Annotated in this window: 103 protein-coding genes and 2 pseudogenes (1 of these 105 running past the window's edge); 41 read left to right on the top strand and 64 right to left on the bottom strand. The window is 65.8% G+C overall.

The genetic code is table 11. From position 1 onward, the window contains the following. From purL to cysD, 5 genes are all read right to left on the bottom strand, one after another. Positions 1–447, bottom strand: partial view of a phosphoribosylformylglycinamidine synthase subunit PurL gene (purL, locus tag AAFP35_RS21315; protein ID WP_419223652.1) — the 5' end (the start) only. It extends 1,851 nt beyond the left edge of the window; 447 of the gene's 2,298 nt are visible here — the first part of the coding sequence; its start codon is at positions 445–447; the stop codon falls past the left edge of the window. Between the two features lie 58 nt (positions 448–505). Continuing rightward, positions 506–1,003: a GAF domain-containing protein gene (locus AAFP35_RS21310; RefSeq protein ID WP_419223651.1), complete on the bottom strand. Its 498-nt coding sequence runs from the start codon at positions 1,001–1,003 to the stop codon at positions 506–508. A 10-nt stretch (positions 1,004–1,013) separates the two neighbouring features. Then, complete coding sequence (locus AAFP35_RS21305) at positions 1,014–1,772, bottom strand: 3'(2'),5'-bisphosphate nucleotidase CysQ (protein ID WP_419223650.1); 759 nt, start codon at positions 1,770–1,772, stop codon at positions 1,014–1,016. A 174-nt stretch (positions 1,773–1,946) separates the two neighbouring features. Continuing rightward, positions 1,947–3,773, bottom strand: coding sequence for an adenylyl-sulfate kinase (gene cysC / locus AAFP35_RS21300; RefSeq protein ID WP_419223675.1), 1,827 nt, complete (start codon positions 3,771–3,773; stop codon positions 1,947–1,949). Between the two features lie 119 nt (positions 3,774–3,892). After that, a complete protein-coding gene (gene cysD, locus AAFP35_RS21295) occupies positions 3,893–4,840 on the bottom strand; it encodes a sulfate adenylyltransferase subunit CysD (protein ID WP_419223649.1) in 948 nt (315 codons plus the stop codon). 47 nt (positions 4,841–4,887) lie between these two features. On the opposite strand from cysD, the gene AAFP35_RS21290 reads away from it, so the two are divergent. Further along, positions 4,888–5,814, top strand: a complete 927-nt coding sequence (locus tag AAFP35_RS21290) for a helix-turn-helix domain-containing protein (protein WP_419223648.1) — start codon at positions 4,888–4,890, stop codon at positions 5,812–5,814. Between the two features lie 27 nt (positions 5,815–5,841). Here the strand turns inward: AAFP35_RS21290 and gdhA are convergent, their stop codons facing one another. After that, positions 5,842–7,209 carry an NADP-specific glutamate dehydrogenase gene (gene gdhA, locus AAFP35_RS21285; protein WP_419223647.1) on the bottom strand — a complete coding sequence of 456 codons (1,368 nt, stop codon included), beginning with the start codon at positions 7,207–7,209 and terminating at the stop codon, positions 5,842–5,844. A gap of 185 nt (positions 7,210–7,394) precedes the next feature. Between gdhA and AAFP35_RS21280 the strand changes: the two are divergent. The 4 genes and pseudogenes from AAFP35_RS21280 to AAFP35_RS21265 form a co-directional block, all read left to right on the top strand. Next, a pseudogene (locus tag AAFP35_RS21280) lies at positions 7,395–8,294 on the top strand (enoyl-CoA hydratase); the annotation flags it as partial. A 307-nt stretch (positions 8,295–8,601) separates the two neighbouring features. After that, on the top strand, positions 8,602–9,768 hold the full coding sequence (locus AAFP35_RS21275) for an acyl-CoA dehydrogenase family protein (protein ID WP_419223646.1): 1,167 nt from the start codon (positions 8,602–8,604) through the stop codon (positions 9,766–9,768). Between the two features lie 4 nt (positions 9,769–9,772). Further along, positions 9,773–10,738: an acyl-CoA dehydrogenase family protein gene (locus AAFP35_RS21270; protein ID WP_419223645.1), complete on the top strand. Its 966-nt coding sequence runs from the start codon at positions 9,773–9,775 to the stop codon at positions 10,736–10,738. Then, positions 10,735–11,835, top strand: a complete 1,101-nt coding sequence (locus AAFP35_RS21265) for an acyl-CoA dehydrogenase family protein (protein WP_419223644.1) — start codon at positions 10,735–10,737, stop codon at positions 11,833–11,835. The genes AAFP35_RS21270 and AAFP35_RS21265 overlap by 4 nt, the downstream gene beginning before the upstream one ends. Positions 11,836–11,905: 70 nt before the next feature. On the opposite strand, the gene AAFP35_RS21260 is transcribed toward AAFP35_RS21265, so the two are convergent. From AAFP35_RS21260 to hsaA, 6 genes are all read right to left on the bottom strand, one after another. Next, the gene (locus AAFP35_RS21260; protein ID WP_419223643.1) at positions 11,906–13,051 is read right to left on the bottom strand and encodes a sulfotransferase family protein; all 1,146 of its coding nucleotides are present in this window, start codon (positions 13,049–13,051) and stop codon (positions 11,906–11,908) included. Next, positions 13,044–13,835, bottom strand: a complete 792-nt coding sequence (locus tag AAFP35_RS21255; protein ID WP_419223642.1) for an SDR family oxidoreductase — start codon at positions 13,833–13,835, stop codon at positions 13,044–13,046. Before AAFP35_RS21255 ends, AAFP35_RS21260 begins: the two co-directional genes overlap by 8 nt. Next, on the bottom strand, positions 13,832–15,040 hold the full coding sequence (locus AAFP35_RS21250; protein ID WP_419223641.1) for a hypothetical protein: 1,209 nt from the start codon (positions 15,038–15,040) through the stop codon (positions 13,832–13,834). The genes AAFP35_RS21255 and AAFP35_RS21250 overlap by 4 nt, the downstream gene beginning before the upstream one ends. Continuing rightward, positions 15,037–15,609, bottom strand: coding sequence for a 3-hydroxy-9,10-secoandrosta-1,3,5(10)-triene-9,17-dione monooxygenase reductase subunit (gene hsaB, locus AAFP35_RS21245; protein ID WP_419223640.1), 573 nt, complete (start codon positions 15,607–15,609; stop codon positions 15,037–15,039). The genes AAFP35_RS21250 and hsaB overlap by 4 nt, the downstream gene beginning before the upstream one ends. A 16-nt stretch (positions 15,610–15,625) precedes the next feature. Continuing rightward, positions 15,626–16,540: an iron-dependent extradiol dioxygenase HsaC gene (hsaC, locus tag AAFP35_RS21240; protein WP_419223639.1), complete on the bottom strand. Its 915-nt coding sequence runs from the start codon at positions 16,538–16,540 to the stop codon at positions 15,626–15,628. Positions 16,541–16,693: 153 nt separating this feature from the next. Then, the gene (gene hsaA / locus AAFP35_RS21235) at positions 16,694–17,881 is read right to left on the bottom strand and encodes a 3-hydroxy-9,10-secoandrosta-1,3,5(10)-triene-9,17-dione monooxygenase oxygenase subunit (protein WP_419223638.1); all 1,188 of its coding nucleotides are present in this window, start codon (positions 17,879–17,881) and stop codon (positions 16,694–16,696) included. Between the two features lie 238 nt (positions 17,882–18,119). Here hsaA and AAFP35_RS21230 point away from each other — a divergent pair, with 238 nt between their 5' ends. From AAFP35_RS21230 to AAFP35_RS21220, 3 genes are all read left to right on the top strand, one after another. Next, positions 18,120–19,373 carry a Rieske 2Fe-2S domain-containing protein gene (locus AAFP35_RS21230; protein WP_419223637.1) on the top strand — a complete coding sequence of 418 codons (1,254 nt, stop codon included), beginning with the start codon at positions 18,120–18,122 and terminating at the stop codon, positions 19,371–19,373. Between the two features lie 2 nt (positions 19,374–19,375). After that, positions 19,376–19,777 carry a hypothetical protein gene (locus AAFP35_RS21225; RefSeq protein ID WP_419223636.1) on the top strand — a complete coding sequence of 134 codons (402 nt, stop codon included), beginning with the start codon at positions 19,376–19,378 and terminating at the stop codon, positions 19,775–19,777. A 155-nt stretch (positions 19,778–19,932) separates the two neighbouring features. After that, positions 19,933–20,442: a C40 family peptidase gene (locus AAFP35_RS21220; RefSeq protein ID WP_419223635.1), complete on the top strand. Its 510-nt coding sequence runs from the start codon at positions 19,933–19,935 to the stop codon at positions 20,440–20,442. Here the strand turns inward: AAFP35_RS21220 and AAFP35_RS21215 are convergent. Both AAFP35_RS21215 and AAFP35_RS21210 read right to left on the bottom strand, forming a co-directional pair. After that, on the bottom strand, positions 20,417–20,998 hold the full coding sequence (locus AAFP35_RS21215; protein ID WP_419223634.1) for a hypothetical protein: 582 nt from the start codon (positions 20,996–20,998) through the stop codon (positions 20,417–20,419). The genes AAFP35_RS21220 and AAFP35_RS21215 overlap by 26 nt on opposite strands. Beyond that, positions 20,995–21,606, bottom strand: a complete 612-nt coding sequence (locus AAFP35_RS21210; protein ID WP_419223633.1) for a TIGR03086 family metal-binding protein — start codon at positions 21,604–21,606, stop codon at positions 20,995–20,997. Before AAFP35_RS21210 ends, AAFP35_RS21215 begins: the two co-directional genes overlap by 4 nt. Before the next feature lie 20 nt (positions 21,607–21,626). On the opposite strand from AAFP35_RS21210, the gene AAFP35_RS21205 reads away from it, so the two are divergent. The 3 genes from AAFP35_RS21205 (at position 21,627) to AAFP35_RS21195 (ending at position 24,465) form a co-directional block, all read left to right on the top strand. Beyond that, positions 21,627–21,758 (top strand): hypothetical protein, encoded by a 132-nt coding sequence (locus tag AAFP35_RS21205; RefSeq protein ID WP_419223632.1) that lies wholly within the window; start codon positions 21,627–21,629, stop codon positions 21,756–21,758. A gap of 11 nt (positions 21,759–21,769) precedes the next feature. Then, positions 21,770–22,570: a VOC family protein gene (locus tag AAFP35_RS21200; RefSeq protein WP_419223631.1), complete on the top strand. Its 801-nt coding sequence runs from the start codon at positions 21,770–21,772 to the stop codon at positions 22,568–22,570. Positions 22,571–22,830: 260 nt separating this feature from the next. Beyond that, the gene (locus tag AAFP35_RS21195) at positions 22,831–24,465 is read left to right on the top strand and encodes a 4Fe-4S binding protein (protein ID WP_419223630.1); all 1,635 of its coding nucleotides are present in this window, start codon (positions 22,831–22,833) and stop codon (positions 24,463–24,465) included. A gap of 70 nt (positions 24,466–24,535) precedes the next feature. Here AAFP35_RS21195 and AAFP35_RS21190 read toward each other — a convergent pair whose 3' ends face one another. Next, entirely contained in the window at positions 24,536–25,993 is a 1,458-nt protein-coding gene (locus tag AAFP35_RS21190; RefSeq protein ID WP_419223629.1) for an aldehyde dehydrogenase family protein, read from the bottom strand. A gap of 260 nt (positions 25,994–26,253) precedes the next feature. On the opposite strand from AAFP35_RS21190, the gene AAFP35_RS21185 reads away from it, so the two are divergent. Together AAFP35_RS21185 and AAFP35_RS21180 are read left to right on the top strand one after the other, a co-directional pair. Then, entirely contained in the window at positions 26,254–27,156 is a 903-nt protein-coding gene (locus AAFP35_RS21185; protein WP_419223628.1) for a hypothetical protein, read from the top strand. Further along, a complete protein-coding gene (locus AAFP35_RS21180) occupies positions 27,153–27,821 on the top strand; it encodes a hypothetical protein (protein ID WP_419223627.1) in 669 nt (222 codons plus the stop codon). The genes AAFP35_RS21185 and AAFP35_RS21180 overlap by 4 nt, the downstream gene beginning before the upstream one ends. Positions 27,822–28,368: 547 nt before the next feature. On the opposite strand, the gene AAFP35_RS21175 is transcribed toward AAFP35_RS21180, so the two are convergent. From AAFP35_RS21175 to AAFP35_RS21135, 9 genes are read right to left on the bottom strand one after another with little or no spacing between them, the layout of a single operon-like run. Further along, complete coding sequence (locus AAFP35_RS21175; RefSeq protein WP_419223626.1) at positions 28,369–29,442, bottom strand: phosphotransferase; 1,074 nt, start codon at positions 29,440–29,442, stop codon at positions 28,369–28,371. 28 nt (positions 29,443–29,470) lie between these two features. Then, the gene (locus tag AAFP35_RS21170; RefSeq protein WP_419223625.1) at positions 29,471–30,886 is read right to left on the bottom strand and encodes an MCE family protein; all 1,416 of its coding nucleotides are present in this window, start codon (positions 30,884–30,886) and stop codon (positions 29,471–29,473) included. Further along, on the bottom strand, positions 30,883–32,025 hold the full coding sequence (locus AAFP35_RS21165) for an MCE family protein (protein WP_419223624.1): 1,143 nt from the start codon (positions 32,023–32,025) through the stop codon (positions 30,883–30,885). Before AAFP35_RS21165 ends, AAFP35_RS21170 begins: the two co-directional genes overlap by 4 nt. After that, on the bottom strand, positions 32,022–33,254 hold the full coding sequence (locus AAFP35_RS21160; protein WP_419223623.1) for an MCE family protein: 1,233 nt from the start codon (positions 33,252–33,254) through the stop codon (positions 32,022–32,024). The genes AAFP35_RS21165 and AAFP35_RS21160 overlap by 4 nt, the downstream gene beginning before the upstream one ends. Continuing rightward, on the bottom strand, positions 33,251–34,285 hold the full coding sequence (locus AAFP35_RS21155; RefSeq protein ID WP_419223622.1) for an MCE family protein: 1,035 nt from the start codon (positions 34,283–34,285) through the stop codon (positions 33,251–33,253). Before AAFP35_RS21155 ends, AAFP35_RS21160 begins: the two co-directional genes overlap by 4 nt. After that, complete coding sequence (locus tag AAFP35_RS21150) at positions 34,286–35,308, bottom strand: MCE family protein (RefSeq protein WP_419223621.1); 1,023 nt, start codon at positions 35,306–35,308, stop codon at positions 34,286–34,288. Next, complete coding sequence (locus AAFP35_RS21145; protein ID WP_419223620.1) at positions 35,305–36,471, bottom strand: MCE family protein; 1,167 nt, start codon at positions 36,469–36,471, stop codon at positions 35,305–35,307. The genes AAFP35_RS21150 and AAFP35_RS21145 overlap by 4 nt, the downstream gene beginning before the upstream one ends. A 3-nt stretch (positions 36,472–36,474) precedes the next feature. Continuing rightward, a complete protein-coding gene (locus tag AAFP35_RS21140; protein WP_419223619.1) occupies positions 36,475–37,359 on the bottom strand; it encodes an MlaE family ABC transporter permease in 885 nt (294 codons plus the stop codon). A gap of 6 nt (positions 37,360–37,365) precedes the next feature. After that, positions 37,366–38,082 carry an MlaE family ABC transporter permease gene (locus tag AAFP35_RS21135; RefSeq protein WP_419223674.1) on the bottom strand — a complete coding sequence of 239 codons (717 nt, stop codon included), beginning with the start codon at positions 38,080–38,082 and terminating at the stop codon, positions 37,366–37,368. 364 nt (positions 38,083–38,446) lie between these two features. Here AAFP35_RS21135 and AAFP35_RS21130 point away from each other — a divergent pair, with 364 nt between their 5' ends. Further along, positions 38,447–39,688 carry a cytochrome P450 gene (locus AAFP35_RS21130; RefSeq protein ID WP_419223618.1) on the top strand — a complete coding sequence of 414 codons (1,242 nt, stop codon included), beginning with the start codon at positions 38,447–38,449 and terminating at the stop codon, positions 39,686–39,688. 109 nt (positions 39,689–39,797) lie between these two features. Next, positions 39,798–39,989 (top strand): ferredoxin, encoded by a 192-nt coding sequence (locus tag AAFP35_RS21125; RefSeq protein WP_419223617.1) that lies wholly within the window; start codon positions 39,798–39,800, stop codon positions 39,987–39,989. Between the two features lie 276 nt (positions 39,990–40,265). Here AAFP35_RS21125 and AAFP35_RS21120 read toward each other — a convergent pair whose 3' ends face one another. From AAFP35_RS21120 to AAFP35_RS21100, 5 genes are all read right to left on the bottom strand, one after another. After that, positions 40,266–41,978, bottom strand: coding sequence for an FAD-binding protein (locus AAFP35_RS21120; protein WP_419223616.1), 1,713 nt, complete (start codon positions 41,976–41,978; stop codon positions 40,266–40,268). Positions 41,979–42,039: 61 nt separating this feature from the next. Continuing rightward, complete coding sequence (locus AAFP35_RS21115; RefSeq protein WP_419223615.1) at positions 42,040–43,272, bottom strand: cytochrome P450; 1,233 nt, start codon at positions 43,270–43,272, stop codon at positions 42,040–42,042. 38 nt (positions 43,273–43,310) lie between these two features. Beyond that, a complete protein-coding gene (locus AAFP35_RS21110) occupies positions 43,311–43,505 on the bottom strand; it encodes a ferredoxin (protein ID WP_419223614.1) in 195 nt (64 codons plus the stop codon). 118 nt (positions 43,506–43,623) lie between these two features. After that, positions 43,624–44,811 carry an NAD(P)/FAD-dependent oxidoreductase gene (locus AAFP35_RS21105; RefSeq protein ID WP_419223613.1) on the bottom strand — a complete coding sequence of 396 codons (1,188 nt, stop codon included), beginning with the start codon at positions 44,809–44,811 and terminating at the stop codon, positions 43,624–43,626. A 2-nt stretch (positions 44,812–44,813) separates the two neighbouring features. Next, positions 44,814–45,683: an SDR family NAD(P)-dependent oxidoreductase gene (locus AAFP35_RS21100; RefSeq protein ID WP_419223612.1), complete on the bottom strand. Its 870-nt coding sequence runs from the start codon at positions 45,681–45,683 to the stop codon at positions 44,814–44,816. Positions 45,684–46,419: 736 nt separating this feature from the next. Between AAFP35_RS21100 and AAFP35_RS21095 the strand changes: the two genes are divergently transcribed. From AAFP35_RS21095 to AAFP35_RS21070, 6 genes are all read left to right on the top strand, one after another. After that, positions 46,420–47,115 carry a TetR/AcrR family transcriptional regulator gene (locus AAFP35_RS21095; RefSeq protein ID WP_419223611.1) on the top strand — a complete coding sequence of 232 codons (696 nt, stop codon included), beginning with the start codon at positions 46,420–46,422 and terminating at the stop codon, positions 47,113–47,115. A 361-nt stretch (positions 47,116–47,476) separates the two neighbouring features. Then, a complete protein-coding gene (locus tag AAFP35_RS21090; RefSeq protein ID WP_419223610.1) occupies positions 47,477–48,457 on the top strand; it encodes an enoyl-CoA hydratase/isomerase family protein in 981 nt (326 codons plus the stop codon). A gap of 63 nt (positions 48,458–48,520) precedes the next feature. Beyond that, positions 48,521–50,938, top strand: a complete 2,418-nt coding sequence (locus tag AAFP35_RS21085; protein ID WP_419223609.1) for a CaiB/BaiF CoA transferase family protein — start codon at positions 48,521–48,523, stop codon at positions 50,936–50,938. Between the two features lie 62 nt (positions 50,939–51,000). Next, on the top strand, positions 51,001–51,300 hold the full coding sequence (locus AAFP35_RS21080; RefSeq protein ID WP_419223608.1) for a hypothetical protein: 300 nt from the start codon (positions 51,001–51,003) through the stop codon (positions 51,298–51,300). 4 nt (positions 51,301–51,304) lie between these two features. Next, entirely contained in the window at positions 51,305–51,961 is a 657-nt protein-coding gene (locus AAFP35_RS21075; protein ID WP_419223607.1) for a 3,4-dihydroxy-2-butanone-4-phosphate synthase, read from the top strand. Positions 51,962–52,081: 120 nt separating this feature from the next. Next, entirely contained in the window at positions 52,082–52,867 is a 786-nt protein-coding gene (locus AAFP35_RS21070; protein ID WP_419223606.1) for an IclR family transcriptional regulator, read from the top strand. A 215-nt stretch (positions 52,868–53,082) separates the two neighbouring features. Here AAFP35_RS21070 and AAFP35_RS21065 read toward each other — a convergent pair whose 3' ends face one another. From AAFP35_RS21065 to AAFP35_RS21050, 4 genes are all read right to left on the bottom strand, one after another. Next, entirely contained in the window at positions 53,083–54,315 is a 1,233-nt protein-coding gene (locus tag AAFP35_RS21065) for an ABC transporter substrate-binding protein (protein WP_419223605.1), read from the bottom strand. A gap of 81 nt (positions 54,316–54,396) precedes the next feature. After that, on the bottom strand, positions 54,397–56,223 hold the full coding sequence (locus tag AAFP35_RS21060; RefSeq protein WP_419223604.1) for a flavin-containing monooxygenase: 1,827 nt from the start codon (positions 56,221–56,223) through the stop codon (positions 54,397–54,399). 118 nt (positions 56,224–56,341) lie between these two features. Continuing rightward, the gene (locus AAFP35_RS21055; RefSeq protein ID WP_419223603.1) at positions 56,342–57,655 is read right to left on the bottom strand and encodes an NtaA/DmoA family FMN-dependent monooxygenase; all 1,314 of its coding nucleotides are present in this window, start codon (positions 57,653–57,655) and stop codon (positions 56,342–56,344) included. 257 nt (positions 57,656–57,912) lie between these two features. Further along, positions 57,913–58,941, bottom strand: coding sequence for a VOC family protein (locus AAFP35_RS21050; protein ID WP_419223602.1), 1,029 nt, complete (start codon positions 58,939–58,941; stop codon positions 57,913–57,915). Positions 58,942–59,233: 292 nt separating this feature from the next. Between AAFP35_RS21050 and AAFP35_RS21045 the strand changes: the two genes are divergently transcribed. Continuing rightward, the gene (locus tag AAFP35_RS21045; protein ID WP_419223601.1) at positions 59,234–59,908 is read left to right on the top strand and encodes a hypothetical protein; all 675 of its coding nucleotides are present in this window, start codon (positions 59,234–59,236) and stop codon (positions 59,906–59,908) included. 232 nt (positions 59,909–60,140) lie between these two features. Here AAFP35_RS21045 and AAFP35_RS21040 read toward each other — a convergent pair whose 3' ends face one another. The 3 genes from AAFP35_RS21040 to AAFP35_RS21030 form a co-directional block, all read right to left on the bottom strand. Then, positions 60,141–61,745 (bottom strand): FAD-dependent oxidoreductase, encoded by a 1,605-nt coding sequence (locus AAFP35_RS21040; RefSeq protein WP_419223600.1) that lies wholly within the window; start codon positions 61,743–61,745, stop codon positions 60,141–60,143. A 73-nt stretch (positions 61,746–61,818) separates the two neighbouring features. Continuing rightward, positions 61,819–62,088: a cytochrome C oxidase subunit IV family protein gene (locus AAFP35_RS21035; protein WP_419223599.1), complete on the bottom strand. Its 270-nt coding sequence runs from the start codon at positions 62,086–62,088 to the stop codon at positions 61,819–61,821. 4 nt (positions 62,089–62,092) lie between these two features. After that, positions 62,093–62,731, bottom strand: a complete 639-nt coding sequence (locus AAFP35_RS21030; RefSeq protein ID WP_419223598.1) for a cytochrome c oxidase subunit 3 — start codon at positions 62,729–62,731, stop codon at positions 62,093–62,095. A 277-nt stretch (positions 62,732–63,008) separates the two neighbouring features. Here AAFP35_RS21030 and AAFP35_RS21025 point away from each other — a divergent pair, with 277 nt between their 5' ends. The 3 genes from AAFP35_RS21025 (at position 63,009) to AAFP35_RS21015 (ending at position 65,748) form a co-directional block, all read left to right on the top strand. After that, positions 63,009–63,872, top strand: coding sequence for an alpha/beta fold hydrolase (locus AAFP35_RS21025; RefSeq protein ID WP_419223597.1), 864 nt, complete (start codon positions 63,009–63,011; stop codon positions 63,870–63,872). Between the two features lie 125 nt (positions 63,873–63,997). Then, complete coding sequence (locus AAFP35_RS21020; RefSeq protein ID WP_419223596.1) at positions 63,998–65,182, top strand: hydroxylase; 1,185 nt, start codon at positions 63,998–64,000, stop codon at positions 65,180–65,182. A 29-nt stretch (positions 65,183–65,211) separates the two neighbouring features. Then, positions 65,212–65,748, top strand: coding sequence for a flavin reductase family protein (locus AAFP35_RS21015; RefSeq protein ID WP_419223595.1), 537 nt, complete (start codon positions 65,212–65,214; stop codon positions 65,746–65,748). 263 nt (positions 65,749–66,011) lie between these two features. Here AAFP35_RS21015 and AAFP35_RS21010 read toward each other — a convergent pair whose 3' ends face one another. From AAFP35_RS21010 to AAFP35_RS20990, 5 genes are all read right to left on the bottom strand, one after another. After that, entirely contained in the window at positions 66,012–66,776 is a 765-nt protein-coding gene (locus tag AAFP35_RS21010; protein ID WP_419223594.1) for a crotonase/enoyl-CoA hydratase family protein, read from the bottom strand. Continuing rightward, positions 66,773–67,540, bottom strand: a complete 768-nt coding sequence (locus tag AAFP35_RS21005) for an SDR family oxidoreductase (RefSeq protein WP_419223593.1) — start codon at positions 67,538–67,540, stop codon at positions 66,773–66,775. The genes AAFP35_RS21010 and AAFP35_RS21005 overlap by 4 nt, the downstream gene beginning before the upstream one ends. A 72-nt stretch (positions 67,541–67,612) precedes the next feature. After that, positions 67,613–68,893, bottom strand: a complete 1,281-nt coding sequence (locus AAFP35_RS21000) for an FAS1-like dehydratase domain-containing protein (protein ID WP_419223592.1) — start codon at positions 68,891–68,893, stop codon at positions 67,613–67,615. A 66-nt stretch (positions 68,894–68,959) separates the two neighbouring features. Next, positions 68,960–69,205, bottom strand: coding sequence for a hypothetical protein (locus tag AAFP35_RS20995; RefSeq protein ID WP_419223591.1), 246 nt, complete (start codon positions 69,203–69,205; stop codon positions 68,960–68,962). 23 nt (positions 69,206–69,228) lie between these two features. Next, the gene (locus tag AAFP35_RS20990; RefSeq protein ID WP_419223590.1) at positions 69,229–70,419 is read right to left on the bottom strand and encodes an amidohydrolase family protein; all 1,191 of its coding nucleotides are present in this window, start codon (positions 70,417–70,419) and stop codon (positions 69,229–69,231) included. A 333-nt stretch (positions 70,420–70,752) separates the two neighbouring features. On the opposite strand from AAFP35_RS20990, the gene AAFP35_RS20985 reads away from it, so the two are divergent. From AAFP35_RS20985 to AAFP35_RS20965, 5 genes are all read left to right on the top strand, one after another. Then, on the top strand, positions 70,753–71,610 hold the full coding sequence (locus AAFP35_RS20985; RefSeq protein ID WP_419223589.1) for a mycofactocin-coupled SDR family oxidoreductase: 858 nt from the start codon (positions 70,753–70,755) through the stop codon (positions 71,608–71,610). Between the two features lie 61 nt (positions 71,611–71,671). After that, positions 71,672–73,141: an aldehyde dehydrogenase family protein gene (locus tag AAFP35_RS20980; RefSeq protein ID WP_419223588.1), complete on the top strand. Its 1,470-nt coding sequence runs from the start codon at positions 71,672–71,674 to the stop codon at positions 73,139–73,141. 36 nt (positions 73,142–73,177) lie between these two features. Next, positions 73,178–74,020 carry an NAD(P)-dependent oxidoreductase gene (locus tag AAFP35_RS20975; RefSeq protein ID WP_419223587.1) on the top strand — a complete coding sequence of 281 codons (843 nt, stop codon included), beginning with the start codon at positions 73,178–73,180 and terminating at the stop codon, positions 74,018–74,020. Between the two features lie 37 nt (positions 74,021–74,057). Then, a complete protein-coding gene (locus tag AAFP35_RS20970; protein WP_419223586.1) occupies positions 74,058–75,251 on the top strand; it encodes a cytochrome P450 in 1,194 nt (397 codons plus the stop codon). A gap of 10 nt (positions 75,252–75,261) precedes the next feature. After that, the gene (locus tag AAFP35_RS20965; protein ID WP_419223585.1) at positions 75,262–75,783 is read left to right on the top strand and encodes a DoxX family protein; all 522 of its coding nucleotides are present in this window, start codon (positions 75,262–75,264) and stop codon (positions 75,781–75,783) included. Between the two features lie 550 nt (positions 75,784–76,333). On the opposite strand, the gene AAFP35_RS20960 is transcribed toward AAFP35_RS20965, so the two are convergent. From AAFP35_RS20960 to AAFP35_RS20945, 4 genes are all read right to left on the bottom strand, one after another. Next, positions 76,334–78,553: an acyl-CoA dehydrogenase family protein gene (locus tag AAFP35_RS20960; protein ID WP_419223673.1), complete on the bottom strand. Its 2,220-nt coding sequence runs from the start codon at positions 78,551–78,553 to the stop codon at positions 76,334–76,336. A 112-nt stretch (positions 78,554–78,665) separates the two neighbouring features. Next, the gene (locus AAFP35_RS20955) at positions 78,666–79,457 is read right to left on the bottom strand and encodes an enoyl-CoA hydratase/isomerase family protein (RefSeq protein WP_419223584.1); all 792 of its coding nucleotides are present in this window, start codon (positions 79,455–79,457) and stop codon (positions 78,666–78,668) included. Beyond that, positions 79,457–80,458, bottom strand: coding sequence for an NAD(P)H-dependent flavin oxidoreductase (locus AAFP35_RS20950; protein ID WP_419223583.1), 1,002 nt, complete (start codon positions 80,456–80,458; stop codon positions 79,457–79,459). The genes AAFP35_RS20955 and AAFP35_RS20950 overlap by 1 nt, the downstream gene beginning before the upstream one ends. Positions 80,459–80,552: 94 nt before the next feature. After that, the gene (locus AAFP35_RS20945; RefSeq protein ID WP_419223582.1) at positions 80,553–80,735 is read right to left on the bottom strand and encodes a hypothetical protein; all 183 of its coding nucleotides are present in this window, start codon (positions 80,733–80,735) and stop codon (positions 80,553–80,555) included. Positions 80,736–80,958: 223 nt separating this feature from the next. Here AAFP35_RS20945 and AAFP35_RS20940 point away from each other — a divergent pair, with 223 nt between their 5' ends. The 4 genes from AAFP35_RS20940 to AAFP35_RS20925 all read left to right on the top strand — a co-directional run bounded on the left by AAFP35_RS20940 (position 80,959) and on the right by AAFP35_RS20925 (position 87,194). After that, positions 80,959–82,209 carry an ABC transporter substrate-binding protein gene (locus tag AAFP35_RS20940; RefSeq protein ID WP_419223581.1) on the top strand — a complete coding sequence of 417 codons (1,251 nt, stop codon included), beginning with the start codon at positions 80,959–80,961 and terminating at the stop codon, positions 82,207–82,209. A gap of 33 nt (positions 82,210–82,242) precedes the next feature. Next, complete coding sequence (locus AAFP35_RS20935; RefSeq protein ID WP_419223580.1) at positions 82,243–85,008, top strand: ABC transporter permease subunit; 2,766 nt, start codon at positions 82,243–82,245, stop codon at positions 85,006–85,008. Further along, positions 85,005–85,775, top strand: coding sequence for an ABC transporter ATP-binding protein (locus AAFP35_RS20930; protein WP_419223579.1), 771 nt, complete (start codon positions 85,005–85,007; stop codon positions 85,773–85,775). Before AAFP35_RS20935 ends, AAFP35_RS20930 begins: the two co-directional genes overlap by 4 nt. Before the next feature lie 138 nt (positions 85,776–85,913). Beyond that, entirely contained in the window at positions 85,914–87,194 is a 1,281-nt protein-coding gene (locus AAFP35_RS20925) for an ABC transporter substrate-binding protein (RefSeq protein ID WP_419223578.1), read from the top strand. A 182-nt stretch (positions 87,195–87,376) separates the two neighbouring features. On the opposite strand, the gene AAFP35_RS20920 is transcribed toward AAFP35_RS20925, so the two are convergent. The 10 genes from AAFP35_RS20920 to AAFP35_RS20875 form a co-directional block, all read right to left on the bottom strand. After that, the gene (locus tag AAFP35_RS20920; protein WP_419223577.1) at positions 87,377–88,540 is read right to left on the bottom strand and encodes an acyl-CoA dehydrogenase family protein; all 1,164 of its coding nucleotides are present in this window, start codon (positions 88,538–88,540) and stop codon (positions 87,377–87,379) included. A gap of 119 nt (positions 88,541–88,659) precedes the next feature. Further along, entirely contained in the window at positions 88,660–89,811 is a 1,152-nt protein-coding gene (locus AAFP35_RS20915; protein ID WP_419223576.1) for a thiolase family protein, read from the bottom strand. 63 nt (positions 89,812–89,874) lie between these two features. Then, positions 89,875–90,936, bottom strand: a complete 1,062-nt coding sequence (locus tag AAFP35_RS20910; protein ID WP_419223575.1) for a CaiB/BaiF CoA transferase family protein — start codon at positions 90,934–90,936, stop codon at positions 89,875–89,877. Positions 90,937–90,983: 47 nt separating this feature from the next. Continuing rightward, positions 90,984–91,172, bottom strand: a complete 189-nt coding sequence (locus AAFP35_RS20905) for a ferredoxin (RefSeq protein ID WP_419223574.1) — start codon at positions 91,170–91,172, stop codon at positions 90,984–90,986. A gap of 39 nt (positions 91,173–91,211) precedes the next feature. Continuing rightward, the gene (locus tag AAFP35_RS20900) at positions 91,212–92,441 is read right to left on the bottom strand and encodes a CaiB/BaiF CoA transferase family protein (protein ID WP_419223573.1); all 1,230 of its coding nucleotides are present in this window, start codon (positions 92,439–92,441) and stop codon (positions 91,212–91,214) included. A 127-nt stretch (positions 92,442–92,568) separates the two neighbouring features. Beyond that, on the bottom strand, positions 92,569–93,717 hold the full coding sequence (locus AAFP35_RS20895) for a thiolase family protein (protein ID WP_419223572.1): 1,149 nt from the start codon (positions 93,715–93,717) through the stop codon (positions 92,569–92,571). Positions 93,718–93,778: 61 nt separating this feature from the next. After that, positions 93,779–95,293 carry a class I adenylate-forming enzyme family protein gene (locus AAFP35_RS20890; protein ID WP_419223571.1) on the bottom strand — a complete coding sequence of 505 codons (1,515 nt, stop codon included), beginning with the start codon at positions 95,291–95,293 and terminating at the stop codon, positions 93,779–93,781. Between the two features lie 197 nt (positions 95,294–95,490). After that, positions 95,491–96,675 (bottom strand): acyl-CoA dehydrogenase family protein, encoded by a 1,185-nt coding sequence (locus AAFP35_RS20885; protein WP_419223570.1) that lies wholly within the window; start codon positions 96,673–96,675, stop codon positions 95,491–95,493. Positions 96,676–96,719: 44 nt separating this feature from the next. Beyond that, on the bottom strand, positions 96,720–97,502 hold the full coding sequence (locus AAFP35_RS20880; protein ID WP_419223569.1) for an enoyl-CoA hydratase/isomerase family protein: 783 nt from the start codon (positions 97,500–97,502) through the stop codon (positions 96,720–96,722). A 30-nt stretch (positions 97,503–97,532) separates the two neighbouring features. Further along, positions 97,533–99,059, bottom strand: coding sequence for a class I adenylate-forming enzyme family protein (locus AAFP35_RS20875; RefSeq protein WP_419223568.1), 1,527 nt, complete (start codon positions 99,057–99,059; stop codon positions 97,533–97,535). Between the two features lie 229 nt (positions 99,060–99,288). Between AAFP35_RS20875 and AAFP35_RS20870 the strand changes: the two genes are divergently transcribed. Next, entirely contained in the window at positions 99,289–100,047 is a 759-nt protein-coding gene (locus tag AAFP35_RS20870; protein ID WP_419223567.1) for an SDR family NAD(P)-dependent oxidoreductase, read from the top strand. 100 nt (positions 100,048–100,147) lie between these two features. Here the strand turns inward: AAFP35_RS20870 and AAFP35_RS20865 are convergent, their stop codons facing one another. From AAFP35_RS20865 to AAFP35_RS20835, 7 genes are all read right to left on the bottom strand, one after another. Continuing rightward, a complete protein-coding gene (locus tag AAFP35_RS20865; RefSeq protein WP_419223566.1) occupies positions 100,148–100,948 on the bottom strand; it encodes a FadR/GntR family transcriptional regulator in 801 nt (266 codons plus the stop codon). An 85-nt stretch (positions 100,949–101,033) separates the two neighbouring features. Next, positions 101,034–102,722, bottom strand: a complete 1,689-nt coding sequence (locus AAFP35_RS20860; RefSeq protein WP_419223565.1) for a thiolase C-terminal domain-containing protein — start codon at positions 102,720–102,722, stop codon at positions 101,034–101,036. Positions 102,723–102,810: 88 nt separating this feature from the next. Next, positions 102,811–103,617: a FadR/GntR family transcriptional regulator gene (locus AAFP35_RS20855; RefSeq protein WP_419223564.1), complete on the bottom strand. Its 807-nt coding sequence runs from the start codon at positions 103,615–103,617 to the stop codon at positions 102,811–102,813. A 39-nt stretch (positions 103,618–103,656) separates the two neighbouring features. After that, a complete protein-coding gene (locus tag AAFP35_RS20850) occupies positions 103,657–104,718 on the bottom strand; it encodes an acyl-CoA dehydrogenase family protein (RefSeq protein WP_419223563.1) in 1,062 nt (353 codons plus the stop codon). 184 nt (positions 104,719–104,902) lie between these two features. After that, positions 104,903–105,979: a 4-hydroxy-2-oxovalerate aldolase gene (gene dmpG / locus AAFP35_RS20845; RefSeq protein WP_419223562.1), complete on the bottom strand. Its 1,077-nt coding sequence runs from the start codon at positions 105,977–105,979 to the stop codon at positions 104,903–104,905. Next, positions 105,976–106,881 (bottom strand): acetaldehyde dehydrogenase (acetylating), encoded by a 906-nt coding sequence (locus AAFP35_RS20840; protein ID WP_419223561.1) that lies wholly within the window; start codon positions 106,879–106,881, stop codon positions 105,976–105,978. Before AAFP35_RS20840 ends, dmpG begins: the two co-directional genes overlap by 4 nt. 67 nt (positions 106,882–106,948) lie before the next feature. Beyond that, on the bottom strand, positions 106,949–107,737 hold the full coding sequence (locus AAFP35_RS20835) for a 2-keto-4-pentenoate hydratase (protein WP_419223560.1): 789 nt from the start codon (positions 107,735–107,737) through the stop codon (positions 106,949–106,951). Positions 107,738–108,022: 285 nt separating this feature from the next. On the opposite strand from AAFP35_RS20835, the gene AAFP35_RS20830 reads away from it, so the two are divergent. The 5 genes from AAFP35_RS20830 (at position 108,023) to AAFP35_RS20810 (ending at position 113,461) form a co-directional block, all read left to right on the top strand. Next, entirely contained in the window at positions 108,023–109,195 is a 1,173-nt protein-coding gene (locus AAFP35_RS20830) for a Rieske 2Fe-2S domain-containing protein (protein ID WP_419223559.1), read from the top strand. A 39-nt stretch (positions 109,196–109,234) separates the two neighbouring features. Next, positions 109,235–110,413 carry an acyl-CoA dehydrogenase family protein gene (locus AAFP35_RS20825; protein WP_419223558.1) on the top strand — a complete coding sequence of 393 codons (1,179 nt, stop codon included), beginning with the start codon at positions 109,235–109,237 and terminating at the stop codon, positions 110,411–110,413. 134 nt (positions 110,414–110,547) lie between these two features. Continuing rightward, positions 110,548–111,453 carry a biphenyl-2,3-diol 1,2-dioxygenase gene (bphC, locus tag AAFP35_RS20820; protein ID WP_419223557.1) on the top strand — a complete coding sequence of 302 codons (906 nt, stop codon included), beginning with the start codon at positions 110,548–110,550 and terminating at the stop codon, positions 111,451–111,453. Positions 111,454–111,656: 203 nt separating this feature from the next. Beyond that, entirely contained in the window at positions 111,657–112,496 is an 840-nt protein-coding gene (locus tag AAFP35_RS20815; protein WP_419223556.1) for an IclR family transcriptional regulator, read from the top strand. Next, entirely contained in the window at positions 112,493–113,461 is a 969-nt protein-coding gene (locus AAFP35_RS20810; protein ID WP_419223555.1) for an alpha/beta hydrolase, read from the top strand. Before AAFP35_RS20815 ends, AAFP35_RS20810 begins: the two co-directional genes overlap by 4 nt. A 35-nt stretch (positions 113,462–113,496) precedes the next feature. Here the strand turns inward: AAFP35_RS20810 and AAFP35_RS20805 are convergent, their stop codons facing one another. Further along, positions 113,497–114,108, bottom strand: a complete 612-nt coding sequence (locus tag AAFP35_RS20805; RefSeq protein ID WP_419223672.1) for a PadR family transcriptional regulator — start codon at positions 114,106–114,108, stop codon at positions 113,497–113,499. A 204-nt stretch (positions 114,109–114,312) separates the two neighbouring features. Here AAFP35_RS20805 and AAFP35_RS20800 point away from each other — a divergent pair, with 204 nt between their 5' ends. Next, positions 114,313–114,822 carry a flavin reductase family protein gene (locus AAFP35_RS20800; RefSeq protein WP_419223554.1) on the top strand — a complete coding sequence of 170 codons (510 nt, stop codon included), beginning with the start codon at positions 114,313–114,315 and terminating at the stop codon, positions 114,820–114,822. Positions 114,823–114,951: 129 nt separating this feature from the next. Here AAFP35_RS20800 and AAFP35_RS20795 read toward each other — a convergent pair. Next, positions 114,952–115,343 (bottom strand): annotated as a pseudogene (locus AAFP35_RS20795) (hypothetical protein); the annotation flags it as partial.

The following is a 115,343-nucleotide window of genomic DNA, read 5'->3' as shown; positions in this document are numbered from 1 at the left end:
TGGCCCGAACCGCAACTGATCCATGACCGCGATCGGACGCGCGCCCATCGCCATGATGTCGCGGACGATGCCGCCGACACCGGTGGCCGCGCCCTGATACGGCTCGACGTAGCTCGGATGGTTGTGCGACTCGACCTTGAACGTCACCGCCCAGCCGTCGCCGACGTCGACGACTCCGGCGTTCTCACCAATACCCGCCAGCATCCCGGCGCGCATCTCGTCGGTTGTGGTCTCCCCGAAATACCGCAGGTGGACCTTGGAGGACTTGTAGCTGCAATGCTCCGACCACATGACGGAGTACATCGCGAGTTCCGCGTCGGTGGGACGGCGACCGAGGATCTCGCGGATCCGGGCGTACTCGTCGTCCTTCAGACCGAGTTCACGGAACGGTTGGGGTTGATCGGGGCTGCCGGCAGCGGCTGTGACGGTATCGACCTGCGCACTCACTCTGACCAGTGTAGATGAGAGGTCACCGCGACCACGTACCGCCGGACATCACCGCACATCAGGGTGTCCGGACGTGCGAGAGCAACACCTCTGCGATCGCCTCGAGGCCCGCTTGGTCGGCCTCGGTGAAGCGGTTCGGCACCGGGCTGTCGAGGTCGAACACCCCGAAGATCTGTCCGCCGATCGCGAGAGGGACGACGAGTTCGGAACGGCTGTCGGGATCGCAGGCGATGTGATCGGGAACAGCGTGCACATCGGCCACCCGCTGAGTGGTCAGTGACCGGGCGGCGGCCCCGCACACCCCTCGATCCGACGGGATGCGGATACACGCGGGCTTGCCCTGGTAGGGCCCGACGACCAGGTCGCCGGTGTGCTGCTCGTGGAAGTAGAAACCCACCCAGTTCAGATCCGGCAGCGAGTGATAGACCAGCGACGACAGACTCGCCGCCAGTGTGGCCCGATCGTGTTCTCCCGCCACCAACGCCTCCGCGGCCCGGACCAACTGGGCGTACCGCTCCTCGATGGATCCGACCAGTTCGGGCACGGCGAGACTCATGGCGACCAATCTAGGCGTCGGCGGCGGTGATCGCGATGATCGCGTCACGCAGATCCGAACGGCAGATCACCAGGTCGGGCAGATAGGTGTCGTCACGGTTGTAGAGCAGTTCGGAGCCGTCGATGCGTCCGCACCACAGCCCCTGTGCGCGGGCGACCGCCACCGGTGCGGCCGAATCCCATTCGTATTGGCCACCCGAATGCACATACGCATCGGCCTCGCCGCGCACGACCGCCATCGCCTTGGCGCCCGCCGAGCCCATCGGCAGAACGTCACCGCCGATGGCCTCGGCCACCCGCGCAGAGAATTCCGGGGGGCGTGAGGCACTCACGACCACCCGTAGCCGGTCGCCACGCGGCGTACTCGCGAGCCCTCCGGTCGGGGTCACCGGTTCGGTGTCGTCGAGATAGGTGACACCGAGCGCAGGTAGCGCGACCGCACCCGCGATCAGCCCGTCGTCGGCCGACCACAACGCGACATGAACCGCCCAATCGGTGTGTCCGGCGGTGCCGTACTCCCGGGTGCCGTCCACCGGGTCGACGATCCAGACCCGCGAAGCGCTCAGTCGGGACTTGTCGTCGGCGGACTCCTCCGAGAGCACCGCGTCGTCGGGCCGCTCGGCGGCCAATCGCGCCAGCAGGAGCTCGTTGGATCGCAGATCGCCTGCCTTGCCCAGTTCCTTGCCCGACAATCCGCTGTCGCGCCGGATGTCGAGGAGCAATTCGCCTGCGGCGGTGGCCAGGTCACCGGCAAGGGCCCGGTCGTTCATCGTCTTCTCCATCTGTGGATGTGGCGCTGTTGTGTGGGGCGGGGTGGTCTCGATACGCCTCCTCGCTGCGCTCGTCGGCTACTCGACCGGCGGGGGTGACGCTCGTCGGCTACTCGACCGGCGGGGGTGACGCTCGTCGGCTACTCGACCGGCAGGGTGCGGACACGATCGGTCTCAGAGTCCCAGATTCCGGATCACCGATTCGGCAACGTCGCTCGGCGCGCCGTCGCCCGGGGTGATCACGATGTCCGCCTCCCGCGGCCGCTCGTACGGCGAGTCGATGCCGGTGAACTGGCTGATCTCCCCACGACGCGCCTTGGCGTACAACCCCTTCGGATCGCGGTCCTCGCACACCTCGAGAGGGGTGTCGAGGAAGATCTCGTGAAACGCCAGCCCACGCTCGGCGTGGATGTCGCGGGCGCGCTGACGTTCCTCGGCGAACGGACTGATCAGCGAGACGATCGCCACGGCACCCGCATCGGCGAACAGCGCGGCGACCTCGCTGGTGCGGCGAATGTTCTCGCGACGGTCATCGTCGGAAAACCCCAGGTCAGAGTTCAGGCCGTGCCGCAGATTGTCGCCATCCATCAGATACGCGGGCCGCCCCTCGGCGACGAGGCGACGTTCGAGCTCGACCGCCAACGACGACTTCCCCGACCCCGACAACCCGGTCAGCCACAACGTCGCCCCCCGATGGGCCCGCTGGTCGCGGGTCACCTTGGTGGTCTGCCACACCACGTGACTGTCGTTGGACACCGGTGCGGTGATCATTCCCGCGCCGACCGTCTTGTTGGTCGACTCGTCGATGAGGATGAAGCTGCCGGTCTCGCGGTTCTTGCGGTATGCATCGAACATCACCGGCTGCTGCGTGTGCACAGAGACCCGAGCGATCTCATTGAGCCGCAACGACTTCGCTTCCTCGTCGCGATGCAGCGAGTTGATGTCGAGACGATAATTGAGCCCGCTGATCTGAGCGCGGGTCGACCGGGTACCGCACATCATCTGATAGCGGCCGCCGGGGGTCAGTTCGGTGTCCTCGGAGAACCAACACACCAGAGCGTCGATGTCACGGCCCACGAACGGACGATTGTTGGGACGCGCCAGCATGTCACCGCGGACGATGTCGATCTCGTCGGCCAACTCGATCGACACCGCCATCGAGGCGAACGCCTCATCGACCTTCTCGCCGCCAGGACCCCAGATGTCGGTGATGGTGGTGCTGAAACCACTGGGCAACACGACGATTTCAGCGCCACGAGCGAACACGCCGCCGGCCACCGTGCCGGCATACGCGCGATGGTCGGCGCCATCCGAACGCTGCGGACGGATGACGTACTGGACAGGCATCCGTGCGTCGATCAGATTGCGATCCGAGGCGATGTAGACGTTCTCCAGATGGCTGAGCAGCGGACGCCCCTCGTACCAGGGCATGTTCGCCGACTGCTCCACGACATTGTCGCCCTGCAACGCCGACAACGGGATGAACGTGAGGTCGGCGACGTTCAACTTCGCGGCGAAGGCCACGAAATCCTCCACGATCTCGTCGAACCGCTCCTGCGACCAGTCCACGAGATCCATCTTGTTCACGCACACCGTGAGGTGCGGAATCCCCAACAACGACGACAGAAACGCATGGCGCCGAGTCTGTTCCAGCACTCCCTTGCGTGCGTCGACGAGGATCATCGCGAGATCGGCGGTCGAGGCCCCCGTCACCATGTTGCGGGTGTACTGCACGTGACCCGGGGTGTCGGCGATGATGAACTTGCGCTTCGGCGTGGAGAAATACCGGTAGGCGACGTCGATCGTGATGCCCTGCTCCCGCTCGGCCCGCAGTCCGTCGGTCAACAGGGCGAGATTCGCGTACTCGTCGCCACGCTCGGCACTGGTCCGCTCGATCGACTCGAGCTGATCGGTGAAGATCGCCTTGGAATCGAACAGCAACCGGCCGATCAGCGTCGACTTCCCGTCGTCGACCGACCCGGCAGTCGCCAACCGCAGCATCTCCTTGGCGCGCCGAGCAGGCCCGCCCAGCTCGTTCCCGGCGCCCACGCTCCCGGGCCCGCTCACTTCGTTCCCGGCGCCCACCACACCGGGCCCGCTCACTTCGTTCCCGGCGCCCATCAGAAATAGCCTTCCTTCTTACGGTCTTCCATCCCCGCCTCCGAGATCCGGTCGTCGGCGCGGGTGGCACCGCGCTCGGTGACCCGGGTGACCTCGATCTCCTCGACGACCTTCTCGATGGTGTCCGCATCGCTGCGCACACAACCGGTACAGGTGGCATCGCCGACAGTGCGGAAACGCACCAGTTCGGTTGTCGCCTCCTCACCCGGAAAGGTCTGCAGGAAACGGGTTTTCGCCAGCAACATGCCGTCCCGGGCGATCACCTCACGCTCGTGGGCATAGTAGATCGGGGGTAGTTCGATGTGTTCGGCACCGATGTACTGCCAGATGTCGAGTTCGGTCCAATTGCTCAGCGGGAACACACGGATGTGCTCACCTTTGTGGTGGCGCCCGTTGTACAGCTGCCAGAGTTCGGGTCGCTGCGACCGTGGGTCCCATGCCCCGAACTCGTCGCGAAAACTGAACACCCGCTCCTTGGCGCGGGCCTTCTCCTCATCACGGCGCGCACCCCCGAACACCGCGTCGAAACGGTTCTCCTGGATGCCTCGCAACAAGGCGGTCGTCTGCAGCCGGTTTCGACTCGCGCCCGGCCCGGTGTCCTCGACAACACGCCCCGCGTCGATGTCGTCCTGCACCGAACTGACCACCAGCCTCACACCCGTCTGCTCGACGACGCGATCACGGTAGGCGATCACCTCGTCGAAGTTGTGGCCCGTGTCCACGTGCATCAGCGGGAACGGCACCGGCGCGGGCCAGAAAGCCTTGCGCGCCAAGTGGAACATCACCACCGAATCCTTGCCTCCGGAGAACAGCAGCACCGGACGCTCGAAGGTCGCGGCCACCTCTCGCATGATGTGCACCGACTCCGCCTCGAGCGCCGCGAGGTGACTGAGCTCGTACCCGTGGTGCGCGGGTCGCTCGGGCTTCGTGTACGCCGTGCTGACCATCGCCAACTCCTTGACATGTCGATTATTCGACACTCAGTATTGAATATGTGACAGAGACAGTAGGGGACGCCGCCGCGGCCGGTCAATCACCGCGGTCGCCGTCCCCGCCGACCGCGCGGGTGGTCGCCATCATGGACCTCCTCACCCGACCCGACATCGACACGATGACCTTGGCTGAGATTGTCCGCCACACCCGCCTCTCGCGCGCGACAGCACACGCGATCGTCGCCGAACTGAGCGACCGCGGCTGGGTCCTGCGCGACCAGGACGGCGGCATCCGCATCGGACCGGGCTTCGTCGCACTCGCCAGACGTACGCGCGAAATCGACCACCTGGCCGAATGGGGGTCGGCGGCGCTGCGCGAGGTGACCACGACCTTCGGCATCGCAGGATTCGTGGCCCGCCGCACCTCTGACGACACCATCACCGTGACCGATCAGGTCGGCGAGGTCGACGGCTCGTCACGCTGGCTGGCACCGGGACATCAACTGCGGCTCACCCCACCGATCTGTCGCGAGTTCGTCGCCTGGGAACCGGAGGTCATTCGATCGCAGTGGGTGGCACAAGCCTCGGCGGCCACGCGCACACGCCTCGACCTCGTGCTCGAGGCGATCCGACGACGGGGGTACTCGATCGAGCGGATGACCGACGAACATCTCGCACTGATCGAGACGCTCACCGCCATCGACACCATGCCCGACCGGTTGCGATCCCAGGCCACCGATCTCCTCACCGAGCTCACCGTCATCGACTACCTCGACAGCGAGCTGACCGACGAGATCCCCGTGGTCACGCTGGGCGCCCCGATCTTCGATGCCGACGCACGCGTGATCGCGTCATTGGTCATCTGCCCACGGCAGACGATGCCGGTCGATCAGGTGCATCGACTCGGAAATGCCGCCCTGCGCGCCGCCGCCGTGGTGTCCACACGCCTCGGCCACCACGAGGCCATGCCCGATCGCCGGCGTGGCTGACACCGACCCGGGCGTTCGCGATCGAGGTCAGATGACCCCCAGTGCCAGCATCGCGTCAGCCACGTGGGTGAATCCCGCGATGTTGGCGCCCGCGACGTAGTCTCCCGGGACCCCGTATTCGTCGGCGGTGTGCAGGCAACGATCGTGGATGTCGCGCATGATGTCGGCCAGTCGCTGTTCGGTGTGCTCGAAACTCCACGAGTCACGCGACGCGTTCTGCTGCATCTCGAGTGCGCTGGTGGCCACGCCACCGGCGTTGGCGGCCTTACCCGGAGCGAAGGCCACCCCGCCCGCGTTCAGCAGCTTGATCGCCTCGGGCGTCGTGGGCATGTTCGCACCCTCGGCCACGATCTGGCAGCCGTTGGCGATCAGTCGACGTGCGTCCTGCGCTTCGAGTTCGTTCTGCGTCGCGCACGGCAGCGCGATGTCGGCGGGTACGTCCCAGATCCGGCCACCGGTGACCAGGGTCGCCGTCCCGGCGCGGGCGGCGGCGTAGTCGGCGATACGTCCGCGCCGTTCCTCTTTGATCTCCTTCAACAGCGTGAGGTCGATGCCTGCCTCGTCGAATACGTAGCCGGATGAATCCGAACAGGCCACCACGATTCCGCCCAGCTCCTGGACCTTCTCGATCGCGTAGACGGCGACATTTCCCGAGCCCGAGACGACGACGCGCCGGCCCTCGAATGATTCGCCGCGCGCGGCGAGCATCTCCCGGACGAAGAAGACCACGCCGTAGCCGGTGGCCTCGGTGCGCACCCGCGATCCGCCCCAATGCAGCCCCTTGCCGGTCAGCACACCGGACTCGTATCGGTTGGTGATGCGTTTGTACTGCCCGAACAGGTAGCCGATCTCGCGACCACCGACGCCGATGTCACCGGCCGGGACGTCGGTGTACTCGCCGATGTGGCGATAGAGCTCGGTCATGAAGGACTGGCAGAACCGCATCACCTCACCGTCCGAGCGTCCCTTGGGGTCGAAGTCCGATCCGCCCTTCGCCCCACCGATCGGCAGCCCGGTGAGGGCGTTCTTGAAGATCTGCTCGAATCCCAGGAACTTGACGATGCCGAGGTAGACACTCGGGTGAAAGCGCAGACCGCCCTTGAACGGGCCGAGCGCCGAGTTGAACTCGACCCGGAATCCTCGATTGATGTGCACCTGCCCGGCATCGTCGGTCCACGGCACCCGGAAGATGATCTGTCGCTCCGGTTCGCACAGGCGCCGGATGACCTCGGTGTCGAGGTAGTGCGGATGTTTGGCCACGACCCGCCCCAGACTCTCGAACACCTCATGAGCCGCCTGGTGGAACTCCGCTTCACCGCGGTTGCGATCCACCACCTCATCGAAGAGTTCCTGCAGTTCGGGGACCAGCTCCGGCACGATGACTCCTGCACACATACGACGACACGGACATTCCCGATCAGGGTATCGGCGAGCCACAACGCGCCTTGCACGCCGGTGGCCACCGTCGATGCCCACAGGACGCCGAGGGCACTGACAGGTGCAGCGAGGGGCGCAGGTCCGGCACGCTCAACAACCAGACCCGACTACCAACCAAGCACTTGCTAGGTTACGCTCGGGGCATGAGCGATGCCGTCATCCCGCCGCCCTTGCGTCCCGACGAACTCACCGCAGACTCGTCACCCGTCGCCTACGAGGTGGGGGGACCCGAGAACGCGGTCGCCTATGTGACGCTCAACCGTCCCGAGTACCGGAACGCACAGAATTCTGTGATGACCTACTCGCTGGATGCAGCGTTCCGCAGGGCCGTCGACGACGCGTCGGTGAAGGTCATCGTGTTGCGCGCGAACGGCAAGCACTTCTCCGCGGGCCACGACATCGGCACCCCGGAGCGCGACTTCGACACTTACTACGACAACGTCGCGACCCTGCACTGGGATCACACCGACCGATCGGGCGCCGACCAGCGTCTGGCGCGCGAACTAGAGGTCTACATGGGGATGTGCCGACGGTGGCGCGACATCCCGAAGCCGGTCATCGCACAGGTGCACGGCGCGTGCATCGCCGGTGGCCTGATGCTCGCATGGATTTGCGACTTCATCGTCGCCGCCGACGACGCGTTCTTCTCCGACCCGGTGGCCCGCATGGGTATCCCGGGTGTCGAGTACTTCGCCCACGCGTTCGCCCTCGGAACCCGGCGAGCCAAGGAGATCCTGTTCACCGGCGACCGATTCACCGCCACGCAGGCAGCCGAGTGGGGCATGGTCAACCATGTGGTGCCACGCGACGAATTGTCGGCGAAGGTCGACGAGATCGCCGAGAAGATGGCGGCGATGCCGTTGCAGGGACTGTTCCTGTCCAAGAAGGCCGTGAACATCTGCGAAGACCAGATGGGCCTGCGTAATTCGATGGACTCGGTGTTCGGGTGGCACCACTACGCACATGGGGCCAACGCGGAGGCCGGGGGCGACTCCCTCGGCGGTATGGATGCGAAGTCGATGAAGGCAGCCGGCGCCGGGAGCGAAGCGAGCGGGCCAAATGTAGCCGGCGCCGGGAGCGAAGCGAGCGGGCCAAATGTAGCCGGCGCCGGGAGCGAAGCGAGCGGGCCAAATGTAGCCGGCGCCGGGAGCGAAGCGAGCGGGCCAAATGTAGCCGGCGCCGGGAGCGAAGCGAGCGGGCCAAATGTAGCCGGCGCCGGGAGCGAAGCGAGCGGGCCGAATGTAGCCGGCGCCGGGAGCGAAGCGAGCGGGCCAAATCAACACGGCGCCGGGAGCGCAGCGAGCGAGCCGAATCCAGCCGGCGGTGGCACGTCCGGATCGGGGAGCTGAGATGGATCTGTTGTTCGACGACGCGGCCGAGAGTTTCCGGTCCGACATCCGCACCTGGCTCGCCGATCACGTTCCGGCACAGCCTCTCCCCTCGATGGACACCGCCGAGGGCTTCGAGGCACACCGCGAATGGGAACGCACCATGGCCGCCGACCGCATGTCGGTCGTCAGCTGGCCGGAGGAATTCGGCGGGCGCGACGCCCCGTTGTTGCACTGGGTGATCTTCGAGGAGGAGTACTACCGGTCCGGCGCTCCGGGCCGTGTCAGCCAGAACGGCATCTTCTTGCTCGCCCCAACGCTTTTCGAACACGCCAATCCCGAGCAGCTCGCCCGCATCATGCCTCGAATGGCACGCGCCGACGACATCTGGGGACAGGCCTGGAGCGAACCCGAGGCCGGTAGCGACCTGGCCTCGTTGCGTTCTACCGCCACCCGTACCGAGGGCGGGTGGCTGCTCAACGGCCAGAAGACCTGGAGTTCGCGATCGAGCTTCGCCGACTGGGCGTTCGGGCTGTTCCGCACCGACAAGGAGGCCCAGCGCCACAAGGGCCTCACATACTTCATGTTCGATCTGCGCAGCCCCGGCGTCACCGTCCGCCCGATCGCGCAACTCGACGGCGAGCCCGGCTTCGCCGAGTTGTTCCTCGAAGATGTGTTCGTTCCCGACGATCCGGATCGTCCCGGCGATTCCGGGGTGATCGGCCAGGTGGACAACGGCTGGCGGGTCGCGATGAGCACCGCCGCCAACGAGCGGGGTCTGTCGCTGCGTGCTCCCGGCCGCTTCCTGGCCACCACCGACCGGCTCGTCGACCTGTGGAAGAACAACCGCGACAACGCATTGTCGACGGCCAACATCGACGCGCGGGTTGCGGACGCGTGGATCGGCGCACGCGCATACGAATTGTCGACGTATCAGACGGTCAGCCGTCTCGCGGCAGGTGGACAACTCGGTATGGAGTCCTCGATCAACAAGGTCTTCTGGTCGCAGTGGGACATCGCCGCACATGAGACCGCACTGGATCTGCAAGGCCTCGACGCCGAGTTCGACGACAGCTGGATGGACGGGTACCTGTTCTCGCTGTCGGGCCCGATCTACGCCGGTACCAACGAGATCCAGCGCAACGTGATCGCGGAGAGGCTTCTCGGTCTGCCGCGTGGAGACAGGTGACGACATGGAATTCCTACTCTCTGATGTTCACGACGACCTCGCGTCCACCGTCGATGCGCTGTTGACCAAGGCCGACGTGCCCTCGCGCACGCGGGCGTGGATCGACGGGGACCGCGGACCGATCACCGAGGTGTTCGGCGCCCTCGCCGACACCGGGATCAACGGACTGCTCATCGACGAATCCGCCGGTGGCGCCTCGGCCGGAGCGGTGGAGATGGTGGTCGCGATGGAACAGATCGGGCGCCATGCGTTGCCCGGCCCCGTGGTCGAGAGCATCGCGGTGCTCCCGGTGCTGTTCCACACCGCCGACGTGACCGGCGAACAGGTCAGTGCACTCGCCGAAGGACGGTTCGCCACCGTGGCGATCCCCCCGACGGCTCCGCTCGCACCGACCGCCGAGGTGGCCTACCTCGTCCGCGACGGCGTACTGAGCACCGCGACGGCCGGCGAGACCCGCGCCACGGTCGACCCGACGCGTACCCTGGCCGAACTCGTCCCCGGCGACGTTCTCGCCGACGGAGTCGATGTCGAAGACGCCGTCGACATCGGCACGCTGGCCACCGCCGCCGAACTGCTGGGCATGGCGAAGGCGATGCTGGCGCTGGCATCGGATTATGCCCAGGCCCGCAAGCAGTTCGGACGACCGATCGGATCTTTCCAGGCGGTCAAGCACCATCTCGCCGACGTCGCGATCGCCGTCGAGATGGCCCGGCCGCTGGTACACGCCGCCGCGCTGGGCGTCGACGGACTGATGCCCGAGGGCACCGATGTCGGCCGCGACGTCGCAGCGGCCAAGGTCGCCGCAGGCGATGCCGCGCACCTCGCGTCCCGACGAGCCCTGCAGGTCCTCGGGGCCATCGGCTACACCTCCGAACACGATCTGTCGCTGTACCTGACCAAGACCCGCGCGTTGCTGACGGCGTGGGGTACCCCGGCGGCCCTGCGCCGTCGAGTGCTGGAGTCACTGTGACGCTCACCGATACCGCACCCGTTCCCGCAGAGGAACGCGACGCGCTCGCCGAGGCCATTCGTGATCTCGTCAGCCGACGCGCGGACTCCGCCGCCGCACGTTCGGCGATGAGCCGGACACCACGTGTCGACCGCGCTTTGTGGGAGACGCTGTGCGGCGAGATCGGTGTTGCCGCACTGCCGATCCCCGAGAAGTGGGGTGGCGCGGGGGCCACCTTCGCCGAGACCGCCGCCGTCCTCGAAGAACTCGGCCGCGCGCTGACACCGGTTCCCGTCTACGCCGGCGCGCTGGCGACCGCCGCCCTGCTGATCGCCGACGACGCCGAGACGAATCAGGCGCTGCTCCCGGACATCGCTGCAGGCGCGCGTATCGCCACGGTCTGCTGGGCAGGCCAGACCGGATGGGACCGTCCCGGCGTCAGTGCTGATGCCGGATTGCTCAGCGGGACCGCCGAGTACGTGCTCGACGGCGAGTCCGCCGATCTCCTGCTGGTCCTGGCCGGGAACACCACCGCAGGCATCACGCTGCACGCGGTCGACGCCGATGCCGACGGCATCACCGTCACGCCTCTACCTGTCGTCGATCCGAGCCGACCGCTGGCCCGGATCACCTTCGACGAGACCCCGTCCACCTCGATCCCGTCGGGACCCGACCTCGTGGACCGGCTGCGCACCCACGCCTGGGCCCTGTTGGCGGCCGAACAGGTCGGCGGGGCCGCGGCGGCCTTGGATCTCACCGTCGACTACACCAAGTCGCGCAAGCAATTCGGCCGCATCATCGGGTCATTCCAGGCGCTCAAACACCGGATGGCCGACATGTACACGCTCGTCGAGACGGCCCGTTCGGTCGCCCGCGCCGCCGCGGTCGCAATCGCCACCGGCGATGACGACGCCACCGATCTGGCGGCCGCGGCACATGTCTACTGTTCCGAGGCGTTCACGACGGTGACCGGCGAGGGCATCCAGTTGCACGGCGGGATCGGCATCACCGCCGAGCACGACATCGGCCTGTACTTCAAACGGGCGCACGGCAGCGCACAGTTGTTCGGACAGCCGCACGAGGTGATTGCCGAACTCAGCGGTCGACTGCTCGCCTGAGGGGTTCACGCACGACCGGGGCGCACACACCAGGCGCGCCCCGGTCGTGCGTGAGGCTGCGACGCCGCACTCAGCGTGCGAACGCCTCCGCCACCGCCGATTCGGTGAGGCCGTAGTCGGCCAGGGCGTACCGGTGCTGGGGTTTGCGGTCACCCGAAGCACTCTCGGCATCGAGCGCGACCATGGCGGCACGTGCCTGCTCCGAGACTTCGGTACCGAGGGCCGCGTACACGCGCTCGACGGTGCCGAACGGATCGTTGCGCAGGTCGGAGAAGTCGATGTCCAAGAACTGTGCGGGATCGTAACGCCCACGGGCGGTTTCGAACTCTCGCAGGCCGCGCGACCACAGTTCCAGCTGCGCCTCGCCGATCTTGTCGCCGACGAAAGTCGTGGACCAGCCGGGGGTTGCGTGTTCGGCCAGACTGCACATCGACGCGATGATCGTCTCCGGCGGCCTATGCGTCTGGATCACCAACGCGTCCGGATAGGCAGCCATCAGCGCGTCGAGCGCGAACATGTGACTCGGGTTCTTCAGGACCCAACGCTTCTCCGGGTCGTTGAGACCGATCATCTGGAGATTGCGGCGGTGGCGGGCGTATGCGGGCGTCCAGTCCTGCTCGGCCAGCCACCTCGAGTAGGTCGGCAGGTATGCGAGGGACTCGTACGAGATCGACATCACGTTCTGCCGCAACAGCTGCCAGCATTCCTCGACCTCGCCGGCCTCGAGGTAGTGCAGGCCCATGAACTCGGGATTGTCGACGTGATGCAGCTCGAGACCGGCGTTGATCTGCTGGTAGACGGGGTTGGACGCCCAGGTGTCGCGCGGCGGGCGCGGCTGCGGGAAGTCCGCCAGCCACATCTCGAGCCCTTGATGCGCGGGATCCGCCGACAACAGCCGGTGCAGCGCGGTGGTGCCGGTGCGCGGCAGCCCGGTGACGAAGACCGGTCGGGTGATCGGGACGTCGGCGTAACCGGGATTGGACTTCCACGACGCCTCGGAGAGAAGCCGTGCGATCAACGCGCCCTTGAGGAAGAACCGGAACATCTTGCTGCCCAGTTCGGTCAGACCTGCATCCTGCGCGTAGGAATCGAGAAGGACCTGCAATGCCTCCAGGTAATCCTGGTCGCCGAAATCGTCGAGCCCTGTTGCCCGGGTGGCGGACTCGTGCAGATCGTCGACAGTACCGACGTCGACCCGAGCTGCCTGACTAGTCATGGTATTCACCGCAGTTCACATCGAGGGTGTGCCCGGTGATGGCCGCGGCCATCGGCGAGGCCAAGAACACTGCGGCGTCGGCGATCTCGTCGGGTTCGGGCAATCGCTTCAGATCCGAACGGCTCGCGGTCTGCTCATACACCTGCTCGGGTGTGATGCCGTATTTCTTGGCCACCTCGCCGAAGTACCACTTCAGCTGGTCGTCCCAGATATAGCCCGGCGCGACGGTGTTGATGCGAATGCCTTTGTCGCCCAGTTCCGTAGCCAATGTCTGCGACATCGCCAGCAACGCCGACTTGGCAAGCTTGTAGCTGCCGTAGCGCGGCTCGGAATGCCGGATCACCATCGAGTTGATGTTGACGATGGCGCCCTTGGACTCCGCCAGCGAGTCGGTGAACGCCTTGATCACGCGCAGGGCGCCGAGGACGGTGAGCTCCAGGCTCGAGGTGATCTGGTCGAAATCCGTGCGCGCCAAGGGCTTCATCGACGGCAACGCGAAGGCGTTGTTGACCAGCACGTCGGCGCGACCGAACTCCGAGACCGTGGTCTCCACCAGCGCTGCGACGGCGTCATCGTCGCTGATGTCGGTCGGCACCACCAGTGTGCTCCCACCGGCGGCCGCGACCTCGTCCGCGATTTCTTTGAGCCTCGACTCCGTCCTGGCGGCGAGCACCACCTTGGCTCCCGCCGCGCCGGCCCGCAGGCAGAGTGATCGGCCCAGTCCCGGCCCCACCCCGGAGACCACGACCACCTTGTCGGCCAACAACCCGCTCGTCACGCTCATCCCAGCATCCTTTCGGCAAAGGCACGCTGCCGCGCCGCAATCCGGTCGGCCCATCCGGCCGCATCGATCGTGTTGTGCGCATGGTAGGGCAGGTGCTGTGCCACGTCGTCGATGTCGACAACCTGTGCCGACGGCCCGCCGTCGGCCGCAATCGGGTGGTCGACGCGCTGCCAGCGGAACTGCATGATCCCGGTGACGCGGCCGGTGGTCTCGATCCAGTTCGCCACACCCGGGTCACGACGGGACACCACGAGCCGGATCATCCCGTCCGGATCGACCTGCGCCTGAGCGGAATTGAGACTTGTCTGGTGGTTGACGTAGTCGAGCGAGATGTACCACATGCTGCCCAGCTGGAAGCCCTGGTACGGCGCATCCGATTTCGGCACCGTGATGACCATCGCCTCGTTGTCGGCGAGCCGATAGTGTCCCACCGACGAGTACTGCGTCGCGAGGCCGCCGGGAGTCAGCCGTGGCGCGGTGAAGGTGTTGACCGGTTCGTCGAGATAGAACCACTTGGGGAAATTGAACCAGGTGTTGATGCGAGAGGTGAGCATCTTGGCCGCGGTCGCGTACCGTCGCGTCACCCGGGCGAGATCGGGTTCCTCCGGCGCGGTACCGACGGTGTCGACCCGTTCGATCGACAGAGTGCCCTTGCGCTGGGTCCAGTCTCCGTACACCTCGCGTACCGCGAGGGTCGACGCACCGTCGGCGAGGACGAAGTAGTCGTCTCGTCTGCCCTCGATCGGCGGACCGAACGTGATGGTGAAGTCGCCGTTCTCGTCGATCGGAATCCTCCGGTCGTCGAAGGCGTCGTCACCGCCGGGCACGTCGTCGGGCGTGTAGTCGCCCTTGATCACCTGAAGGCTCAGATCGACTGTGCTACCCCGATGTCCACGCACGATGTAGGTGCCGTCGGGCTCCACGTCGGCGTGGTAGTAGAGCGTGTCCGGGTTGTCGAGCCCCATCTTCGTCGACGGCCCCGTCGAGGTGATGAAGTTGGGGTGGCTCTTCTGCCGGGAACGCACCAACTGCACGATCGCCGCGATACTGCCTGCCAGGTAGTCGTATCCTTCGGCGAGGTCCTGCTCGGATTCCACGAATCCGGCTGACGCGATGAGTTCTTCGGCCTCGGCTATCGCATCGGTCAGAGGACGCGTCACATCCACCGGACGCTGCACTCCCCCATCAGTCGCAGATTCGCTCATAGCCAGGTATCGCCTCCGGTCCAGGTGAGAAAGTTCTCCAGCTCGGCTTGCGCGGGTGTCACGCGCGGGTGCTCGGTGGACAGGTAGCCACCCCGGTAGAAGAGCAACGGCTTGTCCTGCAGTACATCTCCGAGTGTCTTCACGCGACCGATCACCACATGATGGTCACCGCCGTCGGTGACCTGCTCGACATCGCACTCCGCCCAGGTCAGTCCGTGCCGGATGACCGGCAGTCCACCGGGCGAGGGATCCCAGGTGATGGTGCGGAACTTGTCGTCACCGGGTGCGCCGAAAGCGGCACTCACATCCTGCTGCCGGTTGGACAGGACGTTGACGCAGAACGTGCCGGTCTCCTCGATGACCTTCCAGCTCCGCGACGTCTTCATCGGGCAGAACAGTACGAGCGGCGGGTCCAGGGACAGGGCGACGAAGGACTGGCACGCGAAGCCGACCGGACCGCCTTCGGCGTCGAGTGTCGTGATGACGGTGACGCCCGTGCAGAACTGTCCCATGGCAGTGCGGAACTGCCGAGAGTCGAAGTCGGCGGAACCGTACGGTGTGTGAGCCATCGGTGTCCCGGTCATCTCAGCTGAACCCGACGGTGAAGTCGTGACCCCACAGGCTCACCGCGGTACTCTCCCGCGCGACCCACTTGCCGTCGTCGACGGTTCTGCCCTCGCAACCGAATTCGACGTCGAAGCCGCCCGGGGTCTTCATGTAGAAGGAGAGCATCAGGTCGTTGACGTGCCGGCCGAGCGTCGCCGACATCTTGACCTTCTTACGCAGAGCCCGGTCGAGACAAAGCCCGACATCGTCGGAGTTCTCGACCTCGAGCATCAGGTGCACGATCCCGGTGCTGTTGGGGATCGGCAGGAAGGCCAGCGAGTGATGGCGCGGATTGCAGCCGAGGAAGCGCAGCCACGGTGACTCTTCACCTTCCTCACGGCCGACGGCCTGCGGAGGCAGACGCATCGAGTCTCGGAGCTTGAAGCCCAGCACATCCCGGTAGAACTCCAGGGCGGCCTTGTCGTCCTCGCAGGTCAGCACGACGTGCCCGAGTCCCTGCTCCTCGGTGACGAAGCGATGGCCGTACGGACTGACCACGCGCCGATGCTGCAGCGCCACACCGTGGAATACCTCCAGGGTGTTACCCGCGGGGTCGTCGAAGACGATCATCTCGACGACGTTGCGGTCGGCGAGTTCCTCGTCCTTGCCCTCCCGGAAGATCACTCCGGCGTTCGACAGACGGTCACGAACCTCTTGCAGGGCTTCGGCGTTCGCGCATTCCCAGCCCGACGACGACAGGCGGTCGTGGGCGCCGGGCACGATGACCAGGCGGGCCGGGAAGTCGTCCATGCGAAGGTACAGCGCACCTTCGGTGAGCCCCTTGCCCTCGACCATGCCGAGCACCTTCAGGCCGTACTCACGCCAGGCATCGACGTCGGTGGCCTCGATCCGCATGTACCCCAGTGAGCGGATCGGACAGTCGCGCTCGCTCATCTCATGTCTCCTCAAGTCTTCGTGTACCGGACGGGACTCTCGCCTGCCGGAACCAATTGCCGCTCCGCAGCGGACCCGACTCCACGGAGCGCGCCGCAGGCGAATCGTCGTGGATTCGTCCGTGCGGCACGCTCCGCGGAGATCATCGGGTCATCACACCATGCTGTCGCCGATCGGAATACCGAACTCGCCGTTGCCGAATGCGACGTAGGCACGCTCGGGATCGTTGGCCGCGTGGACCCGTCCGCCGTGCGCATCGCGCCAGAAGCGCTGGATCGGCGAATCCACGTTGAGGGCACCGCCACCCGAGTTCTCGAACAGCGTGTCGATCGCGCTGATGGACCGTGCGGTGGCACGCACCTGATCGCGACGAGCCGCCAGCCGCAACTCCATCGGGATCTCCTCACCGGCGAGGATCAGGTCGTACTCGGCCTGCAGGTTGCCCGACAGCTGACGCCACGCGGCGTCGATGTCGCTTGCCGCACCGGCGATCCGGACCTTGGCGAACGGATCGTCCTTGGACTTCTCGCCGGCGTAGGCGGCACGGACGCGCTTGCCCTGGTGCTCGACGTGCGCGTGGTACGCACCGTAGGCCATGCCGACGATCGGCGCCGAGATCGTGCTCGGATGGATGGTCCCCCACGGCATCTTGTAGACCGGAGCCGTGTTGCGCTCGAGTCCCGGGCTGCGGTACTCGGCCATGGTCCGCATGCTCAGGACACGATGCTGCGGGACGAACACGTCCTTCACCTGGATGGTGTTGGAGCCGGTTCCCTTGAGGCCCACCACATGCCACACATCCTTGATGGTGTAGTCCTCGCGCGGGATCAGGTAGCTGACGAAGTCCACCGGCTTTCCGCGCTTCATCACCGGACCACCGACGAACACCCAGTCGGCGATCTCACAGCCGGACGAGAAGGCCCAGTTGCCGTTGACCTTGTAGCCACCGTCGACGACCTCACCCATGCCCATCGGCGCATACGACGAGGAGATCCGAACCGACGGGTCCTTGCCCCAGACATCCTCCTGCGCCTGCTGCTCGAAGAGCGCGAGGTGCCAGTTGTGGACGCCGATGATGCCGCCGACCCAACCGGTCGACCCACACGCGGTGGCAAGCCGGCGGACGGCCTCGTAGAAGGTCACCGGATCGACCTGATAGCCACCCCACTGCTCCGGCTGGAGCAGCCTGAAGAAACCGGCACCCTCCAGACTCGACACCGTCTCTTCCGGGATGCGGCGAAGATCCTCGGTCTGCTGTGCACGCTGCTCGATCTCCGGCAGCAGTGCACTGATCTTCTCCAGGACCTCTTCGGCCGCTTCGCTCCGTTCATTAGCTGGCATCTCGCCCGCTCCTCATCGTTGCTCGACGACCACGGTGGTCGCCCCTGGTTCTTGTTCGATCTTGAGATTAGAACACGTTCTCATTTATGTCGAGCACTGGGCCTTTGTGCCCATTTCCTGGCCCGATCTCCCACGCCGGTGCCGATCGTCTCCGCATTTTTGTAACATGTTCTAGTATTGCGAGTGAGGCGATTCGCATCGAACGAGCGAGTCACGCGCCAGATGACAGGAGTGACGGATGTCAGTGACACCCGAGACGATGAACGGCAGCCCGACGCCGTCCGGCGACGACGTGGACGTGCGCGAGATCGACACCGGAGCACCTCCCACCCGGTTTGCACGCGGTTGGCACTGCCTGGGGTTGGTGGACGAGTTTGCCGACGGCAAACCCCACTCGGTACAGGTCTTCGGCACCAAACTCGTGGTCTGGGCCAGTGAGGCCGACAGCGAGGCGAGCGGCCCGAACGTGAGCGGGAACGTCAAGATCAACATCCTCGACGCCTATTGCCGCCACATGGGCGGCGACCTGTCGCAGGGCAGCGTCAAGGGCGACAACGTGGCATGCCCCTTCCACGGTTGGCTGTGGAAGGGCAACGGTCGGTGCGCAGGCGTGCCGTACGCCAAGCGGAATCCGAAGTTGGCCAAGACCCGCGCATGGCCCGCCATGATCCGCAACGGTCAGGTGTTCGTCTACAACGATCCCGAGGGCAACCCCCCGCCCGACGAGTGCATCATCCCGGAACTCGGCGAGTTCGGCTCCGACGAGTGGACCGCGTGGACCTGGAACCGCATCGTCATCGAGGGCTCCAACTGCCGCGAGATCATCGACAACGTGGTCGACATGGCGCACTTCTACTACGTGCATTTCGCACTGCCCGACTACTTCAAGAACGTCTTCGAGGGCGAGGTCGCGGCGCAGTACATGAACTCGCACGGCCGCCCGGATGTCACGCTCGGCACCAACTACGGCGACAGCCGCCTCGAGTCGATCGCCGCCTACTACGGCCCTTCCTACATGCTCAACCCGATGGTGCAGTACTACGGCGGCTACGCGGTCGAGACCATCCTGACCAACTGCCACTACCCGATCGACGAGAACTCGTTCGTACTGATGTACGGCGTCATGGCCAAGGTGCCCGACGGACTCACCAGCGAGCAGGCCGCCAAGATGGCCCAGAAGATCTCCTCGGGCGTCGAGGTCGGCTTCCTCCAGGACGTCGAGATCTGGAAGAACAAGACCCGCATCGACAATCCGCTGCTGGTCGAAGAAGACGGGCCGGTGTACCAGCTGCGTCGCTGGTACGAGCAGTTCTACGTGGACCGCGACGACGTCAGCGACGAGATGACGCAGCGGTTCGAGTACGAGATCGACACCGCCAAGGCCCTGGAGAGCTGGGGCGTGGAGATCCAGGAGAATCTCGAGCGCCAGAAGCGCGACGAGGCACGCAAGGCGGCCTCCGAGAGCGACACCGCGCAGAAGGCCGAGGTCTGACGATGACCCGCGCGGTCGAGCGTGACGAGACCACCGGTGCACGGGGCTGGGCGAAGGCACCCGACGTGCACGATGATCCCGAGCGCTCGGCCGCCGTCCGGGCGGCCACCCGACGCGATCGCGACCACTATCTGCGCGGCGGCATGCGCGAGATCGAATGCCGCAGCTGCCATGCGTGCGTGATGGTCAAGAAGACCAGTGCCTTCCACACCAGCGTGCAATGGAACGCTGCGGCGCGGGCCCGCTGCAACGAGCTCGAACGCGACCAGTCCAGCGGCAATCCGCTGCTGCCCGGCGCGATGATGCCGACCTGCCCCCGGCTCTCGGCGAGCATCGACCACGGCGTGGCCGAGGGCATCATCCCCCGGGAGTCCCCGGACGAGGACCCCGACGGCTATTGGTGAGCCGACCCCCGTTCACCGCATCCCCGTTCACCGAATTCCCGGTCACCGGGGTGTGGTCGGTTACAATTCGTCACAGTGACAACTTCTGCCCCAGGGGACACCGCTCGACATCCAAACCCTGAGACAACACGCACATCGTCGGTCACTGTGGTGACATGCAGATTCTTCGAGATCGTGTGGTGGGCCTGATACTCGCCGCAAGTGTGATGATCGGTCTGTCGTTCGCATCGCAGGCTCCCGCCGTCGCCGACACCGGTTCCTCCTCGGGTTCCGGGTCCGGTTCGGCCGACATCTATCTGCCCGTCTCCACCCCCGCCGGGGTGCAGGCACTCTCGGCCGCGTCCACCCAACTCGGCAAGCCCTACAAGTGGGGTGGGACCGGCCCGAACTCGTGGGACTGCTCCGGGCTCGTCCAGTGGGCCTTCGCGACCGCGGGGATCCGCCTACCCCGCACGAGTCAGCAACAGGCGCACGTCGGCCACGCCATCCCGAGTTGGGCCCTCGCCCCCGGCGACATCATCATCTTCTGGCGCGACGCGAGTCATGTCGGCATCTACGCCGGCTTCGGGCAGGTGTTGAACGCCTACGGACCGAACGGTGTCCCGATCGGCTTCAACGCCCTGTCGCAGATGCCGTCGATCAAGACGATCCGCCGCCTGGGGTGACCTCTTCGGTGGGCGCATCGGCGACGACCGGCCGGCGTTGTGGTCTGCCACGCCGGTCAACGGCCTCGACGATCATCACCGCGGCCACCACCACGCTCACCACCAACACACCGATGGGACCGTAGGCCGGCGAGAGCAGCGGGGTCGACGAATCCAGCGCCTCGTTGACCCGGGCATCGAACAGGTGACCGGCCGGATCGGCGAGAACGACGACCGCCGTGCCGAAGCTGACGGCACACGCGATCGCGATCGCTGCGAGTGTCACCCAGCGCACGCGTGGCTGCCACCAACCGATGGCCGCGAACAGCACGATCACCGCGCCGAGGACCACCGTGATCAGCCCGGGACGCAGGGTGTGTTCTTCCAGGAATGCCACATCCTCGGGTTGGGCGCCGGGCACCGACACACGGCCGAGTCCGCTGACCGACGGGCGCACGCCCTCATCGGAGCGGCCCCAGGGCACAAGACTGAACGCGACCACGAGCAACCCTCCGACAAGCGCGAACGGCCACGTGAATCGTCGCAGGACTTCGAATGCACCCCGGGCTGTGGTCATTCCTCCAGACTGCCATGTGGCCAGAACGGATCGCGGCCCGTCAGCCCCGCCAGACGCTCGGCGAGCGGCGCGTCGTCGGGAACCTCGACCACCGGTCCGAACATGCCCTCACGCTCACTCTGCGGGCGCGCCGGATGGTGGAAATCGAAGACGGTCTGCAACACGTCGTCGGGAAGATCGGGCTCCACGCCGATCGACCGGGCCACATCCCAGCCGTGCAACACGACCTCCGACACCGCGACGGTCCCCAAGAGCTCCGCGGGTGCATCCACCCCACCCGCCCGGGTCATGCCGCGCCATGCCTCGGGGTCCTGCCAAGCGACGACGAGGTCTCCCAGGGTCCGGCGCAGCTCGGCCCGCCAGTTGGGCGGCAACACCATCGCGGACAGGTCGGGAGCGGTTGACGTGTTGGGCCCCAGATCTTTTCGGGCGGCGGCGGCGAACGCGACGCTGAGGCCGACGACGTGAGCGAGTAACTGTCCCAGGTCGATGTCGTCGCACGGCGTCGGCCGGTCGAGTTGGTCGTCGGTGATCTTCGCGGCGAGACCGATCATCGCGTCGGCCGCCGTGGCGAGCTCGGCCGCGTGGGTGACGTCTGTGGATGGCATGGGGGCTCCTCTGGGTGTCGATGACGTCCTCTGTCGAGATGGACCGCGCCGTCACCGAGAATTCATCGGTGTCCCGGGAATCCCGGCATGTCGGCGATGATTTTGCGCGACGCTGGTGGTCAGCAGAGATGTACGTCGTGAACATCTGGTGAGAGGACTGACGATGAGCGACTATGCGGCGCCGGTGGGCGCCCCGATCTGGTTCGACCTGATGAGTAGTGACCCCGCGAAGGCCGCGGACTTCTATCAGGCGATCTTCGGCTGGGAGGTCGAGGGACCACCCCGCGAGGAGTTCGGCGGCTATCAGAATTTCGTCAAGAACGGTAAGCGCGTCGCCGGGTTGAGCCCGTACATGGCCGAGGCCGGCGGACCGCCCAACGTGTGGTCGGTCTACCTGCACACCGACGACCCGGCAGGCACCGTGTCCGCGGTCGAGAAGGCGGGCGGCAGCATCATGGTGCCGCCGATGGACGTCGGCGACGAGGGCACCATGATGGTTGCCGTCGACACCGCCGGCGCGGTGATCGGATTCTGGAAGCCCAATCAGCACAAGGGATTCAGCGAATGGGGCGAGCACGGCACGCCGTATTGGTTCGAGTCCCAGAGCAAAGACTACGAGAAGTCACTGGAGTTCTACACGTCTGTCATCGGTGCGCGGATCGAGCCGGTGGGCACCGGCGGCGATCCCGATGCCGTCGGACCGGACGCCTACGGTCAGGTCTTCATCGGCGACAACTCGTACTCGGGCATCATGGATGCCGCCAAGATCCACCCGCCCGAGGTGCCGTCGTTCTGGCAGGTCTACATCACGGTCGACGATGTCGCGGCAACGGTGAAGCAGGCAGAGTCGTTGGGCTCCAAGATCCTCATGCCCGGCGAGGTGACCCCGTACGGCACGCTCGCGGTGATCACCGATCCGCTCGGGGCCATCTTCTGTCTCGGACATCCGCCGGCCGGGATGTAGACCACCGATCGGCGACGGCCGATCCGACCGCCCGACCGACGTGGTCCGCCGGTCCCACTCAGCGAAAGGCTGGTGGAACTCCTCACCGACACGGTGATCGGATGTGCCCTGAACACATCTGAGTCCGCCGTGCCGCGAGTCGTCGACCCGCGGCACGGCGGACGTCTCACCTCACGGGAGTAGAACATGACCGACACCCGCCACGGCCGCAGGACCATCGCACCGGAACCCGTGTCCCGATCGACGGTGCAGGCGCCCTGATGGCGTACGTGATCACCCAGAATTGCTGCAAGGATGCGGGCTGTGTGGCTGTCTGCCCGGTGGACTGCATCCGCCCGTCGGAATCGGCGGCATCCGGCGACGGACCACAGATGCTCTTCATCGATCCGGACACCTGCATCGACTGCGGCGCCTGCTACGACGAGTGCCCGGTGGACGCCATCTACGCCGACACCGACCTGCCGCCCGAACTCGAACCGTTCGGTTCACTCAACGCCGAGTACTTTCGCCGACACCCACTGGAACCCACTGCGTTTCACCCGATCTCACAGCACCCGGCGGTGCCCGGGGGCAGCCTGCGGGTGGCGATCGTCGGCGCCGGGCCGGCGGCCTGTTACGCCGCGACCGAACTGCTCACGGTCGGAGGGGTCGAGGTGGAGATGTTCGAACGCCTCCCGACCCCTTTCGGTCTCGTCCGCTTCGGCGTCGCCCCGGACCATCAGAAGACCAAGTCCGTGGTGCAGATCTTCGACCGCGCATTCACCAACAACCGCTTCTCGTGTCATCTCAACGTGTCCATCGGGGACAAGATCGATCACGACGATCTGCTCGCCCACCATCACGCGGTCATCTATGCCGTCGGCACCCCGGGCGCCAAGGACCTCGACATCGACGGCAGCGGACTCGACGGTCACCACGCCGCAGGGGATTTCGTCGGCTGGTACAACGGGCACCCTGACCACGCGGAGACCACTTTCGATCTGAGCGGCAACCGGGCGGTGGTCATCGGCAACGGCAACGTCGCCATCGACATCGCGCGTGTTCTCCTGATGGACCGGGATGCCCTCGAACGCACCGACATCGCCCAGCATGCAGTCGACGCACTCGCCGACAGTGCCGTCGAAGAGGTCGTCCTCGTCGGACGTCGTGGGCCGCGCGACGCGGCATTCTCGGTCGGCGAGTTCCTGGCACTCGGGCATCTCGACGGTGTCGACGTCGTCATCGACAGTGACGAACTCGAGGACCGTCCCGACGACGACGTGGAGACCGCGGCAAAGCTCGCTGCCGCGCGCGACTACGCCGCCCGACCGACGGTGGCCGGCCACAAACGCATCGTCTTCCGTTTCCGGACATCGCCGACCGCCCTTCGGGGCGGCGATCACGTCGAGTCGATACTCCTGTCCCCCAACGTATTCGACGAGAGCGGCGCCATCGTCGCGGACGACACCGATCACGAGCAGCTCGACACCCGTCTCGTCTTGCGCTCCATCGGCTACCACGGTCGACCCGTCGATGCACTGCCCTTCGACGAGTCCCGTGGCGTGATACCGAACGAGGGCGGACGAGTCACCGACGACACCGGTGCGCCCATTCCCGGTCTCTACGTCACCGGCTGGGCCAAGCGTGGTCCCCGTGGGGTCATCGGCACCAATCGAGCATGCGCCGAGGAGACTGTCGCCGGACTCCTCGCCGATCACGACGCCGGAGTTCTCGGACGTGACGTCGGCGATCACGATGCGCTGACGGCCACCATGGCCGAGCGCGGCGCCGACCCGATCGACTGGCCCGGATGGCGGGCCATCGATGCCGCCGAGCGGGCACGCGGCGCCGAAACAGGTAGGCCACGGATCAAATTCGTGACCATCGAGGACATGCTGAGCGCAGCGGCCGGCTGATCGGGCAGGCCATGCAGACGGGGCGCCACCTCCGCATCGCGGTGGTGGCGCCCCGATCTGCATCTCCCGGCTACATCTGCGCCCAGACGGTCTTGGACTGCAGGTAGGTCTCGATACCGGCCTTCCCGGCCTCGTATCCCCAACCGGACTGCTTGTATCCACCGAACGGCATCGAGTGGTCGAACTGCAATTGGCAGTTCAGCCCGATGGTGCCGGCCTTGATCTCCTTGGCCAGCCGATGTGCGCGAGCGAGATTCGACGTCCAGACGGTGCCGGCCAGGCCGTACGCGGTGTCGTTGGCCAGTGCGATGGCCTCCTCCTCGGTGTCGAACGGCAACACCGTGACGATCGGACCGAAGATCTCCTCCTGGAACAGTCGGCTCGTGGAGGGGTTCACGTTGGTCGCCACCGTCGGGTGGACGAAATAGCCCTTACGGTCGAGACGGTGGCCGCCGGTGACCAGGTCCACGCCTTCGGAGCGTCCCTGCTCGAGATAGCCCATGACCCGCTTCAGCTGCTTCTCGCTGATCAGCGGACCGATCATCGCGCCCTCGTCCTGCGGACCGCCGAGAAGGAGGTTGTTGGCGACCACCGAGATTCCCTCCACGACGCGCTCGTAGACGCTGCGCTGCGCGAAGATCCGCGATCCCAACATGCACACCTGGCCGGAATGCAGGAAGCACCCGAACCCCGCCATGGCGATCGCCGTGTCCAGGTCGGCGTCGTCGAAGATGAGTACCGGGGATTTGCCACCCAGTTCCAGGGTCACCTTGTTCAGATTGCTCACCGCGGAGGCCTGCACGATCTCCCTGCCCACCTCCGTCGAGCCGGTGAACGCCACCTTCTCGACATCGGGGTGCGCCGTGATCTGCGCGCCTGCGGTGTGCCCGTATCCGTTCACCAGGTTCACCACACCGTCCGGGACACCGGCCTCGGAGAGGATCCTGGTGAGGACGAGCGCCGAGAGTGGTGTTTCCTCAGCGGGTTTCACCACCGTGCTCGATCCCGCCGCGAGAGCGGGAGCGAGCTTGGCGCAGAAGTTGAACACCGGCCCGTTCCACGGGAAGATCAGCCCGACCACACCGTACGGTTCGCGCAACGTGTAGGCGTGCATGTGCGATTCCACGCCGGTCAGCCCACCGGTGTTCACGTCCCGGGCGATGCCGTCGATCTTGGTGCACCACCCCGCGTAATAGCGGAACCACTCCGAGCCGACCTTGGTGATGGTCTGCGCCTGGATCGGCGGTATCCCGGTGTTCAGGGACTCCAGATCCGCGAGCAGTTCGGCGTTCTCGTCGATCAGGTCCGCGACCTTCCACAGCACCTTTGCCCGCTCGTAGTCGGCCATGCCCGACCAGACCTTGGCGTCGGCCGTCTCCTTGGCACGCGCGACCGCGGCGTTGATGGCATCCGGCCCGGCGTCGGTGAACTCGGTGATCGGCTCCTCGGTGACCGGGTCGACGATGGGAATCACGTCGCCCGTTCCCGGTATGCCCCGGATCTCGTCCAGCACGGACTGCACCGTCATGGTTAATCCCTTCATTCGTCGTGGTGTTCGCATCGCCCGATTCCTCGGGCCGCTCCGGCGAGCGTCGTGCACACCTCATGGCCTGTCCAGCAGGCGTCTCGGTGGTCGGGAGCGCACTTGTCACCAGCTCTGACGGCCGGGATCCCACTGCGCGGGACAGTCCTTCGACCGGGGTACCCGGCACACTAACGTCGCCACGGCACGGGTCCCAGACGCCTGTGCGACCTGCTCGACCGTCGCTGAAGGGCCAGGAGGTTTCTGTGAATCTGCAAGCGCCGCCGCTGACCGACATCGCGTTGGCCGAGGCGGAAGCCGATGCCGCCGACGCCGAGGCGGCTGCCGCCCGCGCACATGCTGACGCCGCCCGGGCACGCGCGAATCTCGAACGCCTCCGCCGGGATTCGACGACGCCGGACGCGACCGGCTCGGTCGAGACGGACTCCGAGTCCACGCCCGTCGAGGAGCTCGCGCCCGTCGAGAAGGACCCGCCGAACGATACGGGAGAAGAACAGGATTCGGCCGTCCGCGTCGACGATGCCGAAACCGACGGGTCCGTCGAGTCGAATGATGCGAAATCGTCGACGGCTCCACAGGCCTCGCGCACAACGGACTCCGCCAACCGCACCGGCCGCATCCGTCGCATGACCGCCGCGGTGCGTCGGTCGGTCCGGATCGCGCGACCGGGCAAACGTGGCCTCCTCGTGGCCGTCATGTCACTGGTCGCCATCGCAGCTCTCGCGGCGACCGGCTACATCGGCTGGAACCATCGGCAGGCCGGCGCGGAGAGCGCACGGGCGGAGGCCTTCTCGGCGGCGGCGGATCGAGGGGTCACCACCATCACCTCCCTCGACTACCGGAACGCCAAACGTGACGTGCAGCGCGTACTCGACCAGTCCACGGGTGCCTTCTACAACGACTTCAAAGGCCGCGCCGATGATTTCGCCTCGGTGATCGAGCAGTCCAAGGTCACCACGAAGGGCAAGGTCACCGCGTCGGCGGTCGAATCCGTCGTCGACGATCAGGCCGTCGTTCTGGTGTCGGCCAGCTCCGATGTCACCAATGCGGCAGGAGCCCAACAGGAACCACGAACCTGGCGACTCCGGGTCACCGTGACAGATGCCGACGGAACGATGAAGATCTCGAAGGTGGATTTCGTACCATGACCACGACCCGAGCAGACCACTCCGACATCGCAGGCGACGACTCGTCCACCGTCGACGACACCGTCGCGACCGAGGACACCGCCACGACAGACATCCCCATCGCCGCACCGGAGACCGCGGACGGTGAGGGTACGCGCCCGCCGCTGTGGCGCCGACTTGCGAGAAGTGTTCGCCATCGTCTGCGTGGCCGTTTCGTGCCCGTCGCGGTCGGCATCCTGATGATCGCCGCACTCATCGCAGCGGCCACCGCCTACCTCACGATGTATCGCGGCGACAACGCGACCCGCGACGGGGCCGCCCGAGACGTCGTGGGTGCGGCCAACGACGGAACCGTTGCGATCCTCTCTTACTCGCCGAAATCCCTCGACGCCGACTTCACCGAGGCCAAGACCCACCTCACCGGCCAATTCCTGACGTACTACAAGGAATTCACCGCCAAGGTGGTCAAACCCGCGGCCACCGAGAACGGCGTCGACACCAAGGCGCAGGTCGTGCGTTCGGCGGTATCGGACCTGTCCCCCGACAACGCCCAGGTCTTGGCGTTCGTCAACCAGACGACCAGAAGCAAGACCAAGCCGGAACCCGAACTGACGTCGAGCAGCGTACGGATCTCCTTGCAGAAGGTCGACGGGAAGTGGCTGATCTCCTCGTTCGATCCGGTGTGAGGCCCGCCGGTCGCACGGCCGTCCACGACGCGTCGCAACCCGACCACCCGCCACCGCCGGTCCCGCGGCCGTCCCACCATGCGTAGCTACTCGACCGCCCACTACCGCCGGTCCCGCGGCCGATCCCACCACGCGTGCCAACTCGACCACCCACTACCGCCGGTCCCACGGCCGATCCCACCACGCGTGGCCACTCGACCACCCACTACCGCCAGTCCCATAACCGATCCCACCACGCGCAGCAACCCGACCGCCCACTACCGCCAGTCCCATAACCGATCCCACCGCGCGTGGCCACTCGACCGCCCACTACCGCCAGTCCCATAACCGATCCCACCGCGCGTGGCAACCCGACCGCCCACTACCGCCGGTCGAGTAGCCACGCGCGAACGCAGTGAGCCCGAGGCGTATCGAGACCCTCCGCACACCGCTGCGTCTGACCGACGATCACGATGGGCACATCAGCTCGGTACGCCCGGCGGCTCGGGACAGCTCGATCAGGGAAGACACCCCGTCGGCCGGACGGGCAACCCGCACGACTCACCGCTCAGCGCGGGAGCTCACGAATCGCGGCGGCGGTGTCGAGATCCTCGTACGCAACCGAATAGCGATGTGCGAGAGCAACTGCGATGTCGGGACGTTGCCACAGATCGCCTGCGCTGGCGGTACACAACCAGAGGGTCAACCCGTGTGCCACCGACGCGCGGTAACCGAGGTCGATCTCGGCAGCACTCGGCAGCTCGGCCGCGGGGAGGTCGAGTGCCGATCGGTACTCGTCGAGCAGTGCCGACTCGTGACGCCTGCGGTCATCGACGGTGAGCGCACCCTGCAAGAAGTATCCCAGGTCCAACGACCAGTTCCCGCTTCGTGCCACCTGCCAGTCGAGGAATCCGACGTCTCCGTCGTCGAGGACATAGGTGTTGCCGATGTGCGGGTCGCCGTGTAGCAGGGTACGTGGCATGACGGTCAGCGACCGGATGTAGGGCTTCCACACGTCGTCGAGGAGCTGATGGATCGTCAACGACCGCACCGCATCCGGGATGCTCTCGCCCAATCGCTCGTATGCCTCCGGCAGCGGCGCGATCTCCATCCCGCCCCACGGCACGAACGGTTCGAGCCATCCGAGCGCTGGGTGATCGCGGTGCCGGTGTCCCCAATAGCGGCCGTGCAGTCTTCCGAGCCCTCGCACGCCCGCGGCAGCCTGTTCGGGAGTCAGCGGACGTGTCGCGTCTCGCGGTTGCGCCCCACGAGCGCTGATGTCCTCCATGACCAGCACGAAGTCGTAGGACGATTCGTCGATCAGCGCCGAGTACACCTGTGGGTGCTCGAGCGGCAGGTCCACGCCCGACCGAAACAGGTTGGGCTCGTGGAACATACCGCTGGTCATTCGGATGAGTTCCTTGTGGTCGGGGTCGGCCGCCTTGACGAAGACCGTCTCCGGGCCACTACCGATCGCGTAGGTCAGGCGCAGTCGCGCACGACGATTCGTTCCGTCGTCGCGCAGATCGACACTCACCGTGTCGACCACGACGCCTGGATGGTGCGCGGCCAGCACCTGACTCATCCAGGCCGGCGTCATCTGCTCCCAGTCCTTCGGCAACGCCTGAGTGTCGACGGTCATCGATCCCCTCTCGTAGTGGTCACCGACGTCATCGGGGCAGCAACCCCTGCCACGATGACGCACGGCCGGTGCGCGTCAGATCGGACTGCCGGTAGGCCGTCCCGTCACTCGCGACGTAACTACCGTCCGAGGGGTTGTACTGCGCTGCTGCGACACCCGGTTGCTGTGCGCCGGTGCTGTGGGACGACGACGGCGTGACGCCCTGCCGGATCAGATTCGGGTCCCGCGGATACGGCCCGAGCACCGGTTGGTTGCGCGCCAACGGCACGTACTTCTCGTCGCTGTTGCACATGGCCGCGGTCGGCGCCCGCTTCCCGGGGTGGTTGGCGCACGGGATGTTGCGTACGCCCCGCACGCCGATCGGGCTCGACTGCGGCAGTTTGCAGTACAGGTCGTTCGGTGTGTCGATCATCGAGGTGTCCTCCGGCGGCCGCCACTTGGAGGGAGGCAGGAACCCGACGGTGCAGGCCGGCGGATCGGAGACACCACTGATGCGGAAGTCGCCCAGACCCCACTGTGTCCCGTTCCGATTGGGTTGTACCGCCTGGATCATCGAGATCGCCGGGGGCAGCAACACCAGGATCTGCTCGAGACCTGCGTTGTAGGTGACGGCGAGTTGCCCGACGGTGGTGATGTTGGCCAGCAGCACCGGCAGGGTGAGTTTCACGGAGTCCAGGGTCTTGGTGACCTCGTCCGCAAAGCCCGGACCGGACGCGAGGAGACGCCGGACGTCGGGGGTGTTGGTGACCAACTGGTCGGTGACCCCGTCCAGACTCGACGTCCACATCCGTATGGCGTCGGCGCTGCGTACCTGGGAGTCGACGAGCGGCACCGAATCCCCCAGCAGGGTTGCGGTCTGTCCGCCGACGTCGTTCATGCTCGCCGCCACCGTCGACGACGAGTTCAGCAGGGACTGCAGATCGTAGCCCTGACCGCCGAGGCTCTTGTTGAGTTCGTCGACGAGACCGAACAGTTGATCCTTGGGGATACTCGTGACCAGACCGTTGAGCTTCTCCAGCATCGGGGCGACGGGCTGGGGCACACTCACCGTGTCCGACGCGATGACCGAGCCATCGCGCAGATACGGGCCGCTGTCCGTGCGTGGTCGCAACTCGACGTACTGCTCGCCGACCGCGGACATGCTCCGGATGCTCGCGTGCAGGTCTGCGGGAATCCTCTCGTCGCTGTCGATCGACAACGTGGCTCGAATCCCTTTGTCGGTCAACGCCACATCGGTGACCTTGCCGACATCGACCCCACGGTAGGTGACGTTGCCGAACCGGTAGAGACCGCCGGTCTGTGCGGCGTCGAGGGTCACCGTGATCCGCCCGATACCCAGCTGCGTCTGCACCTGCATGTACGAGAACAGCATCATCCAGGTGGCGATGATCGCCAACACGGTGAACACGACCAGCTGGGCACGGGCGAGTTTGGACAGGATCATCGGCCACCTCGTCGGGTTTTCGACACCGGGCCGAAGAGCGGATCGTGTGTGGGCTGACGCTGATAGCCCGGGTCTCCCGGTGCGAACGGCACCACCGCATCCGGATCCCCGAGAGCCGTGCCCAGCAGCAGTTCGCGACGCAGGCGGGGCACGGTCAGGTCCACGGTGGCGTGCAGATTGATGTAGTCACCCCGCACCGCACGGTCGATCACGCTCTGGCCGTAGGGGAACACGGTCGCGTACGCGATCGCCGAGTCGATCCGCGGCCCGATGTCGGCAAGCGACCGCAGCGTCGGTTCCAGGTGACGCAGATTGGCCACCAGGTCCGACTGGACCTGGTCGACGACACCGGTCGTCGTGTTGCTGAACACCCGGAGGCGGTCGAGTGCTGTGGTGATCTGCGGCAGTTGCCCGTTGAGTACGTCGAGCCCCGCGGGCAGCTTACGCAAGGCGTTCTCGATCACCTGATCCTGTGCGGCAAAACCGCCACTGACCCGTCGTGCCTGCGACAGGAGGTCGACGAGGTCGTCCCGCTGCCGGTTGAGGGTGCCGACGAAGGTCGTGAGATTGCCCAGCAGGTCTCGCACATCGTCTTGTCGGCCGTCGAAGCCGTCGTTGAGCGCGCGGATGATTCCACCCAGCTGACCGAGGCCACCGCCGTTGACCACCGACGACACCGAGGCCAGTGTCTCCTCGGTCGATGGGTACGACGACGACCGCCCGAGCGGAATCCTCGCGCCCGGCATGGTCTGTCCGGTCGGAGCCTCGCCGGCCGCGGGGTCGAGGGCGAGATGCATCGATCCCAACAGACTCGTCTGTCCGACCGTTGCGACGGCATTCCCGGGGATCACCGTGCCCTTGGCCAGCCGCACATCGACCTCGGCATGCCAGTCGCGCACGCGCATCGGGCCGACACTGCCCACCACGACATCGTTGATGAAGACAGGCGAATTCTCCGACAGGGTACCGACATCGGCGATCTCGACGGTGATGTGATAGTCACGGTCGGCGGCCCCCACGGTGCCAGGTAACGGCAGAGAGTTCACCCCGTCCCATTGGCATCCGGCGCCCAGCGCCGCGACGGCGCACATCGCCACAGCTGTCCGGATCACCCGTCCGGTACGCGATGGTGTTCTCATCGGCCTCCCCGCCTGCCGGGTAGGAGAAGGTCATGACGGTTCCGCGCAGTCGGGGGTTGGGACTTCCCCGGCTTGAGTGCCTGTTCGGTGTAGATCACGTTGTCGGGGGCCGCCGTCGGACCGAGAACCGGATCGAGCGGCACCGGAAGATAATTGAAGGTCATCATCGGCGCGATCGGGCCGAGGTACTGAGCACACCGGCGGGCGCCTTCGGCCGCGTTCAGGTTCTCGATACTCGCGACCGACGAGCAGATGAACTGCACGGGATTGGAGAAGTTGTTGACGGTGAACACACCCGCCTCCGTCCCGGTGTCCGGGCTGTAGATGTTGTAGAAGTTCGCCATGTTCGTCGGGAACACGTGGAGCAACTGTTCGAGATCCCCGTCGTGGTCGACGAGGTTCTGGGTCACCGCGGCCAGCCGCCGAACCTGCTCGGAAGTCTTGTCCCGGTTGGCCACCACGAATCTCTGCACGTCGCCGACGGCTCGCCCCAGGTTCTTCAGCGCCGCATCGAGATCCGAGCGACTGCCGTCGAGGACGGCCGACAGGCTGGCGAGGCGATTCTCGAACTGCACGATCTGGGTTCCGCTGTCACGCACCGCGGTCACGAAGGTCTGGATGTTGCGGATGGTGTCGGCGATATTGCCACTGTTCTCGGCCAACAGCTGTCCCACGTCGGAGAGTTCTCCCAGTGCCGCCCCGATCTTCTCCCCGTTGTCGGCGAGCGTGCGACCGCCGGCGTCGATGAAACGTCCGACGGAGCTGCCGTCGGTTCCGTTCTGCGGTCCCAGGTCGGTGGACAATCGAGTCAACTGCGCTTTGACCTCGTCCCATTCCACGGGGACCGCGGTGCGTTCGCGCGGGATCGTCGCACCGTCGGCCAGCACCGGGCCAGATGTCGCGTATGCCGGCGCCAACTGGACGAACCGGTTGGCGACCAGGTTCTGCGCGACGATGATCGCCCGCGCGTCCGCCGGGATCCGCACACCATGCTCGACCTGCATCGTCATCCGGACCGTCTCGCCCTGGGGCTCGATCGACCGGATCGTACCCACCTTGACCCCGGCGACCCGCACGTCGTCACCCTCGTAGATGCCGGTGGTGGTCGCGAAGATCGCGTCGATCGTCGTCGGACGGGTCACCTGGCGGTAGGTGGTGACCAGCCCCGCCACCACGACCAGTGCGAGAACGATCGCGATCACGAGATTTCTTGTGCGCCTGTTCTTCATGATCCGGCCGCCGCTCCGGGGATCGGGAACTTGGCACCAGGTTTGAGCCCGAATGCCTTGTCGATGAACGGCTGTAGCAGCGGCCCGGGCAGCAGATTGGCCACATAGGCCTGATAGAACGGTCCGCTGGACACCGCCTCGCCCTGGGTCTGGGACACCTTGGCGAGCCCGGGTAGTGCCTTCGCGATGTTCTCCCTGTTCCGCTCCAGCATGGCCATCACCGAGTTCATCGCCGTCAGTGTGGGTGCGAGCTGTTTCTCGTTCTCCGCGACCAGCTTCGTCAGCTGCTGGGCCACCGCCGACGTGTTGACCAAGAGAGACGCGATGGCCTGCCTGCGTTGCACGAGAACGTCGAGGAGCATGTTCGAGTTGAGGATCAGCGAGTTGACCCGGTTGGCACGATTCGCGATCACGGCACTGACATCCCCGGTCGCCGCGAGGAGTTGGCGCAGATTGCTGTTGCGTGAATTGATACCGCGGGACAGTTCGGCCAACCCGTCCACGGTCGGGCCCAGGTCGGGGGCGACGTCGGTCATCGTCTTCGACAGTGTGTCCAGCGACTTGTTCAGCGACACCGTGTCGATGCCACCGGCGTTGGTGGTCAGGTCGTTGACCGCATCATTGAGCGAGTACGGAGATGCGGTGCGCGCCACCGGGATCACGTCCGAGGGACCGAGTGTGCCCGGCCCCGACGGTTCCACCGTGACGATCCGCTGCCCGAGCAGGGAGCCGGTGCGGATCTGCACGGCCGTCGTCCGGCCGAGCCTGGTGCTCGTGTTCACCGTGAACGACACCCGCGCATTGCCGTCCACCAGACGCACGTCCGACACCGAACCGACCCGCACACCGGACACCTGCACGTCGGCCCCGCTGGCGAGTCCGGCGGCCTCGGCGAAGTCGGCCTCGTAGGTGACCGATGTGAACCACATCGTCGCCTTGGCCATGTTCAGGCCGACCATCACCGTCATGATGATGAGCGCCACGCCGATGCAACCGAATCGGACGAGACCGGTGCCTCGATATTTGAGCATCTAGTCCGAACACCTCCCGCGCGTCTGTTCGATCCACGGCAGCACCACGACTCGGCCCGACGGGTCCGACACCCGAACGGTCACCGCGCAGACGTAGTACTGGATGAAGTTTCCGTAGGTGCCGGTGCGCACCAGCTTGCGGAAGTTGTCCGGCGCACGCCCGAGTGCCTTGTCGAGCGTCGCCTTGTCGCTGTCGATGGCCGGAGCCAGCCGGGACAGGTGGTCGATGTCCGCCGACAACGGGGGTCGTGCCTCGGTGAGCAGTCCGGCGACCGTCGCCGTGCCGTTGTCCAGGGCGGTGATCGCCGACCCGATCGGGTCCCGCTCCCGTGACAGTCCGCCGATCAGCGTGTCCAGCCGGTCGATGGTGTCGCCGAATCGATCTCGGTCGGCCGACAGCGTCGCCATCACCTTCGTCAGTTGATCGATGAGGTCTTGCACGACCCCGGTGTTCTTGCCCAGCGTGCGAAACAGCGAGGCGCTGCTGGCGAACAGTGTGCGCACATTGCCCCGCTGGCCCTGGAGGACGTTGAGGACCGCGGAACTCAGCGCGTTGACCTGCGAGGGCTCGAGTCCGTCGATGACGGGCTTCAGCCCGCCGAGCAGGACGTCGAGATCCAACGCGGGTGTGGTCCGGCCCGCGGGGATCTCGGCCCCGGCCGACATCATGCCGACGCCCTTGCCTTCCGTCAGTTCGAGATAGCGGTCGCCGACCAGGTTGAGATATCGGACCGCGGCACCGGTTCCGGTCGGCAGGCCGAGGCCGTCGTCGACATCGAATTCGACGCGCACCCGGTTGTCGCCGACGAGGGACACGTCGTCGACCGTGCCCACCCGGACCCCGGCGATGCGAACCGTGTCGCCCGACCGCAGTCCCGATGCGTCGGTGAACACGGCACCGTATCGCGCCGTGCCACCGGACCGGTGATCGCTGAACACCAGCAGCAGGAACGCGCCCACGAGCAGCATCACCGCGGTGAAGGCGCCGAACTTGAGTGTCGTCGAGTCGGGTCTGAACCTCATCGCGGTGTCCCATCCGGAATCGGGCCGAACAACGCCTGCTGAAGACTCTTGACGTTGAGTTCCAACGACTTCCGGTTCGGTGCCGCAGGGTTGGCACCCGTGTCGGCTACGACGTACGGCGGCTTCTCCTGGAACGCGACCGGCAACATCGAGCACTGCGGACCACCGGTGGCCGCCACCTTGGGCAGGTCGTCTGGGTTACGGTACGGCTCGGCACCCCAGAGGAAGTTGGCCGACAGTCCGAGACCCGGTACATCGGCGGGCGGCGACACGGCAAGGTCGGCGAACCCGTTCAGCGAGCACTTCAGCGCCTCGCTGTAGTCGTCGGTCAGCGCCGTGGTCGGGACCAACAGTTTGAGCGCCTTCGCCAGGCGCGCACGGTTGTCACCGAGTACCCGATCACCGACATTCGACAGTCCGATGACGCTGGTCAGGAAGGCATCCAGGTTGTGCTGTTCGGCAACAAGCGTGTCGCTGATCCGGCTGGTGTTGTCCACCGTGCCGAGCAGCGGTTTGGTGGTGTCGCCGTACACCTTGAGCATGTCGGGGGTGTCGCGCATCAGTTTTCGCAAGGCGGGCATACGCGGATTGACTTGGTGCACAAAGCCATTGAAGTCGGTGAGCATCTGCCCGAACTGATCTCCCCGACCGCTCAATGCGGTCGAGAGAGAACTGAGGGCAGCGTTCAGTTCCGCCGGGCGGATCTGCGAGAGCACGTCGGTGAGTTCACCGAAGACGGTGTTGACCTCCACCTCGACCTGTCCGGCCGTCAGCACCTGCTGGTCGTGCAGGCGGTCGGTCGACGGTGTGTCCGGCGTGACGAACTCGACGCTCTTGGCGCCGAACACGGTCGGCGCCGCGATGTGCACGCCGACGTTCGACGGGATCATCGCGAGCTGCTCCGGTTGGATCGCGAGAGTCAGCGTGGCGCTACCCGGCTGGTCGTAGGCGATCCCGGAGACACGACCGACCGTGACACCACGCATCTGCACCTTGGCATCGGGCTCCATCACCAGGCCGGCGCGTGGTGCCACCACGGTCACCGTCGTCGACCGTTTCGTGGCGCCGGTGAACATCGCGGCGGCCAGTGCCACCAACGCGATGACGACCAGCACCATCGTCGCACCGGCCAGTGGCCGGACGATTCCATTTGACGTGTTCATTCCTCAGCCAGACAGGTTGAAGTTGCCGTTGGAGCCGTAGATGGCCAGCGACACCAGCAGGGTCACGGTCACCACGGCGATCAGGGAGGTGCGGACCGCGTCGCCGACCGCCACACCCACACCGGCCGGTCCGCCACTGGCGAAGAAGCCGAAGTAGGTGTGGATCAACAGGATCAGCAAAGCCATCACGAAGGCCTGCACGAAAGACCACACCAGGTCGAGAGGATTCAGGAACGTGGAGAAATAGTGCGCGTACAGACCGCTCGACTGCCCGAGGAGATAGACCGTGGTGAACTGGCATGCCGCGAACGATGCGATCAATGCGATCGCGTACAGCGGCGCGATCACGATCATGCCGGCGGCGATACGCGTGCCGACCACGTAGACGACCGGGTTGATCCCCAGTGATTCCAACGCATCGATCTCTTCGTTGATCCGCATCGCACCGAGTTGTGCGGTCGCACCCGCACCGAATGTGGCGGCCAATCCGATTCCCACGACGACCGGTGCCGCGATCCGCACGTTGATGAAGGCAGAGAGAAAGCCGGTCAGCGCTTCGATTCCGATGTCGCCGAGTGTGCTGTAACCCTGGATCGCGAGCATGCTGCCCGTTGCCAGCGTGAGGAATCCGACGATGATGACGGTGCCACCGATGAGCGCCAGGTTCCCCGCGCCCATACTCGTCTCGGCGATCAGGCGGATCGTCTCGCGACGGTAGTGCAGGGCGGCGTGCGGAACGCTACGCAGCGCGCGGACGTAGAAGATCGCGTGATCGCCCATCCGCCCGAGCAACGACACCGGGCGCTTCACTTCGCGGCGCAGTCTCGGGAAAGCGACACCGGGCGACGGTGTCAGGGACTCGAACTTGGGTAGCGGGATGAGGGACATGCGCTCTCACCCGGCCGACAGTTGGACGCCGATGGCCGTGATCACCACGTTGACGACGAACAGCGCCATGAACGCGTACACCACGGTCTCGTTCACCGCGTTGCCCACCGATTTGGCACCGCCGGACACGATCAATCCTCGGTAGCAGGCGACCACACCGGCGATGAGACCGAACACCAGGGCCTTCACCAGGGAGATGATCACCTCCTGCATACCGGTCAACAGCGTGATGCCCGCCGCGAACGCCCCCGGATTGACGCCCTGGACGAACACCGAGAACACGAATCCACCGCCGATCCCGATGAAACACACCAGGCTGTTCAACAGCAGGGCCACCAAACCCGACGCCAGTACGCGGGGCGTCACCAGGCGCTGCACCGGATTGATACCGAGCACCTCCATCGCCTCGATCTCCTCACGAATGGTGCGCGAGCCGAGATCGGCACACATCGCCGTCGCACCCGCCCCCGCGACGATCAGCACCGTCACCATGGGACCGATCTGCGTCACCGAACCGAATGCAGCACCTGCGCCGCTCAGGTCGGCGGCACCGAGCTCGCGGAGAAGGATGTTCAGGGTGAAGCTGACCAACACCGTGAACGGAATCGCCACCAGCACGGTCGGCAGCAACGACACGCGGGCGACGAACCAGGACTGCTCGATGAACTCCCGCCCCTGGAACGGCCGCCGAAACGCGAACGCGAACGCGTCCGCGCCCATCATGAACAGTCCCCCAACCGCTTTCAGCGGTCCGGCCGAGTAGCGAGCGAGCGTCTCACTCACCCCTCCGGTCGCGCCGGCATGTCGCGCGGAGGTCACCGGCACACCCTTGCGGATCTCAGATCATGCGTGTGCACGTCCACCCCTCTCCCCGGAAATGGTATTCTCACAAACAAGAGTCGGCCATCCGCCGGTGACCTGAAACCACACCGGATCGAAACGTCGGCGGCCGTTGACATCTCGCATTGTTGCGACGATGCGACCGACGAGGGAACAGCCCTCTCGCTCAGTGAGATCAGTCGTTGCCGGGTCGCGGCGCACTTCGCAGACTGGGCCGAAGTGTTCGGTGCCGCAACTGCGCCCGGGCATGACCAGTCCACACAAGTGCAGTCCGCGAGAGGCCATACCTGTGACGAGCAGCACGACGAGCGACGTACGGTACGACCCGTACGATGTCCAGCTCAATGCCGACCCTTATCCCATGTTCAAGGCACTGCGCGAGGAAGCCCCGCTCTATTACAACGAGGAGCACGACTTCTACGCTCTGAGCCGCTATGACGACGTCAACGACGCCCTCATCGACCACGAGACGTTCAGCTCCGCGCGCGGTGCGATCCTCGAACTGATCAAGGCGAACATCGACATCCCACCGGGCGTCCTGATCTTCGAGGATCCCCCGATCCACGACATCCACCGCAAGCTGTTGGCGCGAATGTTCACTCCTCGCAAGATCTTTGCGCTCGAGCCACAGATCCGCGACTTCTGTGCCGCAAGCCTGGACCCGGTGGTGGGGACCGGCAAGTTCGATTTCGTGCAGGACCTCGGTGCGCAGATGCCGATGAAGGTCATTGGCATGCTCCTCGGCATCCCCGAGGAGGACCAGGCATCGATCCGAGACTTCGCCAACGATCAGATGCGCACCGAAGAGGGCAAACCGATGAAGGCCGCCGAGGAAGGCATGGTCTCCGGTGACATCTTCGGCGCGTACATCGACTGGCGCGCCGAACACCCCTCCGACGACATCATGACCGAACTGCTCAACGTCGAGTTCACCGACGAGACGGGCACCGTCCGCAAACTGAGCCGCGACGAATTGCTCACCTATGTCAACGTCGTGTCGGGGGCGGGAAACGAGACCACCACCCGCCTCATCGGCTGGGCCGGCAAGGTTCTCGCCGAACACCCCGATCAGCGCAGGCAGCTCGTCGAGAACCCCGACCTGATCCCGAACGCCGTCGAAGAGCTGTTGCGATTCGAGCCACCCGCTCCTCACGTGGCCCGTTACGTCACGCGTGACATCGACTTCCACGGCAAAACAGTCCCCGAGGGCAGCGTGATGATGATGCTGATCGGGTCGGCCAATCGGGACCACCGACAGTACGCACCCGACGGCGACGTGTTCGACATTCACCGAAATGCCAAGCAGCACCTCACGTTCAGCGTCGGAACCCACTACTGCCTGGGATCTGCACTGGCCCGTCTCGAGGGTCGCATCGCACTCGAGGAGATCCTGAAGCGGTTCCCGGAGTGGGAGGTCGACCTCGGCAACGCATCCCTGTCACCCACCTCGACGGTCCGCGGCTGGGACACCCTGCCTGCGACATTCTGACCCGCAGCCGCGCTGCCTGCCATCACGACAGTCACGAAACAACCTCCGACGCAACGCCTGTGGTGCACACCGCAGGCGTTGCGCCGTTTGAGCCCGAGGAAGGATTCGCATGAAGATCGATGTGAACTTCGGCATCTGCGAGGCCAATGGCCTCTGCGCAGGTGCCGCACCCGAGGTGTTCGACCTCGACGACGACGACAACCTCCATCTCCTCCGCGACACGGTGACGCCCGAGATCGAGGATGGCGTGCAGGCGGCGATTCGCCAGTGCCCCCGACACGCGATCTCGGTCGAGGACTGAGATGTCCACAACAGAACCGGGAGCCGGACGAGCAGCCACCAGCACCGACCGAACAAACGGTGCGGAGGTGGTCTCGATACGCCACGGACTCGCTGCGCTCGTTCGTGGCCACCCGACCGGCAGTGGTGCTGTCGTGTCCGCACTCTCTCACCTCGTCACCCTGCAATACCGTTGGGCCACCGGCGATCCTGTCAACGATCACAGGTCCGACCGCTGAGCGCAACAAAAGACTCCCGTCACCTCGGACGATCACGGTGACGGGAGTCTTTCGTGGTGTCAGTGGCCGGGTGGCTGCCCTGCCCCGGTGTGCTCGCCTACCGACGTACCGTGGGCATGGTCGGCAGCGACGAACGAGAACACGACCGAAGGTCCGATCGTGGCTCCCGCACCCAGATACTTGCGCCCCATCACCGACGCGGTGCAATTGCCTGCCGCATACAGGCCCGGAATCGGGCTGCCCCCGGTGTCGAGGACCCGCGCTTGCTCGTCGCAGAGCACACCGCCGTTGGTACCGATGTCACCTGGATAGAGCGCGACGGCGTAGAACGGCCCTTTCTCGACAGGACCGAGACAAGCGTTCGGCTGATGGCTCGGGTCGCCCTGGTACTGCTCATGGGCTCCTTCGCCGCGGTGGAAGTCCTCGTCGACTCCCGCACGGGCGAAACCGTTGAACCGCTCGACCGTCGCGGCGAGGTTCCGCGCGTCGATGCCGCACTGGCGCGCCAGATCAGCCAAGGTGTCGGCCTTCTTCATCGCCCCACTGGAGATCCATTCCTTGGGTGTTCGGCCCGGCGGAGCGAACCCGAACACATAACGCGACCGATGTCTGGAGTCCACGATCAACCAACTGGGCACTGCACCACCGACGTCGCGTTCGTGCGCGAACATACGTTGGCCCGCCTCCTGATAGGCGACCGCTTCGTTGAAGTACCGGTTGCCGTGCACGTCGACCATGATCGAATACGGCTTACAGCGTTCGCTCAGACACATCGAGGGAACTCCGTCGGGCATCAACCACGAGGGCATCCACCACGCTTCGTCGAGCATGTCGGTGGCGGCGCCCTGTTTGACCATGATCTCGAGTGCCTCGCCGGTGTCGCCGGGATTGGCACTCGTCCATTCCACACGTCCGGGTTGACCGTCCGAATGATCGCTGCGCATCTGTGCGTTGCGGGAGAAGCCACCGGCGCTGACGAGTACACCGCGCCGCGCCCGCACCCGGACCGGCTTTCCGTCGCGCTCCAGTACCGCGCCGCGCACCTCACCGTTCTCGACGACGAGGTCGACCAGCGCGGTCCGCGTCCAGATCGGAACTCCGCGATCGAGCAGATCCTTGAGCAGGTAACCGATCAGTGCCGCACCGTTGGTGACGTACTTCTTCGCCCTCAGTCGGCCCCACACGGTACGGGCCATCACCCTGGTCATGACCGAGATCCCCTCGCGGGTGTTCAGTCTCGACGCATAGGCGGCCTCGCCGGTGTACATGGTCATGGCGCCGGCGACGGGTGGTCGCAATCGTTTCGCCCATTCACCGAGCTGTCGGGTGTCGAAGGCGGCGGCTTCCACCGATCGTGAATGGGCCTTTCCTCCCTCGACACCACGTACTCCGGCGTAGTAGTCGCTGTAGCCGTCGATCCGGATGAACGGCAGACCCGAGTCTTCCAGGAACGCGAACATCTCGTTCCCGGCCGACAGGTACTTCTGGCGGCGCGCATCCGACGACGCGGGGCTCGAATCGGCCGCCTTCCCGACCACCGTGTCGAAGTACGCGGTGGCCTCTGCCGGGGAGTCCGGCACGCCGTCGCGCGCCATCAACGGATTGTCCGGCAACCAGATCACGCCACCGGACATGCCGGTGGAACCGCCGACCATGTCCGATTTCTCGGCCACCAGAACGTCCATGCCCAGCGTTGCCGCTCGGAGTGCTCCCACCAGACCGCCACCGGATCCGATCACCAGGAAGTCGGTGGTGTGGTCCCATTCAGGCATTGCTGCACCTCATTCGATATCGATCGATCATGGTGTCCACCCACATGACGATCTGCTCGGGCTACCAGGTGACCGGCAGCGCGTAGACCCCGTACGCGAGCCGGTCGGATTTGAACTCGATCTCGTCGATCGGGCGGGCGACCGCGATGTTCGGCATCCGCTCGAAGATCGACGTGTACACGATCTGCAGTTCGACGCGCGCGAGCTGCTGGCCGATGCACTGGTGGGGCCCGAAACCGAACCCGGTGTGGTGACGGGCCGAGCGCTGCAGGTCCAGCTTCTCCGGCTCCGGGAACGCCGCCGGATCCCAGTTCGACGCACCGAGTTCCATGATGACGCCCTCGCCGGCCCGGATCGTCTGTCCGGAGATCTCGATGTCCTCGAGCGCTATTCGACGTTGTCCGTTGTGGATGATGCCGAGGTACCGCATCATCTCCTCGACCGCGTCGCCGACCACACTCTCGTCGTCCGCCTCACGCAGGATGGCCAACTGATCCGGGTGTTCGAGAAGCGCGAGGGTGCCGAGCGCGATCATGTTGGCACTGGTCTCGTGACCCGCGATGAGCATGCCGAGCCCCATCTGGGCAGCCTCTGCGACATCGATTTCGCCGTCGCGGGCACGGGCGGCGAAATCACTCAACACGTCATCGTCGGGCTCCTTCATCTTCTTCTCGACGAGTTCGTGCATGAACATGAACATCGCGGCGAATGCCTGCATGTTCTCGTCCGGCGTGGCGTATCGGTCGACACTCTTCACCGAGTTCTCCTGGAAGAAGCCATGACTCTCGTACGGCACCCCCAGCATCTGCGAGATGACGATCGACGGGAGCGGCAGTGCGAGCGCCGAGACCAGATCTGCCGGCTTGGGGCCGGCCAGGATCGCGTCGATGAGTTCGTCGGTCGTCTGCTGGACGAACGGGCGTAATGCATTGACCCGCTTGAAGGTGAACGCCTTGGTCATCATCCGACGGAAGTGCGAGTGCTGGGCCCCGTCGGAATTGAAGACGGACTTGGGCCGCATCGACACGTTGGCGGCCATGCCCTCGTTCCAATGCGGAAACCCGGGCAGCGATTCGTCGACACTGATCCGGGGATCGGCCAGCAGCGTCTTCTGCTCGGCGTGGCCGGTGACCAACCAGGGCTTGGAGCCATCCCAGATCTCCACCCGGCTCACCGGGTTCGACTCGCGCAGCGTCTTCGTACCCTCCGGCGGAGCGAAGGGACAGCGGGGGTTGCGATCCATCGGGAAACGGGGTGCGGTCTCATTGCGCACTTCGGTGGCCGTCTCTGACATCAGATTTCGATCCTTCTCTGTCGGCAATGTGTAATGGGTCAGTCTTCGACGAGAATCGCCAACGCCGGACACACCGCAGCCGCGTGCCTGACGTCGTCGGCCTCCTCGACCGGCGGGTCATCGTTGATCAGGATCGCGATACCGTCCTCGTCGCGCTGGTCGAACACGTCCGCGGCGGCGGCCACGCATTGTCCGGAAGCGATGCACTTGTCTTGGTCGATCGTGATCTTCATCGGGTTCTCCTACCTGGGTGCCACGCTCCGACGAACGGTTGCGTCGGATGCCGCGGCTGCAACTGGGCTGTTCGGCCCCGGGCAAGGGGCGGGTCGTCACCTGCACCGATGGCGCACCTCATGCCACCGGAACTTCGAGGTCGTGTACTGGGCCGCCGATCCGTCTGCGGTGTCGACGTGATTGTTTGGGCATGTTCCATCCGACGACACCGGTGACCACGCCCTCGCGGTGGTAACTCGCGACGAACCTGCCCGACGCGAGATCGCCTTCGACGAGCGACATCTCGGCATCCGATGGAATCGTCCCGTCCACCTGGATTCTGGTCGCGAACTGATCTGACCAGAAATAGGGAATCGGCGCATAGGGTTTCGCGACGCCGAGAATCGCGGCGGCCACGGCGATGCCCTGCTCGGTCGCGTTGGTGCGGTTCTCCAGCCTGCGCGTCTGACCGGTGGTCTCGTCGACGACACGTGCGACATCGCCTGCCGCGTAGATCCCCGCCGCGGCCCGGCAACCCGAATCGCACAGGACCCCGTCGTCGAGCGACAGACCGCTGTCGGTCAACCAATCCGTGGCGGGCACGGCACCGATCGCCACCACCACCACGTCGGCGGGCAACGTCTCGCCCGTGCCGAGCTCGACCCCGGCAACTCGCCCGTCCGTCGCGACGAAACCGACCACCTGGTCACCGAGTCGTAGTCGTACCCCGTGCGCGGCATGCAGGTCGGTGAGCACACCGGAGACCTCATCGCCGAGCTGGTTGCGCATCAGGCCGTCCTGCGGCCCCACGAGGGTGACGTCGATTCCCATGGACGTTGTCGTGGCGGCGATCTCCGCTCCCAACACACCGTCGCCGACGACGACCACATGGGCGGCCCCCGACAGTGCGGAGCGCAACGCCAGGCTGTCCTCGACGGACCGGAGCACGTGCACACCGGGCAGGTCCGGTTGCCCGGGCAGCCGCCGCGGATGCGCGCCGGTGGCGATCACGATGTCGTCTGCGGTGATCGTCCGCCGGTCGGTACGCACCGACCGGCCCGCGACGTCGAGCGCAACCGCGGCCTCGCCGAGGGCGAGGTCGACATTCAGCGCCTCGACGGCATCGGCTGCGCGCAAACGTGTCCTGTCGGCCGTCCAGTCTCCTGCCAGTACCTGCTTCGACAGCGGCGGGCGATCGTACGGCAGATGCGGCTCGGCGCCCAGCAGGGTGATGCTCCCCCCGAATCCGTTGCGCCGCAGTGCCTCCGTCGTCGCGAGACCGGCAGCCGAAGCACCCACGACGAGTACGTCGGTGTGGACTGTCATCTCTACTCCGTGTCGGTGGCACCCGCGGCGCCGACGAGAGCTGGTCCGTCGTCCGACTGTTCAGCCGAATCGTTCTGCTGGATCTGGGTGGGCGGCCCGGCAACGGTCCCGCCGTCCACGGGCAGCAACGTCGCGGTCACATAGCGTGACCTGTCCGTCGCGAAGTACAGAGCGGCCTCGGCCACGTCCTCTTCGTTACCTTCGACCTTCAGCGGACGATTCGCCGCCATCATCGTGCGGACCATGGCGGTGAAGGTCTCGGCGTCGGCCCCCATCTTGACCGCCGACGACGCCAGCAGCGGGGTCGGGATGCTCCCCGGCGCGATGCAGTTCACCCGGATTCCGTACTGCGCCAGGTCGATCGCCACCGACTTGGAGAAATGGATGACCGCGGACTTGGAAGCGCGATAGGACATCACGCTGGCCCCTGCCTGAATCCCACCGATCGACGAGATGTTGATGATCGATCCGCCACCGGTGGTAGCCATCTGACGTGCCGCGTGCTTGGTGCCTGCCATCACCCCGAGCAGGTTCACCCCCAGCACACGGTCGAAATCCGCCAGGTCGTCGTCGAGGAAACTCGCGTGCATCGTGCCCGACACGCCTGCGTTGTTGACCATGACATCCAGGCGACCGAACCGGCGGACGACCGCGTCGACGAGTTCGGCGACCTCGGCCGGATCAGATACGTCGGTCCGGATGAACTCCACCCGGTCACCGAGGGACGTCGCCAGTGCGCCACCTGCTTCGGCGTCCACATCGGCGATCGCGACCCGCGCCCCCTCGGCGACGAACTTCTCCACGATGCCCTGCCCCAGTCCCGACGACCCGCCGGTGACGATGGCGACCTTTTCTGACAACTCATCGGCCATTTGTGGCCACCCTTCGTTTCTCGATGGTGATGTGAATTGTTATGGATCGGATAGAAATCGACTGCGCCGAAAGAATGACCATTCCGAGGCGGGCCGAATCTTCACCATTCCGAGCAAGCTGTGCGGTCCCTCGGTCGAAGGACATCTCGCCCCGGCTGCGGCGTCTCGGCGAGAAGGCGCCTCGGATGACGACTCGGATCGGGCGATCACACTGTCGGTCCGAGTGATCCAGGCCACTTCTACCGTGTGTCGTGAATCTCACTTAGTAAACTAAGAGTCCCAGCCACAGGCTGATTTTGTCAAGCGGTTGATTTATTTTCTCCGCTTGCGTCGACGACCACTGATGCACAACCACCATTCCGATGAGCGGCAACTGCATAGCCGCCACCTGCGTCTATGTGGTCGGCTGAACGCAGTGGTCGGTCGCACCCGGGTACACGAGTCGAATTCGTCCGCGCGGCGAACAGGCAAGACCGGCCGCTCCCGGCGAGCGGTCCACAGGCGTGAGCCTCGGACGGTCATGCACGACAGGGGTCGCCACAAAACTACCTGGTCACGCCCGTGGGTGTAACCTGTTTCAGTTTCATGCAGATCAATCGGGTGTTTTACACACGCAGGATCTTCGCCTAACTTTGGAGCAGAAACCGGGTCCGGTCACGTCTGGCGGACGTGGGGGGCGGTGGCCGTAAGAGATGCCTGAAGAGGCGCAGCGATGAGCAGGAAAGGTCAGGCACAAATGGTCACGATTCCCCCCGGCACTCCCGAGAGCGCGCCGGACGAGTCTGACAGGCCCGCCACGCGCCGGCGCAAGAAGGCCGCGACCCAGGAACTCATCCTCGACACAGCCGAGCGCCTGTTCGCCGAGAACGGCATCTACGCGGTGTCCAACCGACAGATCGCCGATGCGGCAGGCCAGGGGAACACCGCCGTCGTCGGTTATCACTTCGGTACGCGCACAGATCTCATCCGCGCACTGGTCAGTCGTTTCCACCGGGGTATCGAGCCCACCCGCGAGGCCATGCTCGCCGAGATCACCGGCTCCACCCAGATCCGCGACTGGCTGGAATGCCAGGTGAGGCCCATCACCGACAGGTTCGCCGAACTCGGCTCGCCCACCTGGTTCGCCCGCTTCGGCGCCCAGTTGATCTGCGATCCCGAGCTGCGCGACGTATTGCTCGAGGAGTCGTGGAAGGACTCACCCTCGCTGCAGCAGACCATCGACGGGCTCCTGAAGTGTCTCCCGTTCCTGCCGAGTCAGGTCATCCCCGAGCGCACCGACTGTGCCATGTTCCTGATCATCCAGATGTGTGCACAGCGCGAGCGCGCGCTCTCCGACGGGATGCCGCTGATTCGCGCGACTTGGTCGGAGATGGCAACAGGGCTGGTCGACGCACTGGTCGGCATCTGGACCGCGCCGGTCACCCCCGCCTGATCCACCGCCACCGTTCGATTCGGGGACGCATCGTCGATCCCCCGGGATCCGCGCTGCACCCATGTCGATCATCGGCTAAATCAAGCGGTTGATTGACTTATCGCCTGTGATGCGCTTCACTTGGTCATATGAGTGCGAGACCTGAGGGTCGTCGGATTCATCGGACCGCCGGTAGTCACGGACCGTCATCCTGCCGACCGAACAGCTCGCGGCATCTCCTCGACGATCAGCCTGCCCCGGCCCGGGTTCGAAATACGTCTCGGCCGAAGAAACGCATGACTTCTCGTCAGGAAATTCATTTCTTCCGGTACCGCGCACATTCGACTCATTCGCATTGACAGTCGACAGGGAGGGTTTGGGAATGACAGAAACAGCGACCATCAACAATGAGCGTCCCCCGGCCGACGAAATCATCCTTTACGACAAGGATCCGAAGACGAAGATCGCGACGATCACGTTCAACCGGCCCGACCACCTCAACGCACCGACCGCCGACGCGCGACTGCGTTACGCCGATCTCCTGCACCGCGCGAACGTCGACGACGACGTCAAGGTCGTGGTGATCCGGGGGGTGGGGTCGAATCTCGGGTCGGGTGCAGACATCCCCGAGGCCATGGAGATGGAAGCAGATCCGACCTCCGAGTTGCGGATGCGCGAACTGCGCGTCGACGATCAATCCGCCGTCAACTTTCCACCCGCGGGTTCCTTCCGGCACGGCGCCACGCTCACCCAGTGGTACGCGAACTCGGCGGCAGGCTGCCGCAGCCTGCAGGAGTTCAAGAAGATCAGCATCGTCGAGGCCAAGGGCTACTGCTATGGCTGGCACTTCTACCAGGCCGCCGACGCCGACCTGCTCATCTCTTCCGACGATGCACTGTTCGGCCATCCCGCGTTTCGCTATATCGGCTGGGGCCCGCGTATGTGGACCTGGGCGCAGACCATGGGTATCCGCAAGTTCCAGGAAATGGTGTTCACCGGCCGCCCCTTCACCGCGACCGAGATGTACGACTGCAACTTCGCGAACCGGGTCGTGCCCCGTGATCAGTTGGAGGCCGAGGTCGACAAGTACGCACTCGCGTGCGCTCGCACCCGCCCCACCGACACCGTCTTCATGCAGAAGATGTTCTTCGAGATGATGAAGCAGAATCAGGGTGAGTACCTCGGCAGCATGCTCACCGGTTTGTTCGAATCCCTTGGCGGATATGCACAACCGGACGCACAAGACCTGGTGTTGGACGAGGACACGGTCTCCGGCGGCATCAACAACGCGGTCAAGGACAACGATGACCTCTTCCCGCCCGACTTCCGACTGAGCAAGTCAGGACGCCGGCGCGCCGACTGAGTGCAGCACAGCACCGATGGCGACCGATCACCACATCCACACCGCGGAAGGCAAAGCCTGCTGATGTCCATCTCTCCAACACCGTTGGGCGATCTGCTCATCGTCGATCTCTCCGGCGGGATCGCCGGCGCCTACTGTACGAAGACCCTTGCCGACGGAGGCGCCGAGGTCGTGAAAGTCGAAGCACCCGAGGGTGATTCACTTCGCACCTGGTCGGCATCGGGCACGCCGGTCGCTCCTGGTCACAACAGCGCACTGTTCGACCACCTGGCGGCCTCCAAGAAGAGCATCGTGGTCGATCCACAGAACTCCGAGGACATCACCGCGCTCGGGCGCCTGCTCGACGATGCCGACGCGGTGGTGTGGTCACGTGACACACCGTTGGCGGCGCACCCTGATCTGCAGCCGTCTACGCTGATCGACGCACATCCGCATCTGGTGGTCACGGCGATCACCCCATTCGGCCTCGAGGGCCCGTGGAGCGACCGTGCCGCAACCGAATTCACCCTGCAGGCGTGGTCGGGCGGCATCGTCGGGCTCGGGCGTGGAGCCCCGGACCGGGCCCCGGTGCACATCGGCGGACGGATCGGTGAGTGGTTTGCCGGGGCCTACGCTGCCGCCGGTACCCTGACCGCGCTCCGGCGACGTGCTCGCTCAGGGCGGGGCGAGGTCATCGACCTGTCGATGCTCGAGACCCAGATCCAAGGACTCACCTACCACCCGGTGACGTTTCTGGAATTGCGCGATCGACCATTCCGGTCGGAGCGTTCGATCTTCGTACCGGGTGTGGCCCAAGCGTCGGACGGCATGGTCGCGATCGGCTGCGCGACCGCGCAGCAGTGGTTCGACCTGTGCGCGCTCGTCGGACATCCGGAATGGATCGACACCGAGGCGCCACTCGCCATCACCACGCGTGCGGCCGAACTCGCCCCGCAGATCTACGAGTGGATTCGCGCCCGCACGGTCGACGAGGTGTCCGAGGCGGCAACCGATTTCCGGATCCCCAATGCCCCGGTCGGCAACGGGGCCAACCTCACCGAGATGGCCCACCATGCAGCCCGCGGCTCCTTCGTCAAGAATCCCGCCGCGGGGTTCACCCAACCCGGGCACCCGTATCGGATGAGCGCCTTCGAGCTGACTCGACCCGAACCGGCCCCTGCCCTGGGCGAACACACCTCCGAGTACCGTGCACGCGCCTCCTCCGCCGAGGCCGATCCATCCGGCTCGAACACGCCGGTCGCACTGCCATTCGAAGGTATGCGTGTGCTGGACATGACCGCGTTCTGGGCGGGACCGTCCTGCACGCACGTGTTGGCCATGCTCGGCGCCGAGGTCATCCATCTGGAGTCCACGTCCCGCCCCGACGGCACCCGAATGATCGCAGGGGTACCGATGACCGAGGAACTGTGGTGGGAGAAGTCACCGATCTTCTCCGGGCTCAACACCAACAAGAAGAGCCTCACACTGAACATCCAGACCGAGAAGGGCCAGGAGGTTCTCCGAGAGCTGGTCAAGACCTGTGATGTGTTGGTGGAGAACTACACACCTCGTGTCCTCGACCAGATCGGCATGGACTACGAGACGGTGTCGACGCTGCGACCCGACATCATCATGGTCCGGATGCCCGGCTTCGGGTTGGACGGTCCGTGGCGCGACAAGGCCGCATTCGCCTACGTGATCGAGGACGCCTCCGGGCTGACCTGGCTGACCGGGCATCCCGACCAGAACCCGGTCGAGCCGTACTCCATCGGCGACCCGAACGCCGGTGTTCACGCCCTCAACGGCTTGCTCCTCGCGCTGGCTCACCGCGACCGCACCGGAGAAGGCACCCTGGTGGAGGCGAGCATGGTCGACGCGGCGTTGAATGTGGCCGCCGAACAGGTCGTCGAGTACTCCGCCTACGGCAGCCTGCTCGAACGGGACGGCAACCGCGGTCCCACCGCCGCACCGCAGAACCTGTACCAGACGGCGGGTGTCGACGAGTTCGGCCGGGACGACTGCTGGGTCGCGATCGCGGTCGAGACCGACGACCAGTGGCTCGCCCTGCGCGACGCCATCGGTTCTCCTGACTGGGCCTCGGACCCCGAGCTCGCGACCGCCGACGGACGTCGCCGACATCACGACCTGATCGACACCCACCTCGGTGGCTGGTGTCGATCACTCGAGGCCGACGAGATCGTCGACAGGTTGTGGAGCGCCGACGTACCGGTGGCACCCGTCATGCAGCCGCATCGACAAAAAGACCTGGCGCAGTTGCAGTCACGCGGCTTCTTCGCGGCCGTCGACCATTCCGTCAACGGGTCCGCGTCGCACAGCACACTGCCACTGAGATTCTCGGCCGGGCCCGCCGAACTGCCGACTCGGGCCGCTCCCCTGCTCGGCGAACACAACACCGAGATCCTGACCGGGCTCGGGCTGTCCGACGACGACATCGCACAACTCGAGGCCGACAACGTGATCGGACGCAAACTGGCGTTCTGAACGGTCCGGGACCAGGCATCGGACACCAACGACTTCAGCCCTCGAACAGAAAGGCGCACATCATGAAACCCACCGTCGGGAAGAGATTGTTCAGCACCGTCGACACCACCGCCGTCGTCGTCATCCGCTGGGGAGACGCGGATCTCGATCTGACCTGTGGCGGCGCGACGATGGCCGACACGCCTGCGGCCGATCAGGGCGAGCCTCCGAAGACCGGGGCCACGACCCAGCTCGGCAAGCGTTACTGCACCGCGGACGGTGCCATCGAGCTGCTCTGCGCCAAGCCGGGTGCTGGTGAGCTGGCCGTCGACGGCGTCGCATTGAGCATCAAGTCCGCGTCACCGTTGCCGGCCTCGGACTGATCCCATGAATGCCGGATCGCTCCTCGCCGTCGGCCCCACCGACACCGTGCACAGACAGGACCGACCACATCGGTCGTGCGACGCACTCGCGCGGCTGCGCAGTGGGCAGCCGGTTGTCATCCGAGTCTCCGAAAATCACTCCCCTCGATACGATCTGGTGTGTTCCGCCGACCATCTGACGACAGAGGCAACCGCTTTTCTCATCCGTCACACGTCAGGCTTCGTCCAGGTTGCGCTGCGTGATGAACGTTGCGACCGGCTGCAACTGCCGCCGGTCGCACCCGGTACCGACCGGATGGCATCGCAACAGTGCGTCGGAGTCGATGCCGCCACCGGGATCGGCACCGGGATCTCCGCGACGGATCGGACCCGGACCATCAACGTCCTGGGACGACCGGATGCGGAGCCGCGCGAGCTCACCCGACCCGGCCACGTGTTACCGGTCCGGGTGTCGCGGGATCGCGGCATGCACGGCGACGACACAGCTGCGATCGCGTTGGATCTCGTCGAGCGAAGTGGTTCGATCGCCGCGGCGTTCGCCACCCTCGTCGGCACCGGTGCCCACCGCACCGACCTGCCCCAGCAACGCGAGGTCGAGGAGTTCGCAGCACGTCACGGGCTGCTGGTCATCGACCGGACCGAGGTCGGGTACACGCGTTGACCGTCGACCGACGACAGTCGGTTCGGCCAGACTTCTCTCCCCTCCACTGCAATCAACTCATGCGACCCCCAGGGGTGCCCTGGGCCGATCTTCTTTGGACGGTGCATCATGACCACTTTGATGACTGACGACCCCACCACAGTGACCGTGCAGAGCACGTTGCCGCTGTCGATGGTCGAACGGATGACACTGATCATGGAGGCGTTCGACCGGCCGCTGGCCCGCCTCACCCTGGATGAGGTGACCCAGCACACCGGGCTGCCCCGCTCCACGGCTCACCGGATCCTGGATCAGCTCGTCCAGTGTCGCTGGCTCATCCACGCCAAGAGCCATTACAGCCTCGGTAGCCTCGCGCTCACCCTCGGCGGTCGGGAACTCGCCCAACACGAATTGCGTTCTGCCGCCTCCGATGTGCTGCAGACCCTGGCGCTGCGGACCGGCACCTTCGTTCACCTGGCCACGCTGGCCGGCCCGGAGATCTATTACCTCGATGTCTTCGGACCGAAGCCCGGCCACCGGTTCGGCGCTCAGGTCGGTGGTCGGGTGCCCGCGCATTGCACCGCCGCGGGCAAGGCGATCCTCGCGGGCCTGACACCGGAGTACGTCGACAACCAGTACTCCACCGCCCTCCGCGGCGCGCGCACATCGCGCAGCATCTCCGACATCGCCGGTCTGCATCGCGAACTCGCACGTATTCGTGGACGCAACGGGCTCGCGGTCGAGCGGGGCGAGTGTTTTCCTGCGCTGGCCTGTGTCGGTGCGCCGATCCGCACCGGGGACGGACCGATCGGCGCGATCTCGATCGTCACCCGGGCCGACAGTGCGCTGGAACCGCTTGCGCCCCTGGTCATGCGCGCGGCACGGACCATCTCCGACACCCTGATTCGCAGCGCAGACGTGTGGTGATCGCGGCACCAGCGGCCCGGTGAGCCGTTCGCGTCCGGAGGTCACGGCCCACTCCGGCGCCCTGCCATCCCACCGCCCTCTGGCGAAGGGCGAGCGTGCCGAGGACCGGGCCGCGAGGAGCGATCCCGTGAGCGTCAAGACTGGGACCGATCGATTCGACGCGACACGGTTGCGAGGTGTGATGCTCGCCCCCGCAACCGTGTCCACGCTCATCGCTACTGCACGACCTTCGGGTCGGTGGCCTTGCCGTCGTCGAGTGTCGAGACGATCACCCCTTTGCCGCACACGGCCTTCAGCATCGGCTGCGCGCTGGAGTCACACGTGAACGTGAGTCCCTGGCCGGCAGGCAGGGGCACGTCCTTGGCCGACCGGATCGCCGCCACGAAGGCCGCGGGCGAGGTGTCCGAGCCCGTCACCGACTTCGCGGCACGCACCAGGCCGAGCATGCTCTGGTAACCGGTGACGGCGTAACCGTACGGATCGGTGTCCGGTGCGTACTTGTCCATGATCGACAGGTACAGCCGGGTCTCGGGATCGTCGGACACGGTGTCCGCGGTGCTGAACACCCGGGTACCGTTCATCGACGTCCCGACCGCCTCCTGCACCTGCGGATTCGCGCAGGACTGCGGCGTCATCTTCACCACGTCGGCACCCAACGTCCCCAGCGACTTGAAGATCGACGTGCACAGCGTGGTGTCGCCGACGACGATGGCACCGTCGGTGCCGTCCGACAACCCGGCGCTCACCTGGGGGCTCACCTCGGGTGTTCCCGGTGGGATGCGGACGATCTCGAACCCGATTCCCTGTGCGGCAAAGGCCGGTTCGGCGACGCGCTGCAAACCGGCGAGGCCGGCGGGGACATCGATGGTGTACGCCGTGACCTTCTTCAGCTTCTGCTCGCCGGCGTACTGCGCCATGTAGGAGTAGGCCAGCGACGCCCCGGACCACATGTATGCGTTGTCGGCGGTGTTCTCCGGTCCGCTCCCGACGACCGAGGTGTACGGGATACCGGCCGACGTGATGATCGGCGCCATCACCGTACTCATCGCGGTGGCCGTGACGACGACGGCCGAGACCTTCTCCTCCACCATCTGATTCGCGCAGTTTCGTGCCGAGGAAGGGTCCTCGTGGTTCTTACAGACCACGAGTTCGACAGGGCGGCCCCCGATCCCGCCGAGATGTTCGTTGGCGTAACGGGCCACCGCCTCTGCGGCCTTCCGGTTCTCGGGCTGCGAGATAGCAGGCCCGCCTTCGGGGTTGATGAGCCCGATACGCACGGGCGCACCGGCGGCCGCATCCGGTTCGAACGCGCCCGGGGGCGCTTCGACCGACACCGATGCGGCACCGTCGGTGCCGTCGTCACCACCACATGCGGTCAGCGAGGCCGTCGCCACCGCGGTGATCACACCGATCAGACAAGCGACGCGCACGCCGCCCAAGGGTTTCATGGGACACAGTTTCCTTCGTGCAATGACGTACGAGACGTCGATTCGAACCGCGCCCCACTCGGACGCGGGGTCTGTCGGCGATCAGATAATCGTCACGCCGTCCAGAGTTCCGGTGGCACGCCACTTCTCCAGGATCTCGAAGAACGCCAGCGGCCCGCCCCCGTAGCCCGCGGAGAGCAGACTGTCCGGATTGTTGGTGTCTCCTTCGGAGTCGAGGTAGCTCGGCGTGCAGTCGACGAAGAACTGCTTGCCCATCTCGGTGCTCTCCTGCATGGTCTGCACCCAGGCATCTTCGGCGTCCTGCTCGGCCTCGACCAGCGAGCCGCCCCGCTGTGACCATTCGCCGAGGATGTAGGCCACATGTCTCGCCCGCTCCTCGGCGGTGTGGACGTAGTTGTGGGCGATGCCGGTCTGTGTGTACCCGAGGAAGAAGCAGTTGGGGAAGTCGTGGGTCTGCAGGCCGTGCAGTGTGCGCGGTCCCTTCGCCCATTTGTCCGACAACCGCACACCGCCACGCCCGACGATGTCGAATCCGGACCTGCGGGTGTAGCTCGTACCGACCTCGAACCCGGTGGCGAAAACCAGTGCGTCGACCTTGTATTCGGTCTCGCCGACCACCACCCCGTCGCGGGTCAGGCGATCGATCCCGCGGCCGTCGGTGTCGACCAACTCCACGTTGTCACGGTTGAAGGTCTGCAGATACCGATCGTGGAAGCTGAGCCGCTTACACAACCGCTTGTACCAGGGTTTGAGCGCTTCGGCCGTCGCCGGATCCTCGACGATCGACGCGATCCGATCACGGACCGATTCCATCGAGCGGTAATCCTGCTCGAAGAGGAACTCATCGATGTCCTCCATCGACATCTCACCGCCGCGGCGCTCCATCTCCTTCATGACCGCCGGCGCCGTCAGCTCCAACGACACCTTCGTCCAACCGTCGTCGACGAGGTCGTTCTCGGCGCCCATGCCCGCGGTGTTCTGGGTGAAGTTCTCCATCCGCTCTCGCTGCCACCCGGGCTGCAGGCCCGCGGCCCATTCCGGGTCCGTCAGCCGGTCACCGCGAACGTCGACCGCGGCCGGGGTGCGCTGGAAAACGAAAAGCCGCCCGGCCCCCTCTCCGAGATGCGGAACACACTGCAGCGCGGTCGCGCCGGTCCCGACGATGCCGACTCGCTTGTCGTGCAACCCCGTCAGGTCGCCGGTCTCGTCGCCACCGGTGTAGCCGTAATCCCATCGACTCGTGTGGAACGTGTGTCCTTCGAACTCGTTGATCCCCGGGATTCCCGGCAGCTTCGGACGGCTCAGCGGCCCGGGCGAGACCAGCACGATCGATGCGCTGATCGTGTCCCCCCGGTCGGTGCTCACCGTCCACTTCCGGGTGCCTTCGTCCCACTCCATCGCCGTGACGGTGGTCTGTAGCAGCGAATTGCGGTAAAGCTCATAGCGTTCCGCGATCGCCATACAGTGCTTGCGGATCTCGGGGCCGTACGCGTACTTGCGCTCGGGAACGTATCCCAGTTCCTCCAGGAGCGGCATGTAGATGTAGGACTCGATGTCGCACTGGGCGCCTGGATATCGGTTCCAGTACCAGGTGCCGCCGACGTCGCCTGCCTTGTCCACGATCCGGAGGTCGTCGAAACCGGCCTCACGCAGCCGCACCGCCGCGAGCAGGCTGCCCAGTCCGGCGCCGACCACGAGAACCTGCACCTCGTCGTTCACCGGGGCACGCTCGACGAACTCGGTATACGGATCGTCGGCGTAGTGCGAGAACTCCGCCGTCACCTCGACGAACTGGTCGACGGCGTCGATACGCATGCGCTTGGCGCGTTCGTATGCGTACTTCGCGCGAACCCAATCGGGGTCATAGCGCTCGGGTTGCGGTCCGGGCGGTTGCGTGGCGAGTGCCATGTGCTACTCACTCCTGTCGAAGGTGCTCGAAATCCATTGGTGCAGCGAAAGTCTCAACTGGGTCAGCCATCGAACGGGGTACTGCCCGGGAGCGCCGGAGCTCCCGGGCAGCACGGCATCAGTTCCCCGCGAAGCGTTCCCGCAGCGGCCGGGTGTCCGGGGTGCCTCGATAGATCCCGCGGTCGACCAGACGAGGGACCACTTCGTCCACGAACTCCCGAAGATCGATGACACCGGTCGGGAACATCAGGTTGAATCCGCCGACGGTTCCGTCGGAGTGCCACGCGGCCAGATCGTCGACGAACTCGTCGTAGGTGCCGACGAACTTGCGGTGTTGCGCGCCACCACGTGCCAGCGACTGAGCGGTGACATCTCGGACGGTGACACCCGGGTTCTCGGTGATCCAGGTGTAGAGGCCGACGTAATTTCCATACGTGCTCTTGATCGTGTCCTTGACGTCCTCGGGCTTCGGGATCTGATCCAACGGGAACGGATCGTCGATGCTGTCGAAGCTGAACTCGAGGCCGAACTGGATCAACGCGAACGGTGCATACAGCTCGTAGGGCACATGCTCGTCGAGCAGACGCAGCTTCTCCTCGGCGGCCGCTCGGCTGGGGCCGAGGAACGGCACCAAGCCCGGAATGGCCGGAACGGTTCCGGCAGGCCGACCGCGCTCGGCGAGAGCAGCGTCGAGTTGCGCCCGGTACTCGGCGGCCTGGCCGCGCGTGTTCGCGTTCGTGAACACCATCTCCGCATGCTTGGCCGCCACCTTGATCCCCGGTCCCGACCCACCGGCCTGCGCGATGAGCGGCCGGCCCTGTGGGCTCGGCGCCACGTTCAGCGGCCCGAGAACCTGGAAGTTCTCGCCCTTGTGGTTGATCTGCTCGGCATAGAACCGTCGGATACGGTCCGCGTCGTCGCGAACCTCACGCTTCTCCCACAGCGCGGTCAGAACGTCGAGGAACTCGTCGGCGCGCTTGTACCGGGTCTCTCGATCGAGATGCGCCTCCATGCTGTAGTTCATCGCCCACTCGTCACTGACGCTGGTGACCGCATTGAAACCCGCTCGGCCGTCGGAGATCTGATCGATCGAGGCAAGCAGCCGAGCCAGGTTGTACGGATCATAGAAAGAACAGGATGCGGTCGCGATGAGTCCCAGATACGACGTCTCTCGAGCGAGCGCGGCGAATGCGGTGATGGGCTCCGGCGGGCCGCCGTCCGGCGCGGGCGACCCGGCGGTACCGGCGATGTCGCCGAGGAACATCGCGGTGAACAGCCCCTCTTCGGCGAGCTTGCCCATCTCGGCGATCGGGAGATAGGCGTTGCGGCGATCCGGCCCACCCCCGTGGTCCCGTTCGAACGCGAGGGCGCCCTGATGATTGTTGATCTCGTTGCCGACGATATTCAGGTGAAGGTAGCGTTGCTGTGACATCTGTTCTCCGTCTTCGACATTCGTCCCGATCGGGACCCGGATGCGGATACTCGACCAATACGGTCCGGTAGCTCTGGGGCTAGGTTAAGGAGCGTCGAGCCACCAGGTCAGACGATGTCCCGCTGGTTGAGATCCACCAATTACACTGTTTGTCAACAGTTCTCATGGACTATGAAACAGACGACCCCGTCCGCACAGCGCCGGCGTGTACTCGCCGACAATGTGCGGACGGGGTCCAGAGATCGAGGTGGTGACGCTCAGGCCTGCCCGACGGCAGCGGACTTGCCGATGAGAGAGCTGACCGACGAGACCGAATCCGTCGACGACGACATGCTCCCGTCCTGGGTGACATCGAGTTCCTGCCCGAACCACGTCATGCCGTCCGGGTTGGTCGGCGTCCAGCCGAGCGCTTCCCAATCCGGGTCGAAGATGTGGTAGCTGCCCGAGTACAGCTCGATCCGGTGCCCGGAACCGGGCTCCTCGAGATAGAGATACATCGCCTGGCCGATCCCGTGTTTGCCCGGACCGCAATGGAAGTGCACGTCCATGTCGCGCAGCGTGTCGGCCGCGACGAGAAGATCACTGTGATTCTCGAGGTTGAACGCCACGTGGTGGAGCTGGGAGTCCTCGCCGTTCATACTCATCGCGATCGCCAGGTCGTGCACCTGTGAGGTGACCGAGTTCCACGACGCGATCAGCATGTCGTCCGCCTCCGGCATGTAGACGTACTCGCGCCGCTTGAATCCGAGGTTGTCGCGGAGCCACTCCTCCGCCTTTCCGACGTTCTCCAGATTGGCCTGGATGTTGTAGTGGTCGATACGACGCACGCCGAGTCCACGCCGGCGAGAGGAATTGCTCAGCAGTCGAGAGCTGATCTCGTCGGGGGCCTTCGGCGCGTCGATGTCGTAATAGAGTTCGAACGGATGCCCGGCGTGCGGCACGAGGAATCGTATGGCGGTGCCACGACCGGCCTGATGCCCCGCAGGCAGTTCCACGACCTCGACGTCGGCGGCGCGCAGTTCGTCGTAGAACAACTCGACATCCTCGGGCCGCTGCACCCGGAAACTGTACGAGTCGACGGTCGCCGTCTCGTTCTGGAACAGCACCAGCGAGTGGTGCTTCATCTCCTGGTAGCCACGGAGATACACGGTGTCACCGACCCGTTCGACCTCTTCCATGCCCAACGTGTCGCGGAAGAAGGTCAACGAGGTCTCTAGCTTCGGCGTGCCCAACGCGATCGCCCCGCACTGCGCTATCCGCGGCCGATCGGGCCCTACTGCGGTCATGACATGTACTCCTCACACACTTCGACAACGACACTTGCCGAGGAGCCTAGAGTCGCCCGTCACCAGGCATAACCATCGATCTCGCTCACCGGAACCACCTGCGTCCCGGTGACCGGAATGCCCATTCTCGGCGGCTGTGGCCGCCACCACACTGATCTGGAATCCATCGGTGCTGTGCCGATTGGCGCTGCGACACAAGATGAATCACGGAGAAGGAGTTCGAGCAGTGGACCTTGACAAATCGTATCTCTATAAATTCCAACGCCTTTCGGCCTGGTCAGGATTTCTCGTGATGGCCGTCGTCGGCGTCTGTTTCTTCATGTTGTCGAAGGTCCAGCCTCCGATCGATCCCCAGTGGTCCGGCGATGAGGTCAAGGAATGGATGGTCGACAACCGGTCCGGCATCTTGTGGACGACGGTCATCTGCTCGTTCATCATCCCGTTGGAGTACTTCTTCGTCGTCACGACCAGTTGGCAGATGCGTCGCATCGAAAGGGGCTGGGGCGTATTGACGATGACCCAGGTCCTCACCGGTGTGGTGGCACCGATCGGCTTCTTCTATCCGATGTTCATCATCTCGGCGGCCGCCTATCGTGCCGAGGACCGGTCGCCCGAGATCCTGCAGCTGATGACCGACCTGTTCTATTTCGCGTACGTGGGTTTCGCCTTCATCTTCTGCCTGCAATGCCTGGTGTTGGGCATCGCGGTCCTGATCGACAAGCGTTCGACGCCGATCTTCCCGCGCTGGTTCGGATACCTCAACTTCGTCATGGCGGTTGTCCTCGCACCCGGAGCATTCATCTACGTCTTCATGTCCGGGCCGCTGGCGTGGAATGGCCTGTTCGCCTTCTGGATTCCATGCCTGGCGTACCTCGTGTGGAAGGTCGCAACACCGATCCTGCTGTTGAAGGCCGTCGACTCCGAGGAGGCAGAATCCTCGGAGGAGGCCGTCCCCGTGATGGTCTGACCGGCCGGTCACCCACGGGGAGCGGGCGCCGCTCAACCCCGACTGGTGATGACTCCAGCGTCACGAAGGGCCCGTTGACACACGGGCCCTTCGTGGCGCTCGGTCGCGTCTGGCTCACGGGCGTCGAGGCTTCACCGAGCCCGATGGCGATGCGTGTGGACCAGCACCCTCGACAAGCGGGGCCGCGATCTCACTGGAGAGATCGCGGCCCCGGTGGCCTGTCGACGACGGGTCAGTCGCCTGCGATGTGGCGCACCGCTCGGTACGCGAACGCCAATGTCGATCCGATGGGCGTCCCTGCCCCCGGGTAGACGGTGCCGGACATCGCCGCCATCGTGTTGCCCGTCGCGTACAGTCCCTCGATCGGTCGACCGTCCGGGCGCAGCACCCGTGCATCGACATCGGTCTTGAGCCCACCCTTGGTGCCGATGTCGGAGAGCACGATGGTCGCCGCATAGTAGGGCGGGGTGTCGACAGCGGTCAGCAGGTGATTGGGTCCCTCCGGCTCCACCTGGACGAGGAAGTTCTGCTCCGGCAGAGCCGCATAGCCGACGATGTAGCCGACCATCTGATCCCACGGTGTCTCGCCACGATGGAACTCGCCGTCGACGCCTCCGGGCACGAAGCCGTTGAAGGTCTCCACCGACGCCGTCAGGGCGTCGGCGGGCACGCCGATCAATTCGGCCAGTTCCTCGAGAGTGTCCGCCCTCTGCAGCGAGCCCGAGGCGAACCATTCGTCGGAAATCGGTGTTTCCGGACTCTTGCCGCCGAACCCGTCCCGCGAGAGAGCCTTGTGGTCGAGGATCCAGTACGCAGGCGCATGTGTACCCGCGCCTGCGGCACGCTCGGCATCGCGGATCACGTGTCCGGCCTGATCGTAGGGCCGGCTCTCGTTGACGAAGCGTTTACCGGCGGCGTTCACCCAGATTCCACTTCGGATACCGCTCTGGAAGATCGGCTTTCCGTCCGGGTACAGGGTTCCCGGCACATACCAGGCCTCATCGAGCAGATCGGTGTCGCCACCGACCGCGATCCCCGCCATCAGTCCGTCACCGGTGTTCGAGTCGACACCGTCGGACCACTCACCCTTCAACGGGAGGTTCTGGTACTTCTCGCGCAGTTCGGTGTTGTGCTCGAATCCGCCGGTCGCCAACAGCACGCCCTTGGTCGCCGTGTAGCGCACCGGACCGTCGCTGCCCACCGCCTCGACGCCGACGATCCGGTCGTTCTCCACGATCAGGTCGCTCAGGGCCGTATTCAGCTCGAGGACACCGTTTCCCGTGTCGAGGAATGCCGCGAGGGCACGTCCGATCAGCGCGCGGCCACCGAGCAGTGTCTCGTCCTCCGTATGGCCATAGCGTTCGGTGTAGATCGACCGGCGGACGAGATCCGCCTTGTCGCCGAGTTCGGCCACCGGGATCGGCTGCGGGAAAACGGTGCGCCCGTGTGGGGTTGCGCCGGGGAGGTCAGCGAAGTAGTCCGGGACCGGCAGGTGCTCGAAAGGCGGGAACCATGAACTCTTCTCGAGCTCGTCGATCAGGTCGATGCCGGCAGAGATGTAGGCGTCCTGCAGTGCGGTGCGCGAGGGGTCGTTCACCGCGGCCCGCAAGTACTCGCGTCCCGCGTCCACCGAATCGTCGATGCCCGCTCGGGCAATCGGTGCACTGCCCGGATACCACGTTCCGCCACCGGAATACGACGTGGTGCCGCCGACCTTGTCGGTCTTCTCGATGATCAGGGTCCGAAGGCCTCGGGATGCGGCGACGTACCCGCCGACCAGCCCACCGCCACCCGATCCCACGATGATGATGTCGTAGCTCTCGTCATTGTCGGACATTGTTTCCTCCTGTGTTCCTTCCGTTTTCGCCGGGCCCCGACGGGCACGACCGTTCTCCGATGCGGTCGTCGATTCAGAGCACCAGGTAGGCACCCGTCACCACGACGAACAACGCGATGCAATAGGCCTCGAAAGCCCATCGCAGTGACCGGGGCGCCTGCCGGATCTCCATGAAGTCCAGGCCCACCAGACGCACCTTGTAGGCCGCGAGCGCGAGAACGATCACCACGGCAGGTGTCTCGGCGTGCAGTTGTCTGCTGATGATCGGTGTCACCACGGCCAGCAGGACCAGCAGCAGCCAGGTCCGCACGTACCGTGGTCCGAGAATCCCGTTGAGAGTCATCCGATCACGCCACGAGGTAGACCACCGGGAACAACATCATCCACAACAGATCCACCATGTGCCAGTAGCATGCGCCTCCTTCGTAGACCACTCGTCCGGCGCCGTCGGCCGCGATTGCGCGGCGAGCCCGGCCGACGAGGACGCCGAGCACGACGATCCCGATCACGACGTGTGACAGATGCACGCCGGTCAGGATGAACAGCCACATGAAATACGGATTCTCGTCCGGGCCGTGGCCGGTGTTCACGAGGTGGATGTACTCGATCACCTTGCCCACCACAAAGGTCCCCGCGCACACCACCGCCCCGGAGAACAGCAGGTGTGCCCGACGGAAGTCCGCGGTCCGGACATTGTTCAGTGCGATGACGACGAGCAACGAGCTGATCAGCAGCACCATCGTGTTCGTCAACGCGATGGCGAGCCCGACCGATTCGCGCGAGTCCCGGAACAGATCCGGATCTTTGGCACGGTCGACCATGAACGCGACGAACATGATCGCGAAGATCGCCATGTCGCCGAGCAGGAAAACCCAGAGGCCGGGCTCACCGGGGACACGTTGGTCGGGCCCGACGACGGATCTGCCCGCATGGACATCGTCTGTCGCCACGCGGTCGGACTTCGCGCCACTCGTCGACCCGGTCACGCCACACAGGTCCCTTCGTCGTCGCAGCACACGGTGAGCCCCGCCGGGTCGGATTCGGTCCGCCTGCTGACCCGAACATCGGGAGCGAACCCAAGTGTGATCGCGCGGAGCGACGCACCCCATCTGCTTTCCACTCAGCGAGACCTCCACCTGCGGCTGCACCGAACGCTCTGCGATGGTTGGACGGCCCTTGGCCCCCTCGGAGGCCTGCGCGACAACGGCTTCCTGTGCTCGCCACGCGGCGATCACCACTGACGACGAAAGGTCACCGACCATCATGCCGACCGAACTCACCCATGATTCGACGTCAGCCACCGTCTCGATCGACGGCGTCGAGTTCCACTACCACGAGGCCGGATCCGGGCGACCGCTCATCATGCTGCACGGCTCCGGCCCCGGAGTGACGGCGTGGTCGAACTTTCAGCACAACCTCGAGTTCTTTGCGCAGCATTTCAGGGTCGTGATGCCCGACCTCCCCGGATTCGGTGCGACCGAGCTGCCCGAACTCAAGGAGGTCTACACACTCGCCGGTGCTCGGTGGATCACTCGGTTGATGGACCGACTCGACATCGAATCGGCCGTCCTCGTGGGCAATTCGATGGGCGGCGCGGTCGCCGCCGAGATGGCCGCACACTTTCCCGAGCGTGTCGAGCGGATCGCGATCATGGGCTCGGGTGGGTTGTCACGCAGCCTCTTCCAGACCGAACCGAGCGAGGGCTTCCAACGTCTGTTCGCATTCCTCCAGGATCCGACACGTGCACGCATGATCGAGTGGATCAACACCATGGTCCACGACAAGTCGCTCGTCACCGACGAGCTCGTCGATGAACGCATGGCCAACGCCACCGCCGATGGAGTCCTCGACCGGACCCGCGCCGTGTTCGGTGCGATGTTCAATCCGACACTGCGCGAGACCTATACACCGCTGTGGACGCATCTGGAGACCATCACCACCCCGACCCTGATGCTCTGGGGGCGAGAGGATCGCATGCTCCCCTACGACCAGGCTCACCTGGCCAACCGATGGATGCCGGACGTCGAGCTGCACACCTTCGCCAACTGCGGCCACTGGATTCAGGTCGAGCGGAAACGGGATTTCGAGCGCGTCGTCCTCGAATTCCTCACCCGCGACAGCGATTGACGCCACCCGCCCGGCACTCCCACTGAGCGGAAGAGTCGGGGCGCCGGGTCGGGGAAGTACAGAGAATCGGAGCATCCTGCCGACGGCGGGACAACGCCAACAACGAAAGTCGGAGGTATGACGGCATGGCACACGAAGTAGTCAAACGCGTCGAGGAGTTGGGTCCGGAACTGGCGGCCCTCGCCGAGGAGAACGAGAAGCTCGGCAAGCTGAGCGACAAGACTGCCGACCTGATGCGTCAGTCCGGCGTCATCCGTCTGCTGCAGCCCACCGACTTCGGAGGCTACGCAGCGCATCCCCGCGACTTCGCCGAAGCCGTCATGGCGATCGCCGCCAACGATCCCGCGGCCGGCTGGGTGGCCGGGGTCGTCGGTGTCCATCCCTGGGAGCTGGCACAGATGGACCGGCGCCTCCAGCAGGAGATCTGGGGCTACGACCCGGACACCTGGGTCGCATCGCCGTACATGCCCAATGGGATCGCCGACCCGGTCGAGGACGATTCCTTCGTCCTCAGCGGCCGCTGGCCGTTCTCGTCGGGCTCCGACCATTGTCAGTGGGACTTCCTCGGCGCCATGAAAGGCAACGGGTCGGGTCAGCCGCTGATGCCGCCGGAGGTGATGCACGTCGTCCTGCCGCGCTCTGACTACCAACTCATCGACGACTCATGGGATGTCGTGGGACTCTGCGGCACCGGCAGCAAAGACGTCGTGGTGGACAAGGCGGTCATCCCGTCGTACCGCACCGTGACCCAGAACGACATCTCCGACGGCACCGCATCGGAACGTTCCGGCCGGCCCGAAGCGCTGTACAAGCTCTCGTTCGGGGTGATGTTCCCACTCGGGATCACCGCCGCCACCATCGGCATCTGTGAGGGAGCACTGGCCGCACACATGGCGATCCAGAAGGATCGTGTCGCAGTGACGGGAGTCCAGGTACGTGACGATCCGTACATCTTGCGGGCCGCCGGCGAGGCAGCATCAGAGATCGCTGCGTCTCGGGTACAGCTCATCGAGGGCATCAGTCGACTGCACGACATCATCGAGAACGGTGGTGTCCCCACCACCGAGGAGCGATCGAACCAGCGTCGCGACCAGGTGCGCTGTGCCTGGCGCGCAGTGTCGGCCCTCGACGAGATCTTCGCGCGGTCCGGCGGGGTCGCGATCCGCAAGAGCAGTCCGATGCAGCGCTACTGGCGCGACGCCCACGTCGGTCTCCAGCACATGATCCACGTCGACGGCGTCGCCTATCACTCCAACTCGCTGCACAACATGGGCTTGGAAACGCCTCCGGGCATGCTCGTCACCATCTGAACCATCACTGCGGCAGAACAGGATCGAGAATGAACGACCCCACGGACGTCCAGGCTTTCGACGCCCGCTACCTGCGAGATGTCTTGGGCAACTTTCCCACCAGCGTCGTCGCGGTGACCACCACGACCGCCGACGAGGTGCCGGTGGGGATGGTCGTGGGGTCGTTCACCTCGGTCTCGCTCGACCCACCGCTCGTCTCGTTCCTGGTGGACCGATCGTCGTCGACACTGCCCAAGATCCTCGAAGCCGGCCGTTTCTGCGCGAATGCCCTTGCCTCAGACCAAGAATGGCTGTGCCGACAGATGTCCAAGCGCGGCACCGACCGGTTCTCCGGTGTCGCGTGGCAACAGTCCTCCCAGCACAATCCGATCCTCGACGGGGTCGTCGCCTGGGTCGATTGCACCATCGACAAGACGGTGGAACTCGGTGATCATTTCCTGGTCGTCGGGGCCATCGGCGACCTGACCGTGGCGTCGGTGAAGCGTCCGCTCCTCTTCTTCCGCGGCGGTTACGGCGACTACACCTCCACCGCACAGCTACTGCTCGACAGCCACCTGGGGCGCTGAGTTCCCTTCGGGTCTCGATACGCCACTCGCAAGCTCGCGGCTACTCGACCAGCGGTGTGCGGCCCCCCGCCCGCGGCCAAGCACGCGCGTCCCGCCGATCGAAGAGGCTCCCATCGACGCCTGCCCGCAGCCAAGCTCGCGCATCCCGCCGATCGAAACCCGCGCACGACCAAGCACACGCGTACTGCCGATCGAGTAGGCTCCGAGGCGCAAAGCCGAGGCGCCGTATCGAGATCCACCGGCCACCGCACACATCGAGACTCTCAGCGCCCCGTCCACCGGGGAGCACGTCGTTCGGCGAACGCGGCCGGCCCCTCTTTGGCATCCTGCGAAGCGAACACCGGATCGGTGAATGCCACCTGCCTCGTGAATGCCTCCTCGTCGGACCAGGTCCGCGATTCATACACCATCGCCTTGCTCGCGCGAACCGCCAACGGCGCGTTCTGCGCGATGGTGGTTGCCAGTTCCGTTGCCACCGCCAGTGCCCGGCCATCGGGAACGACCCGATTGACCAGCCCGTGACGCTCTGCTCGCGACGACGTCATCGGCTCCCCGGTCAGCAACAGCTCGAGTGCGATCGCTCGCGGGAGGACCTGCGGCGTGCGGAACACCCCGCCTGCTCGCGCGATGAGTCCCCGTTTCACCTCTGGTAGACCGAACTTGGCACTCTCCCCGGCCACCACGACGTCGGCGGCGAGCACCATCTCGAAGCCACCACCGAGCGCCCATCCCTCGACCGCGGCGACCAGAGGCTTGGCGGGCGGTGCCTGGACCAGCCCGCCGAAGCCCCGTCCGTCGACGACCGGACGTTCACCCTGCTGGAATCGCTTGAGATCCATTCCGGCACAGAATGTCCCACCGACACCGGTCAGGACCCCCACGGCCAGGTCCGGGTCGCCATCGAGCCGGTCGAGCGCGGCCGCGAGTTCGGCGGCCGCGCTCTTGGTCATCGCATTGCGCTGATCGGGTCGATTGATCGACATCACCAGCACACCGCCGGTCACCTCGGTGAGCACCTCGCCGGTCATCGCGGTGCCATCCGGATGGAACCGTCGAGCCGGACCGTCTCGCCGTTGACGTACGCGTTCCGCAGCAGGGTGAGTGCCATCCCCGCGTAATCGTCAGGCAGCCCGAGCCTTTTCGGGAACGGGACCGATGCCGCCAGGCCCTCGCGGATGTCGTCGCGCAGTCGGGCCAGCATCGGGGTGTCGAACGTGCCGGGTGCGATCGTGTTCACGCGGATGCCGACGCTCGCCAGATCTCTCGCGGCCACCAGGGTGATCCCGTGCACTGCAGCTTTCGACGCGGTGTAGGAGGTCTGCCCGATCTGCCCGTCGAAAGCCGCCACCGATGCGGTCAGGACGATGGCGCCCCGCTCACTGTCGACCGGCTCGTTGCGCGCGATTCGGGCAGCGGCCAGCCGCAGCACGTTGTATGTGCCGATCAGGTTCACCTCGAGAACGTCGCGAAAGCTCTGGAGCGGCGCGGGCTCACCCGCCTTGTCGAGAATCCGCAGCCGGTCACCACCTCGACCCGCGCAGTGCACCGCACCCCGCAGTGGACCATGAGATTCCGTCTCGTCGAGTGCGTCGATCAGGCTCTGCTCATCACTGACATCCACAGGCGCGAACACCGCTGCCGATCCCAGCCTCTCCGCGGTCTCGTGGCCCTTCGACGTCGGCAGGTCGGCGATGATCACGCGCCCGCCCGCGTCCACGATCGCGGTCGCGGTGGCCTCACCGAGGCCGGATGCCCCGCCGGTCACCAGAAATGTGTTGTCGGTCAATCGCATCCGACTCTGTCCCCTTCGTCGTCCCCGAGCCACGACCGTGTTCTCGGCCGCGGCGTGATCCCACGGTGTCGATCAGTCGCCGCCGCGGCGTTTCGCGGCACGCAACTCGCCGTGGCGCTTGAGCATACGTGCGGCGATGGCCTCGAGTTCCGGCGGTGGCACGCGCAGCCCGGCGAGCCCCGTCTCCCGGCTCGGCAACGACACCGTGGCCGTCGCCGGGCACGTGATCTCGCCACGTTGACTGGTTCCCCGGAATTCGATGTCCACCAGGTGACGGGTGCCCTCCACTCGTTTTCCGACGACCGCGCCGGTGAACGTGTGCGTGTCCCCGAGGTAGTTGAAGCGGCGCATCTGGCTCGACATCGACTCGATCCAACCGTCATCGCCGATCCAGTCGGTCAGGAAATGGGTCAGCCAGCAATCACGCATCATCCCGTAGTCGTAGGATGCCGGGACACCGATGGATCGCGCATACTCCGCATCCCAGTGAATACGTTGTGCCACATCGGGTATCCCTTGCTCATTCGGGATGTAAAATGCGCCGATACGTTGCCGGTTCTGGTGCCAGAGACGCCCGGTGCACGGCGTATAGGGAGCGAAACCGTAACCACCGGAATGGAAGACCACCATGTCGGTGACCGTCAACGGCCCCTTGGCCATGGTGGGCAGGGCTTCGCCGACCTCGACGTCCTCCCAGTACCGCGTCTCGGCGCCGCGGCGCTGTTCGGCCGCGTAGATCTCGTCGATGGCGGCGATCTCGTCGGCCGTGTACGACGCACGCTCGATGGTGTCGTACTTCTTTCGCTTCTTCGACTCATGGCGCTCGGTGTGGATGGTGAGCACCCGCTGGATCTGGACGATTTCGGCGCGCTGGTTGAACTGCACATGGATTCGGGTGACGAGCAGGGACCGACCGGCGAACTCAGAGTCCTTGAGTTCGACGTTGTCGAATCCCTCGTAGGAGTAGATGGTGTCGCCGTCGTAGACGGGGCGGTACCACTCGGTGGTGCTCCCGGAGACGAAGACGTGTATGCCACGGAAGGGCGGACGCCGCTGCTCTTTCGGAATCGGGTCGGCGAGCAGATCCTTGGTGACCGCTATGTTGATCATCGGTGGTGCGATCTGGCCACCCCACCGGGTGTCGAGTCCGTAGTCCTCGTCCACGAACAGCGGGTTATCGTCGCCATAGCTGCGGGCAAAGGCACGCATGATGTCCGGGCTGGCACGCGAGAACTGCTCCCGCTTACGGACCGCGTGATAGACGCCGACGATGTCGCGCGCGCGGGCGATGTCTTCGTCTTTGAAGGTGTAGACGTCCTCGACTTCCCGCTCAGCGGTGGTCTCGGTACTCATGGGTTCTCACTTTCGCCGTGCGGGAGGGCCGGATGCACGCCGCCGCGGCGACGTCGCATCGCCCCTTCAGAATTCGATGGTCACCTGGTCGTGGACGCCTGCACGGATCTCCTCCATCGCGGCGAGCCGACGCTCCATGTCGCCTCGGCTCATCACGATGTCATCACCACCGATGCCGTTGTCCATCCGCTCGATACGATCGCGCTCGGCCGCGATCTCCTGGTCGAGAAGCGACCCAGCGAGCTCCCGGGTGAGCAGATCCTGGTCCACCCAGTCGTCCTGCGGTATCTGGTCGATTCGGTCCTGCGCCATGCTCAGTCCTTCCGCCGTGGCGATCATTTGCCCGAGCGCGGGAAGTTGAGCAGCCGACGAGCGTTCAGTTCCACGATCTTGTGCACGTCGTCGTCGGGGACGTCGCGCATGGTGTCGTGGACGATCTTGCGACTGTTGGGCCAGTTCGAATCCGAGTGGGGGTAGTCGCCCTCCCAGGTGATGTTGTCGATACCCACCAGGTGGCGGTTGGCCACCCCGAACTCGTCGTCGATGAAGCATCCGAAGATGTGCTGGGCGAACAGTTCCGAAGGCCGAACCGACTGATTGATGTTCTGGTAGAAGCGATGCTTCTCCCACACCCCGTCCATGCGTTCGAGCATGTAGGGGACCCAGCCGATACCGCCCTCGGAGAGCATGAACTTCAACTCCGGATGTTTGTGGAACGTCGGCGAGAACAACAGGTCCACGGTCGCGTACATCGAATTGCAGCCGAACAGTGCCGTCATCACGGCCATCGGCGCCTCCGGCGCGGTGATCGGCGGCTTGCCCGAAGTGCCGAAGTGCACGCACAAGGGCTGACCGGTCTCGACCGCCGCCCGGTACACCGGGTCCCAGTGGTCGGTGTGAAAGGACGGCAGTCCCAACGGATGCGGGTTCTCCGGGAAGGAGATCGTGCGCGCACCCTTCGCAGCGGTCCGGTAGATCTCGCGTACCGACTCCTCGATGGACCACAGCGGCAGGATCACCAGCGGGATCAAGCGTTCGGGATCGGTCGGGCACCACTCGTCGAGCACATAGTCGTTCCACGCCTGGACCGACAGCAGGGCGAGTTCCTTGTCCTCGCTCTCGAGGAAGACGGTGCCGGCGAACCGTGGGAAGGACGGGAACGACAGGGTGGCGTGCACACCGTCGATGTCCATGTCCCGCAGCCGGGCCTTGGGTTCGTAGCAGCCGGGGATCATGTCCTCGTAGCGGGTGGGTTCGGCGCCGTACTCCTCCGGCTTCTTGCCTGCGACGGCGTTGAGTCCGATGTAGGGATAGATCCTCCCCTCGTACTCCCAGACCTCGGCGATCTTGGTCCCTCCATCGCCGCGCCCACCGTCACCGGAGTGGATCGCCTTCGGCATCTCCTTCTCGATGATCTTCGGCCCGCTCTCGAGAAACCGCTTCGGCAGTCGGTCCTGCCACAGACGCGGGTGCTCGATCAGATGATCGTCCGTCGAGATCAGTTGCATGTGTCCCTGCAGCGGCATGGGCCCTCCTGAGCGTCGAGACCGGCTAACCAGATAACTAGTCTAACTTTGTGGGCGGTGATTCCACCGTAACGCACTCGCCGCCCCGAGAGAACATGCCCGCCCATCCCGAGATGCGCACCAGCCATCCCGATGGCCGGGACACCAACCCCACCACATCGAGGCGACCGGGAAACTGCCCATATCGCCCGTTGGCAGAGCAGGCCGCACAAGGTATACCTAGTTATTCAATTGAATCGCGAGCGTTCCTCGGGCGACACGACTCGACCCCGGCTCGCGACCGGCGGCGAATCGACCGAGCAACACACCAATCCACGAGACGGGAGTCAGGCGATGGGAAAACTCGACGGCAGAGTGGCCGTGATCACCGGTGCAGCACGCGGCCAGGGACGTAGCCATGCGATCACGCTCGCTGCCGCGGGCGCCGACATCATCGCTCTCGACATCTGTGCCGACATCGACACCAACGGCTATGCCCTCGCCTCGCAGGAGGACCTCGAGGAGACCCGTCGCCTGGTCGAGAAGGAGGACCGACGTTGCGTGGCCGCGATCGCCGACGTTCGTGATCCCAACCGGCTACGGGCTGCGATCGATGCCGGCGTCGCCGAACTCGGCGGCCTGCACATCGTGGTCGCGAACGCGGGCATCTGTCCGCTGGGTGACGTGCCGCGCAAGTCCTTCCTCGATGCCGTCGACGTCGACCTGGTCGGTGTGCTCAACACCGTGAGCGCCGCGTATCCGCATCTGTCGGCAGGCGCGTCCGTCATCGCCACCGGTTCGGTGGCCGCCTTGATGAAGGGAAGCGGCACAGACGTGTTGGGTCCCGGTGGATTCGGATACAGTCACTCCAAACGCGCGGTGGCCGAGTTCGTGCACGACTGCGCGCTGGCGTTGGCTCCCGAGTCGATCCGGGTCAACTGTGTGCATCCCACGAACTGCAACACCGCGATGCTGCACAGCGAGGAGATGTACAAGGTCTTCCGACCGGATCTCGAGTCACCGGGCCGCGAAGACACCATCGATGCGTTCAAGACCGGGCAGCCGATGGGCGTGCCGTGGGTCGAACCCGAACAGATCAGCAGCGCCGTCTTGTTCCTCGCCTCCGACGACGCACAGTTCGTGACCGGACAACAGCTGAAGGTGGACGCGGGCGGAGCACTGCCGCACACCAACGCACTCTCGCTGAAGTGATCGGGCTCGCGTCGTTGCCATCAGACAGATCGATCACCCTCCACCTTTGTGAGGAGCCTTGATGCACAGGGAGTATCGCCAGCTGTTCATCGGCGGCCGTTGGGTCGACGGCGAGACCGGACGCGTCGAACCGGTGATCAACCCGGCCACCGAAGACATCATCGGCATGGCACCGGTCGGCACCCGCGCCGACACCATACGTGCCATCGAGACCGCCCGTGCTGCATTCGATTCCGGTCCGTGGCCCGGGATGTCACCGCGGGAGCGATCGGCCATCCTCGTCCGGATGGCCGAGGTGATGGAGAAGCGACGAGAGGAGCTCGTCGACCTCAACATCGCCGAGACCGGTTGCACGAGAGCCGGTGCGGAGTCATTCCAGACCGGAATCCCCATCGCGCACTTCCGCGACATGGCCGAACGCGTTCTCCCCGGGTTCCCCCATCAGGTGCCGCTGCCCCCACACATCGGTGCCGGGATCGGACAGGGCGTCGTACTGAGGGAACCGTTCGGGGTCGCCGCCCTGGTCTCCGCCTACAACTTCCCGTTCTTCCTCAACCTGATGAAGCTCGGACCGGCGTTGGCGGCCGGCTGCACGACCGTGCTCAAACCCGCGCCCACGACCCCGTTGGAGGCACTGATCCTCGGCGAGATCGCCCAGGAGGCAGGTCTGCCCGACGGTGTGCTCAACATCGTGACCGGCGATCTCGACGCCGGGGCCGAGCTGACCACGAACCCCATGGTCGACGTGGTGAGCTTCACCGGTTCGGACATCGTGGGGCGCAAGGTTTTCGAGCAGGCGGCACCGACTCTCAAGAAGGTCATCCTGGAGTTGGGCGGTAAGTCGGCGAACATCATCAGCGATGACGCCGATCTCGAGCGTGCGACGCAATCGGTCATCCGCGACACGATCCTGCATGCCGGCCAGGGGTGCGCGTACCTGACCCGCACCCTCGTGCACCGATCCCGTTTCGACGAGCTGGCGGAACTGGTCAAGACCCGGCTCGCGGGGATCAAGGTCGGTGATCCGGCGCTGCCGGACACCATGATGGGACCACTCGGCAGCGCCGCGCAGCGGGCGAGGGTCGAGGAACTCATCGCGACCGGCGTCGCCGAGGGCGCGACGATCGCGCTCGGCGGTGGGCGCCCCGCCGACCAGCCCAAGGGATTCTTCGTCGAGCCGACACTCTTTGTCGACGTGGACAATTCGATGACCATCGCACGTCGCGAGTTCTTCGGACCGGTGATGATCATGATGCCCTTCGATGACGACGACGATGCGGTGCGGATCGCCAATGACAGCGACTACGGCCTCGCCGGTGGGGTCTGGGCGCGCGACCCTGTCCGGGCCTACCGGATCGGGCAGCGACTGCGCACCGGGTACGTGACCATCAACGGCGGTGGCGGAGGACTCAATCCGGACGGACCGTTCGGTGGTTACAAGCAGAGCGGACTCGGTCGCGAACGTGGCGCCGCCGGAATGGACGAGTTCCTCCAGACCAAGACCATGGTCTGGGGAGCCGCCGGCGGCTGAGTCCTGCGCCCCCACGACATCTCCCAAGGAAACCGCATGCAGTACGGACGAATCGGATTCGTCGGCGCCGGCAAGATCGGTGAACCGATGGTCGAACGCCTGGTGGCCGCCGGCCACCGCACGAGTGTCTACGCACGCCGCCCCGAGGTGCGCGACCGGCTGGCCCGCATCGGGGCCGCGACGACGCCCACGATCACCGACGTCGCGGCGTCCGACGTCGTGATCGCCTGTGTCTTCGACGACGCGCAACTGACCGAGGTCGCGCCGACCGTCATCGAGGCGATGCCGTTGCACACCGTGTTCATGTCCCATACGACCGGGAGCCCGGACACCGTCCGGCAACTCGAGCGGATCGGCGCGCCCCGCGGGGTGTCGATCGTCGAGGCCCCGTTCAGCGGCACTCCGGAGATCATCCGCGACGGTCGACTGACCGTCTTACTCGGCGGCGACGACGACGCCGTGGATCGCGGTGCCGCCGTCGTGAGCGCGTACGCGTCCCGTATCCACCGGACCGGAGGGCTCGGTACCGCGTTGTCGGCGAAGTTGCTCAACAATGCGCTGTTCGCCGCCTGCACCCAGATCACCCTGTCTGCGTTGCGGTCCGCGGACGAACTCGGCATCGGTGAGGGTGTGCTCCTCGACCTGCTCGCCGACTCGAGCGGCGGCAGCGCCGCGGCACGGTACATCGCCGACTCGGGTCAGGATGCCGAGGCGTACAGCACGCGCATCGCGCGCTATCTGACCAAGGACCTCGACGCGGCACGCGCCGCGGCCGACCATCTCGGGGTCGACATCACCAACCTCCTCGCCGCAGCACAGCTCGGCCCGATGCGGCTCGGTGCATCGGAGCTCGCCTCCGGTGCACCGGACCGCGCCTGACCCACCCGATGAACATCGCCACTCACCAGGAGGAGACATGAGCACCACCGAACCGCAACGAGCCTGCCCGGTCCACGAGTTCAATCACTACCAAGAGCTGCCTTACGGCGCGAAACTCGAGTTCTACGATCAGCTCCGCGACGAGGGGCCGATCATCCACAACACCTTCGCCGATCATTACATCGTGACCGGCTACGAAGACATGCTGGCCGCGTATCAGAATCCCAGCGTGTTCTCCAATTCGGCCGTCACGGTGTTCAATCCGAACCCGACCTTCCGGTGGATACCGCAGATGCTCGACGGTGACGAACATCGGCAGTGGCGCAAGCAGCTCGGACCGCTCTTCTCCCCCAAGCATGTCGAAGGACTCGAGGACAAGGTGCGCGAGCGCGCCGTCGAACTCATCGAGTCGATTGCCACCCGCGGCCGGTGCGACTTCATCGAGGACTTCGCGAACCAGTATCCGTCGTTCATCTTTCTCGATCTGATGGGGATGCCCTTCGAGGATCTCGACACCTTCCTCCATTGGGAGCACGAGATCCTCCATGTCTCGGGAGATGCCGAAGAGACAGCGCGTCGCCGCGGCGCCGCCACCGCCGAACTGACCGAGTACTTCCGCAAGCTGATCAACGAGCGCCGCGCGGACCCCCGCGACGACCTGATCAGCAAGGCGATCTCCTTCGAGGTCGACGGCAATCCGGTCAGCCAGGAAGACATGGAGTCCTTCTGCATCCTCATGTTCATGGCCGGCCTCGACACCGTGACGGCGACCCTCGGAACCACATTCCACTACCTCGCAACCCACCCCGAGGACCGTCAGGCGATCGTCGACGATCCCGACCTCATCCCCTCGGCGATCGAGGAGATGCTGCGGGCCTTCGCAATCGTGATCCCGTCGCGGAAGGTCATGGAAGACACCGAGATCGCCGGCTGCCCCGTCAAGGCCGGCACGATGGTGTGCATGCCACTGAACCTGGCCACCCGCGACGAGGCCGTCTACGACGACGCCAAAGAGGTCCAGCTCGATCGCAGCCCGAACAACCACATCGCTTTCGGCGCAGGTCCGCACCGCTGCCTGGGGTCGCATCTGGCCCGGCGTGAACTCCGAATCGCCTTGGAGGAGTGGCACCGCATCATCCCCGACTATCGACTCTCGCCGGATTCCGCACCGACCGAGAAGGGCGGACAACTCGGCCCCAGCGGAAACATCTTCCTCGAGTGGGACATCTGAGGCGGCCGCGATGAGAATGTCTCTCCGACGGTCTGATTCGGATCGACACAGCCGTCTGGCCCCGCTGCTGCTGCGCGGCGCGGTCGGCGGCACCCTGATCGCGCACGGCGTCAAACACGCTCGGAGCCTTCAGGGCACCGCCGGATGGTTCGGGTCGATCGGTTTCCGGCAGCCACGACTGCAGGCGATCTCGAGCGCTGTCGTCGAGGTCGGCGCCGGATCGGCCCTTCTCGCGGGTGCTGCGACACCGGTGGCAGCAGCCGCAGGCATCGGCACGATGGCCGTCGCCGCCCGGTCGGTTCACGTGCGTAACGGCTTCTTCATCACGGCCGAGGGATGGGAGTACGTCGCCAACCTCGCTGTGGCGTCGGCCGTCCTGGCCGGGATCGGCCCCGGACGCCTGAGTGTGGATCGTGCGCTGGGCTGGGACCGATGGCTCCACGGGGAGCGCGCCCTCGCCGGCGCCGCGGTAGTCGGCCTCGGTGCCGCCGCGGCCCAGCTGGCGACGTTCTACACCGAACCGCAGTCCTGACGACTCCGACGGTGGGGCGGGGCATCGACTCCGCCCCATCGCTGTCTGTTCGGTGCCGAACGAGCCCCGAGGCGTATCGAAGTCCCAGAACCACCACCAGCCAAGCAACAACGAGAAATCACCCGCCGGCCAAGCCACGAGAAACCCCCGCCGGTCGAATACGCGCGACCACCGCCGGTCGAGTAGCCACGAGCGAGCGCAGCGAGCCCGAGGCGTATCGAGGCCACAACCACCACCGACCAAACAACCACAAGAAACCACCCGCCGGTCGAGTAGCCACGAGCGAGCGCAGCGAGCCCGAGGCGTATCGAGGCCACGCCACGACGAAGTAACACAACAGATCTCGATACGCCCTTCGCCTAGCGGCTCAGGACTACTCGATCAGCGGTCACCACGCCCTTCGCCTAGCGGCTCAGGACTACTCGATCACCGGTGACCGCGCGCCCACTGGCGGACGCCGTCAACGCACGCCATCAGCGGTGTCGGCGCCCCCACAGGCAGACCCCATCAACGCACGCCATCAGCGGTGACCGCACTCTCACTGGAACACTCAGCGGTCCAGACGCGCGAACACGCGTCCGACCGCCCGGTCGCGAAGGTCCTCGGCCCGAACGCACAACGCCTCGTTGGCAACTGCGCGGCGAAGTAGCAGGTGCGCCGGGTGCTCCCAGGTGAACCCGATACCACCGTGCACCTGGATACATGCCTCGGCAGCGCAGACCGCGGCTTCGACCGCGTGCGCGACCGCCAACTCGGTGGCCAGTTCGGCCTCGTCACCGGACTCCAGGTCGGCTGCCGACAGGACCAGATTCCGCGCACTCTCCGCATCGACGAGGACGCCGGCACAGCGGTGCGAAACCGCCTGGAACGAGCCGATCGGTCGGCCGAACTGCTCCCGTTGGCCTGCCCAGTCGACCGCCATCGCCAATGCACGGTTTGCGATTCCCACCGAGTCGGCCGCGATCATCAACCGCGCGGTCCGGTCGGCGGCGCCGATCGCCTCGAGCACAGCGCTGCCGGTCGCGACGACGGTTCCACGCGCGCCGTCGAGACACACGGTCCCGATCGACGAGGTGAGGTCGACGCCGTCACGCCGCGTGACGGTCACCGCAGAGGCGCCGACGACGAGCACCACCGGTTCTCCGGAGGGTTCCGTGCGCGCCACCACCGCCAGAAGGTCGGCGTCCGCCGCGCCCGGCACCCGTGAGACCGAACCGGACAGCACGCCGTCCGTGTCGAGGACCGGCGTACGGTCCGTCGACGGATCGGCGATGTCGGCGACAACCGCCGCCCGCGCCCCGTCGATCAGTGTTCGTGCGCCCTCGTCCGCACCGCAGGACAACAGCAGCGCCAGAGCGGACACGGTCGGGACCAGCGGGACCGGCGCCAGATGGAACGCGGTCTCCTCGATCGCGGCGGCCAGGAGGCGTTGCGACGCACCGCCTCCGCCGAGCGCCGCGGGCGCGGCCAGCCCGGGCAGCCCGAAGTCGACGAGCGCCTGCCAGACCTGAGGCACCGGTCGCTCACCGGCGATGATCCGTTCCGTGTCGACATGTTCGGCGACGATCCCTGCCACGGTCTCGCGCACGGCGGCCTCGTCTCCCACCGGAGTGGACAGCGGCCGACCGGCCTGGACGACCGGGGCGCGACGTCGCTCCCCACGGTGAGACGGCAGCCCCAGGACGACTTCGGCAATCGTGTTGCGCTGGATCTCCGCCGTGCCCGCGCCGATGGTCGACGCACGAGACATCAGATACCCGTATGTCCATCGTCCGCCGTCGACCGCGCCCGTCGCGCGACTGCCCAGGGCAGCGCCCGACCCGATCAGTCGCAACGCCAGTCGATGCAATCGCTGTTCGAACTCCGACTTGACCAACCTGTTGATCGACGACAAACCGATCGGATCCTCGTTGCGCAGCACCGCATCCAACGCACGCGCACTGTTGCTCGCGATGGTGCGTACGTCGGTTTCCAGACGTGCGAGCTCTTGTCGCACATGCGGGTCGTCGCGACGGCCTACGTCACCGGCGAGTCGGAACACCTTGTCCACCGTGGTGCGATAGCGGAACTCGTCGGCAAGGAGCGCGGTTGCACGTTCGTGCCCGAGCGACGTCCGCATGATCGACCATCCGCCGCCCTCGTCGCCCACGCGATTGGCGACCGGTACCTCGACATCGTCGAGAAACACCTCGGCGAAGTGGTGACCACCGGACGCATCGCGTAGGGGCCTCACCGTGACACCCGGCGAGTCCATGGCGATGAGCAGGTAGGTGATACCCGACTGTCCGCGACCCGCCGGTCCGGTGCGGGCCAACGCAAACATCCAGTCGGCTCGGTCGGCCATCGTGGTCCAGATCTTCTGTCCGGTCACGCGATAGACGTCACCCTCCCGGACAGCTCGGGTGGACAGCGAGGCGAGATCACTTCCCGCGCCGGGCTCGGAGAAGCCCTGACACCAGAACTCCTCTGCCCTCAGCAGGGGTTCGAGGTAACGCTTGCGCTGTTCATCGGTGCCGTGCACGATCAGCGTGGGCGCGACGATGAACGACATCGTGCACGGATGACGCGGGGCGCCTGCCGCAGTGGTCATCCGGTAGTACTCGAGCTGATCGGACAGGTCGAGTTCCATGCCTCCCGCCGATGCGGGCCACCCGGGTGCGGCCAGGCCGGCATCGACGAGTTCGGACTGCCAGGCGACTGCCGCATCGAAGCGGGCCTCGGAGGTCTGGGGCCGCCGACGATGCGAATGGTCGTCGAGCAATGCCGCCAGGCGTTGGCGCCAGGGACCTCGCCGATCCGGCTGCCCATCCCGCTGATCGACCTCTTCACCCCGGCGGCCGGCGTGCGCGCCCCGGCGATCGAGCTCACTGTCCGTCGTCACGTCACCGATCCCCTGTGGCAGAACGTTGTTGTCCGGTACGTCGTTTCCCGTATCGCTGTGTGATGTCGGCGCTGCTCGTACGAAACGACACGGCCGCCTCGGCCTCGAGCGCGAGCGCCTCGGTCACCGACGCTCCCGCGCCTTCCTTGAGCAGGCGCAGCATGCGTTGGACGGCGCCCGGGTGGCCACCGGCGATCGCCTGTGCGACCTCGCGGGTCCGGTCCGCCAACCGTGGGCCCTCGATCACCTCGTTGGCGAGTCCCACGCGAAGCGCGGTCTGCGCGTCGATCGGTTCACCGCTCAGGATGATCTGGATCGCGGCAGCCAATCCGACCGTGCGCGGGAGCAGTGCACTGCCACCCCACCCGTTCAACAGCCCGATCTGCGCATGGGTGTCCGCGAACACCGCATCTGTCGAGGCGATGATGAACGAGCAGTTGACCGCGAGCTCGAAAGCTCCTGTGTAACAAGGCCCGTTGACCGCTGCGATGACCGGCTTGGAGATCGCCCGCAGAACCTGGGTGGGCGTCGGCCCCTCGGTACGTGGCGATGGGCCCGACAATGCTTCGGGTAGATCGACTCCCGAGGAGAAGGACGTCCCGGCACCGGTGATCACCACTGCGTGGACATCGTCGTCGGCGTCGGCACGCCACAGTTCCTTCTTCAGGGCACGCCTCATGTCCCTGTTGATCGCGTTGCGAACCTCCGGACGATTCATCGTCAGGATCGTGACGTTGCCGTCCTGCTCGACGAGAAGGCTTGGTTCGGTGGAACTCTCGTGCCGCTCGGCCATCAGCGTCCTCCTCCCGCACTCACCAGCGGATCGGTGACGATACGTCGCTCGAGCCCTCGAATGACCTCCTCGGCCTCGGCCGCGGTGCGCCGCACCACCTCACCGGCCGACGGGATGTCGTGCACGAGCCCCTGGGCAAGCCCGACGGTCCAGATCCCGAGTTCGGGATCGCCTTCGGCGAACACCCGACGTCCCCGAACCCCGGCCACCAGATCCTTGATGTCGCGGAACCTTCCGCCGCGCTCCAGGATCTCGATCACCTCGTCACTCACCGAGTTCTTGGCCACCCGCATGCTGTTGCGCAATTGCCGCATGATCAATCGGGTGTCGCGCTCGGACGCATCGACGATGATTCGCTTGATGTCGTCGTGAACCGGACTCTCCGCGGTGCACATGAATCGCGTACCCATGTTGATCCCGCCGGCACCGAGGGCCAGAGCCGCGGCCAGCCCACGACCGTCGGCGAACCCGCCCGACGCGACGAACGGGATGGACAACGAATCGGCGGCGGCCGGGATGAGGATCAGGCCGGGGATGTCATCTTCACCCGGATGTCCTGCACATTCGAATCCATCGATACTGACGGCATCGGCACCGATGCGCTGCGCCTTGAGCGCGTGAGTCACGCTCGTGCACTTGTGGATCACCCTGATGCCGTGTTCTTTGAGATGCTCGATGTGCACGGTGGGATCCGAACCCGCCGTCTCGACGATGGGCACCCCCGACTCGATGATCACGCGACGGTACTCGGCGAACGGAGGCGGGTTGATCGAGAGGGTCAGGGTGATGTTCACGCCGAACGGACGGTCCGTCAACGACTTGACACGCTCGATCTCGGCCGCGAGATCGTCCGGGGTGGGCTGGGTGAGGGCGGTGATGATGCCCAGGCCACCGGCGTTGCACACCGCGGCGGCCAGTTCGGCACGACCGACGAACATCATGCCGCCCTGCACGACCGGATGTTCGACTCCGAACGTCTCGGTGAAACTCGTTGTGAGCATTGACAACTCCTGATGAAAGGCACGGAATCGCGGTCGGGTGACGAGGGATGAACGACCCGAGTCCACAGTGAAGCTACATATCTAACATAGTTGCCTATGTAGATCGCTGCAACCACCCCTGGATCGCGCCTGCCGTCACCTTCACGACCGCACAGAACCGGCCACCGCAGACCGGTGCGACCCAGGCGCCAGGTGACCACCACAGCGCGCGGATCACCACGTCCAAGCCGCCCGCAACCAGGGCCACGACCTCGGCAAGTGCACGCGATTCACTCATCGACCGAGCCCTGGGGGCCACATCCGTCACCACCCCTTCGACCACGCGGGACGATCTTCACTCCGAACTAGTGACAGCCGGTCGCCCATGTGCAATAGTGACTCATCACACATAGTTATCTAGGTCATCTACCGATGGACACGTCCCCCGGATCGGCGCCCCGAGTGAACCCGGCATCCGATCGGCGCGACTTCACTCGGCCTGGACTTCGAAAGGGAACCCCATGAACCCGATGCGCGGAACACGTCGTTCACGATTGGCCCCGGCCCTCGCGGCATCCGCGATGATCGCGGCCGCCGTTCTGAGCGGTTGCGCCGACGACAGCAGCGACTCGTCGACGCCGTCGGAGACCGCAGCACCGGCAGCGTCCTTCCCCGGAAAGGTCGCCTCCGGCACGCCGATCAAGATCGGTCTGATCAACAACGAAGGTGGCCAGGCCATCTCGGAACCGGACAATCGGATGGCCGCCGAAGCCGCAGCCACATACGCCAACGAACAGCTGGGCGGGATCGGCGGTCACCCGGTCGAGTTGGTGGTGTGCAAGAACGGCGAAGAGCCTGCCTCCGCGCGTGACTGCGCGAACCGCATGGTCGAGTCCAAGGTCTCCGCAGTCGTGGTGACCACAACCGGACAGGGCGACGTGATGGTGCCGATCGTCACCGGAGCAGGTATCCCCTACGTCTCCGCATCCGGTCAGAGCATGCAGGAACTGACCGGCAATGACGTGTTCCTCTGGACCGGCGGATTCCCGTCGAGCCTGCAGGCCATGGCAACTCATGCCAAGAGCGAGAACATGAAGCATGTCACCGCTTTCACCATCGACGTCCCCGCTGCCGTGAACGGACTGAAGGCGATCGGCGTTCCGGCATTCAAGGCCAACGGCATCGACTTGAAGGTCGTGACGATCCCACCGGGCACCCCGGACGCGACGCCGCAGGTCAGTGCCGGGTTGGCCGACTCCCCCGAGGGCGTCGTCGTGGTCGGTGAGGGAACGCTGTGCACTGCCGCGTTGAAATCCCTCGGGACACTTGGCTTCTCCGGCGAGAAGATGGGAATCCAGGCGTGCGCCACCCCGGATGTCGTCGATGCGGTGGGCTCCAGCATCGACGGCACCAAGATCTTCACCGCCGCCCAGACCACCGGTGACAACCCCGAGGCAACCCTGTATCGCAGTGTGATCGCCAAGTACGCTCCGGACACCGACATCTCCGGCTACGCCTACGTCGGCTATCAGGGCGTCCTGGGCCTCGTCCGCGCGACCACGTCGCTCGAGGGCGCCGACACGTCCCCGTCGGCGGTGACCGCGGCGATCCGCTCGGCCCGCGACGTGACGTTGCCTGCCGGCGACGGACTCACCTTCACATGCGACGGCAGCGCCAACCCGATGATGAAGGCCGTGTGCGGCAAGGGATCGGTGGTGGCGACGCTGAAAGACGGACAGCTCGTCGATGCCGAGATCGTCGGCCGGCAATAGTCGGCGGACCCCGGATCGATCGAGAGCACGACGATGACACAGGACATCCAGTTCTTGTTCCTCGGCCTGGGCAACGGGGCCGTGTACGCGGCCCTGGCCCTCGCCCTGGTCATGACGTACCGCAGTTCCGGCGTGGTGAACTTCGCCACCGGCGCGATTGCGCTCTACGTCGCATACACGTTCGCGTACCTCCGAAACGGCGAGCTGTTCATCCCCATTCCCGGGCTGCCCACGACGCTCGATCTCGGCGGTGAACTCGACGTGTTCACGGCGATGGTGATCTCACTCGGCATCGCCGCGCTGCTCGGGGTGCTGCTGTACTTCGGGATCTTCCGGCTCTTGCGCGCAGCGCCGGCGGCCGCAAAAGCCGTCGCCTCCATCGCATTGATGCTGGCGATCCAGGCGTTGCTCGCAGCACGGCTGGGCACCACCCCGGTATCCGTCGACGCGATCCTACCGACGGGAATCCTCACCCTGGGCGACATCCGTGTACCGGTCGATCGGCTGTGGTTCGCGGGCATCATCGTCGCCCTCACGGTGATACTGGTCCTGGCATTCCGCCTCACCCGATTCGGGCTCGCGACCCGAGCCGCGGCCGAATCCGAGACCGGCGCATTGGTCTCCGGCCTGTCACCCGAACGGATCGCCTACGCGAACTGGGCATTGAGCACGATGATCGCGGGTCTGTCCGGAATCCTGATCGCACCGATCGTGCCACTCATCCCGGTGTCGTACACCCTGTTCATCGTGCCCGCACTCGCCGCGGCCCTGGTCGGAAACTTCCAGGCCATCGGCCCGGCGGTCGCGGCAGGCCTCGGCATCGGGGTACTGCAGTCGGAGATGACCCACCTGCAGTCGACCATCGACTGGCTGCCGCAATCCGGTATGGCCGAGCTGATCCCGCTCGTTCTCATCCTGGTGTTCCTGGTGTTCCGGGGAAAGCCGCTGCCGACCCGCGGTGCGCTCATCCAGAACACCTTGGGAACCGCACCGCGCCCACGTAATCCCCTGCGGGTCGCAGCCGTGTGGACGGTGATCGCGCTGGCCGGGCTGCTGTTCACCGACGGCAGTTACCGTGGCGCCCTCATCATGACCCTCACACTGGCGATCGTCGCTCTGTCACAGGTCGTGGTCACCGGATTCGCCGGCCAGATCTCGTTGGCGCAGTTGACTCTCGGAGGCGTCGGGGCGTTCATGTTGAGCCGGTTCACGGTGGACATGGGCATCCCGTTCCCCATCGCCCCGATCCTCGCGGCCTTGGTCGCCACCGTGGTCGGCGTCATCGTCGGTCTTCCGGCCCTGCGTATCCGGGGCCTCCCGGTCGCCGTCGTCACCCTGGGTCTCGCCGTGTTCTGCGAAGCATTCTGGTTCCGCAACAACAAGTACAACGGTGGGATCGACGGCGCCCACGTGGAGAGTCCGTCCCTGTTCGGTCTCGATCTCGGAATCGGCTCCGGCGACTCATACCCACGAATCGCCTTCGGGATCGTGTGCCTCATCGTGCTCGTCGTGGCCGGTCTGTCGGTGGTGCGACTACGCACCAGCAGACTCGGCGCGTCGATGCTCGCCATCCGCGCAAACGAGCGCTCGGCCGCGGCGTCCGGGATCAACGTCTCCCGGACCAAGTTGGTGGCGTTCGCCATCGGCGCGTTCATCGCGGGCATCGGCGGCTCGCTGATGGCCTACCAGCAGACCATGGCCGTACCCGAGGCGTTCTCCGCGATCGGCGGCATCGCGATGTTCGCCGTGTGTTACCTCGCGGGTGTCACTTCGGTGTCCGGCGCCATGCTCGCAGGCATCATGGGGGCGGGCGGCATCCTGTTCGTCTTCCTCGACCGCGTCGCCAACATCGGTGAATACTATTCCGTCATCACGGGAATCCTGTTGGTCATCACCGTCATCGCCAATCCCGAGGGCATCGTCTGCGACATCTACCGACGGATCGACCAGGTGCGCGCACGCTTCGGGAAGTCGGAACCGACGGCACTCGGCACCGAACTCGATGTGGCGCCCGCCGAGGGGACCGCAGCGACGCCCGCACCGGAGATCGGTGAGATCCTGTTGTCCGCGAACGGGATCGGCGTGCGATACGGAGGTATCACCGCGCTCGACGATGTGTCGTTGGACGTGCGTTCGGGCGAGATCGTGGGGTTGATCGGGCCGAACGGCGCGGGCAAGACGACACTCATCGACGCCCTCAGCGGCTTCGCCGTCTCCACCGGCACGGTGACGCTCGACGATCGCCCGCTCACCGGTCGCCGTGCTTACGAACGCAGCCGTGCAGGACTGGGCAGGACATTCCAGGGCATCGACCTCTACGACGATCTGTCGGTGTGGGAGAACGTGTCCGTCGGGACCACGGCGTCGTTGCACCGAGGACCCGATCATCCCCCGCTCGATCCCGTTCAGATGAATCGTCTGTTCGAGGTGCTGCACCTCGATCGGGTGGTCGACCGGCCGGTACGCGAACTCTCCCAGGGCCAGCGACAACTCGTCTCCGTTGCCCGCGCGCTGGCCGGACGTCCCCGCGTCGTCCTGCTCGACGAACCCGCCGCCGGACTCGACAGCACCGAGAGTGCCTGGCTGGGCCAACGCCTACGCGCGATCCGCGCATCGGGCACCACCATCGTCATCGTCGATCACGACATGGACCTGGTCCTCGACATCTGCGACCGGATCGTGGTCCTGGACCTCGGTAAACGGATCGCCGCCGGCAGACCCGACGACGTGCGCACCGATCCCGACGTCACCCGCGCCTATCTCGGCGCGACCCACAGCGGACAGGAGTTACCAGCATGAACGCCGTGCTGCGATGCCGCGATCTGGATGCCGGCTACGCGAAGGGCCGACCATGTGTTCGCGGTCTGGACATCGACGTGCATCGAGGCGAGATCCTCGCACTGCTCGGACCCAACGGCGCCGGGAAGACCACCGGCCTCGTGACCTTGGCAGGCCTGCTGCCCGGTCTGGGCGGGACCGTGGAGGTCGACGGCAAGTTGCTACCGCCGGGGCGCGCACGAGCCGCTTGTCGAGCCGGTCTCGTTCTGGTGCCCGACAATCGGGCGTTGTTCACCACGTTGACGGCCGAGGAGAACCTGCGACTGGCGACCAGGGGTCGAGGCAAGTGGACGTCCGAACGCGACACGGTCCTCGATTACTTCCCCGGGCTCGCCAACCGGTTGAAGGTTGCGGCCGGCGCACTGTCCGGTGGGGAACAGCAGATGCTGGCCATCGGGCGAGCGCTGGTCCAGCATCCTCGTATCCTCCTGATCGACGAACTGAGCATGGGCCTCGCCCCGGTCATCGTCGAGCGATTGCTCCCGGTGATCCGTCAGGTCGCCGACGACACGGGCACCGCCGTGATCATCGTGGAACAACATGTGGGGCTGGCCCTCGGCATCGCCGATACCGCGATGGTGCTCCGCCACGGCGTCACGGTCCTGCGCGATGATGCCCGCACACTCGCTGCCGCACCGGAACTCATCGAGCATGCCTATCTCGGTGACCATCGCGGCTCGGGCGGTGACTCAGCGGCAACCACGTCGTCGGCAGAGGCCTCGGGCTGACCCATCTGCCGGGTACCCCTCGAGGTCCGGATGAACAAGTTGCGAATCAAGGTATTTCGCGAACGAAACGCACCGTACAGCTCCTGACGAAATATCAGTTCACGGCTTGTCGCCGCGACGCCCCAGAAGGGAACCGCCATGAAGACCATCCACCGACCCCAGAGAGCGCGGGCTGCTGTGGCTGCCGCGGCAGCAGGTTTGCTGTTGGCAACGGCGACCGCCTGCTCCGACGACACCGACAGCGCCGGTTCGGACGCCGCCGACAGCACCGCTGCCGTACCGTCCGGCGCGTTCGCCGGGCGCGCGGCATCGGGTGCCCCCGTGACCATCGGGCTCATCAACAACGAAGACGGCCAGGCGATTTCGCAGCCGGAGAACCGTGAAGCGGCCCAAGCCGCAGCCCAGTACGCCAACGCCGATCTCGGTGGCATCGCCGGTCGCCCGATCGAACTGGTGGTCTGCAAGGAGCAGGAGGACCCCGCGTCGGCCCGTAACTGCGCCAATCAGATGGTCGAGAAGAAGGTGTCGGCCGTCGTGGTCCCGAGCACCGGTCTCGGCAGCGTGATCGCGCCCATCATCACCAAAAGCGGCATTCCGTATGTGACCACGCTCGCCGGCAGTCAGGAGGAGGTCACGGCAGACAACTCGTATGTCCTGACCGCCGGCTCCAACACCACTCAGGCCATGGCAACATTCGCCAAGCAACAGGGCATGAAGAACGTCGTCGCCTACAGCCTCGACAATCCCGCTGCGACGGGCTCGCTACAGCAGGTCGGCGCTCCCGCCTTCAAGGCCGCCGGGATCGACTTCAAGATCATCACCATCCCGTACGGCTCACCCGACGCCACACCACAGGTCAGCGCCGGCCTCGACGAGAAACCCGACGGCGTGCTGATCCTGGGCGAGTCCACGGTGTGCACAGCGGTGTTGAAGGCCCTGCACTCGCTGGGGTCGACGGCACAGGTGATGACACCGCAAACCTGTGCGGCGCCCGAGGTCATCTCGGCGGTCGGCGCCTCGAATCTCGACGACACCAGGATCTTCAGCAGCGCCGACACGGTTTCCGATGATCCGGAGAGCGTCCTGTACCGCCAGGTCATGAGCAAGTATGCGCCGGACACGCCGACCCAGGGGTACGCCGTGACGGGCTACCAGGGCGTACTCGGCCTGGTTCGGGCCACCGCGGCGTTGACCGGTGAGGTGACGACGCAGAGCATCCGCGACGCGATCACCTCTGCCACGGATGTCGCCCTTCCCGCGGGGCACGGCATCCGATTCACGTGCGACGGCAGCGCGGTCCCCGGGCTGAAGGCGTTGTGCGGCAACACCATGATCGTGCTGACCATGAAGGACGGGAAGCTCACCGATCCGACCACGGTGAGCGTGCTGGGTGACGGCACATCCGTCGCAGGCTCCTAGCGATCGCCATCGGCGCCGTGTCGAGAGCACATGTGTGCGCTCGACACGGCGCCTACTCGTGTAGTGGCGACAGGTCCGATCGGAGGACAGCCGAGACCACACGCGGAACCACCATGCACACGCGGACGTAGCGGCACACAACTGTGCCCGGAACATCCGCGCCCTCGTGCCGGGCCGCCCGGTCAGGATGGATGGCGGCTCGCCAGGTCCCGTCCGATGATCTCCTTCATGATCTCGGTGGTACCACCGACGATGGTCTGGACTCGCGCGTCGGCGTAGGCACGCGAGATCGGGTACTCGTCCATGTAGCCGTACCCGCCGTGCATCTGGAGGCAGCCGGCGATGACCCGGTTCTGCAGTTCGGTCGTCCACCACTTCGCCTTCGCTCCCAGCGTGGCGTCGAACCGACCCGCGTTGAGCGCGAGGATGCCCTGTTCCAGAAAGGAACGGGTGATCTCGACCTCGGTGGTCATCTCGGCGAGCTTGAACCGGGTGTTCTGAAAGTCGATGATGCGGGTGCCGAAAGCCTTGCGCTCGCTCGTGTACCGGATCGTCCAGTCCAGAGCAGCCTCTGCGGCGGTCAGTGCCCGCCATGCAATGGAGAGGCGTTCCAGCGGCAGTTGCGCGGTGAGATGGTGGAAGCCTCGGCCCTGCTCACCCACCAGGTTCGACGCGGGCACGCGGACGTCGGTGAAGGAGATCTCCGCGGTGTCCTGGGCGTGCAGGCCGAGCTTGCGTAGTTTGCGTCCGCGACGAAACCCGGGCGTCGTCGTCGGCACCAGGATCAGCGACAGCTGCGGCCTTCCGTCTCGTTCGCCGGTACGGGCGGCGGTCAGGACGACATCCGACGAATAGCCGCTGGTGATGAACGTCTTGGAGCCGTTGATGACCCAGTGGTCGCCGTCGCGGACGGCCTTGGTCTGCATGCCGCGCAGGTCGCTGCCCGCCACCGGCTCGGACATCGCGATCGACGCCACGACTTCTCCCTGCGCCATGGGCGGCAACCAGGCCCGCTTTTGTTCCTCGGTGCCGAGCTCGGTGAGATACGACCCGACGATGTCCTCGTTGATCGAGAATCCGGACGCGAGTGACGCCGCGCCGACGCGAGCGAACTCCTCCTGCACGACACATCGGAACCGGTAGTCACGGGCTCCCCCGCCGCCGTACTCCTCGGGGAACCTGAGTCCGAGAATGCCGAGTGCTCCTGCGGATTTCCAGACGTCACGGCCGGTCTCACAGTTCTCTTCCCAGACATCGAGGTTCGGGGTCACGTCACGCGCCACGAAGTCACGCACGACCGCACGAAAAGCCTCGTGGTCGTCATCGTAGAACGCCTGTGCTGACATGTGCGTACTCCTTTGGGCGGTGGGATGATTCGCGAACTCGCCGTCCGTGGTGGCGTTGAGATCCGCTGAGGCCGCGCACCCGCGTCGGGGACTACCGTGTGCCCGACGCGGGTGCGAGTTCACTCGACGAGCTCGTACAGCGTCGCGTTCGCGGTGCCGCCGCCTTCGCACATCGACTGCAGACCGTAGCGGATGGCGTTGTCCCGCATGTGGTTGATGAGCCTGGTGGTCAGTATCGCGCCCGATGCGCCGAGCGGATGTCCCACCGAGATCGCCCCACCGACCGGGTTGACGATGCCCGGATCGGCGCCGAGTTCGATCTGCCAGGCCAGCGGGACCGGCGCGAACGCCTCGTTGATCTCCGCGGCACCGATGTCGTCGATCGACAGCCCCACACGGTCGAGAAGCTTTTGCGTCGCGGGGATCGGGCCGGTCAGCATCAGCACCGGATCGTCACCCACCACTGACCCCGCAACCAGTCTGACGATCGGACGCAGTCCGACTTCGGCGGCCTTCTGCGAGGTCATGATCATCACGGCTGCCGCGCCGTCGGAGATCTGGGATGCGTTACCCGCATGCACGACGCCGTCCGGGCGGAACGAGGGCTTGAGACCGGCGAGCTTCTCGGGTGTGGTGCCACGTCGCAGACCTTCGTCGATCGCGAGTGCAGTCTCTCCGATGTCGACCGGGACGATCTGGTCGTCGAAGCCACCGCGGTCGGCGGCCGCCGCGGTCAGCTCGTGCGATCGCGACGCGTACTCGTCGAGCATCTGCCGCGACATCTCCCACTTGGCAGCGATCATCTCGGCGCCCTGGCCCTGATTCAGCTCATCGACGCCGTACCGGTCGAAAACCGTTTGCCCGTACGGAAACCCACTCTCTCGCGCGGCGCCGAGAGGTACCCGGGACATCGTCTCGACGCCGCCGGCAACCGCGATGTCGTAAGCGCCGGCGAGCACTGCATGAGCCGCCGACTCGATGGCCTGCTGACTGGAACCACAGGCCCGGTTGATGGTCACGGCAGGAACCGAATCGGGCCAGCCGGCCGCGAGTACGGCAAATCGGCCGACGTTGCTCGACTGGTCCCCGAGCTGCGTGACACACCCCCACATCACGTCATCGACGGACACCGGATCGATCCCGGTGCGCCGCACGAGTTCTCGCAACACCACTGCGGACAGGTCCACCGGATGGACATCGGCGAGAGAGCCGTTGCGTTTGCCGATGGGGGTACGCACCGCCTCCACGATCACGGCATCTCGATTCGACATGGAACGCTCCCCTCGGTCCGGACAGATGATCGCAGCCTAAAGTAGGACAGGTGGTTAACCATGTCAATGGCCATCGCACGAGGCACCCCAGCGGTCCGCAACCGCCACCGTGTCGGCACCGGATTTGCTGAAGCCCAACGGAATTCGCGGTGTCCACGCCCCCTCGGATGTGGCCACCAGGACTTCGCGGTGCGCAATGTGTGGATGTGCGGGCGCCTCGGACAGATCCAGCACCGGGGCCAGGCAGGCATCGGTCTGCTGGGCTCGGCGCGCCCACTCGTCGCGTGAACGTCTGCCGATGGTGTCACCGATCACCCTGCGCAGCATCGGCCAGTTCTCCGGATCCTCACGTCCGTGCGCCAGTTCGGGATCGAGGTCGAGAACCTCGAGCAACGCCTCGAAGAACAGCGGCTCGAGGGCGGCAACCGCGACGTACTTGCCGTCTGCACAGACGTATACGTCGTAATAGGGCGCCCCGGTGTCCAACCGATTCGTCCCGGGCTCGTCCGACCAGGTCCCCCGCGCGCGGTATTCGTGCTGCATGGAGGTGAGATAGGTGGTGCCGTCGACGATCGCGATGTCGAGCACGGCGCCACGCCCGGTCCGTTCGCGCTCGTGCAGAGCAGCGAGAACCGAGGTCACCAGGTACATCGCGCCACCGCCGAAGTCGCCGAGCAGGTTTGCCGGAGGCACCGGGGCCGTCCCGGCACGCGTGGCCAGGTGTAGCGCGCCGGTGACCGCGATGTAGGTCAGATCGTGGCCCGCGGTGTCCGCGAGCGGTCCGGTCTGTCCCCACCCCGTCATGCGGGCGTAGACGAGTCCCGATTCCTCGGCGTGCACATCGTCGGGCCCGAGCCCCAACCGCTCCATCACGCCGGGACGGAAGCCCTCCACCACGACATCCGCCGCCTCGATGAGTTCCCGGACGCGGGCGCGGGACCGTGGGTCCTTGAGGTCGAGTTCGAGGGGATTTCGATTGCGCACGAGCGCAGGATTCGGTGCGCCGGGGCGACACACGGGTACGACCTCTGCGCCGAGGTCGGCCAAGAGCATGCACGCGAACGGCGCTGGCCCCAATCCCAACATCTCGACAACCCGCAGGCCGCGTAACGGCTGTGCTGACAAGGTCAGTTCCCTTCTGCCGCCGACCATCCACGTGGCCGTCGGACAGCTCAGTGGGTTTCGATGGCCCGTTCCGGACACGCCGCCGCGGCTTCGGCCGCGATCGACTCCTGTCCCGGTGGGACATCGATCTCGGCATTGCACGCATAGCCGCTGTCGTCGATGTCGAACAGATCGGGAGACGTGGCGTAACAGCGGGCGTGGCCGGCGCATTTGTCGAGGTCGATCGACACTTTCATGGTGAACTCCGTTTCGTGGTTGTCCGATCACGTCCGCCCTCAGGTGATGGCACCGGCGATCTTCAGGGCGATCAGTTGCTCGTCGTCGAACCCGAGTTCGTGCAGGACCTCGTCGGTGTGTTCGGCGAATCCCGGCGCCCGAGACATCTGGACGGCGGCGTTGTCGAACTTCACCGGATTGGCCACGAGCTTCTGCGTTTTGCCCTCGGCATCGACGAATTCGGCGATTCTGCCGTTCGCGGTCAGCGCTTCGTCGGTGCCGAGTTCCCACGAGTCCTGGACGACGGCCCACTGCCCGCGGATGTCCTTGAGCGCAGCACGCCAGTGTTCGAGTGGATGCTCACCGATGACCCCGGCGAGGATGTCGATCGCTTGGTTGTGGTTGGTGGTGAGCAATTCGTCGGTGGCGAATCGCTCGTCGCCGATCAACTCGTCGTGACCGATCGCCCGACAGAACTCCGGCCAGTAGTGCCCGGCCTGCAGCATGGACAGCTGAATCCAGCGGCCGTCCGAGGTCCGGTAGTTGCCCGACAACGGATTCGCGGCACTCTGCGAACGTCGATCGATCGACTGGGCAGGCATGGCCTCCCCACGAGCCAGTGCCATGTTCACGGTGAACTGGGTCGCCCACGCACCCACCGCGAGCAACGACACGTCGATCTCGGAGGTCTCTCCGGTGCTCGCCCTTCCATACAGCGCGGCGGCGATGCCGCCGGCGATCGTCATGCCGCCGATGTTGTCTCCGTATGCCCCGGCGGGCATGAAGCTGACACGCTCGGCTTCCCGTGGTGTGGTTCCGAAGGCACTGCCCCCACGCGCCCAGAACGCGGTTGCGTCATATCCGCCCTTGTCGGTGTCCGGGCCCTCGGTACCGAAACCGCTGCCGGAAACGTAGATGATGTCCGGGTTGATGGCCCGGATGTCTTCCAGCGTGATCCCCAGCTTCCGTCGGGCCGCCGGCAGGAAATTGGTGAGGAACACATCGCTGCCCCGCACGAGTTCTTTCAGAACCGGGCGGGACTCGGCGCGCTCGAGGGCCAATCCCACACTGCGCTTTCCCCGGTTCGGGCCCTCCATGATCGGGGCGAATGACGAGTTGGCCGTGTCGTATCCGAGAACCCGGACCAAACCACGCTGGGCGTCGCCCTTCTCGGCATGCTCGACCTTGACGATGTCGGCACCCCAGTCGGCCAGTACGGCTCCGGCCGCCGGGACGAAGGTGAACTGTGCGACCTCGAGAATGCGGACGCCTTCCATCGGACGGTGCATACCTGCTCCTCCTGATTCGTCCCCGGTACGCCACCGGTCGTCCGCGGGGACCATGACCTTTGTGCTGAAACAGTGTTGACGATCTCGCCGACCTGCCGTGTGCCGCTCCCGGCGAGTGGGACCGGCTTCAGGTGCCGAGCAGTTCGAGGATGGTGGCGTTGGCCTGCCCACCGCCTTCGCACATCGTCTGCAATCCGTAGCGGATGCCGTTGCGCCGCATGTGGAAGATCATGTCGGTCATGATGCGCGCACCCGATCCGCCCAGTGGGTGACCGAATGCGATGGCCCCACCGTTCGGGTTGAGCAGAGCCTCGTCTGTACCGAACTCGCTCTGCCATGCCAACGGCACCGTCGCGAACGCCTCATTGACCTCGAATACCCCGATGTCGCCGAGTCGCAGTCCCGATCTGGCCAGTGCCTTCTCCGTTGCCGGGATCGGACCGGTCAGCATGATGACCGGGTCGGACCCCGTCACCACCGCGGTGTGCACACGCGCAATCGGCTCGAGCGAGTGACGTCGCGCCGCATCCTCACTCATCACCAACACCGCCGCCGCGCCATCGGAGATCTGGGAAGCGTTGCCGGCGTGGATGACTCCATCGTCGGCGAAGACGGGCTTCAGTGCGGCCAACGACTCGACGGTGGTCCCACGCCGGATACCCTCATCCGTGGTCACCTCCCCCTGTGCGGTCGTCACCGGGACGATCTGATCGGCGAGCAGTCCGGCATCCTGTGCCGCGGCAGCTCGCTCGTGCGATCGCGCGGCATAGCTGTCGACGTCACCGCGGGTGAATCCCCACTTCTTCGCGATCATCTCGGCACCGACACCCTGGTTCGGCACGACATCGTCGTACCGTTCGCGATAGGACCGGCTGAAGGGGCTCTCCCCCACCGAGGTCGACGATCCCATCGGCACCCTGGACATCGACTCCACCCCACCTGCGACGACCACATCATGATGCCCTGCGATCACACTCGCGACGGCGAAGTTGACGGCCTGTTGCGACGACCCACACTGTCGGTCGACGGTGACGCCAGGGATCGACTCCGGCCAACCCGCGGTCAACACTGCGGTGCGGGCGATGTCGATCGCCTGTTCGGACACCTGTTGCACACAGCCCCAGATGACGTCGTCGACAACCCCGGGGTCGATCCCGGTTCGCTCGACGACCGCCCTGAGCACGGTGGCGGACAGGTCGGCCGGATGTATTCCGGACAGGGCGCCTCGTTTTCGTCCGACCGGTGTGCGGACGGCTCCCACGATGACAGCGGACATCGGTGTCACTCCTTGACGGTTCGGCCCGCCGCGTGCGGGCTGTCGGTCGGACGAACGGGTCTCAGGCCGTCGATGATTCGAGCTCGGCGACGAGTTCCAGCAGTCGACGACGATCGATCTTGAGGGAAACGCTGCGCGGCAACGCGTCGACGGCGTGGATGGTCACCGGCACCTCGTACGGGGCGAGTTGGCCGCGGACGAATGCCTTCAATTCGGTCTCCTCGACACGATCTGCGCCGTCGACGAACTCCACCACCGCGATGGGGACCTGACCGAGTCGTTCGTCATCCCTGCCGTAGACCGTTGCGTCGAGTACCGCATCGTGCTCGCGCAAGGCGTTGGCCACCACTTCGGGCTGCACCTTGAAACCACCGCGGATGATCGCATCGTCGGCGCGCCCGTCGATGAACAGGAACTCGTCCTCGTCGATGTGCGCGAGATCGCTGGTGCGGACCCATTCATCGATACCCGACCCGGTTTGCCCCGAGCACACCTCCAGGCACCCGGTGACCCCGCGCGCCACGGCGACGCCCGACTCGTCGACGACGCGCAGTCGCACACCGGGGAACGGACGACCGACGCTGCCTCGCTTGCGCTCCCACCATTGGCCGTGCATCGGCTTGGTCCAGCCTGCAACCGCCCCGGAGAACTCGGTGGCCCCGTACACGATCAGCACCGGGATGCCGTAGCGCCCGATGAACTCGTCTGCCAGTTCGGGACTCACGAATGTGGTCCCGGCCGTCACCGCACGCAGGCTTCCGATCCGTTCCCCGGGGACATCGGCGTTGAGCACCGAGCGCATCGCTGCCGGTGGCAGACTCGCAATCCTCGGTTTGTGTTCCTCGATCGCGCCGGCCCACCCGTCGATGGTGAATCGCGGCAGCAGGACGAAGGGCCGCGCCTCGGTGAGCGCTTGCAGCACCGCCCACATGCCACCGATGTGCACGATCGCCAACGTCACCAGGGCGACGCGACCGGTGAGGGGCAGGCGCGGATCGCCGGACCTCCCGACGTGACCGTGCACCGCCGACATCGCAGCGTCGATCTGCCGCCAGGTCAGCGGAACCCGCTTGGGTGCGCCGGTGGTCCCGGAGGTGAACATCTCGATCGCCACCGGATCGGCCGACCGGTTCGGCTGGGGCACCTCGTCCCCCGACTTGCGTTTGGCGCGAGGTGCCACGCCGCCGTCGAGTGCGAACCCGTCGATCCCGAGTTCCTCCACTGCCGAGGCGAATTGCTCCGACTGCCAGAGCTCGTCGGGCGCGAGCACGACGTCCGGTCGGGTGGTGGCCACGTCGGTCGCCACCCGCGCCACCGGTTGCATGGGATTGAGGGTGACCACCGTCCTGCCGTTGCCGAGCAGGGCCATCAGTGCGGCGATCGACTCGATCCGATTTCCCAGCACCACACCGATTCTCGATCCCTCGACCGCTCCGCACTCGGCGAGCGCCCGATCGATGGACTCGGTCAGCGTGCGCACGTCGGCCCAGGTGTACCAGCGGCCATCCTGTTGGATCATCCGGGCATCGTCCGAGGCGGACCACAGCTCCCGCAGCGCTTGCCTGATACCCGCCATCACTCCTCCATCTCGCGTATGTCACCGGCAGAGATCCGTCGGACCCGAAGGGACGTCACGCACGCTCGGCGATCTGAGACAGCGGGCTCGCTCCGGCTGGGAGCGCCCGCCCTACATCCTAAGATAGATGACGTAGTTAACTATGACAACCCGGTGGGCGCAGCCCGGGTGGCGCGGCGGTTCGCGGCCGTCAGGCCTCAGCGAGGCAATCCGAGGCCGCGTTCGGCGATGATGTTGCGCATGATCTCCGAACTGCCACCGGCGATGGTGTACGCACGCGCATAAAGGAACTCATCCTGCCACCGGCCGTGATCGACACACCCGTCGCCGGCGACCACGACTCCCGACTCGGCGCAGAGTTCGAGGGCAAACGAGGCGATCTCCACGCCGAGTTCACTGAACATGAGTTTCGACATCGGGGCGTCGATCACCCTCGAGTCGTTCCGCGACACCCGCGTGAGCCCGGCATAGACCAACGCCGACAACGCCTCCACGGACGCCGACAACTCGCCGATCCGGTCCACGACGACGGCGTCCTCGATCGCCGGACGCCCGTGGCGGTGCACGGTACCGGCCAGCTCGATCAACGCGGCCACGTTCCGTCGGAGACGGACGGCGTTGTTCGCCACTCCCGAACGTTCGTGGGCGAGACTCGAATTGGCGATCATCCATCCCGCACCGGCCTGGCCGATCAGAGCGTCCGCGCCGACCGCGACGTCGTCGAGGAAGACCTCATTGAAGTCCGCGGTGCCCGTCATCTCCCGCAGCGGTCGCACGTCCACACCGGGTGAACGCATATCGATGAGGAAAGCGCTGATGCCCTTGTGCTTCGGAACGTCGGGATCGGTGCGCGCGAGGAGGTACCCGTAGTCGGCCCACTGACCGTTGGTGGTCCACACCTTCTGCCCGGTGATGCGGAACCCACCGTCGTCGCGCGTCGCCCGTGTCCGCAATGACGCCAGATCGCTACCCGCCCCCGGCTCGCTGAACAACTGGCAGAACATCACCTCACCGGTGCGTATCCCCTTGAGGTATTTGTTCTTCTGCTCATCGGTCCCGTGGTCGATGATGGCATGTGCGACCAGGTTTCCCGCGCCCTGGATCGGCGCGGGCGCGCGGCGCCGAGAGATCTCCTCGCCGACGATGATGTCCTGTTCGAGGCGGTGGGAGTCTCCGTTGCCACCGAACTCGCGGGGCCACGAGCCGCCGACGTACCCGGCAGCGAACAGGGCCCGGGTCCATTCCTTCAGAAGCGCAAGTTCCGCGGCGTTCTCCGCACTTCGCACCCCCGCCTTGGGCGCGATGTCGGGCGCATGGCGGGTGACGAAGTCACGCACCTCGGTCCGGAACTCCTCCAATTCTGTTGTCATTCCGTACTTCATGGACGATCACTCCGATCCGTCGGTGTGTCGGGGACGTCGGCGCGTCACCGGATCTCGTAGGACCGGGTGGGGACCTCCGACCTGACGACCTGGGCCTTGCCGATGGGATTGCCGAGCGAGGTGTAGGACATCCCGGTCGCGAGCGCCTGCGACCGGCCCGTGTCCCGCGACTCCCAGATCGCCCGAACACTCCCCTGGATGGCCGCAGGAGGTTTGGCGGCGACCCGCTGCGCCAATGCATGGACGCGCGGCCAGAGTTCGGCCCGCGTGACGACCTCGCTGACGAACCCGATCTCGCGGGCACGTGCGGCCGACATACGCTCGTCCAGGCCGAGCAGGACCATCCTCAGGACCTCACCGATGGGTATTCGGTGAGCCAGACCGATCGGTTCGAGTGCGGCCACGAGGCCATAGGACACATGCGGATCGAAGAACTGCGCGTCCTCGCTGGCCACGATGATGTCGGCCTCGTTGAGCCAGTACAGCGCGCCACCCGCGGCCATGCCGTGTACCGCGCAGATCAACGGCTTCCAGCATCCGTTCTGTTTCGGAGCGAGATCGCCACCGGGATCGCGCCGACTGAAGACGTTGTCGGAGATGAACGTTCCCTCACGTGTGTCCATGCCGGTCGAGAAGGCACGATCGCCCGCTCCACGCAGCACGATCACGTGGACATCGTCCTCTTCGCGCGCGAACTCCCAGAGCCACCGGAACTCGGCGCGCATCTCGTTCGTGAACGAATTCATCCGCTCGGGACGATCGAGCGTCACCGTGAGGATGTGCTCGTCGAGGCCGGCGACGACGGTGGTCAGGGCATCGAGGTCCATGCTGTCCTCTTTCTGGCGCAGGTGCTGGGCTCAGCGGCCCGACGCGGTGATAGGTTCGGCCGTGCTCACGAGTCGTTCGACCACGTGTCGCCGAACGAGCTTTCCGGTCTCGGTGCGCGGCACCTCGTCCCAGTAGGCGATGCGGTCGGGGGTCTTGCTGCTGCGCAAGGCGGTTCGGACGTAGTCGCGTAGCACGTCGGCGTCACGAACGGCGCCGGGACGGACCACCACCACCGCCTCGATGCGCTGGCCCCATTCCTCGTCGGGCACACCGACCACAGCGACGTCGAGAACGTCGGGATGACGGAGCATGACATCCTCGATCTCCGCGGGCGCGATGTTCTCCGCGCCGCGGATGATCGTGTCGTCGGCACGTCCCCCCACGAACAGGAAACCGTCGTCGTCGAGGAATCCCTTGTCCCTGGTGTCGAAGAACCCACGCTCGTCGACGACCCGCCCGACGCCGGCATACTCCGCCGAGACCTGCTCGCCGGCAACACATATCCGCCCGACCCTCCCTGCGGGCAACGGGGTTCCGTCGTCGGCGCGGATCTCGATCTCGACTCCGGGCAGGGCGCGTCCGACCGATCCGAGCCGGGCCCGCACCCGCTCGTCGGCGTCGGAGAGCGCTGCACGGTGGTCGTCGGGGCCGAGAACCGTGATCGTCGAACTGGTCTCGGTGAGGCCGTAGGCATTGACGAAACCGACCTCCGGCCACAGCGCCAGTGCCTGCTCGATGATCCGCGACGGCATCGGCGCACCGCCGTACGCGAGATTGCGCAGCGACGGCACCGACGTGTCGCCGGTCGCCTCCACGATGCGCGACAGCATCGTCGGCACCACCAATGCATTGGTCACCCGTTCGTCGCGCACGGTCTGCAACCACTGTTCCGGAGTGAACTGTTCGAGCACCAGGGTTCGTCTCCCGGCGTACAGGTTGCTGAGCACATTCGCCACCGCCGCAATGTGATACGGCGGAACACTCACCAACGCCGCCTCGGACTCGTCTGCGTTGGCGAACTCGACGGACCCCAGCACATACGAGCTCAGATTCTCGTGCCGCAGCAGCACCCCCTTCGGGGCCGCCGTCGTTCCGGACGTGTAGATGATCACCGCGGGCGGATCGCCGTCGATCGGGACGTCGCCATCGTCGGGACCCGACGTCGGCGCCGCCCGCCCTACCTCGTCGAGCCACTGCTCGGTGGTGAGGACCTGGAGCCCCGCCCGTTCCAGGATGTGCGCGTGCTGGGAATCGGCGATGCCGAGTGCAGACGGGTGATTGGCAAGGAGTGCGTCGAGTTGCTCGCGACCGAGCCGGTAATTGACCGGTACCAGCGGCACTCCGGCACGCGCGGCGGCGAACATGGCCAGGGGGAACGCGGGCCCGTTGACGGCGAGATACACGACGGCCTGCGCACCTGCGCCGGCGATGAGCCCCGCACCGGCGGCGGCCTGTGACCTCAACTGCGCAGCGGTGATCCCACCGGCCCTGGAGCCGATGACGACGCGATCGCCGAACCCGTCCGCGGCCATGTCCGACAACAACGTGATGTTCATCCGATACCTCAGTTCTCGTCCGGTGGGTGATCCCGCCGACAACGGTCAACGCACGGCGACAGCCATGCTGGACCACCGCGTGGGGTGCCGTATACCCCGCGCACTACTCATCGGGACCGTTCATCGACAACGCCATCTTCGCCGACTTAGTTTAGATAGTATTATAAGTGAGCACAACCATCGGGCGGCCGCGCGAGGCTGTCCCGAGCACCAGAACACGAGGAGCCACATGGAGATCGCAGGAAAGAAGGCCGTCGTGGTCGGCGGCGCATCCGGCATGGGACGGGCCACCGCCGAGGCCCTGGCGCGTGCGGGTGCGCATGTCGCCGTGCTGGATCGAGAGGGCAGCGAGGGCAAGGACGTGGCCACCGCGATCTCCGGGGTGTTCCACCCCGTCGACATCACCGACTTCGATGCGGCCGAACAATCTCTTTCCGCAGCGGTCGCCGATCTCGGCGGTCTGCACATCGCGGTCAACACCGCGGGCGGCGGGAAGGTCCAGAAGACCCTGGGCCGCAACGGTCCTCATGACCTGGAAATGTTCCGGCAGGTCGTGGACCTCAACCTCGTCGGCACATTCAATCTGAATCGGCTGCAGGCCATGCACATCAGTGCGAACGATCCGGTTGACGACGAACGAGGGGTCATCGTCAACACGTCGTCCCTGGCCGCTTTCGAAGGCCAGATCGGCCAGGTGGCCTACGCAGCCGCCAAGGCAGGCATCGCAGGCACCGCGTTGGTGATGGCCCGCGACCTGGGTCCGCTGGGTATCCGAGTGGTTGCCATCGCGCCGAGCCTGTTCTCGACCGGTGCCACCGCCGCGTTCACCGACGAGCAGGTCGCCCCACTGGTGAAGGATGCCGCGTTCCCCAAGCGGATGGGTCGCCCCGACGAGTACGCGAAACTCGCCTTGGCGATCGTCGACAACCCCATGCTCAACGGGCAGTGCATCCGTCTCGATGCGGGCCAGCGGTTCGCACCTCGATAGCGATCAACCACCGCCCCTGAGGTTTTCGCCTCGAGGCACCCGAGCAGCCCTCGGACACTCGTCACGCAGGGTACGGCGGCCCTGCGTGAGCCCCGGGCAATCAGTCGAGCAGGTCCTGGACCCGGAGGTCTTCACGTCCCTGCATGACGAACTGCCGCGCCACCACCATGTGCTTCTGCCAGTGGGTGAAGGCGCCCTGACCGTCGCGGGCCCGCAACAACTTGATGAACCGACGCTGCGAGCGAACGAACAGCTTGTAGTTCGTCTCGTGTTGCGCGCGATCGGAATCCAGGGTTCGCTCCTGTGCGAACGCCACGTGGTTGCGCTCGAAGATCTCGTGCACCATGCCCGAGATCAACGCGAGGGTCGGGCTGCCCGACAGTTGCACCATCCGCAGGTGCAGCTCGGCGGTCGCCCGCCCGAACTGTCCCGACGCGTAGGCGGCCGGGATGTCCTCGTCGACGAACCGCTCGAGTTCGTCGAACGCCGTATCGTCGCCCTCCTCGGCGAGCAGCTGTGCTGCCGCGGGTTCGACGGCTTCGAGGGCGCGGTACACGTCGGCCACGGTCGCCGCGGACAGCTCCAGCAGGAGCGACGCCGGCCGGGCAACCACCTCGGGACCGGGAACACACACCTTTGCACCCGACCGCGACCCGCGGCGCACCTCCACGAGCCGCTCGGCCTCGAGCACTCGGATGGCCTCCCGCAACGTGGGGCGGCTGATCGAGAAGAGCTCCATGAGCTCGGCCTCGTTGGGCAGATGGTCTCCCGCCTCGAGCTCGCCGTCGACAATCATGCTGCGTAGCTTGCGGGCCACGAGCTCCGCGGTCTTCGGGGTGCGGATGGCGCGGTCGGCCTCACCGCGGATCCGGAAGACCGGAACGGTCGAGTTGTCGGTCACGTCGGGGTGTCCTCTCCGGGCAACATCGTTTACTTTCTCAAATTACCTCACGAGCAAGGCGACCACGGGGTGGCGCCACGGGTGCTCACCGACGCAGCAGCAGGGCACCCGAAGGCACGCCTCCTCCGGCGGTCACGGCGGCGAGGCGTGCGCCCTCGACCTGACGGCCGAGCGCCTGGTGACGCAACTGCAGCACGGCCTCACGGACGAATCCGTACCCGTGCAGTCGGCCGGCCGAGAGTTGCCCCCCGTGGGGGTTCAGCGGCAACCGACCACCGAGTGCGATGGCGGTCCCGTCACCGATGAAATCCCCGGCGCCACCGAGTTCGCAGAAACCCAACCCTTCGAGCCAGGAGAGCGCGTTGAAGGTGAAGCCGTCGTACAGCAGGGCGACATCGACGTGCTCCGGCCGGAAGTCGGTCCGCGACCACAGGTGTGCCGATGGCCCCAACGACTGCGGCAGATGCGTGAGCGTGCCCTGATCCCAGGAGAGCGTCTCGGTGATCTGCGTGCCCACCGCTTCGACGTACACCGGTGGTTGCCGACCGTCGGCAGCCGTCTCGGCCGCCGACACGATGACGGCGACGGCACCGTCGACCGGCACATCGCAGTCGTAGAGCCCCAGCGGACTCGAGATCATCCGAGCGCCCAGATGATCGTCGAGGGTGATCGGATCGCGGTACACGGCCTCGGGATTGCCAGCCGCGTTGGTCCGCGCATTGACCGCGATTCTGCCGAGCGTCTCCCGACCGCCGCCGTACCGGTGGAAGTAGTGGCTTGCCGACAACGCGATCCAGTTCGCCGCCGACATCGCCCCGTAGGGTGCGCGACCCTCCATCATCCCGGTTGCCCGTGCGTTCGCGACTTTCCAACGGCCGTCACGAATAAGCGCGGCGTGTGTGGATTCCCAGACCGTCCGGAAACACAGCACGTGACGGCACAATCCGGCCGCGACCGCGAGCATGGCCGCCATGATCGAACCGTTCTGACCGGGGAACTCACTGCCACCGCTGACCCAGGTCGGGCGCAGCCGCAGGATCTCCTCGACCGGCATCGTCCCGCCTTCCGTGAGTCCCCCGCCCAGAGAACCGCCGGGATACGTTGCCAGGCCGTCGATGTCGGACAGGTCGAGACCCGCATCGGCCACCGCCGCGGTGCACGCATCGACCGTCAAGGTCAGCGGATCCACCATCAGCCGACGTCCGACCTGCGACTGACCCACCCCGGTGATCGCCACCGCGGATTCGAACTTCTGCGCGGACGCCATCGGCCGTACCCGAGCGGTGACGTCCTCGGGTTCCGGGACCGGCCCGAGTCCGGTTGCGTCCGGGTCGAGTTCGAACAGCGGGATCCAGATGTCATCGTCTGCCTGTTCGAACAGCACCCGCACCCGGGTCCCGATCTCGACATCCGTCCGATCGCAGCCGACGATGTTCGTGGTCAGCCGCGCAGATGAATCCTCTTCCAGCGCAACGATGGCGATGATGTACGGGGGCGGGAAGGAGGGCAACCACTGTTGTTCGTTCACCGTGACGGCGACGACGACGCCCCGCCCCGAGACCGGCCGCATCATGACATCTCGGCTGCGGCAGTGTGGGCACATCGGCGGCTGCGGATGGGTGCGTCGACCACACGCTCCGCAGGTGGCGATGCGCAACGTACCGTCGGCGCCCGAGGCCCAGAACTCGGCCGAGCGCGGGGTCGGCTGCGGCACCGGCCGACCTGTCGGACTGCTCACCCGACCTCCTCGCGGATCGATCGCAGAAGTTCTCATCAACTTATCTATCCTAGTTATACAGCAAGTTGGTCGGCTCCTTTCACCGAACGGCGAACGTGTGCCCGTGTGCGCCTCGAAACCGACCTCAATCGACCAGATTGACGACCGTGTCGGGATCCTGATTGCGAAAGATGAGTTCTGCGGAACGTCGGAGGTGTTCTCGCCACAGCCCTTCGGCCGCCGCCCCGTCGCGGGCACGCGCGACAGCGAGCAGATCGACGTAGTCGCCGAGAACCTCGGGGCCGGTGTCCGGCGAGCTCGGACGATAGTTCACCGAACGCAGGCTCAGTCGGTGATGGGCCCGCAGCATCTCGCCCATCGCCCGCGCCTGCGCGGCGAGCGTGTTGTTGCCGCAGTACCGGGCGATCGTCTCGTGGAACTCACGGGTGAGATCGACCCAGGCCACGAAGGCCGAGTCGGTGTCGAAACCGCCGTCGGCCAGGTCCTGCAGCGCGGCGAGCAACCCTTCGAGTTCCCGAAGCTCGGCCGCCGTGTGCCTTTCGGCGAACAATCGGGCGCAGATCGGCTCGAACTCTGCGCGCGCCTCCAGCAGATCGCGCAGCGTGGTCCGCTGGATCTGCAGGTAGTAGCCGATCTGTCGCGACACCACGCTCAGGTCGGGCGTGTGCACCCGGGCGCCGCCGCGCGCGCCGGTCACCACCACGATCAGGCCCTCGTTCTCGAGAATCCGAAACGCCTCGCGCAGGGTCGGCCGGGACACGCCGAGCTCGGCCATGAGTTCCTTCTCCGGCTTCAACATCGAGCCGGATTCCACCTCGCCACGCACGATTCGGCCGCGCAGACGCCGGGCGATCTGTTCGGCAGCCTTCGGGCTCCGCACGGCGACGCCACCGGCGAGGGACTGTCGGAGCCGATCCGGATCGGATGCCACCCGGCCCATCCTAGTGGGCAAGCGGTGGCGTCGAAGCCGTCATGCCGTCGCAGGCAGGGCGACGAGTCGACGTCGATGCTCACTCACCACACCGTCGAGCAACTCATCCACCTTGATCCTGCGTAGCAGCAGATGCACGTCGTGCTCCCACGTGAATCCGATCCCGCCGTGCACCTGCAACGCCGACTGGGCCACCTCACTCGCCTTGCGTCCGACGAAGGCCACCGCTGCCGAGACCGCGCGCGACCGGGACGCGACATCGGCATCGTCGTCGAGCGCGACAGCGGCAGCCCAGAGCACCGAACGCGACGCCTCGACCGCGAGCACCATGTTCGCCAGATGGTGTTTGATCGCCTGGAACGAGCCGATCGGCTGGCCGAATTGCGTTCGCTGACCGGCATATTCGGCGCTCAGCCCGAGGAGACGATCCGCACACCCCAGAGCATCGACGGCACGGAAGGTGGCGATCTGGTCGATCACCCTGCCCACCTCGCCCGAGGGCAACACCGTCCAGTCATCCGCCTCGACATGGGAATCGATCTCGACGACGGCCCACGAGCGGAGCAGATCGAGGGTCTCGAGAACCCTGACCTCCACATCGCGCACCGGTATCGCCGCGACGATGTCCCGCCCGTCGTCGAGCTGTGCGGTCACGACGACATGGTCGGCGTCGATGACACCGGTGGCGGGGGCAGTCGTGCCGACGATGCGCAGCCGATCCTCCACGACCTCGAGGTGCATCGACTCCCCCGGATACGTCGGAATGGCGACATCGGCACCGGCCGCCACCGACTCGGCGCGAGGGTGCCCGAGGTCCTCGAGCAGTCGCGCTCCGATGGCCATCTCGGCGAGCGGCACCGGGCTGCCCGCCCATCCGTGCGCCTCCGCGAGAACGAGCAGGTCGACGTTGGTCGCGGCGACCTCGGAGGTGAACATACCCGCGAAGCCGGCCTCGACCACGTGTGCGCGCAACGCCTCGGAGATCGTCGCGGGCCCGTCGTCGATGTCCGCGCGCCGTTCGCCGATCGGATCGTGCTTGCCCAACCATGCACGCTCGGCGTCGGTCAGGTCCCGTTGCTCGACGCTCAACCCGAAATCCATCAGCCCTCCCACAGATCGGTTGTCACACATAGTTAACCATGTGGGGCCGGTTGTGCGACAGTGCTGTCGAGCGCCGCCGTTCACCGAAAACGCCGAACTCCCAGAAGCACAGCGAGTTCCGCGTGCTTCCGGGAGTTCGGCGTGATCCCTGTACGACCGGCTCGTGGACATCACCGAGCCGATATCAGACTCCCGCGTTGGCGTCCTGCGTCTTCTTCAACTCCAGGGCGATGTCGATGAGCTGATCTTCCTGACCGCCCACCAGCTTTCGACTTCCGGCCTCGAGCAGGATCTCCGCAGCGGACACGCCGTAACGCTCCGCATGCCCTTCGGCGTGCTTGAGGAAGCTCGAGTAGCAGCCCGCGTAGCCCATCATCATCGCCGACCGATCGACGAGACACTCCGACGGCATGGCCGGACGCACCACATCCTGCGCGGCGTCGGCGATCTTCATGAAGTCGATACCGGTGGTGATGTCGAGTTTGTCGCAGACGCCCACGAACGCCTCGGTCGGCGTGTTACCTGCACCCGCACCGAACCGACGGATGGAGCCGTCGATCTGCTGCGCGCCTGCGCGGATGGCGTTGATCGAGTTGGCCACCGCGATGTCGAGATTCTCGTGTCCGTGGAATCCGATCTGCGCGTCGTCGCCGAGCTCGGCGCGCAGCGCCTCCACCCGATCGGTGACGTCTTCGAGAACCAGCGCCCCCGCCGAGTCGACCACGTACACACACTGACAACCGGCATCGGCCATGATCCGCCCCTGCGCGGCAATGACTTCCGGCGGCTGCGAGTGGCTCATCATCAAGAACCCGACCGTTTCGAGTCCGAGTTCGCGAGCCAGCCCGAAGTGCTGGATCGACACATCAGCCTCGGTGCAGTGCGTCGCGATGCGGCAGATCTGGCCACCGTTGTCCTGCGCGGCCCGGATGTCGTCCTTGGTGCCGAGTCCGGGCAGCATCAAGAAGGCGATCTTCGCGTTCTTCGCCGTCTCGGCGGCAGCCTTGATCAATTGCTGTTCGGGCGTCTTGGAGAACCCGTAGTTGAACGACGATCCACCGAGCCCGTCACCGTGGGTCACCTCGATCACCGGAACCCCGGCCTCGTCGAGGGCACCGACGATGTCGCGCACCTCCTGCTCGGTGAACTGATGACGCTTGTGATGGCTGCCGTCACGCAGCGACGAGTCGGTGATTCGGATGTCGAGGTCGTCGGAGTACTTGCGCGCGTTGGCCATCAGGTCGGTCTTCGCAGTGGTCATGCCGAAACTCCCAACTTCTGCTTTGCGATCTCCTCGCCGACCTTGGTGGCGGCGGCCGTCATGATGTCCAGGTTGCCCGCATACGGCGGCAGGAAGTCGCCTGCACCCTCCACCTCGACGAAGATCGAGACGCGGGCATGGCCTCCGTTGATCACGCTCGGCGGATCGAACTGCGGGTCCTGCAGCAACCGGTATCCCGGCACGTAGGACTGGATCTCCTTCTCCCGCTTGTGGATCGACTCCGCGATGGCGTCCGTGTCGGCATCGGCCGGGATCGCGCAGAAAATGGTGTCGCGCATGATCATCGGCGGGTCCGCCGGGTTGAGGATGATGATGGCCTTGCCCTTGGCGGCCCCACCGATCGTCTCCACCCCCTTCGAGGTGGTGCGGGTGAACTCGTCGATGTTCGCCCGGGTACCCGGGCCCGCCGACACCGAAGCCACCGACGCGACGATCTCCGCGTACGGCACCGGCACCACCGAGCTCACCGCGTGCACCATCGGGATGGTCGCCTGCCCGCCGCAGGTGATCATGTTGGTGTTCGGGGCGTCGAGGTGCTCGCGCAGGTTGGCCGGCGGCACCACGGCAGGCCCCACGGCGGCCGGGGTGAGATCGACGGCCGTGATGCCCGCCGCCTCGTAACGCGGGGCGTATTCACGATGGACATAGGCCGACGTGGCCTCGAAGATGAAGTCCGGGCGTTCGGACGAACCGAGCAGTTCGTCTGCGCCGCCACTCATCGTGATCAGGCCACGGTCGGCGGCCCTCTTCATGCCCTCGGAGTCGGCGTCGATACCGACCATCCATCTCGGTTCGATGACCTCGGATCGTTCCAGCTTGTACATCAGATCGGTGCCGATATTGCCCGACCCGATGATCGCTGCGGTCAGCTTGGCTGCCACGTGCGCCTCCTGTTCTCGGTTACGAAAGTTCTCGTTGTCAGTCGAAGTCTGGTGAGTCGAAATCTGGTCAGTCGAAGTCCAGGGTCACGCTGCCCAGACCCGCGAACTCCGCGACGAAGTGGTCGCCGGAGGAGATGTCGATGGCGCGCGTCGCGGTCCCCGGCAGGATCACGTCACCCTTGCGCAGCCGAACCCCGAAACTGTCGACCTTGCGCGCCAGCCAGGACACCGCGTTGAGCGGGTGCCCGAGCACCGCCGACGAATTGCCCTTCGCCACGATCTCGCCGTTGCGGTGCAGCACCGCGTCGATGTCGCCGGTGTCGATGTCGGAGATCGCGACGCGCTGCTCACCCAGAATCCAGCCGCAGGACGACGCGTTGTCGGCGATCGTGTCCGGCAGCGAGATCTTCCAGTCCCGAATCCGGGAGTCGATCAGTTCGATCGACGGCACCACCCATTCGACCGCATCGATGACGTCCTCGTTCGTGCAACCCTCACCCGGCAGGTCCCTGCCCAGGATGAAGCCGACCTCCACCTCCACGCGGGGGAAGCACAGCTTCTTCGCGTCGATCGGGGTCTTCTCGAAGTACTGCATCTCGTCGAGCAGATGACCGTAGTCGGGTTCGTCGACACCCATCATCTTCTGCATCGCCTCGGATGCGAGACCGACCTTGTGACCGGCCACGGTGGCACCGGCGTCGAGTCGCTTGCGGATGTTGATCAGCTGGATCTCGTAGGCATCGACGACGTCGAGGTCGGGGTGCGCGGCGGTCGGCGGGTCGATGGCAACGGCGGTCTTCTCCGCGGTCCACAGATCTGCCGCGATCTGGTCACGAATCGCCTGGTCAACCACCACTACTACCTCGCTCTCGTCAGGGTGAACGTGTTCTAGTTTAGAACACGTTGCAAGGTTGCGACACGCCTGTGCGCGGTTGGGTTCCGCCCCGGCCGCAACGACAGACCCCGCGACGGACCCGGTCATCGTCCAGTTTCGCCGCACAACGCGCCGTCGTGCGGCGAGAATCCACTCATCGGGACATCTCGGCCGACCGACCGCTGATCGGGAGATGGCGACTCTCTCGCATCCGCGGCGACCGACGATCAGTGATGTCACACGTCGGTCCCGAGAGTTGGAGGTCTCATGCCGGGTCGTACAAGCAATGGTCAGCCACCGCAGACAGCTGACGAGTTCCGGATCATCGAGGCGGCCGCCGCGCCGACCCGGTTCGCCCGGGGCTGGCACTGCCTCGGTCTGCTGTCGTCGTTCCGAGACGGTCGACCGCACCAGGTGAAGGCATTCGGAACCACGCTCGTGGTCTTCGCCTCGGCCGACAGCGGCAAGCTCAATGTGCTCGATGCCTACTGCCGTCACATGGGCGGCAACCTGGCCCTGGGCACCATCAAGGGCGACTCGATCGCCTGCCCGTTCCACGATTGGCGCTGGGGCGGCAACGGACGTTGCACCGACATCCCCTACGCCAAGCGCGTGCCACCGATCGCGAAGACCCGCGCCTGGCCCACCCTGGAGCGCAACGGTCAACTGTTCGTCTGGCACGACCCCCAGGGTCGCAAGCCCACCGACGACGTCACGATCCCCGAACTCGAGGGTTACGGGTCACCCGAGTGGACCGACTGGACGTGGAACTCGCTGCTCGTGGAGGGCTCGCACTGCCGGGAGATCGTGGACAACGTCGTCGACATGGCGCACTTCTTCTATGTGCACTATGCGTTCCCCCGCTACTTCAAGAACGTCTTCTCCGGGCACATCGCCACCCAGTACATGCGATCGACTCCCCGGCAGGACGTCGAGGTAGGCACCAATTACGACGATCCCGACTCCGCATTGCGTTCGGACGCCTCCTACTTCGGCCCCTCCTACATGATCGACTGGCTGTGGAGCGAAGCACAGGGCATGACGATCGAAACCGTGCTGATCAACTGCCACTATCCGGTCACCTCCAATTCCTTTGTGCTGCAGTACGGCGCGATGGTGAAGAAGCCCGAAGGCGTGTCCGACGAGGTCGCCGAGGGCATGGCCGCCCAGTTCGCCCGTGGCGTCGAGGTCGGCTTCGAGCAGGACGTGGAGATCTGGAAGAACAAGGCCCCCATCGACAATCCCCTGTTGTCGGAAGAGGACGGCCCGGTCTACCAACTACGCCGGTGGTACGAGCAGTTCTACGTCGACGTCGAAGAAGTCACCGACGACATGACCAACCGCTTCGAATTCGAGATCGACACCGAGCGCGCGGTGCGGAGCTGGGAGGCCGAGGTCGCCGAGAACATCGCCACCGGAAAGACCCTGCAAACCAACTGAATCCCGGCCCGCCGGATTCCCACCAGAATGAGGATCACCATGACGGAAGTACTCGACAACCTGTCCGCGATCGCCGAGGACATCAGAGCACAGGCCGACGAGGCCGAGCTCCTCGGCCGCCTACCCGACGACACCGCCAAGAAGCTCAAAGCTGCCGGCCCCATCCGGCTGCTGCAGCCGAAGAAGTACGGCGGATACGAAGCCCATCCTCGCGAGTTCGCCGAGGCCGTGATGGCCGCCGCAGCCCTCGACGGCGCGACCGGTTGGGTGTGCGGCATCGTCGGCGTCCACCCGTGGCAGCTCGCCTTCGCCGATCCTCGTGTCCAGGAGGAGGTCTGGGGTTCCGACAACGACACCTGGATGGCCTCGCCCTACGCGCCGACCGGCATCGCGGTCCCGGTCGACGGCGGATACGTGTTCAACGGCCGCTGGCAGTTCAGCTCGGGCACCGACCACTGTGACTGGATCTTCCTCGGCGCGATGCTGGGCAACCCCGACGGCACCATCGCAGAGCCGCCGACGATGCTGCACATGATCTTGCCCCGCAGCGACTACCAGATCGTCGACGACTCGTGGAATGTCGTGGGCCTGAAGGGAACCGGGTCGAAGGACATCATCGTCAAGGATGCATTCGTACCGTCTTACCGGGTGATGAACGGCGATCATGTCATCGACGGGACGGCGCAGCGGGAGTACGGGGTGACCGCAACGCTCTACAAGATGCCGTGGTCCAACATGTTCCCGCTGGGTATCACCTCGGCGGTCATCGGCATCGCGGAGGGCGCCCTGGCGGCCCACCTCGACTATCAGCGCGACCGGGTGGGCGCCCAGGGCACCGCGATCAAAGATGACCCGTATGTCCTGTTCGCGGTCGGCGAGGCGGCCGCCGACATCAATGCCGCGCGACAGGAACTGCTCGCCACCGTCGACCAGATGTGGGACATCGTCGATTCCGGACGCGAGGTGTCCTTCGCCGAACGTGCCGCCGGGCGGCGCACCCAGGTCCGTGCCGCCTGGCGGGCGGTGATGGCCGTCGACCAGATCTTCGCCCGCTCCGGCGGCAACGCGTTGCGGATGGACAAACCGCTGCAGCGTTTCTGGCGCGATGCCCACGCGGGCCTCAATCACGCAATCCACGTGCCGAGCACCGTGTACCACGCCGCCGCTCTGAGCTCGTTGGGCATCGAGCCGCCCGAGCCGCTGCAGAAGATGATCTGACCGTCGTCGACGCACGATTGCACACCCCGGCGACACAGCACTTCACTGCGCAACGCCTCACTGCGCAAGACCCCACTGGCACAACCCCTGGGCACAACCCCCTGCGTAAAGACTCAACGACACAAAGGAATCCCATGACAGAGATCAAGGGTCTCGGCTACCTGAAGATCCAGACGAACGACATGGACCGCTGGCGCACGTTCGCCTTCGACGTCCTGGGCTTCGCCCAGGGCAGTGGTCCGGACGAGGACGCACTGTACCTCCGCATGGACGAGCGGGCGGCACGCATCGTCGTGGTGCCCGGGGACACCGACGAAGTCGTGGACATCGGGTGGGAGGTCCGTGACGCCGCCGCGCTCGACCGGGTGCGGAACTCACTCGAAGGCGCAGGCGTCGCGGTCAAGCCGCTGTCCACCGAGGAAGCCGATGATCGGCGCGTGGAGGCGGCGATCTCGTTCACCGACCCTACGGGGGCGACCGTGGAGATCTTCCACGGCCCGGCCCTCGACCACAGCCCGATGGTCACCCCGTTCGGCGCGAGATTCGTGACCGGCGAGCAAGGACTCGGTCACGTCGTGCTGCCCACGATGGACCCGTCCGGCGCGTTGGATTTCTACACCGAGGTCCTCGGCTTCCGCCCACGGGGCGCGATGCGCCTACCCGCGCCACCCGAGGTGGGTCCGCTGCGAATCCGCTTCCTCGGCGTCAACGAACGCCACCACAGCCTCGCGCTGTGCCCGGCCCCGCACGGGGGAGCACCCGGACTGATCCACGTCATGGTGGAGGTCGACTCTCTTGACGCGGTCGGCCAGGCGCTCGATCGGGTCGTGAAGGACGGCTTCTCGGTGTCGTCGACATTGGGTCGCCACACCAACGACAAGATGATCTCCTTCTACGTGCGTGCGCCCGGAGGCTGGGACATCGAGTTCGGCACCGACGGCATGAAGGTCGACGAGACCCACTACACGGCCGAGGAGATCACCGCCGACAGCTATTGGGGTCACGATTGGTCTGCGAGCGAACCGCTGGCCGCCATGTAGGACTCGTGCCGCGCCGATCACCGTGATCCGCACGCCCACCCCCGAGAGCGTCCCGACCATGCCGGTCGGGACGCTCTCGGCGTCTGCGGGCGCCGAGCTCTCGCGACGGGACTTGATGTGATGGGCAGCACATCGTATATTTCGATTAGGCATATGCCGATTAGGAATCCCTACTCCGCCTCATCAGCCCCACGGAGGTGCTTGTGACCATCTCGATCGAATCCGCCACGACCCCGAATGCGGTCCTCGACCGCGCGTCTCTGGTCCTCGATGCATTCGACGGCCCCGGCCGGCTCACGCTCGCGCAGATCGTCCGCCGGACCGGACTGCCCCGCTCGTCGGTACATCGCATCCTGGAACGCCTCGTCCATCTGCGCTGGTTGCGCCGGGAGGGCCGCGACTACGAGTTGGGTATCCGGCTGATGGAACTCGGTTCGATCGCGGTGCATCAGGACCGGCTGCATCGCGCCGCACTGCCGTATCTGCACGAACTGCACCGGGCAACCGGCTTCGTGGTTCACCTGGCCGTCATCGACGGCAGCGATGTGCTCTATCTGGAGAAGATCGGCGGCGCGCTGGCAGAGGCGATCCCCACCCGCGTCGGCGGACGGCAGCCCGCGCACTGCACCGCGGTCGGCAAGGCAATCCTGGCGTACACCGAGGACAGGAACGTTGTCCACGGCCCGATGGTGCGCAAGACACGCTATTCGATCGCCACGCCCAACGACCTCGACGTCGAACTCATGAAGGTGCGCGCACACGGCATCGCCTACGAACGCGAGGAATCCCTTGCCGGTATCGGCTGCGTCGCCGCACCGATCGGCGAGATCGGTGAAGCGATCGCCGCCGTGTCGGTGTGTGGGCCCACCGATCGGATGACCTTCGATCATCGGCTGGCGGCTCCGATCCGCATGACAGCGCTTGCCATCTGGCGCAATTTCGATGACGGGTCGACGCGAGTCGTCCCGACCCTGCAACGGTCGCCGGGGCTGAGAAGGCAGCCCGCGATGGGCACTCGGATGCCGACGGCGGTGGCGCGATGACGCTCGACCCGGAGGTCGCGACGCTGTTGCCGGCCCTCGACCGCGGATTTCCCCGGGTCGAACGGATGAGCGGCCACGAGGCTCGCGCGGCGATTCGATCACGCCTACCGGCCGATCCGAACCCCATCGCCGTGGACCGGGTGATCGACCGCACCATACCGGGGCCCGACGGCGAACTGCCGGTGCGCATCTACTGGCCGGCCGACGCCCCGACCACGCCGGCGGTCATCGTCTTCGCACACGGCGGCGGATTCGTGTTCTGCGATCTCGACAGCCACGATGACCTGTGCCGTTCCATGGCGAACGGCGTCGGTGCCGTGGTGATGTCCGTCGGCTACCGGCGCGCGCCCGAACATCCTTGGCCCGCCGCGGCTCTCGACGTGCGGGCAGCCACCGAGTGGGTCGCCGCGCACGCCGAACAGATCGGCGTCGATGTGACCCGACTGGTGCTCGCGGGCGACAGCGCGGGCGGCAACCTCGCCGCCGTCACCGCGATCATGCTGCGCGACGATCACGGCCCGGCGGTGCGGGCCCAGGCACTGTTCTATCCGGTGATCGCCGCGGATTTCACCACCGAGTCGTACCGTCGATTCGCCGAGGGCTACTACAACACCGAGGCCGCCATGCGGTGGTATTGGGACCAGTACGTACCGTTGGCCACCGACCGCACCCACCCCCATGCATCACCGGGTCATGCCCAACTCGCCGGATTGCCACCGACCGTGCTGGTCACGGCAGGCTTCGACCCATTGGCGTCCGAGGGCCACGCCTATGCGCAGGCCCTCGCCGATGCGGGCGTGACAGCGCTGCATCGAGACCACCCCGGCGCAATCCACGGATTCATGACCATGCCGAGTCTGTCGATCTGCGGCCGGGCCCGAGCGCAGGCGTGGGCGGACATCCGTGATCTGGCCGACGGCCGACCGTCCGACGTGCCAGCGGCGCGATCCACGAGCACAGCGTGAGCGAGTGACCGCCGCGGGTACACCGAGGGCGACGGTCACTCGCCCTGTCGACGGCCCTGGGTCTCGCGCTCCACTTCCCGCCAGTGCCCGGGCCGGGGACCCGGGAAACCTTCGCCACTCGCCCCGCCCGCGGTGAACACGCGGTCGGCCTCGTCGATCTCGTCGATGAGTATGAGTGCGAGTTCTCGTTCGCTGGCGTAATAGCGCTCCGCCCAACGCATCGCGATACGCCCGTACGCCCATGCCGGTTCGGCCGCGGCCGCGGCCGCATCCACGGCCACCCGATGCTGCATCGCGTCTACCCGCTCCACGTGTTCGCGCAGCATCTCCTTGAGCCGCTGAGGATTTCCGAGATGCCCGAAAGCCACCCGAAGGAGCACACCGTGTTTGAGCATCGGTGGGTCGACCGGCGCGTCGAGCTCCCAGATCCGCACCGCCCGCCGCCCGGCATCGGTGATCTTGTAGACCCGGCGGGTGCGTCCGCCATCACCATTCATCATCCGCGAGACGGCATAGCCCTGCTTCTCGATCCGCTTGAGTTCGGAGTAGACCTGGCTGAACGACGGACTCCAGTAGTAGTGCCGGAGACTCCAGTCCGCCCATTTCTTGATGTCGTAGCCCGACACCTCTTCCTCGTACGCGAGCATGCAGAGGACCGCCCAGCTGGTCGGGGGAAGATCGGGCAGATCCTCGAAGCGCGTGGGTGTCGAGGTCACGGACAAATGGTATCAACCGCCCGTCTCGCGCCGACGCCCGATCGAACCGGGGCACCGCTGAGCGGGAGGACCCGGTTGAAGGCGAACCTCGCCTCGACAGATCATGTTGTCGGATAACGCGATTCGGAGGAAATGATGAGCCACGACCACGTGCTGATGCGCCCCACCGAGCCGACCCCGGAGTTGCTCCGGCGAGGGTGGGCCAACTTTGCCACCGGAGTCGCCGTGGTGACCGCACACGACGGAGAGTCACCGATCGGCTTCACCTGCCAGTCGGTGGTGTCGGTGTCGCTCGAACCGCCACTGATGTCCTTCTGTCCGTCCCGAACCTCGACAACATGGCCTCGGCTCCGGGAGATCGGCACCCTCTGTGTGAACATTCTGTCCGCCGACCAGGGAAAACTGTGCCGACAGTTCGCCGCGAGCGGTACCGACAAGTTCGCCGGCGTCGCCTGGTCGGCGACCACCAACGGCGCGCCTGCCATCGGCGGGGCCCTCGCGCACATCGACGCCCACATGGTGGCCGAGCACGACGCGGGAGATCACACCATCGTGCTCGCCGAGGTCACGTCCCTCTCCGCGGACGACAGCCTCGACCCACTGCTCTTCTTCCGCGGCGGATTCGGCGGATTCCACGGCCACTGACCGCCCGGCCACGGCAGCTCGCCGGCCCGTCTCCCGCCCCCCGCCAGTCCGCCAGTCCGCCGCCATCAGCCCGTCCGTCCGCCGCAAGCGCGAACCCTCTGTGTATGCGCGGACGTAGCCCGGTATTTGTCAACCTGTCTGAGACAGGTCGGTTATTTGGGTTCTCGGTTTTCTGGTTGGTTTGTGGTTGATCCCGACGATCGCGGGGACCAGTGGCGCCCGGGGGCGCTGTTGTCGGTATCGCTCGGGATGGCTTGTGTAGAGCTGATCCAGGCGATCCTGACGGCGTGCGTGAGTATGGATGAAACTGCCGTCGAACACCGAGCCCGGCGTGTAGCAGCCGATCCCGCTATGGCGGTGCTCGTCGGCGTAAGCGTGGAGGAACCGACTCGTCCATTGCTGGGCGTGGTCGAGGCTGTCGAACGTCTCGGGGCAGCTGAGATCGTATTTGACGGTTTTGAGGTTGCCCCCGTTTCGTGGACATCCTGATGGCCAGTTTCGTGCTGGCAGGAGAGGATGGA

This window comes from Gordonia sp. CPCC 206044 (genome assembly GCF_048537895.1).
In the GTDB taxonomy this organism is placed as follows: Bacteria; Actinomycetota; Actinomycetes; order Mycobacteriales; family Mycobacteriaceae; genus Gordonia.
The sequence above is the reverse complement of the archived record's forward strand: the minus strand, read 5'-3'. Positions and strand labels throughout refer to the sequence as shown.

Bases quoted from the DNA above. Each gene is read 5' to 3' on its own strand.
- AAFP35_RS21310 (WP_419223651.1), bottom strand. From the start codon at position 1,003: ATGAGTCTCGCCGTGCCCGAACTGGTCGGATCCATCGAGGAGCGGTAC.
- AAFP35_RS21305 (WP_419223650.1), bottom strand. From the start codon at position 1,772: ATGAACGACCGGGCCCTTGCCGGTGACCTGGCCACCGCCGCAGGCGAA.
- cysC (WP_419223675.1), bottom strand. From the start codon at position 3,773: ATGCTGCGGTTGGCGACTGCCGGGTCGGTCGACGACGGGAAGTCGACG.
- cysD (WP_419223649.1), bottom strand. From the start codon at position 4,840: ATGGTCAGCACGGCGTACACGAAGCCCGAGCGACCCGCGCACCACGGG.
- gdhA (WP_419223647.1), bottom strand. From the start codon at position 7,209: ATGTGTGCAGGAGTCATCGTGCCGGAGCTGGTCCCCGAACTGCAGGAA.
- AAFP35_RS21275 (WP_419223646.1), top strand. From the start codon at position 8,602: ATGGATCTGTTGTTCGACGACGCGGCCGAGAGTTTCCGGTCCGACATC.
- AAFP35_RS21270 (WP_419223645.1), top strand. From the start codon at position 9,773: ATGGAATTCCTACTCTCTGATGTTCACGACGACCTCGCGTCCACCGTC.
- AAFP35_RS21260 (WP_419223643.1), bottom strand. From the start codon at position 13,051: ATGACTAGTCAGGCAGCTCGGGTCGACGTCGGTACTGTCGACGATCTG.
- AAFP35_RS21255 (WP_419223642.1), bottom strand. From the start codon at position 13,835: ATGAGCGTGACGAGCGGGTTGTTGGCCGACAAGGTGGTCGTGGTCTCC.
- AAFP35_RS21250 (WP_419223641.1), bottom strand. From the start codon at position 15,040: ATGAGCGAATCTGCGACTGATGGGGGAGTGCAGCGTCCGGTGGATGTG.
- hsaB (WP_419223640.1), bottom strand. From the start codon at position 15,609: ATGGCTCACACACCGTACGGTTCCGCCGACTTCGACTCTCGGCAGTTC.
- hsaC (WP_419223639.1), bottom strand. From the start codon at position 16,540: ATGAGCGAGCGCGACTGTCCGATCCGCTCACTGGGGTACATGCGGATC.
- hsaA (WP_419223638.1), bottom strand. From the start codon at position 17,881: ATGCCAGCTAATGAACGGAGCGAAGCGGCCGAAGAGGTCCTGGAGAAG.
- AAFP35_RS21230 (WP_419223637.1), top strand. From the start codon at position 18,120: ATGTCAGTGACACCCGAGACGATGAACGGCAGCCCGACGCCGTCCGGC.
- AAFP35_RS21225 (WP_419223636.1), top strand. From the start codon at position 19,376: ATGACCCGCGCGGTCGAGCGTGACGAGACCACCGGTGCACGGGGCTGG.
- AAFP35_RS21220 (WP_419223635.1), top strand. From the start codon at position 19,933: ATGCAGATTCTTCGAGATCGTGTGGTGGGCCTGATACTCGCCGCAAGT.
- AAFP35_RS21215 (WP_419223634.1), bottom strand. From the start codon at position 20,998: ATGACCACAGCCCGGGGTGCATTCGAAGTCCTGCGACGATTCACGTGG.
- AAFP35_RS21210 (WP_419223633.1), bottom strand. From the start codon at position 21,606: ATGCCATCCACAGACGTCACCCACGCGGCCGAGCTCGCCACGGCGGCC.
- AAFP35_RS21205 (WP_419223632.1), top strand. From the start codon at position 21,627: ATGACGTCCTCTGTCGAGATGGACCGCGCCGTCACCGAGAATTCATCG.
- AAFP35_RS21200 (WP_419223631.1), top strand. From the start codon at position 21,770: ATGAGCGACTATGCGGCGCCGGTGGGCGCCCCGATCTGGTTCGACCTG.
- AAFP35_RS21195 (WP_419223630.1), top strand. From the start codon at position 22,831: ATGGCGTACGTGATCACCCAGAATTGCTGCAAGGATGCGGGCTGTGTG.
- AAFP35_RS21190 (WP_419223629.1), bottom strand. From the start codon at position 25,993: ATGACGGTGCAGTCCGTGCTGGACGAGATCCGGGGCATACCGGGAACG.
- AAFP35_RS21180 (WP_419223627.1), top strand. From the start codon at position 27,153: ATGACCACGACCCGAGCAGACCACTCCGACATCGCAGGCGACGACTCG.
- AAFP35_RS21175 (WP_419223626.1), bottom strand. From the start codon at position 29,442: ATGACCGTCGACACTCAGGCGTTGCCGAAGGACTGGGAGCAGATGACG.
- AAFP35_RS21170 (WP_419223625.1), bottom strand. From the start codon at position 30,886: ATGATCCTGTCCAAACTCGCCCGTGCCCAGCTGGTCGTGTTCACCGTG.
- AAFP35_RS21165 (WP_419223624.1), bottom strand. From the start codon at position 32,025: ATGAGAACACCATCGCGTACCGGACGGGTGATCCGGACAGCTGTGGCG.
- AAFP35_RS21160 (WP_419223623.1), bottom strand. From the start codon at position 33,254: ATGAAGAACAGGCGCACAAGAAATCTCGTGATCGCGATCGTTCTCGCA.
- AAFP35_RS21155 (WP_419223622.1), bottom strand. From the start codon at position 34,285: ATGCTCAAATATCGAGGCACCGGTCTCGTCCGATTCGGTTGCATCGGC.
- AAFP35_RS21150 (WP_419223621.1), bottom strand. From the start codon at position 35,308: ATGAGGTTCAGACCCGACTCGACGACACTCAAGTTCGGCGCCTTCACC.
- AAFP35_RS21145 (WP_419223620.1), bottom strand. From the start codon at position 36,471: ATGAACACGTCAAATGGAATCGTCCGGCCACTGGCCGGTGCGACGATG.
- AAFP35_RS21140 (WP_419223619.1), bottom strand. From the start codon at position 37,359: ATGTCCCTCATCCCGCTACCCAAGTTCGAGTCCCTGACACCGTCGCCC.
- AAFP35_RS21135 (WP_419223674.1), bottom strand. From the start codon at position 38,082: ATGATGGGCGCGGACGCGTTCGCGTTCGCGTTTCGGCGGCCGTTCCAG.
- AAFP35_RS21130 (WP_419223618.1), top strand. From the start codon at position 38,447: ATGACCAGTCCACACAAGTGCAGTCCGCGAGAGGCCATACCTGTGACG.
- AAFP35_RS21125 (WP_419223617.1), top strand. From the start codon at position 39,798: ATGAAGATCGATGTGAACTTCGGCATCTGCGAGGCCAATGGCCTCTGC.
- AAFP35_RS21120 (WP_419223616.1), bottom strand. From the start codon at position 41,978: ATGCCTGAATGGGACCACACCACCGACTTCCTGGTGATCGGATCCGGT.
- AAFP35_RS21115 (WP_419223615.1), bottom strand. From the start codon at position 43,272: ATGTCAGAGACGGCCACCGAAGTGCGCAATGAGACCGCACCCCGTTTC.
- AAFP35_RS21110 (WP_419223614.1), bottom strand. From the start codon at position 43,505: ATGAAGATCACGATCGACCAAGACAAGTGCATCGCTTCCGGACAATGC.
- AAFP35_RS21105 (WP_419223613.1), bottom strand. From the start codon at position 44,811: ATGACAGTCCACACCGACGTACTCGTCGTGGGTGCTTCGGCTGCCGGT.
- AAFP35_RS21100 (WP_419223612.1), bottom strand. From the start codon at position 45,683: ATGGCCGATGAGTTGTCAGAAAAGGTCGCCATCGTCACCGGCGGGTCG.
- AAFP35_RS21095 (WP_419223611.1), top strand. From the start codon at position 46,420: ATGGTCACGATTCCCCCCGGCACTCCCGAGAGCGCGCCGGACGAGTCT.
- AAFP35_RS21090 (WP_419223610.1), top strand. From the start codon at position 47,477: ATGACAGAAACAGCGACCATCAACAATGAGCGTCCCCCGGCCGACGAA.
- AAFP35_RS21085 (WP_419223609.1), top strand. From the start codon at position 48,521: ATGTCCATCTCTCCAACACCGTTGGGCGATCTGCTCATCGTCGATCTC.
- AAFP35_RS21080 (WP_419223608.1), top strand. From the start codon at position 51,001: ATGAAACCCACCGTCGGGAAGAGATTGTTCAGCACCGTCGACACCACC.
- AAFP35_RS21075 (WP_419223607.1), top strand. From the start codon at position 51,305: ATGAATGCCGGATCGCTCCTCGCCGTCGGCCCCACCGACACCGTGCAC.
- AAFP35_RS21070 (WP_419223606.1), top strand. From the start codon at position 52,082: ATGACTGACGACCCCACCACAGTGACCGTGCAGAGCACGTTGCCGCTG.
- AAFP35_RS21065 (WP_419223605.1), bottom strand. From the start codon at position 54,315: ATGAAACCCTTGGGCGGCGTGCGCGTCGCTTGTCTGATCGGTGTGATC.
- AAFP35_RS21060 (WP_419223604.1), bottom strand. From the start codon at position 56,223: ATGGCACTCGCCACGCAACCGCCCGGACCGCAACCCGAGCGCTATGAC.
- AAFP35_RS21055 (WP_419223603.1), bottom strand. From the start codon at position 57,655: ATGTCACAGCAACGCTACCTTCACCTGAATATCGTCGGCAACGAGATC.
- AAFP35_RS21050 (WP_419223602.1), bottom strand. From the start codon at position 58,941: ATGACCGCAGTAGGGCCCGATCGGCCGCGGATAGCGCAGTGCGGGGCG.
- AAFP35_RS21045 (WP_419223601.1), top strand. From the start codon at position 59,234: ATGGCCGTCGTCGGCGTCTGTTTCTTCATGTTGTCGAAGGTCCAGCCT.
- AAFP35_RS21040 (WP_419223600.1), bottom strand. From the start codon at position 61,745: ATGTCCGACAATGACGAGAGCTACGACATCATCATCGTGGGATCGGGT.
- AAFP35_RS21035 (WP_419223599.1), bottom strand. From the start codon at position 62,088: ATGACTCTCAACGGGATTCTCGGACCACGGTACGTGCGGACCTGGCTG.
- AAFP35_RS21025 (WP_419223597.1), top strand. From the start codon at position 63,009: ATGCCGACCGAACTCACCCATGATTCGACGTCAGCCACCGTCTCGATC.
- AAFP35_RS21020 (WP_419223596.1), top strand. From the start codon at position 63,998: ATGGCACACGAAGTAGTCAAACGCGTCGAGGAGTTGGGTCCGGAACTG.
- AAFP35_RS21015 (WP_419223595.1), top strand. From the start codon at position 65,212: ATGAACGACCCCACGGACGTCCAGGCTTTCGACGCCCGCTACCTGCGA.
- AAFP35_RS21010 (WP_419223594.1), bottom strand. From the start codon at position 66,776: ATGACCGGCGAGGTGCTCACCGAGGTGACCGGCGGTGTGCTGGTGATG.
- AAFP35_RS21005 (WP_419223593.1), bottom strand. From the start codon at position 67,540: ATGCGATTGACCGACAACACATTTCTGGTGACCGGCGGGGCATCCGGC.
- AAFP35_RS21000 (WP_419223592.1), bottom strand. From the start codon at position 68,893: ATGAGTACCGAGACCACCGCTGAGCGGGAAGTCGAGGACGTCTACACC.
- AAFP35_RS20995 (WP_419223591.1), bottom strand. From the start codon at position 69,205: ATGGCGCAGGACCGAATCGACCAGATACCGCAGGACGACTGGGTGGAC.
- AAFP35_RS20990 (WP_419223590.1), bottom strand. From the start codon at position 70,419: ATGCCGCTGCAGGGACACATGCAACTGATCTCGACGGACGATCATCTG.
- AAFP35_RS20985 (WP_419223589.1), top strand. From the start codon at position 70,753: ATGGGAAAACTCGACGGCAGAGTGGCCGTGATCACCGGTGCAGCACGC.
- AAFP35_RS20980 (WP_419223588.1), top strand. From the start codon at position 71,672: ATGCACAGGGAGTATCGCCAGCTGTTCATCGGCGGCCGTTGGGTCGAC.
- AAFP35_RS20975 (WP_419223587.1), top strand. From the start codon at position 73,178: ATGCAGTACGGACGAATCGGATTCGTCGGCGCCGGCAAGATCGGTGAA.
- AAFP35_RS20970 (WP_419223586.1), top strand. From the start codon at position 74,058: ATGAGCACCACCGAACCGCAACGAGCCTGCCCGGTCCACGAGTTCAAT.
- AAFP35_RS20965 (WP_419223585.1), top strand. From the start codon at position 75,262: ATGAGAATGTCTCTCCGACGGTCTGATTCGGATCGACACAGCCGTCTG.
- AAFP35_RS20955 (WP_419223584.1), bottom strand. From the start codon at position 79,457: ATGGCCGAGCGGCACGAGAGTTCCACCGAACCAAGCCTTCTCGTCGAG.
- AAFP35_RS20950 (WP_419223583.1), bottom strand. From the start codon at position 80,458: ATGCTCACAACGAGTTTCACCGAGACGTTCGGAGTCGAACATCCGGTC.
- AAFP35_RS20945 (WP_419223582.1), bottom strand. From the start codon at position 80,735: ATGAGTGAATCGCGTGCACTTGCCGAGGTCGTGGCCCTGGTTGCGGGC.
- AAFP35_RS20940 (WP_419223581.1), top strand. From the start codon at position 80,959: ATGAACCCGATGCGCGGAACACGTCGTTCACGATTGGCCCCGGCCCTC.
- AAFP35_RS20935 (WP_419223580.1), top strand. From the start codon at position 82,243: ATGACACAGGACATCCAGTTCTTGTTCCTCGGCCTGGGCAACGGGGCC.
- AAFP35_RS20930 (WP_419223579.1), top strand. From the start codon at position 85,005: ATGAACGCCGTGCTGCGATGCCGCGATCTGGATGCCGGCTACGCGAAG.
- AAFP35_RS20925 (WP_419223578.1), top strand. From the start codon at position 85,914: ATGAAGACCATCCACCGACCCCAGAGAGCGCGGGCTGCTGTGGCTGCC.
- AAFP35_RS20920 (WP_419223577.1), bottom strand. From the start codon at position 88,540: ATGTCAGCACAGGCGTTCTACGATGACGACCACGAGGCTTTTCGTGCG.
- AAFP35_RS20915 (WP_419223576.1), bottom strand. From the start codon at position 89,811: ATGTCGAATCGAGATGCCGTGATCGTGGAGGCGGTGCGTACCCCCATC.
- AAFP35_RS20905 (WP_419223574.1), bottom strand. From the start codon at position 91,172: ATGAAAGTGTCGATCGACCTCGACAAATGCGCCGGCCACGCCCGCTGT.
- AAFP35_RS20900 (WP_419223573.1), bottom strand. From the start codon at position 92,441: ATGCACCGTCCGATGGAAGGCGTCCGCATTCTCGAGGTCGCACAGTTC.
- AAFP35_RS20895 (WP_419223572.1), bottom strand. From the start codon at position 93,717: ATGTCCGCTGTCATCGTGGGAGCCGTCCGCACACCGGTCGGACGAAAA.
- AAFP35_RS20890 (WP_419223571.1), bottom strand. From the start codon at position 95,293: ATGGCGGGTATCAGGCAAGCGCTGCGGGAGCTGTGGTCCGCCTCGGAC.
- AAFP35_RS20885 (WP_419223570.1), bottom strand. From the start codon at position 96,675: ATGAAGTACGGAATGACAACAGAATTGGAGGAGTTCCGGACCGAGGTG.
- AAFP35_RS20880 (WP_419223569.1), bottom strand. From the start codon at position 97,502: ATGGACCTCGATGCCCTGACCACCGTCGTCGCCGGCCTCGACGAGCAC.
- AAFP35_RS20875 (WP_419223568.1), bottom strand. From the start codon at position 99,059: ATGAACATCACGTTGTTGTCGGACATGGCCGCGGACGGGTTCGGCGAT.
- AAFP35_RS20870 (WP_419223567.1), top strand. From the start codon at position 99,289: ATGGAGATCGCAGGAAAGAAGGCCGTCGTGGTCGGCGGCGCATCCGGC.
- AAFP35_RS20860 (WP_419223565.1), bottom strand. From the start codon at position 102,722: ATGAGAACTTCTGCGATCGATCCGCGAGGAGGTCGGGTGAGCAGTCCG.
- AAFP35_RS20850 (WP_419223563.1), bottom strand. From the start codon at position 104,718: ATGGATTTCGGGTTGAGCGTCGAGCAACGGGACCTGACCGACGCCGAG.
- dmpG (WP_419223562.1), bottom strand. From the start codon at position 105,979: ATGACCACTGCGAAGACCGACCTGATGGCCAACGCGCGCAAGTACTCC.
- AAFP35_RS20830 (WP_419223559.1), top strand. From the start codon at position 108,023: ATGCCGGGTCGTACAAGCAATGGTCAGCCACCGCAGACAGCTGACGAG.
- AAFP35_RS20825 (WP_419223558.1), top strand. From the start codon at position 109,235: ATGACGGAAGTACTCGACAACCTGTCCGCGATCGCCGAGGACATCAGA.
- bphC (WP_419223557.1), top strand. From the start codon at position 110,548: ATGACAGAGATCAAGGGTCTCGGCTACCTGAAGATCCAGACGAACGAC.
- AAFP35_RS20810 (WP_419223555.1), top strand. From the start codon at position 112,493: ATGACGCTCGACCCGGAGGTCGCGACGCTGTTGCCGGCCCTCGACCGC.
- AAFP35_RS20805 (WP_419223672.1), bottom strand. From the start codon at position 114,108: ATGCTCGCGTACGAGGAAGAGGTGTCGGGCTACGACATCAAGAAATGG.
- AAFP35_RS20800 (WP_419223554.1), top strand. From the start codon at position 114,313: ATGAGCCACGACCACGTGCTGATGCGCCCCACCGAGCCGACCCCGGAG.